Here is a 110,695-nt window from a genome sequence, read left to right as displayed (position 1 = left end):
CGATCCTTGCCAACATGGGCGTGACCATACGGGAAATCGCCGAACTGATCGCCGGTTATGTCGCTCACCCAATCGCCCTGCTCAAGCCACACATGGGTATCATCGCCACGCTTGCCCGACATCCGTTGGAACGTCCCGTGGTCCCTCTCCCGGAGAAATCTGGCGAGCAGCAATGACGCGTCGTCGCAGGCACCTCGAGGGAAGTGTTGAAAGCTTACCATGAGCCTAGAACGGTCGGACCGAGCGATCATATCTCGAAAGAGCGCGCAATCAGCATAAAGATCATTCATTCGCAACCTCCATCCCCGGCTGTCGCAATGTATCCCTCAAGAACGGCCACATGCACGTCAGCTGTAGACGGCCGTCCGACAAAGCCTTCTTCGTTCAAGTTAGCACGACGCGATGTCCGCCTTCGGCTGCTCTCTCGATCGCGTCAATAACCCGATGCACTGCGACCGCATCCTCAAAGCTTGGCGCAGTATGAGTGCCTTCGCGCAAATCCTGGGCCATCTTGGCATAGAGGCGTGCGACATTCCCAGGCTCGGCATCCTCCGGCCAACCAGTCCGGTATGATGAGGGAATATCAATCGCATGGAATGCTGTGTCCCCGCCGCGCGCACCCATCAGTGAAAGATGCACCATTTGCACGTGGCCGGACGAGCCAGAGACCCGTATGTCGCCCTCGGTCCCGTGGATTTCCCAAAACAATCCATCGCCGTCCCGCGCCGCGCCGCCGCGGTAATGGATGGAAATGGGTGCGCCGCTGGACAAAACCCCGCTCACCAGCACCTGGTCAGGTGCCAATACAGGGAGCTTTTCACCGGTATCGTTTGCTGTCGCCGTGGGTCTACGTGTCGCTGTTATAGCAGAGACTTCCACGACCTCGCCTAATACATCCCTTAGCGCGGCCAGCGTATGCCCCACTGGGATTGTCAGCATAGTTGCACCATTGGCGCGGTCCAGCAAATATCCGTAGGTCTTCGCGTCAGGAATGGTGCCGCCGCCCAGTGCAGTCCCGCCTCGCGCGACCAAGGTCGTCGACAGCACCTCGCCGACAAAGCCGTCGAGGATCAGATGTCTCAGATACTCGATCTCTGGCGCGAAACGCGCTTGGGTTCCCACCACGCCCAGGACCCCTCTTGCCTTGACAAGCGCAGCCATTTCGCGGGCTTCCGCCAATCCATTGCCGAGCGGCCATTCGCAATAGACATGTTTGCCAGCTTCGATCGCGGCCTTCACGATTTCGAAGTGCGGGGGTACCTTCACCGCGACAGTGACAATGTCGACCTCGGGCGATGTGATCAACTCGGCAACTCCAGCGAAGGCTTTCGACACGCCCATCTCGGCTGCAGCTGCTTGGGCACTGGCCTTGCTGGTATTGGCGATCCCTACGATCTCGAATGAGTCGGCGAGAGTGCGCAATGCGGGAATATGGGCGCGCGCAGCCCAGCTCCTTCCAGGTTGCACGCCAACGATGCCGATCTTGAAGGGTTGTCCGGTCATGATGTTCACTTTCCATGCGATGAAACTTGACGTCCCGGAAAGTACATGGGCGCGTTCCATGCGAAAATTCGGTATGTGTGCCAGCCATCTTGGAGATTTTGCACCGATGATTGACTGGGAAGACGTTCGCCATTTCCTCGCCGTTGCTCAAAGCGGCACGCTGTCTGGCGCTGCCCGCAGCCTCAAGGTGGATCACGCGACTGTAAGCAGACGACTTGCTGCGTTAGAGGCTGAACTTGACGCGAAACTGGTAGATCGCCTGCCGCGCTCCTGTCGTCTCACCAGCTTGGGCAGGCAGGTGTTCGAGCGGGCCATCGAGATGGAGGCTTCAGCCTATGGCATCGTTCGCCTTGCGAAGGCAGATCACGCTCCGCTTGTCGGCCGGATCACGCTGAGCGCGCCGCCAGTGCTCGTAACCCATCTTCTAACCGAACGGTTGACACGGTTCAGGGAGAGCTATCCCGAGATCCGGCTGTCGCTCTCCGCGCAAGCGCAACGGGTTTCACTGAGCCGTCGGGAGGCTGATGTCGCTGTACGGTTCGTGAGGCCGGATGAAACCAGTAGCGTGACACGGAAGATCGGCACAATGGCCTTTGGCCTCTATGCGCACCGTTCCTATGCCCATCTGGCCGCACCCCAACGCTGGGAGTTCATAGGGTGGGACCAAACTTTTGCCGATACGCCGGCCCAATCGTGGCTGCTCGGAATTGCTGGCCGACGCCCAGTCGTTTGCGAACTGACTTACTCAAGCGAACACCTGATCGCGGTGCGGGCCGGAGTGGGCGTAGCAGGTTTGCCTTGTTTTATGGGTGAACGCGATCGTGATCTCGTTCGGATTGACGAGCGTGCACCATACTTCGCACGCGACATATGGCTCGTGGTTCACAGCGACTTGCATAAAACTCCTGCGGTCCGGGCAGTTATGGACTTCGTGGTGGACGTCGTCTCCGAATGTCCGAGCCTGGCTATCCAATAGGATTCCATTACGAGCGAACAAAGAGGCCGGTAAATGAACTGCAAGCGACAACGATCGGTCGTATGATGGCCGTGTCGGTACTAACCCTGTCCCATGATCGATGGGAGCCAGGGATGTCTCAAAAGCCCACTTCTCCTGGAAGGCCCAACCGCGGCGCAGTCCTTGACTATGGCGATGTCGGAGCGCTGACGGACTTCCATTGGATCAATCCCTAAGCGCAGAGCATCAGGAACGACATGAAGAGCTGCGACGCAACACAAACGCAGCTCCTCATTGTTACGTGTCTCTGGGCCCCAAGGTCCAAGAAACCCCTATCTCAAGCCGGAGCGCGCACCGAAGGAAGACGCAGTCGAACTTGGGGACTGGGTGGCGCGCACGATGCTTGGAAATTCGGTTGGGAGGCCGAAAACGCTAGTCGAGAGGGCAGCTTATCGAAGTTCATTCGGGAGCTAATGCAATCTCCCACTAGGTCGCTTGGAGCCTAAGTCTCGCCTTAGTGAATGACGGTCGCGACTTGGTCGTCCGGAGGGATCGGCGCTTTATGGGTTTCCGTCACCGACCAGGCCGTGACGGCAACAGCCATGTACATGAAAGCTCCCTTGAACGGACGGGCCGTCAAGACGCAGTCCCTTGTCGCTTCCAACGAGTTCAGCTTCTTTGTCATGTTGTTCCTTCGTGTCTGAAGGGGGTGATATAGGCGATTAGCGTCCGCTAAAGAACGACGGGAATCGAGTACCTGCTCTGCGGCACACGAATACCCGCCGATCATCACTCTAGCGCTCCGGACTTGGAACCCAACCTCGTGTCAGGCCTTTGCTCATGCATTTCTGTGCGGTGTCGAGCTGATCTCTAAGGTGCTTGCAGTCGTCGATCAGCGTGGCAATGGCTGCCCTCATGTCACCCGAGTGCCAAGCAATCGCTTGTTCAACGGCATCGTACTGAAGGTCTAGCCTTTTCTCGGCGGCTGTCATCGCTTTTTCCCTCGCGGTTTCTGGCTTAGACAGGATCATTCGCAGTCGTCATGGTTCACGCCCAACATTGACGACCCGTTCCGGAATCAAGGGAACCGGCGAATGGTGGCAGAGCCCAGTGATTCCTTCAACCCGAACACTTGAGACTCTGGTTGGGAGTCGAAATCGTCCGATGACCGGTCTGTCGATAGGCGCGCGCAGAAGTTCTGCTGCGGACGACTGCAGCCTGGCTCTGAAAAGCCAACGACTATACACCGTTGAATGGACTCCTTTTCTCAGGATCGCACTCCAGATCATCGGCGGATGCGAACGGGCCGCATCCTATAGGAATAAGGCACATGCGCACTAGACGTGCCGCCTTTGCAATAGCTGTTAAGTACGTAATGCGTCTGCCAAGAACCGTTTGCCGGGTTTCTTTTGTGCTGCTCACTATCGGGGCCTAACGCGGTCGGACGCAGGCTCAGGAATGGTCGAAATTTACTCCCAGTACATCCACGATGACGGTCTTCGCTACGTCGTGTTACCGAAGGGAGACGAAGTCGAAGGCTGGGGGATTCCGGCGCGGAAAAAATAAAATCCCCAAGACGTTGGATCACGCCGAGGTCATCTAAGCAGGCCACGGCGAGGCGATAGGCATTTACAGATCCGTCACCCAGCGACTAATACCAACATGCATTGATCAAAACCGATGCGCCCACTCGCGCAGTCCAATGGACATTATCTTCCAGGGTTGCGCGACGAGTTTGTTCCAGGCGGCACAGCAGTGAGCGACGATGTCCTCGTAGTCTGTGAAGATGCGGTTCGACAGCCAGTTGTCCCTCATAAACTGCCAGACGTTTTCGACAGGGTTCAATTCAGGCGAACGCGGCGGCAAGAACAGCAATGTGATGTTGTCAGGGACGCTGAGCTTCGGCGTGACGTGCCATCCGGCTTGATCGAGGATGAGGACCGCGTGAGCGCCGTCATCGACTGCCTGGCTGATTTCCAGCAGATGTTGATTCATGGCGTCGGTATCGCAATAGGGCAATACGAGGCCCGCGCCCTTACCTTTCTTGGGGCAGATGGCACCGAAGATGTACGCCCACATCGTCCGTTGATCCAGCGGCGCTGAAGGTCGGGTGCCACGGCGAGCCCATCGGCGGGTGATCTTGTTTTTCTGACCTATGCGCGCCTCGTCGGCCCACCAGAGTTCGATCTCGGTATTCTTCGGGAGGCTGCTTCTGATGGCTGCCAATGCGGCAGGGAACTCTTTTTAAAAGCGTCCACTTCGGGTTCATTCTGGGCGTAGTGGCGCGGCCGGGCAGACAGCTTGGCAAAGCCGAGAGCCTTCAATTCGCGACCAACCGTGGTCTCGTCCATCGAGATCCGGAATTCCTGGAAGATCCATTGGACCAGATCCTTGCGCCGCCACCGAACGACACCGTGGATAGCCGGGATCGGACCACGCTCTACAATCTTGGCCAAGGCCTGGCGCTGATCATCATTCAGCTTGGGCCGATTGCCGGGAGCCTTGCCGTTGAGGAGCCCGGCCGACCCGTGCTCATTGAAACGAACGACCCAGTCGCGAACAATCTGCAAGGTCACGCCCCCGATCCGGGCCGCATCTGTACGCGAGCCGCCGTCATAAATTTCCGCCAACGCCAGAAGCCGCCGCGCTTGAGCGGCATCCTTGGTCCCTTTCGCGAACTGCCGCAGAGCAGGACCATCAAAATCATCGCGCAATGCAATCGCCGAACCCATTGCAAACCTCCCGTTTGCCCCATGGATTCAGATTTTCACCGATTCGGGAATCCCAAGTGAGTCGCACTCTGCGCTCGCTGGTATAACTGACTACCGGATGTGGCTCCGTGTGCGGCCCGAGGGGATTTCGAATATCAAGATCGAAACAAGCGACGGCACAATCGAGCATAAGAACATTTTCACGCTCTATGAGTCTGGTGATCTAGTGTCGCGGGCACATGCTCAAGAGTAATCACCAAGCGCAAGGACAAATCGCCTCCGGAGGAACTCCGAGCGATCGTCCTCGTTGAGCTGGCCCTCGCATGAGTTTTCCTTGTCTCGTCATATCCGAATGTTGACTCGGCCACAAAAGAGAACATAATAGGAACATCCAAAACTTTTGAGGAGGACGACGGCCATGCCACACATGCCGATCGAACAACTGCGTGGGGAAGACATCACGGGCACTTACTGGACACCACCCACAGAAGCTACGATGGCCGAAATCCATCCGCTCCTGATGGCAACCATGATCATGATGCCCAACTACCAGGGCTGGAGCCTCTATTCGGCCAACGTCTACGACATGGCTTCCGGGGGGCCGCTCGGCTATTTCGACATTGCGGTCGACCCCGCCACAAAAAGAGCCTGTGGCTACTTCAATGCCGTCGGTTCCAGCATCGTGATGCGCAAACCGGTCTGGTTCCAATGCGCCGGAGACGCGAGCGACGTCGTGCAGGCCTTCTATGACGTCGTTCGAGAAGCGGGCCATGTCGATTAAGCCCGCAAAGCAAATGGATGTCGCCTTTGAGGTTGAAGCCGCCCTCGCCTTCCACGACGAAGATGCCAAGGCGACCATCGCGACACTGCTCGGTGACATCAAGCATTTGCGCATGCAACTGGCATTGGCCGAGGCAGCAATGAGCCACGGAATGACGCGGGGATGGACGCCCACGTTTGATCGGGAGGTTGAACGTGCTGGACAGGACTAGCCCATCTTTCACGATTCGCGGCCGATTTGGCCGATTTTCGGGTGTTGCAAGGGCAAAAAGCCGAATCGAATCAATGGCCGGTTTGCGCGATCGGCGTGTAGTGTAGACCTACTATCTTTCCGCGTTACGGCGACGCAGATAGAATCACGCGCATCATGTTTTTGCGCGAGAATCGACGCTTCAAAGACGGCAAGCAACACCGCTACTGGAACATCGTCGAGAACCGGCGATGTGCCGGCGGCAAGGTGGTGCAGCGACAGGTGCTTTATCTTGGCGAGATCAATGACGGTCAACTCGCTGACTGGAGCCGCGCGATCGAAGCTTTTGATGAGGATACCCAGCGTTACAGACAGCTTTCGTTATTTCCCGCCGACAAGACGCTTCCACAAGGCGCGGCAGGCTATGGCGTGCAAGTGCGGCTCGATGCGATGCAGTTGCATCGGCCGCGGCAATGGGGCGCTTGTTGGCTGGCAAGTCATCTCTATGAGGAGTTGCAGCTCGATGCGTTCTGGTCGCCTCGTCTGCCCGCCTCCCGGAAGGGAAGAGACTGGCAGAAGATCCTGCAAACGCTGGTGTGTTATCGCCTGATCGATCCGGGCAGTGAGTGGCGGCTGCATCGGCAATGGTTCGAAGAGAGCGCCATGGCCGATCTGTTGGGGGCGGATTTTGCGCTGGCAGCGAAGAACGGTCTCTATGGTTGCCTGGACAAGATCCTGCCTCACAAGCAAGACCTGTTTTCTCACTTGCGGCAACGCTGGCAGGATCTGTTTGGCGCGCGATTTGACGTGTTGCTCTATGATCTGACCAGCACCTACTTTGAATCACCTCCGCCGGAGGAGGAGACCGATAAGCGCCGCTATGGCTATAGCCGCGACAAGCGCAGCGATTGTGTTCAGGTCGTCATCGCACTTGTGGTTACGCCGGACGGCTTTCCGCTTGCTTATGAAGTGCTCCCCGGCAACACAGCCGATAGCACGACATTGCGCAGCTTCTTGCAGAAGATCGAAGCGCAATATGGCAAGGCCGAACGCATCTGGGTGATGGATCGCGGCATTCCCACCGAGGAAGTCCTGGCCGAGATGCGCCAGGCCGATCCGCCGGTCTATTATCTGGTCGGCACGCCCAAGGGACGGCTCTCCAAGCTGGAGAAAGCGTTGCTCGATAAGCCCTGGAAGAGCGTGCGCCAGGGCGTCGACGTCAAGCTCCTGCCGCAAGAGCAAGAGACCTATGTCTTTGCCCAGAGCCATGCACGCATCCACAAAGAACGCGCCATGCGACAGCGTAAACTGCGATGGCTGTGGACGCGCCTGACGCAAATTGCCGGCATGACGCTGACGCGCAAGGAGCTGTTGATGAAGCTCGGAGCCGCGCGTTCAAAGGCGCCTGCGGCATGGCGGCTGCTTGATATTGATATTCCCGACAGCGGCACGGTGTTCACATTCAAGCTCAACCGCAACAAGCTGCGCGCTGTGCGCCGGCGCGAAGGACGCTATTTGCTGCGCACCAATCTCAATGGCCGCGATCCCGCCGATCTGTGGCAGTTTTATATCCAACTCACCGAGATTGAAGCCGCCTTCAAAAACCTCAAGGACGATCTGCAATTGCGGCCGATCTATCATCAGCACGAGCCTCGTATCGAGGCGCACATCTTCGTGGCTTTCATGGCATATTGCCTGCAGGTCACGCTACGAGCCCGCCTGAAGCCACTCGCGCCCGGTCTCACGCCGCGTGCCGTGCTCGATAAGATGGCCGCCATTCAGATGCTCGACGTGCATTTTCCGACAACAGACCGCCGAACACTGGTGCTCACCCGCTACACCGAACCCAATGCCGACCAGAAGCTCTTGCTGAGGCAGCTCAAACTCGAATTGCCGCCTCAGCCGCCGCCACGCATTACGACTGCAACGCTCCCAGCCCGCCACCCAGCCCCGCCTCTGTAGTGGAGACTTTCAGGGGGCGACAATTGATTTCATTCACTTTTTTTCGCGAACCGTGAAAGATGGGCTAGCCGGACAGCAAAGCCGAATTTCGAGACCGCCTTTCGTAAATGGTGGCAGGCTCAGGGACCGAACTTCGAGAACAGGGTCAACATCAGCCTCGCAAAGAAGCTCTTCCGAGCGGGCTATGCTTCGGGGCGCAGAGCGGACACCGACCGATACATCTTCGCCGTCGGTCGTTTCCGCATAACGGTTTGGGCAGATGGTCTGCTGGAAGCGAAACGGAAAGCGACAGCCGAGGCTGATCTTAGAGCCGCCAAACGCGGGTGGAAAAGACCCAAGACGGGTTGGGTCCTCAAGGAGGTATTATGAACGACATCGATCGGCCGACACTGCAGCGTGCTCCCACACTCGTCGGCCGGAAATGCCATTGCGGGGACTGGGCTGGCTTCGGTTTTGTCAAGGGAGAACGCGACGACTGGTGGTGTTGGAAGCACTATCCATACAAGACGTCGGCTCGCTTGGGGGCTGCCCTGGAAGCCGCCGCGCTCGCACAATCCTTCGCTGCAAAAGTCGCATAACCGCTAAGAATACGAAACGTTTCGCACGCCCATCAGCGCACAAGCGTCCGTAAACAGCTTCGCGTTTTCGCCAGGAGCAGCTTCGACTTCGAAACCGCCATCCCACGTCAGTCCCGCGCGTGCGAGAACCCGTTGAATATCCAGGTCAGGCGCTGGCGGTTCGTCCTCCGGCAGAAGAAATCGCTGGACACGAAGTCCATCGATATAGGCTTCGTGGCAATAACGGCCGAGTTCCTCTCGCGCCTCCAGAAGCCGAAGCATCGCCTTAGGGCTGCCTTGGACTTCGCTAACCTGGAGGATACTCTGAAGGTTCTCGTCGATCTGGTCGACCAACTGGAAATACCAGGCCTTGAGATCGGATAGGCGCGAAAGCTCGATTTGGTCACCGCAGTTCTCGAGCACATATCTCCAGTCCGTGCACTCGATGGCCTGTTGGATCTCCGCTACTGGCAAGCCTTCACTGAGATGGCGATTTGCGGCTTCCGCAAAAGCTTCGTCGTCATCACGACGCGCTTGAACGCGGAAAGCGGCGACCCGAGACAGATCAAAGGACTGGTGCATCGACGCCTCCCTCGGAGATTACAGCCATCTGCTTTCTTGCTTTGTGTTCCGCTTGGGCGGCGCGAAGACGAGCTTCGTGCTCCTCGGACCAGATTTCATGGACTGTATCACCACCGTTCCATTGGAAACCCTGCTCCCTGAGGCAGTCGTCGATAGCTGTTTCGAGTGGCGGAGACAGTTCGCCAGCGCGCAAATGCCGATTGATCCTAATGCCGGCCAACTGGGTATTTTCCGCGATGCGGGCGACGGCAGTGCGCACCCTTACCTGCTCAAACTCCGCAGCGCGGCTAGGATCGTCCATGTCCTGCACACGTAGGCGTGCGGCTGCAGTTTTGAGGCCGCTGAGCGCCTGCGTCCACTCGGTCAAAAGCTCGTCTACGTTGGCGATCGACACGCCGCGCCCGGAATTAGTCAGCACAAACCTCCACACGAAATCGGCAGTTGCCGCCCTCAGCTCGGCCACCGGGCATCCGTCGGCGATAAGCAACTGAATTCCCTTGATGTCCTGTCGATCCAGCAGCTCTTTCAGCAGCTTGACCCGATCTTCGTTTGCCATTTTATCTCCACTTCTGACTAAAAGTGTTCCGGCAATCCGAGAGACCGTCAATACGAAAAACGGGGACTCGCGCTTCATCCCGATGAGGTGTGTCGATTAAGCCCCGGTCTCAAGAGAGCTTAGGGTGACAGGCCCGCGAGGCATCAGACTTCTACAACGAGGCCGGGTTCAAATTGGGTTTGCTCTCTTGGATACCCTCTTGGGTTCGAGACAATTCTTGTGCTCCCGACATAGTAATCATTGCGATGATGGACGTGGCCATGCACCCAAAGAGCGGGTCGGGTCTCCAGGATAAGTTCTTCCAAATCCGAAGCGTAGCACGCCGACAACGGATCATGTCGAAACTCGGCGGCTACCGATCGGGGCGACGGCGCGTGATGGGTGACGAAGACGGCACTTCGGGCCGGCCGCTCGCGAAGTTCCGAGGCTATGAACTCTCTCGTCTCGACATGCTTTTTGTAAGAGTCGATGGGTCTGAATTTGGCGTACGGATTCTTTGAAAGCCTGATCTTGTTGTAGTCGTTCATGTCGTGCGCGGTGTATGACATCGCGACCTGGGGATTGTAGCCGAATAGTCGAAAATCCGACCACAGCGTGCCTCCTATAAACGACACGCCATCGATCTCAGCGACGGCGTTTTCGAGGAAGTGAACGCCCGAGTGGCCTTCAGCCATTTCAGCCTCCTTCAAGCTCTCTCGGAGTGCATCGCCATAGAATTCGTGATTACCCGCCGCGAAAACTACCGGGAGTTTTCCGGCGAGCTGCTTTGTTAGCCACCGTAAGCTGGGCACAATGCCCTTCGTCAGAACGTCACCGGCACAGACCACAACGTCTGCATCAGCTGGAGGTTCGAAATCGAACGGTTCGCCGAATTCTAAATGAAGGTCGGATATTACCCAGATTTTCATGGACGAGACCACCGGATGGGATGGAGGAATGGAGGTGAAAATGACCTGCCGCTATCAACACGGCGTCGGTAGACTTTTTGAATTGCGGGGGTGAGCAGGGTACGACCGATGAGGCACGTGACCTACCCTCCGTCCGCCCAAGCACCAATCATCGATCGCTGCGCCAGGAACGGCAGCTTGGATTTTGTCGACATTCTCGAGGTCGTCTGCGAGGCGTCGAAGCATGGTCACAAGGGTCGCACGGGGCGTGCCAAAGTACTTACTAGCCTCTGATTCGTCGCGTATCACAATCGGTGTCCACTTTTGATGCCCTAATCGACACTGCTGACGGAGCCAAGGCCAGTGCTGTGATTTACAGTCTGATGCTGACACGCCGCGCCTGTGGCGTCGACCCTCTGATCTGGCTGCGCCACGTACTCACCGAGTTGCCACAGCGCGAAGAGAATGCCGACATCGGCGACCTGCTCCCGTTCAACTTCTCCAAGACCTCCACGACCGAATAGAGCCGGATACCGCGACCGATGCTATCCGCCGTTCGGTGTGGAACAGGCGTCAATACGCATCGAAAATCGCGCTTACTCGCGTCCAGCCAAATAATCTCCGGGCGACCGATTGATTGGATTCGTCCAACCAAACCGTCGCCCTTTGAGATCCGAGGTCCTTCCGAGGACGGCAGCTCTTTCGACGTGCATCGCCGCCGTCCCTGCCATCCAGGCTAGCGCAGGCCGAGCATCTGCTTGTCGGCGCCGTATCGCGTTAGTTTCGCCGGAGAAGCCCGCAATCATCTATATGTTCGAGGATGCGATGGGCATTCAGCGCAAGGTCGAGATCACGCTCGCTGCCCATGGCCAGTATCTCGATGTTCGTGGGCAAAGAGGTGCCAATCGCCGTAACGCAGTGATCGCTATTTCGGCGGCCCTATTCGGTGCATCGCAGACCCCGAACTGATCGTCAGAGGCCGGCAAGATAGTGAGCCATGGCAGCGATGTCGTCGGCCGAAAAATTGCGCACCAAGGCCGTCATGCGGGGCATGTTCGGGCGCTTGTTATCGTGAAAGTCGGAGAGGGTTTTGATCAGGTAATCCAGCTTCTGATTTGCGACGCGCGGGGTTTTGGCGAATCCGACGAAACCCTCCCGGTGGCACGAGGTGCACTTCTTCTCGACGTCGAGCGCTTGGAAGCGGGTAATGCTCGCTGCGTCGGCCGGCTCGCGGTAGGCGGGCCAGGGCAGTGCGGAGAAGTAAGCCGCAAGCGCCTTCATGTCGTCGCCGGAAAGATTCTTCGCGATCGGGCCCATGAGGTCGCTGGTGCGCTCTCCATTGCGATATTCCTGCAAAACTATCAGCAAATTGGACTCGTGCTGGCCGGCGATGATCGGCACCTTCTTAACAATCGGCAGACCATTCGCACCGTGACACATCTGGCAAAGCTTGACCTTGTGGGAGATCGCCGGCGGCGGTGGCGCAGCATTGTTCTGCGCTCCAGCCGGCAGCGGACCGAGGGCCACGAGAGCGGCGATGACGAACGGAGCGAGCGCGTTGCTGCAGGGCATTCGAGGCCTCCAGATCGGGGCTTAAGCTGAAGTGTGAAGCTGATCTTATGATCCTATCAGGAGATGCAACCATTGGCGAGCAAACGCCCGTCGCCTCCATCCGACTATGGCTGGGGCGTTGGGGTTCTCGTTTCGAAGGACGGCGACTTCCTGCATCTGGACTGGTGCCTGATCGACGAAGTCTGGGAACACGACCCTGAGCTTGAGGCTCCCCTGGCGACCAGCAACTTGTTCGGCACCGTCCGGGAGAAGAAGATAGATGGGTACTATTTCGTCAATGGCTAGGCAAAAGCCGTCGGTATCCATCTGAATTTCAGTTCGAACATTGCGATCGGCCGACCGGATTTTCAGAGCAAGTGATGCGATCACAAGCGCCATCCGCCCGCTGGTCTGCGTCACCTGTCAATCGACCTTGACAAGCCCGTCCATGTCGAGACGCTATCGGGCTCGCAACGTCGTAGAAAAACGAGGATAGGATGAGGTTCAGCAGACCGGCAGTCGCAGGCGTGGTTGGCGTGGCAGCGTGTGTGTTTGGCGCGTGCCTTGCGGCATCGCCTGCGCTCACGCAGGAAGTCGAGCCGCCCGCTCCATGGGTTAAGCTAACCGGTTCGCATGCCGGAGCGGTCGGAACATGCTCAATGGTTGATGCGACCGACATCGAGGCTTGTTACATGGTCCGGTGCGATGCCAAGAACGGTCTCATCTTCGAGATTGGCGATGCCACTGTTGGTGAGATGGGCCTGCGATCGGCGCGCTTCGAGATTGGGAGGTACAAAGAGACGATCCGTCTCGACGGGAACAGTCCCGATCGGCGAACGATTGTTCTTTCAAAGCATCCGAAGCTGCTAGCCGCCCTTACATCTGGCGCTGATTTCGCCACTATGTACGCCGTCGAGGCCGATGTGGTGGAATACAGCACCGGCTTTGAACTTACGGGGGCGCGAGACCAGATATCTCACCTGGCAAGTGGCTGCCCAACCAAGCCGTGACGACGGGCAAGGGTCCTGACCGACCATGACGCCCGATGTTAGCGCTGTTTGCCTCGCACCTTAACCATGCGCGTATTGCCGTTTCGAATAATACCGCTGTGACAGAGATGGCAAAAATGCGCCAATTGCAGTCATTGCGCCCCGATGGACCGCCCCTATAATCGTTCCACTGCGAGAGGCTGCTGATTTGAAGCTGGTACGGGTATCGAGCCAATCTGAATGGGAGGCGTATCATCAGATTCGACGGCATGTGCTGTTCGATCTGCGCGGATTGTCTGGATACGACGATCACCATCCTGACGACAGAGAGCCGGAGCATCTTCCGCTGATTTTTGTCGATGGCAATGAGTGCGTCGGTGCCGTCCGTCTTGATCTCACTGGGAACGGGAATGGGGTGGTTCGCGCGGTTGCAATCGTTGCGGAGCGCCAGCGGCAAGGTATCGGCCGAGCCATGATGAACGGCGTCGAGAGACTAGCCATGGCTCACGAGGCAGTGAGACTAGAAGCCCACGCAGCGCCCGACGCAGTGGGTTTCTATTACAAAATTGGCTGGGAAATTGTCGATGCACACCGGCCTAATCCTCTTATGGCAAAGCTTTTGAAATGACCGCTTATGGGCCGGCAGCGGACTTCAGCCGTGTGTTCGCTCCGGGTACTTCCACGGCATTAGCTCGTCGATCCAGCTCTGCTTATGGCCATTGACGAGGCGGGTGAGCGTGGCGGACAGGTACGCAAACGGATCGACGGCATTGAGCTTGCAGGTTTCTATCAGCGAGGCAATGGTCGCCCAGTTCTCGGCCCCGGCGTCGTGACCGGCGAAGAGAGCGCTCCGCCTGGCGTCGCCTTTACCTATGCCCCCAGTCGAAGCGGCCAGCATGCCGAGCGGATATTACAAGGGTTCACGGGTGTCCTTCAGGTGGACGGCCATACCGGATATAATCGGCTGATCACACCGGATCGTGTCTGTCCCGACGTCCGACTAGCCTATTGTTGGGCGCATGCTCGGCGCAAGCTAACGGTTCGGCACCGATTGCCTAGAAGGCATGAAGCGGATCGGCGAACTGACGCAGCCAACATGAGCGGAATGAAGTCGCAGATGGGGCCATACGCCACGTCAGCCCGCTACGACGCTGATCATGATGCCATCGTTGTGGTGCTTAACAACGGTTCTTTCCTCGGTTTTCCCGTCGAGAAACTGCAAGGGTTGCAAGGTGCTAACGCTTCGCAATTGAACAACGTCGTTGTCGAGGCCAAGGGCCTTGGGCTTCACTGGCCGGATATCGATGCCGATCTCTGTGTTCCAGCTCTGATGGACGGAATATTGGGCTCCAGAAAGTGGATGGCGGCGCAATTGGGGTCTGCTGGTGGGAAGGCAAAGTCCGGCGCGAAGGCCACTTCATCGAGACTCAATGGCTTAAAGGGCGGTCGTCCCAAGAAGAATGCAGCCGCGTAGTCGCTCCTCAAGGCCACCTTTTCAGGCGGCCCAGCAGGTAGGCAATTTTTCGCTGGTGGCAGTTTACCATGGCGTCAGGACACCGTGCCCAGTGGAAGGGCGTTCTGAAAGTTGGAGAGGCCAGCCGCGGGAGTGGCCCTCTGCACGGCTGCCTCTACCTCTGAACGCATCACCTTCAACACTGTCAACAAAGCGACGGGCAACCGGGGAATCGCATTTTCGTCGACAGAGAGACCGAAGACCCGGTTCCGAAAGAAGAGCAGACAGAGAGGGGTTCGAGATCGACGTCGGTCGTTACATCATGATTGATCCGGAAGAGATCGCGGCTGCGATTCCCCAAAACAACAAGACGCTCGAGATTGAGGCCCGCCCTGAGATAGACGACGTCTATTTTGACACGCCTTACTACTTGACCCCGAGCGGATCGGACGCGTTCACACTTCTCCGGGACGGAATGAAGAAAGCGAAGGTCGGCGCCATTCGGCGGCCATCCTGCCCCTGGCAAATGAGAAAGAACGTCTTCCCATCCGTGACATCGCCGTGAACGCCGCTGACGGGATACTCAATGTCGCTAGATCGATACCGAACACATTAGGCGAGTCTAAGGTTCAACCTCTGCAAACACACTACGAATCGATTGGACTGAGCATGAGAGCCTCGGAGTACAAGGCTGCGGTTGCCGTCACAGGTTTGAGTACCGCAGATATTGAAAAGCTATTCGAAATCGATCAGGCAACGCATCAGGCGTTGGCCTCCGGCGATCTGGAGGTTCCCCCAGCCGTTGCGCTCGGCCTGTTGCTCATGTTGGTGACGAATACCAACGTCAAAAGCGCTCGCATTCTCGTGGCAGCCAATCCTCCATACAGGCCGAAAGCTGCCTAGCCGCGCCCTGAACGGAGAAGAAGTCTTCGGCTCCCCTAGCATCATGTCGCGATCGTCCTGTAGGAAATCAGCTCGCGGCCGCTAGGCTACGCCGTATTCATTGGCCCGGAGAGGACCTATACTGTGACCGCCCTCACCGCCCTTAGCGGTTCGACCATCGCATTCGACCTTGACGGAACCCTAGTTGAGTCAGCCCCTGACCTGATCCGGGCAGTGAATGTAATCCTCGTCGCAGAGGGCTTCCAACCCTTGGCCTACAATCAGGGTCGGCCCTTCATCAGCCGTGGTGCCCGTTGGTTGCTACAATGGGGCCTTGAGATTGCCGGCGAGCAAGACCCAGCCGCCCGCGCCGCTCACAGCGGCCAAGCCGAACGCCGCTCACCTAATCGAAGCTGTGAAGGCAATAGGCGGCGATCTGGCCCACACTATTATGGTTGGTGATGCGGACACCGACGCCGAGGCGCGTGCCGCTGGTACACCGCTAATCCTGGTTTTCTTCGGCTACACCGAAATTCCGGCTGTCGAACTCGCGCCCGACATCTTGCTGCGTCATTTCGATGACTTGGTGGACGCATGCGCCACCCTTCTCAATGGAAGCATAGCCGCCATTGGGGTGGGTGAGCGAGTTGCAATTAGCCATCCTCACCTCACAAGATAGCGCCTCTCAGTCGTTTCTTGATGAATTTGGAAGCCATGTCGCAGGTAGAAATCCAGCGCGGGATTAGTGGTCAGGACGCTCAAGCGAAGCGGAACTGCAAGAGTCGCAGCATCCGCTATGACACCCCACAGGACTGTCGAACCAATTCCTCGCCGCTGAGATTTCGGCTCGATAAACAGTTCGTCGAGCCATAGGTGATCACTATGCTTCTCAACGGTGACGCATCCGACATCATGACCGCCATCGATGATGATCTGGCAGCAGTCAATGGAATCCCGCACGCTCAAACCCGATGGCCACGAGCCCCAGAGCGCAACAGCGTATTCACGCATACAAGCCTCTTCGAGCCATACGAGAAAAGGCTTGTCAGCTTCGGTGGCCGGGCGCTTTGAAATCATCGACGTGACCTGCGGGTTCGCAAAAAATTCGATTTTAGCGAGGGGCACAATGGTCCCCTGATGGAAAAACATCGTCCATCGTCGGCACCCATTGCAACCTTCAAGAAGCTCGTCGCCCGTCGACCCAAGCGGTCATTGGACGTCCACCAGCGCTATGATGGCGGTCATTGGTCATTGCCTCAACTCCGCTCGTTAAGAGTTGCGACGTCAAGTCTAGATGGCGATCCAACCTAAGCTGTCGCACAAATCGGCTTCTCGAACTGAGAGAAGAGCGACCCATCAGTGATATGGCGGCAAACTGTTTCCGGATCGGCAACGTCAAAGGCGGTATCGACCTGCTCAGCCCGAATGACGGGGAATTCATAGGTCGCAAACCGATAATTTCGGCGGTTGTCTGCTGCATGGCCGAGACGGCGTCCGCGACGTGTAGGCCCTCCGTGTCACCGAACGATGACTTATGCACCCCGACCGAACCCGGCTCGGCGAGACGACTTGCGCCTCCCAGGAATGCGAGCGAGCATGCCGAAGCGCACTCAGCTTGCCTGACCTGGACCGTGGACAAGTCGAGGGATCGTACGCTTGTTGCCCTCATTGTTGGAAAGGGGCGGCTGGAGCCGCCCGTCCGTCACTGGACGACCTGGATGACCTTCCGGGAGGAAGGTTCGACGATCACACGCTGTTCGTTGACAATTGCGTACGCATACTTCGGTTCATAGGGAACTGGCGTCACGACCACGGTCGTCGGTAGCGGCTGTCCGACGACAATCTTTTCCTTCACCACGACGCGTTCGCTCGGAGTTGGAACCTGCTGAACATAGGTCACCACCTTTGGCGGCGGCGGCTCAAGGAGGCTGCCTGCAACGCCGCCGACGATGCCTCCGACAGCAGCACCAGCAGGGCCACCGACGATAGCACCGGTTGCCGCACCACCTGCTGCACCTGTTACGGTCGACGACTGCGCAAAGGCAGAGGTTGATGCCAGCAGGATACTTGCCGCGATTCCTATTGATTTGATATTCATTGGTTTTCCTCCATTTTGGCGCGGTTTGTCCGCTGCAGACAAACCGTCTGATGGAGCGACTGTTCCCAAGGCAGGACTTTAGTCCGGGGGCCGCAGGACCTTAGTCCTATCCCCCGCAACCAAGGTAGACTATTGGGTCGGAAAACGGCTCAACATCCGGTCCTGGACGTTCTCGAAGCCGACGATCATCGCGGCAATAGAGATCGCCTTGTCACGGTCAGCGGCGTTCGTGATATAGCCCTCGAGTAGGACGACCGGGCCAAGCATATGGATCGTAATGGCATTGCTATCGATGTCTGGGTCAGCTGAGAGCGCGGATTGGATCGTCGCGATGGTCGATGCAGAACTGTGGCCTTGCGAACAGCACTGTTCGTGGCTGAAGTTGTCAGAACCGAACTTCATAGTTTCACTCCTCCCGTTCCGCCCTCCTCGGAACATCGTGGTTTCCATACTTCTAATATGAATAGCGCCCCAGAAGCTGCCAGTCAGACTTAGGTCCGACTTCCCCCCGTTGTCATCTGGCTTAAATCGACCTCCTCCTTATTCGAAAAGGACACAGGGAAGGCTTAGTCGTTGCGAGACCGCCGCCTAGACCTCCGTGATGAAGCCACCAATTTCCGACCCGCGTCGGGCGGCCGAGCGACGTTGCTGTCAGGAACGGTTCTTGCACGGTTAATGAATTACTTAGCCATGCAAAGGGTCGGTGTAATGAAACGGCACAGAAGCGAAGAGTTCGCTCCTCTGATGCTTGTTATGAGCGGACAGAAAGAGAACAGGCTCGTCAAATCGCTCCGCGATATGGCAGAGGCGCTGATCCTCGCCTGGCCCTCTGATGACGGTGAGGAATACATGATCGCCGTAAAGACTTGCCTGGATGCTCTTTACGGTGACGTTTCGGTCAAGGATGCGCGTGCTGCCCTCGTTCGAGCCGCGGAAGAGGCAGGCATACTCGTGATCGGTGTCATTCACTGAGAACTAAGCTCGCAGCAGTCGGTTCGTCCTTGATCCTGGCATGGACCCCCAGCTGCCAGTTGGGTCCGGCCTCGCGATCTTAGGCGCTGGATATAGCAACACCACACGACCCAGCATCGAGATATCGAGATCAGGCTCGGCGGACATCGCTGCGTCTAGTCTTCGTCCGCGGAAGAGTCTGTGCCGAAATGCATAGCGATCATCCTTTTACTTACCTTCGTGAAGAAATCTGCGAACGTTAAGAAAATTCTGGTTTGGGACTTAGGTCTGGGCAGCCCGCGACGAGGCGGTTCTTGCGGAACAATCGATTTTCGAAGGGGTTTCCTCGGAGAAACCCAGACCGCGGTGGGATTGATGGTTGAGGACAGGAGCATCTTCCGAAAGCGCAATTGGCTCGCTACCGTGCGAGGCATCGTTGCGCATAGCGTCAGCGGGCCCGAAGTTGAGACTGCTCCATGCAAGTTGCTGCTTGGCAACGCGATCCTGCACGTCGCGAGGCTCGATGCCTCCGTTTGTAGCACCGCAAGTGCGACAATAGAGTTGGAAGGTATAACGCTTGACTGCGACGAGTGTCGGCGGCTTGCCTTGAAATACGGCGACCGGCTTGAGGTTCGCGAGTAAGTCAGTAGAATCCTGGGCCTTTTGCGATCTTAGACACAATATACGGACCGAGGCCGAGCCCGTCGGATTTTTGGTCCCGCTGCTTGAACGAGATAGACATGGGCGAGTACCATGATCGATCAGGAAGAGGGTTCCGCCGTCATCCCGGATTCGGACAAACTGCTGCGGTGAGCTGAAGGCCCCATTCCTTGGCAGCCCCGTAACCTGACAGTTCCTCAAGACGATGTTCGCCGGTCTTTCTGGGAGGGGGCGGCTCGATGACCGGCTCTGGTCTGGCTTTAAGCTGTCGCGATGCAATCATCGCCGGCGACTTTCCGGCAAGATAGCAAAGACCATAAAATGCTGCATACCTCCGAAAAGCGCCTCCGCGGCCGACAGCGGACCTTGCTTATCCTTAATCAAAGTCTCTGAACTGCAGTCAGTGTTCGGGCAATCCTGCTTGCCGCAAGCCCTTGGCCGTCTGATCTGCCCATTGCGGTACCCCTTGAAACACGGGCCGCGACAGATAGCGCTCGATCGTAAAGCCTGGCTCGGCTGCCAATAGCTTCTTCGCGGCCCATTGAGCCGTCTTCAGGTCGCCACTCATTGCCGACCAGGCAGTCATCATTCGATAGGGCCAGGTCACCTCTGGATGTTTGTTGATTACCTCACGGGCGATGGCAACGGCGCTGTATTTCAACCGAGCACCGGACGGCCTGAACAGCACTTGGGAACTCCGCGACAAGGCCGTCACCTGCGCTGCCGAAGATACGACCGCCATGCTCGCGCACCAATTCGGCGATCCGACTGTGGCACAAGTTAAGTGCACGAACCGTGCTCTCCTCGTCCAGCGCCGTAAGGCGGCTGAAGCCGGCAACATCGGCGGAAAGGATGGCTGCAAGCTTTCGATCCACAGCGGTGACCTCTCCTGCGGCTTACAACATCGTTGGGTTAAATATGCGCGCATTTTCCCACTTTCACAGTGGTTTGTCCCAAGCAAGAAATTACATAGGTGGTTTTTGCTACCGTTTCGGCGCAGAAAAGGCCCACGAGAGGTGTGGGCCAAGTACGGGGAAAATAGGGAGAGAAGAGGAACCAACGGCCCTCGGATAGCAATATGGTTCGTCGGCATGAAGGAATTGTGACGCTGATGACAGGCCTGCTACGCAACGGGTTCTAGTGGCTCGCGATAGGAAGCTCTTCCGATTTAACCCAATCTCCCGCCTGAGCCCGGAGTGACGCGAGGAGCCGTTCAGCCTCAAACTGCGTTAATTGGATTGATGTCGCGCCGACTTCAGCGGGAACGCCTGTCGCGACGTCGACAACCGAATAGAACCCGTGATCGGCTTTCGGCACTTGATATCGAAACAGGTGCTTGCTCATGCTCAAAGCCCTGAAAGACGCCCCCGCATGGTTTCCTCCCCAACCTGCTTGGAGTCGAGTGAGTGGGCATCCCGTGGGACTTCAGTCTGACGACGCGGCGTGCGCTCGTGACCGCTTCTAGCGAGTTCCAGCCGAGACTTTCCGGCGCTAGGCTCAGGACCCATTGATTAAAGCCAGAAGATGACGGTTGCGGCGACGCAGATCGCCGAGAAGAAGGTATGCGCGCATCGGTCGTACCGGGTTGCAATGCGCCGCCAGTCTTTGAGCTTGGCGAAGCGATTCTCGACCTTGTGGCGCTGGCGATAGAGTGCCATGTCGTAGGGATATCGGACTTTCCGACTTGGCTCTACGGGATGCAAGGCTCGATGCCTTTGTTCCGCAAACCTCGCGGAATGGCGCGCTGTCATAACCGCGATTCGCAATCAGGGATTTGGCAGACCCGAAGCGGCCATTGCCCGGATAGCTACCAGAGGAAGCCTCGCCAAATATACATGAGGACTTTGAACGGGAACACGAAGCGGAGGAAAGGCCTTCGCGGCTGAAAATGCCTCCTTTGGAACCGAGGCGATTGCCATCGAAAAAAACACAAGCGCAGCTGCGGGCACAAATAAGTATAGGACAAGCATAAGCAGCACTCAGCAGTGTGTGATTTGCAACCAAAAGCAGAGCGTCGATAGCAAGTCAACTTTCTTGATGACCGACCGCTAGTGGTCTTTGCAGTCAACCCGTTGTCTCGATGGCGATACTCCCATGGATGGCTATCTCTCTCTCAGATACCTTCCGAAGACTCTCGAAGTGCTGACACTGGCGGACCCTTGCCAAAACAACGCGCCCCAAGGGCCGGAATCGCGGCGCGGCGATACGCGGCGTTGACCGATTTGGGCCGACTTCAGCCCAGCGGCTTTCGGACATTGAAAGGGGAAAAGCTGTCCTTCGTCGACGAGGAAAGCAAAGGGAACTCTGGCCACTTTGTCGTTCATCCTATCAACTCGACGTCCCGGAACCTGTCATTCGGGTCGGGCCCCAACGTCCACGTTCCATCGCCGATGTGAGCGCTTTTTGTAGGCCGTGTCGATGGGTCAATACTTGACACGGGCGTCCAACTCGGATGCCCGTGCCAGCGCCTGTGTATCGACGTACTCCCGAATGTGCGTCAGTTTGCCGTTCCGGACAGTAATTGCAAAGACCCAGTTGTCCTCCCACGGTTTGTTCGTGGCTTTGACCTTCCCGGTGGCGACGCCGATGACCATAACCCTGTCTCCCTGCGCCACGAATTCTGGAGGCTTCGTAAACGAAGTTTCCATCGCCTCCGAAGCCTTCTGAAGCAAATCTTCCAGTCCGGGGTGCCCGCGGTGCGTTCCAGCCAGCGGCCAGTTTTCGCCCGGAATGATCCACTCGATATCTTCCGCAGATAAAGCCAGCAGACGCTCCTTGTCACCGCGGCCCATCGCCGCGAAAAAGTCCCTCACGGTCTGGATATTCTTTTCGATGCTCATCGAAATCTCTCCATCGTTCTTTGATCACCGCGTGTCCGAGTTACCGAACACGCTGTGAATACGTCAGTGGGAACGTGGTCTCGGCGGCTCAACCGATGTCCACGTTCAGGGCAAAGTCCCAGGTGTCAGCCCCGTTTTTGGCCAGACCAATCATCATCAGGCCGAGCGACTCGAGCGTTTGGGCCATATGCAGACCGCCGATGTCGAGCGGACGAAGGTCGAGGCTTTCGAGAAAGGTCGAGACGCGTGTCTTGGCGTCCGCATCGTCGGCCGCGATGAATGCATCGAGACGTCCGCCTTTCGCAAGGACATGTCCGAAGATGGTGTTGAAGGCCTTCACGATATGGGCGTTGGCGGGGAGGCTCTTCGCTGTCTCCTGCGCGCCGGAACTGCCGTTGGGGGTGACGAGCCCCGAGAGATCGGGAGCGACGGGGTTGGTGATGTCGATGATCACCTTGCTGTCGAGCGCGTTCCCGTAGTCGGCCACGGCGGCTGCCGCATGCTCATAAGGCACGGCGAGGATGACGATCTCCCCGGTAGGGACGGAGCCGTATGTCCCTGTCGTGGCTCCGTGTGCGAGTTGGTCGGCCAGCGCGCGCGCCTTGGCAGGGTCGCGGCTCGCCACCTCGACGGTGTGTCCAGCTTTGGCGATACGGCCGCCTATCGCCGCGGCCATCTTTCCAGAGCCGATGATGCTGATAGCGCTCATGTGCAGTCTCCTATTGAGTCGTGGGTTGCTGTTGGCCTCGAAGCGGGACAGCCCGGACGATTGCCTCACGTGCGCCGAGCCATCGGCTCGGCGCACGTGAAAGTCTTAGCTGGCCGGAAAGTATTGGCCGTTGTCGATGTCCTCGAGGAGGCCCGCCTGCGTAGGCTGCCAACCGAGGGTCTGCCGGGTGATGTGGCTGGTCGCCGGAAGGTCAAGCGTGACCAGGTTCGCGAGGAACCCGAAGTATCCCGGCAACATCAGGACATCCGCGGGTATGCTCACGGCTGGCAGGCCGAGACGGCTGCCGATGGCCTCAGCAATCTTACGGAACGCAATACCTTCGTCGGCGATCCCGTGCCAGGATTTGCCCGCAGGTCCCTTCTCCAGTGCCAGGCGAAACAGGGAGGCAAGATCGCGGCTGTGAATGGCTGGCCACACGTTCGTCCCGTCTCCGGGATAACCGATGACGCCCTTCTCCTTCGCGAGCCCGCTCAGCAGCGGGAAAAAGCCGGCACCATCGGTCGTGCTGTGCACGATGGTAGGAATCCGCACGACCGAAGAGCGTACGCCTCGCTTTGCAAGGTCGATGACCGTGGTTTCCACGATGTTGCGAACCCGGAGAGTGCCCTTGTACGCATCGCCACCAGGGAGGGCGGGGTCTTCCTCGGTTGCCGGACGGCCCAGTTTCTCCCAACCGGGCGAGCCGATGCTCCCGGATACGACCAGCGGCTTTCCGGTGCCCGCCAGCCCATCACCGTAGGCGAGCATGATCTGGACTTCTGCGGCGGCCACGGCGTCGATTCCGCCGGAGGGCAGCAGGTCCTGTCTGTGCGCGACGTGGATGACACCGTCGGCCTCAGCCGCCGCCGCCCGAAGACCGTCGAGGTCCTCGAGGTCACCGCGACGCACCTTCGCGCCGAGTTCTAAGACTTCCGCCGCGGACTTGTCCGACCGGGCCAGCGCCGTGACCTCGTGTCCTGCAGCGATGAGATCACCTATGATGTACGGACCGATATGGCCGGTTCCACCAGTTACGAAAACGTGCATGTCATTGTTCCTTGTGATTGATGTGATGTGGCAGGGGGTTTACGTGCTGTTCAGCCGGGAAGGCTGACGCCGATTGCAAAGTTGGCGTGTTTGATGGAGTGAGCGATAAGGCCGAGCGACAGCAGGCAGGCGTGCTCTAGCGTTCGCGCCATCGCCAATGGCCCGGTATCCATCGGACGCAGTCCGAGGCCCTCGACGAACGCCGAGACCCGAGCTTTCGCCTGCTCGTCGTCTCCGGCGATGAATAGGTCCAAGGGTCGGCCCTCGAGCGAACCGGCGGCCAGGACGTGGGAGAAGTGGGTGTTGAACGCCTTGACGACATGGGCATCGGCGGAGGCAGCCTTGGCGATCTCCTGCGCGCCGAAGCTGTCTTGCGGGGTCACGAAGCTCTTGAGGTCGGAGGCGACAGGGTTGGTGATGTCGATGATGAGCTTGCCTGCCAACCCCGCGCCGTAAAGCTTCACGACTTCGAGAACGACCGCGTAGGGGGCCGCCAGGATAACGATGTCCCCGGCGGGCGCGGCACCGAACGAGCCGGTCGTCGCGCTACCTCCGATCCGGCCCGCCAACGCCTGCCCCTTGACGGGATCGCGGCGAATCACCTCAACGGTGTGTCCGGCCTTGGCGGCTAGCCCGCCGATCGCTGCGGCCATGTCTCCCGATCCGATGATGCTTATTGTGCTCATGTTCATGTTCCTTGCAGGTTTGCCCGGCGGTTCTGTTGCCTTGCTCCCAGACACACTTTATATATGGATCACCGATCCGAATTATAATGTGGATCAGTGGTCCACATATATGGGTCACTGATCCCTTTAACAAGGTGTCACATGCGAGCCGACGCAAAAAAGAATTATGACCACATCCTCGAGGTCGCGCGTGGCGTCGTTACGGAGCATGGTTCCGATGCGTCCATGCGCGATATCGCCCGCCGGGCCGAGGTCGGGCTGGCCACACTGCTTCGCCATTTCCCGACGCGAGAGGCGTTGTTCGAGGCGCTGCTGTGCACGAACCTGGACGCACTGACGCAGAAGGCAGCCGAACTCGAAACGTCGAATTCGCCCGGTGAAGCGCTTGAGTCTTGGGTTCGCGGATGGGTCGGATTCGCTCAGACTTATCAGGGCGTTGTCGCTATGATGGCTGCAGCTCACACGAACCCGGCTTCCGCCCTTTATGCTTCTTGTGCGGCAATACACTCAGCGAGTGCTCGACTACTCCTTCGTGCTCAGGCCGAAGGTAAGGCGCGCGCAGACATGAACGGGGACGACCTGTTCGCCCTAATGACGGCTCTCGGCTGGGCGGTCGACCAACCCTCTTTCGTGTCACGAGCGGATCATCTCGTTCACCTTATTACGAGCTCCATTTTGACAACTACGTCGAACAGCGATGCCAAGACCGTGACAGGTTGAAATATATTGGCAGGCGAAATTGGGACGGACCGCTACTGCTCGCTGGAACCGAAAACCTTTCCGTAACCTTTGTCCCAGGCGAGCTCGTTGCCAACCTACTGCCGACCCCCATGGGGTAACGGCCGCGTTCAGGCTCATGACCAATGTCTTTGAGCGACGGCAATGAGGGCGCGAAGGCACCGTTCAGACAATGTGTCTACGTCTCCCGCCTGCACGAACTGCTCCCGTGGACGTGGAAAAGGCTCCGTGAGGCCGAAAAGAACCAGGATCAGTACATCGCCTGAGCGACAGCCTCACCATACATCAGCAAGTGCGCCTGCGCGCGAGCCAATTCCGCGGCCTTCCGCGTATGGATACAGCTTTGCTCATTTATAAGAATATGCAGACTCTCGACCGCATCTTACGGGATTGATGCGCGAACCAATCAATAGGGGCCATCGCATTGGCGGCGGGGTCCATAATAAGGCTGGTAGGTATTGTCGAACGCTCTGTATGTCCGATAGCGCGCATAGCACCAGCTCACATGGCTGCCCCCTTCATAGGCGACCGAAGGTGCATACTGGCGATAGGGCCGGTAGTAGCCGTAAGGCCGGCCGTAGCCGTAGGGAGAGTCATAATACCCGTCATCGTACGGACCGTAGTACGGCTGTGCCAACGCGCCACCAATGATCGTACCGAGAGCTAAACCACCCAGGGCCAACCCCCAATCCGATCCGTGATGACGGTGGTAACCACCGTAGTGGCGGTCATTCCAGCGTCCGCCCCCTCCGTGACGCCATTGCACCGGTTCTACCCGCTTCTGCACTTCGATCCCGGGTGGGTTCACTGCCGGAAACGCCTGAGCTGGCGTGATGGCCGGAGCACTTATGAACAAGCCCAACGCGACAACGACTAGCCATTTCATGACTGTTCTCCTCGTCTCCAATGGAGGAAGTATTATCCTCTCCGGCTGAACTAAAGGTGAACGTAGTGTGACGAAAGTCGGACCGCGGAGCCACGTTAAATGGGCTCATTCGGCTGGAACCGGAATCCGGAATCCGGCTCAGTGGATCGACCGTCACGGTAGACGGCGGCGGCACCATAGCCAGCTGAAGTTGCGCCGTGCGCACCCAAACCGTTAGCTTATGTGGCACCCTCCCGACGGAAGTTGCTGCACAATGGCTTGGGCGAGCCGCAGGTCGATGCGGCTGGCAGACCGAATCTCGCGCTTACAGCTTCAGCCATGCAGGCCGGGTTTCGGCCCACCTCCGATGATGTTCGGCCTGGTCTGCGTGGTCCCGCGTTTCTGGGCCACGATCTGAAGCGGCGGGACATGAGGCTCATGACGGTACTTTTTTGTATTAAGCCATTGAATGTAGTGGAGGATATCTGTCGTGGGGCCCCGGATTTGTGCTGACGGTACTTTTCAGGCGGCAGCAGGATGCTGACGGACGCCGCCCGCATCAGCCATATCGACGATAATGTCGAAATCGCCCTTTTTTTTAAGGTCGGCTCGTTTGACGAATCCTGGTCGGTCGATGTTTGTATTACAAACGGAGCTAAAAACGATGCCAGATCGAGAACTTTCAGACCCGATCACGATGCGTGTGCCCTTGGACATCTTGACCGAGAAATCGCAGGGATTTGCAACCGCAACGGCAGCTGGGTTTTGTGCGAGCCTTGAAAACCTATCTGGCGCCCGAGGGCAGAGAGATCATCGATAGCGAGAAAGCCCGACGGGATGTGACCTCGGGCTTCGACATGATGTTGATGAGGTGATCGATGACGTCGACACCATCGTCAACGGAGCCGCTACGTGAAGGTCACACTGTCGCGGGGGTCGAGCTTTGTATTCCGCGTCGCCCTTATGGCAGTCGGCTGCGCTCGGCCTGACGTTGCGCCTCCTGAGCAGACTTCAATTGAGCGCGCGTATACATGAGAGCGTGGGATGCCAGGTCATAACCATCCTCCCACAGATTACGCCAAATTCCGAGGATACCTTCCAACGGCTGACCGACGACGCGTGACGAGAAGCTCTCGAAGGTGATCGGTCCGGTATAGCCGGATGCGACGATGGCGCGGAAAACGCCTGCCAGATCGATCGTGCCGGAGCCCATGTAACCGCGGTGTGAATCACCCGTGTGGAAGTAACCGAGGTAGCTACCGGTATCTTTGATAGCGGAAGGAACGTCAGATTCCTCGATGTTCATATGATAAACATCGAGATGGACCTTCACATTGTCAGCACCGATCCGCTTGCAGAGTTCGACGCCCTGCGACGCTGTATTCAACAGGTTGGATTCGTAGCGGTTGACGACCTCGAGGCCGAGAACGATGTTGCTCTTGGCGGCCGTCTCCGCCACCTGAGCGAGAATGTCCACGGACATCGTGACGCCAGCAGCAGTCGTCGGAATGCTGTTCTTCTGGAAAGCCGAATGGAGAATGCCGCAGACATGCGTCGCGCCAAGGTCGCGGGCGACAGACAGTGCCTGTTCAAGCTTGGCCTTGCCACGCTTTGCCTTCTCGATATCACCGCTCGAAATGTCCGTGTCAGCGTCTAGACCCAGAGAAAAATTGATCCCGATCCCGTGCTTCTCAAGTACGCGACGGGTGTAGTCGACATCGATGGAGCTTGGATCGAGAGCGGGAGCCTCGATGAAGTCATAGCCCACCTCGGCGGTCTTTGCGATTGCATGTTCACATTCGTCGTGGCTCCAGCCCTTCTCCCAGACCAAAGCGTGTACACCTAGCTTGTTCATGTCGTGCTCCTAACGTTGTCAATGCATTTGAATCCCACCGCGGATGGCTTCTTTGGTCGGAATGACGGTGGCGGACCGCAATCGGCCCGCCGGGCGGATGATTAATTGTTGTCGACGCGGAGGTCGGGCTCGGCGCTGCCCGATATGATGGCAAGGCCGTTCCTCAGATCGTTCTCCTCAACCTTTCGGTTGATTTCCTTGGGATCGAGCCCGTAGCCCCGCCAGCGATCCTGCAGCCTCTGTCGCAACTGGTCTTCGCCGACGTCAACAAACACCGTGAAGTCGAAAATCTCTTTCAGCTTGTCCCATGGTGACTGTCGGGCAAGCAGATAGTTTCCTTCGCAGACGATGATCTCCGTTGACTGCGGAACCAGACTTCCACCAGCTCGAGCAATTTCGATCGAACGATCAAAGACCGGGACGGCAATGACGTCGTCGTCATTGGTTTTCAGGCGCTTGAGCATGTGGCGTAGGCCGTGGGCGTCGAACGTATCGATGGCGCCCTTGAATGCCAGACGTCCCATCTGCTCCAGCACAACGTCGTCGTAGTGGTGGCCATCCATAGGAAAAAGGGCTGCCCTGAGATGATGCTCTCCGTTGATCAACTGGACAGCTCTTTCGGCGAGGGTCGATTTCCCAGACCCCGGGGCGCCCGCAATGGCAATCAGAACTCTGCGACCACACATGGCTGCAAAGCGCTGAACTGCGATCTTGGCGATCTCGCTCGAGTTTTCTTCAATGTTGCTCAAGGAGCTCCTCCCAATGATATGCGGCGGCCATAGCCGTTGACCCCGCCGCGCCGTTCGACGTCAGGCCAACGCGTATTGCGCGGCCTTGCCACGCAAGAATGAGAGACCATTGCCCATGACTTCCTCTTCATCGCGGGCAACCGGACGCCACGTCGATATGTCGCCGGCCATCTCTGGCGGCATGCTGACAAAGCTCTCCAGGGTCAAAGCTCCCTTGAAGCCGATTGCGGACAAGGCGGCAAAGATTGAGTCCCAAGGGACATTTCCCGCGCCGGGTGTTCCTCGGTCGCTTTCGGACAAGTGCATGTATTTCAGATGATCTCGGGCGGCGAGGATGCCGTTGGCCGACCCCTTCTCCTCGATGTTCATATGGAACGTATCCAAATGAACGAACACGTTTTCCATTCCGATACGCTCGACCAGCGCCACCGCTTGCTCGGCGGAATTGATCAGATGGCTCTCGTAGCGGTTGACGGCTTCGACGCCGAGTTGAATGCCTCGGGATTTTGCCTGCCTGGCAGCCACTTCAAGAGCCCGAGCGACGTTGTCGTATTCGGCTTGCGTTGGAGGAGCGCCGGTTCGCTCGTTGGTTCCGCCATAGATGACGCCCGTGAGAACCTCGCCACCCATGTCCGCGGCTTTGTCGATCGCCACCTTGAGGTGTTCGATTGCCGCGTTGGGACGCACCGACGCCCAAGCGGCCTCAGGCAGCACCAGGGAGCAGGCCGCCCGAAGCCCATGCTTCTCCAAGAGATCGCGGGTATGCTTCGCATCGACCGCTGGCGCGTCGAGCAAGGGAATCTCAATAAAGTCCACCTTGTATTTGCTTGCGCAGGCAATGGCCCGCTCCGCGCTAGCGCGGTCCCAGCTCATCGTCCACATGCTTGCGTGAATCCCGAAACCTTGCACCTTCATCCCTTCTTTCTGCGTGAAGCGAAGTAAGCTGAAACGATGGTTCTCGCCGCCATGACGACGATCATCAGCACGCCCCAAAGCGCCGTTGCGAGGTGTTGATTTGCGCCCATCAAGTTGAGACCGGAGGACAGAAGCTGAAGCACGATGAGTGCGACGAAGACAGGCAGAACTCGCCCGAAGCCACCAAAGGGATCGATGCCGCCTAGGAATGCTGCGAGTACGGTAATTAGGAGGTAAGATTCTCCGTGTCCGACGCGCACCGAATTGAAGCGTGCGAGCATGATCACGCCGGCGACTGCGCACATCAGGCCAGACAACGTATAGACGAGGACCAGAATGCGGCGGGTATTCATGCCGGAGTACTGGGCTGCTTCGATATTGGAGCCGATCATCAGGAGGCCAAAGCCAAGCTTGAAGCGTGTCAGCAGGAGCTGCCACAGACCGACGCAGATGACGAAGATCAGCAGCGGGATCGGGAAACCGAATAGCTGTCCGTGTCCGATCGGCGCGATGAAGCTCGGAAAGCCGGATACGTCGCCGCCACGTGTGAGAAATTCACCAAGGCCACGCAGGAAGATCATCATGGACAACGTCACGAGGATCGGATGGGCGCGCGTGTAGGCGATCGCAGCACCCGTCATCAGCCCCGCGGCGCCTCCGGTGGCAAGAGCCGCCAGGACACCGAGCAGAAAGGCTGACGGGGACGCGTCGACACCACCGTAGATTTGCATCACCCAGGCTGCCGCCAGACCGGACAGGTTTGCTGTGAAGGTAACAGAGAGATTGATGCCACCGGTCAGAAGCGGAAGCAGCATCGCGAGAGTGAGCAATCCCAGCTCCGGAAGCTGGAAGGCAACCGAGCCGAACGTCGCTGAAGAGATGAAGTTGTTTGCTGCGAGACCGAAGATGACCATCACGGCCAGGAAGGCGATGGCCGGACCCGTCATGTCGGCGCCAAAGGTGGCGTTGAACTTTTGAGCAATGGCTTTCATGAGTGTGTGCTCCCTCTTCTGGCGTTGCCCTTCGCGAGGAACGGCAGAAGCTTGTCGATGCGCGCGGAAGAGAGCGTGATGGCGACGAGAATGATCGCGCCGACGATCATCTTGAATGCGAAGGGCGAGACGCCCATGAGGTTCAACCCGTTCTGGGTGATCGAAACCATCAGGACGCCGAGGACGCATCCGATAACGGAACCCTTGCCCCCACCGAGGCGCGCGCCACCGAGAACCGTTGCTGCCAGAACGTCCAATTCGCGTCCGTAAAGAGCATTCGGGACGACTTCTTCGGCATAGTGTGCCTGCATCAATCCGGCGATACCGGCCATAAGCCCCATCCAGCCGAACGAGATGTAATGCATGGCTCCAATGTTGATGCCGAAGCGGCGTGCTCCCTCCGGGTTGTCGCCAAACGCGTAGAGCTGGCGGCCGATTGTCGTGCGGGAAATCATGAACCAGGTCGCGAGGCAGCAAAGGATCATGACGACGACCGGCAGAGTAAGCTCGATCCAGGAGCCGTCGGCCATCTCACGTTCAAAGAACACCACGCGTGTCGTGAGCCATTCGGGCAGGTCGTAGATGGAGACGCCCTTGGTGAAGAACATCAGGAGCCCGAAGAAGATGTTGAAAGTCGAGATCGTCGCGACAATCGAAATAATGTGCAGGCGGTAGACCAGAGCCGCGTTGATCAGGCCCAAACCGATCCCGACGGCTCCCGCAATGATGAAGCCTTCTGCCCAGTCGCCGCCACCCAACGCGCCAAGCGCGAGAGCGGTGACGTATTGCGCGACCGAGGCTGCGACGGCAAAGGAGATATCGATCCCGCCTGAAATCAGGACGACGAGAAGCCCTACGGCAAAGATGATGTTGACGGCCGAGACGTTCAGCACATCAAACGCGTTCGAGATCGTAAGAAACCGATCAGTCCCAAAAGACAGTCCGATGCAAAGCACGATCATGACCGCCAGAAGCGTGAATTCCGTTGTATGTCCAAGGATCAGCCTACGCATAGACGGCAGACTCCAGTTCGGTGAGCGACAAGCGTCGCGGGTCGTAGGTCGCGTGGATTTTGCCTTCCACCATGTGAATGATGCGGTCGGCGTTGAAGTAGACCTCCGGCGGTTCGTCGGAGATCAGGATGATCGCCATACCCTGGGCCGCAAGCTTGCGTACGATCTCGAAGATGCCGGCTCGGGCACCGACATCGACGCCAACGGTCGGAGCATCGAGGATGAGGATCTTGGGGCCAATGGCCAGCCATTTGGCGATCGCAACGCGCTGCTGGTTGCCGCCAGAAAGGGTCCGAATGGCGTCTTCCGATCTGCCAATCTTGACGCCGAGCGCGGAAATCCAGTGATGAACGACATTTGCCTTCTTCCTGGGCGAGATCATCCCGCCGGACAGCAGCCTGTCGAGCGAAGCCATGACCAGGTTGTCAGCGATGGACTGAGGTAGGTTGAGACCGAGAGAGAGGCGATCTTCCGACAGATAAGCGACACCTGCACGAATGGCATCTCGGTTGGAACCGAACCTAACGCGCTCCCCTTCGATCGTGATCTCGCCCGCTTGCGGACGGTGCATACCGAAGAGTGTCAGCGCTAGCTCTGTGCGCCCGGCTCCAAGTAGTCCGGTGATCCCCAATGTCTCGCCGCGACGCAGATCGAATGAGATGTCCTGGAACTCTTTGGCCCGGGTGAGGCCCCGCACCGATAGCACGACACGTTCGTGATCATGGTCGGTGGCGACGATAGCGTTGTCAAAGTTGCGGCCAGTCATCAGTTCAGTCACGCGTGACTGTGTCATGCCTTCCACCGGAAACACGCCGACCAGCGCGCCATCTCGAAGCACAGTTATCCGGTCGGAGATCTGCAGCACTTCCGCAAGGCGATGTGAGACGAACACGACAGCGACACCGGATGCTGACAGGTTGCGGACGATATCGATGAGGTAGTCGGTCTCGGATTGCGTCAGCGACGCAGTCGGTTCATCCATGAAGACAAGACGGGCTTCACCGACCAGCGCACGTGCAATGGCGACGATCTGACGTTGCGCGATCGGCAACTCCTTCAACGGCCGGTGAAGATCGATACTGACGCCGAGGCGGGCCAGCGCCTTTTCGGCCGCGTCGTCAATCGCGCGCTTGTCGACGAGGCCGTACTTGCCATTGACCGCGTATTGAAAGCCGATGTTTTCGGCGACTGTCATCTCTGAGAAGAGCGCGAGGTCCTGCCAGATGACCTGAATGCCCAGTGATTGCGCGAGGGTGGGCGTCATCGCCGCGATGGGCTGACCGTCGAAGAAGAACTCCGCGCCATCCTGCGGCTTATAGACGCCAGTGATGACCTTGATCAGCGTGCTCTTGCCGCAGCCGTTTTCTCCTGCAAGGCAATGCACCTCGCCAGGATTGACTTCGAACGACACCCCTTTCAGGGCCCGCACGCCGCCAAACGTAACTTTGATATTCTTGAGTGAAAGGAGCGGTCCGGCGCTCATAGCGTATCTCCCTGATCAGCCGCCTGAGTTGGCGGACGGCGCAGGCTGCTAAGTCTCTACGGGGCCGCGTAGAGCGAACTCCGCGCGACCCCGGGCTTGGGGGTCAGAGGCCCATGCCGACAAGCTTGTCGATGCTTTCCTTGTTGATCGCTAGGAGCTGGTCGACGATGATCGTGTTGCCCTCAGGATTGATCTTACCGAGGCCCTCGATTTCATCGCCAGCCTTGACGCTCTCGCCCTTGGAGATTCGATCTGCGAGGGTTACAAAGACCTCACCCGCCTGCTTGGGATTCCACATGAACCCACCGGTGATCGCGCCCGACTTGATGAGTTTCGCGCCCTGCCCTGGCGAGAATGGCCCGATCACGAAGACCTTTCCGTCCTTGCGACGCTCTTCCACCGCACGGCCCGCACCAATCGGACCCTGCGAGCCGAATGCCAGGAAGCCCGTTAGGTCTGCATTGGCTGCCATGAGGTCGAGTGCAGTTGAGCGACTCTTGTCGACGTCTTCGGCAACGCCATAGCGATCGCCGACCAGCTTCATATCAGGATAGTTCGCCTTGATGTAGGCGATAGCTGCGTCTGCCCAGGCATTATGCAGCGGGACAGTGAGAGAGCCGACAAACACTGCATACGCGCCTTTGCCGCCCATCTTCTCGGCGAGAAGCTTAGCATGTGCTTCACCGAAACCCTTGGCAGAGGCAAGCTCGAAGTCCCAATCAGCACCGACCTGCTTAGGCGATTCATGAGTGATGACCTTGATGCCGGCTTCCTGGGCCTTCTTGAGGACTGGCTCCAGGACCTTGGCGTCGTTCGGAACGACACCGATGTAATCGACCTTCTGTGCGATCAGGTCTTCGATAGCACGAACCTGGAGAGCCGGATCGGCGCTGGTCGGACCGACCATGAAGCCTTCCACGCCGAGCTTAGTGCTCTGCTCCTTAATGCCAGCTTCCATGGCGTTGAACCACGGGATACCGCCAATCTTCACGACCACGCCGATCTTAGGCCCTGCGAAGGCAACGGATGCAAGAAGCGTCAGCGAGAGGCCGAGCGTGACTGCGAGCATTCTCTTCATGGATTTCTCTCCTCCAAACACAGCCGGCAAGAGAGAATCGCCACGCGAGCCCCATGCTCGTGTGCTGAGCGTTTTTTGGCTCCGATTTTCGGAACCCCTCCCTTACCGCTTCCTCTAAGCGACCACCTTTGCACAATCCTTCTTGCTTTCGTGCACAATCGATGGTGCAATAACGATAACACCAAAAGGACTTTCGTCAAGAGCCCCAGTATCCTAGACAGGGCGACCGTTGAGGAGATTTGCGGATGTCGGAAATAGAGCAGAAGAAAGCAACGATTTATGATCTGTCGGTGGTGTCCGGCGCGTCCGCCTCAACGGTTAGCGCGGTCTTGAACGGCACCTGGCGCAAGCGGCGGATTTCAGAGGAAACAGCCGAGAAAATCATGTCGTTGGCAAAAACGCATCGCTACACGGCAAATCTGCAGGCACGTGCGTTGAGAAGCTCGCGCTCTGGACTAACGGGTCTGCTCTTGCCGGTCTACGACAACCGATTCTTTTCTTCGATGGCTCAGACTTTCGAGGCGCAAGCACGAAAGCGCGGGCTCGTCCCAATGGTCGTGTCAGGACGACGCGATCCGGAGGAGGAACGGCGAACGGTCGAGTCGTTGATCGCCTACTCCATTGACTCACTCTTCGTCGCAGGCGCGACCGATCCCGACGGCGTGCACCAGGTCTGCGTGCGAGCAGGTTTGCCACACGTGAACATCGACCTGCCCGGCAAGTACGCGCCTTCCGTCATCGCGGATAACCGACAAGGCGCAGAAGCGCTGACGTCTGCGATCATACGCCACGCAGAACGTATAGGGCCGCTTGGCCCCGAGGATGTCTACCTGTTTGGCGGCCGCGACGATCACGCAAGCCGCGAGCGCATTGCGGGCTTTCATGCGGTCAAGCAATCAATCTTTGGTGTGGCGGCCACCACTGGCGATGTTGAAATCACCGGCTATTCGCCTGGAATGACCGAGCTTGCTTTCGAGCGTTTCTTCGACCGCCACGGCAGGCTGCCGCGCTGCTTCTTCATCAATTCGTCCATCAATTTTGAGGGTCTGTTGCGCTTCATGGCGCGTCACGATGGTGAGACGTTTGGAGATATTGTCGTGGGGTGTTTCGACTACGATCCTTTCGGATCGTTTCTGCCGTTTCCCGTGTACATGATCAGGCCGAACATTTCGGAGATGCTCGAGCGGGGCTTCGAACTGCTGGAAGACGAGAACGCCAAGCCCCAGATCGTGATGATCGAGCCGCAGTTGGTGCCACCACGCACCGCGCTGGAAGGGCCATTGGACGCTTTGAAAGATGGCCCTGCAGGTTAGATGCTGCGGGGACACCGGGACCACGAACCCGTTGGCGTACTGGCAGTGCCCGCAATGGTTCCGCTAGCCTATAGCCCAGGATATGCGATCTCAACATGGCGACACGCCCGAAAATCTTGCGGGAGACGTCCGATATCGAAGCCGTAGGCTGGCCTCTGCCTTACCGGGAATGCGCCATGAATCGGGCGATCAACGCCAGTGTTTCGCCCGGACAACTAAAGCAAACCTGCGTAATCAACCCGAGCCCCGCCCAGCGTTTCATGTTGACCGCCATATCATGTATGAAAGTTCTTCATACGGGTCGCCCGCAGATTCCCTCGTTCAGGGAACTGCACCTCTCCAACGGGCTACCCATCACTGGCTGCCCCCACTGCGCCGGGCGGCGGCGCCCGAATCAACACGACCATCCACAATCGCAGTAAATCCGTGATCAGGCTGCACTATCAAGTCCACGGCAAGGAATGGCAGAAATCTCGCACGATCGCGAACGCTTCCCCAATATCCGGCAGCGTGCCGCCGACTTCCAGCTTCATCGTATCCCATTCCTTTTCCGAGCGCTCTTTACCCTTCGGATTATCGAACGAGTCACGTTTCGGCTCAATGTCGCGAGTTTCGGCGCGTTCGCTCGACACCCAGTTCGCCGGAGAATCTGGTCGCTGAAACAGGTACGCGCCAACGTGTTACCTGTTGTCAGGCGGCGCAGACTCGCGTATATCGTGTACAGCTGGTGCAACCCGCGGATGGCCTCCCAGCTCCGCGCAGCAGCTGTTCCCTCTGGAGGTGAAAACCTTCATACCTATGGGCCTCGGCTTCCGACGGCCCATTTTTCTAGCCTGCTCGAAGGCACCCTGCGGTGTAACCGCCCAGCGGCGAAGCTCGAACGACCGGTGCCAACATCTTCGAGCTTTGTCTCCAGCGCATTGCCGACCCTCGGGTTATTGTTCTAGAGACCTGCCATCTAACTAAACCGACGCGTCCCCGGAGTCCGAAATGCACATCGAACCGCAACAGCGAATATACGTCTGCTTTTTTCTCTTCGCGGTTTCCATGGGAGCCATGCTTTCGCGCCTTCCCGATTTGCAGGACGCTCTTCTGGTTAACAAATCCGAACTTGGCCTGACTCTGATCGGAGCAGCAATCGGCGCATTGATCTCTCTTACTTTGTCATCGCCGCTCGTGGCACGTCTCGGAGCACGCACCACTGCTTTCATCACTGTACTCGGAACATCCGCACTGCTGGCGCTCGTCCCCTGGATGAACGCAGCACCCTTGGTGTTTGGCCTTCTGATATGCGAAGGGCTGCTGGCGGGGGCGCTGGAGATAAATCTCAATGTTGAAATCGACCGCATCGAGGCCCAACTTGGCAGGGGTGTGATGAACCGGGCCCATGGGTTCTGGAGCCTAGGTTTCTTCGTGACCGCGCTCGTCTCTTCGGCCGTTCGCCAAGCCGGTGTATCTATGCAGGTACACCTCGCGCTCACGTTCACCCTTGTCCTGATCATCGGAACCATTGCAATCGCGGGCATGAAGAACGCGCCAGCCCGGGTCACTCGTGAACCCGTAGAGGCAGGGCATATTGCGTTGCCCACACTCGGTTTACTACCGCTCTGCGTGATCGGTATCGCAGCGTTCCTCGTCGAAGGCGCGGGCATTGATTGGTCTGCCATCTACATGCGTGACGTCTTCCACGCAGAGCCGTTCGTCGGCGGGTTGGGGCTAACAATGTTCACATTCTTTATGGCGTTGACCCGACTATTCGCCGATCCTTTCGTTGACCGCTTTGGATCGCGCACGGTGGCTCTTGTCCTTCTCGTTCTTTCAGCGGCGGGGCTATTTTCGGTTTGGATGGCGCCACATCCTTTTGTCGCACTCTTCGGATTTGCGCTCATGGGGGGCGGATGCAGTGCGGTCTACCCCCTAGCGGTCTCTGCAGCAGCCCAGCGCACCGACAGGGCGGCGCACGTGAACGTGGCGGCGCTTGGACAGATGTCGTTCGTTGTGTTTTTCCTCGCTCCACCCATGCTTGGTGTCGTCGCAGAGCACGTCGGTATTCGCGTATCGTATTTGATATGCATCCCTGTCATCGTCACGGCGCTCTTTTGTTGCAACGCTCTTGCTCCACGCCTCAGGTTTTTTGCGGCTTGAAGGGTGTTCTTGGCCACACATACGGAAGCCGATAAAAAGATGTTCACTGTTGACCAACTTCCCATCTATCGGCGTGCGGCGGACCTAACGAGCATCCGCCTGGCTTTCATCACCCCAATGTATGACAACCCAGCTAGGCACCCCGCGGCCAGCTAGATTCACCGTTGTAAGAGCCCCGACCGCCTCGCTAAACGACTGACCGGGTGACAAGTCGAGCGCTGTGAGGCGTCACGCCGCCATCTTCCGTTGTGGCGACACTCTAGAACGGCCCCAGGAGTTGAGCATGGCGGCGGACTTCGCGCTGCTTCCCGAGAGAGGAAAGATCTACCTGGCCTAAGGATGATTTTTCCCAGCGGTCTATCGTCGCGCGTTCAACGCCATCCCATTGCGGTGCGTTTCTCACCCCCTGGGGGCTTCCGCCCGAAATCTTTGCGAAGTTCGTCCTTGGCTCTATCCAGCTTCGCTCGTTGCACCTTGGAGAGTTGCTGTCCTGCGCGGTTGATATAGAAGCTCAGCATGGACATGGCCGATTGGAAGGGACTTGCTTTTCGACGCCGGCTTCGTTCGGCCGACTGTTTCAACGAGTTGGCGATCTTCTTGGCACTCCGCTGCTTGAACACACCCCCCTCAAGATCCATCGCGTCGCTTTTATCAGTCACCTCTTGCGACCATTTCCTCTTCTTTTCCTTTGGCATTTCGACTGCTCCAATGCGGGCGGCTCACCGATGCTAACCGTGGAAACGTGCGAAGGTTCCATCTCAAGATCCGCGGGCTGGATGTCACACGGGATGTTCGTTAAGCGCAAAATGCTCCACCTTGAAATGCCGCTGAAGTTCACGATGAACGACTTCTGTGTTGGCGGCGGATGTCGTGGTTTTCCATCTGATGTCGAACACCAGCAACTGCTGGGCGTCGTGACGAGTGCGGCTTGAGACGAACCGAACCTCGCAATTATAGGCGCCGAGCACCTGTCTCAGTTCCGCAGCGCCAAGAGTTCCATCGCCAAGGATTTCAACCGTGGCCCGCTGCCGCCTTGCAAGCCACTGATCCAGGACCTGCATCGGGGAAAGAAAGAAAAAGGCGACTGCGGTACCGACAACACCGATGCCCAGTTGTCCGCCGCCAAAGCAAAGGCCGATTGTGGTCATGGCCCAGATGGTCGCAGCGGTTGTGACGCCAGTGACGAAGTTTCCTCGATGCAGAACCGCGCCACCGCCGATGAAACCCACGCCGGTTAGCACGCCAAGCGCAAAGCGCAGAACGTCCATACGTGCAAAGCCGGAATGTTCGTCATTTCCCTCCACCACCAGCAACGCGTTCGCCTGCAGCATGGCAAGGCAAGCCGCCAGGCCGACGAGGACAGTCGTTCTGAAGCCAGCGGCATGCCCGCCCTTTTCCCTGTTGATGCCGATGAGGGAAGCCGCGACAATGGTCAACAGCACGCGCAGGAGAATGTCCGGCCAGGTGAGTTCCTCGGACATTCTGTTCAGCACAAAAACCCATGGATCCATTGTCATGCCTCCGGAAATGCTGCCTCAATGCAGACGATGATCACCGGCCGGGCACCAGCGTCGATGGTAAATCACTCATGGCCAAGAGCGCTGTCATGCAAGCGGCCATTTGATTGGGTCCGTTTCCAGCCAGATAAGCCCGCCATCGTCGGAATGTTCCGTCCACCGCGCTTTGAGGCCGAGGAGACTGCGTGGCTCCGAGGGCTCAATCCTGTAGCGGGAACTAAAATGAACTGAGTTGCATTGTTTCGGTGGAAGGAGACACCATGTCCTTCGATCCGAATAGCGACTGGCATCACGATGAGGAACTGAGGAAGCGGAAGAATGAGCAACATCCACCATTGTTTTGGTGGTCGTGGCTTGCGATTGCCGCTGTCGGGATCTTCATCTTGATCCTGGCCGTCTCGTTTCGCTGAAATCGTGCCACACGTCAGTTTGCCTGCAGCCGGTCCCACGGTCTCCGCCTTGTTGGCCCGTCCCGTCTCAGCGCTGCTCCCGCAGACCGGACGCGGACCGTTTCCAGAGCTTAACGGCCAACCAATAAAGCTGACCTTGTTCCTTCGGCTTGACCGCGTGCTGGAGCGGACTATGCATGCTCAAGAAGCGTGGCGACAGCTTTCAGGTCATCGACGAAGCGCGCTCTGCTTTGCCGACCGGCCGGCTGGTCGAGCATTCGCAGCAGCGCCGAGGGATGTATCGTGACAAACACATACAATCCGGCCGGCGAACGAAGGACGGAGCCTCGGTCGCGAGTGACCTTTGCTTGTGGCCCGAGCAAGGAATAGACCGCCGTCGCACCGAGCGCCACGACGAGTTTCGGCCGTATGAGGCGCAATTCTGCTGCCAGCCACCACGCGCAGATCTGAACCTCTCCCCTGGTCGGTTTGGCGTGGATGCGTCGTTTGCCGCGAGGTTCGAACTTGAAGTGCTTTACGGCATTGGTGACGTAACAGGCATCGCGTTCGATACCCGCTTCCTCGAGACAGCGATCCAGCAGCTTTCCCGCGGGGCCAACGAACGGTTGCCCGGCAAGATCCTCCTTGTCTCCCGGCTGCTCGCCAACGAAGACAACTTTGGCACTGGTCGGACCTTCCCCAAACACCAACTGCGTTGCGTGTTTGTAGAGGTTGCATCGCCTGCAGGTCGTTGCTTCCCGATGAATCTCGCCCAGATTCGTACCCAATGCACCTGGTTGCGCCAATGTCGGGCCGAGCAGTTCTGCCATGCCTGTTTCTCCTCCGTTGCCACTCAAGGTCCGCGGATAGTGCCGAAATCGCGACCACCCCCGACCAGTGTGATCGCTGTGTGGCGCAGGCAAGGTTAAAACAATAGGCCAGCCGCTTCGTTCCAGGATTTCTGGGGCGTCGCCTCAATGTGCGCTGGTCACCGTGACGTATCGCGTGGGCCGCAGGAGGTTTGATGAACGGCAGATGAACGAAACGGACGCGGACGCGTTCCCTCACCAGGAGATGGAATGATGTTCATGCCCCAGTTTAATGGATCCGCCCTTATTGGAGAACGTGCCCCTTTCGCTTCTCTTGCTGACGAGATTTGGTCAGCAATTGCCTATTGCGGGGTTGCAGAAGATGTGGAGCTATCGGTTGTCGAGTCCGCCGGTGCCTTCTTTTTGGAGGGACAGGCTCCGAGCCAGGCAGTGGCGGATCAGATCCTTCAGGTTGCCCGCCGCTGCGTGGGCTCGAATGTCTTTTCCCGGATGTCCGTGCGCTGATCGCGTTGCGCTCGATGGTGGTCTGAGAGCAGAGTAGCGCATAGGTGGAGTGTGCCGTGAGCGCAAAGATTCGTCTCGTAACCGGTGGGGGCTCGGGGATCGGAAGGGCGACCGCGATCGTTCTCGCCAGATGACGGATCGACGTCGCCACGATTGACCTCGATCGAACGCATGCGCGGAAACCGTCGCCGCGATCACCGACCGTGGTCGCAAAGCCGAACGCTCCCATACTAAGAAACGGAGTCATGGACGGCCTCATTCGGGCCGCCGAGCGTCCTTCCAACCCGGTGGGTCATCATAGACCGAGTCCTATTTTGAGGGCGGCGGCGGCCTGCATCGTCTCGATCGGTGCGTGCGCCGCCAAAGACGAAAGCTCTGCCCGCAACCGGAACCATGTTCGCAATTATCCGTCAGGCTCTGTTCAAGGAAACAAGGGGGCGGTTAATTCTCGGAATTGGGGGGCGGCATCATTTCGGAATGCGGGGGCGAATTGCCTCGGAATCTGCATAAGAGCTATCCTTGTATTTGGCGATGATGCCTTCCAAGCCGTGCTCGCAGGCAGCGGCGAAGATTTCGCGGCCGTCGCCTTCAATCTCTTCGGAGAGGCGGATAGCATCCTGTTCATCCTTCAGAAGCGATTTGAGGAATAGAAGGTCGAAAGCGAACATGATCAAGGCGCCGGAGTTGAGTTTTCCGCCCCCTCCCACCGAGCGATTGCTGAAGTCGGCCGAAGTCCGGACGGCGCCCTGCTCGTCGAGTACGACGGCCTCGCCCTCAAGGATAACGGAAGCCACTCCAAGGCGTTTGGCGTCAGCCTCGATCGCGGCCGCCAGGGACCTCTGCTCGATAAGGAGCGGGAACAAATCGCAGTGTCGAGCGTTGACCCCCGCTTTGAGAAATGAAACCCCTCAAGGCCAACTCTCGACTGGGGCCCTCGCAACCGCGACAGCGGGGGTACTTTTTTACAGACGGCTCGAACTGACGGTGGCAGGATGGATGGATCAACCGCTCGAGAAACGGTTGCAATAACGCGGTACCAAGAAACTCGAACCGCCGTGATGGCGCTCCTCCCCAGGGTGAACGCCGTCCTTAATCTATACGACATCGGACAGCCATTGATCGCCCAGGGATTCACCGAAACCGAGATCCTAGATATACTGATCAATCTGACACACCAGAGGTTCATCGAACTTCTTCCCGGCAATCAGTTGAGAGTTCTCAGAAGCCCAACTTGCGCGCGCTCAGAAGCGCGGAAGGATGATCAACTCGCGGGCCGACGTTTGGGGCCTCGGAACTAATCCTGGATAGCCGCGTTTTGCCCAGGATGTCGATGCCCTCCGACATCAGCTCAACTGCACGAGGCTCTGTGTTCTCTCCTGTTCGCAGAGCCTCATCCGTGACGGCTTTGAAACATGGAAGACCCACGCTTCAACAGCTTTCGCTATGGATTGGCGGTGCTTCTGATGCGCCACCCACATCTCCGACCCTATGCCCACAGCGCCCATTGGTGGATCGAAGATATCGAGAACTATGCTGACGCCGTCAGGTTCCGTGACAAGTTGCGTGCAGAGGGTGACAACAAGATGCTCCTGGAGGAATACGAGCAAATCTGCATTGAGCTTGAGGAGGAGGTGCTATCCTATTTTGGCGCGTCCGCCCTCGACCCGCCGTGACGAATTCTCTCCCCATCCCATTGCCATGAGCGTATGATGGTGTTGTGCCAATGATTACCCTTCCTTGGCATTCTTGGGACGACTTCAGGTAAACCTCCTCAAAGCTAGCCTGAAGTCTCACAGGTGTCCTGCCGTAAGGCAGGATGGGCTGAGGGGCCAGGTTCTCGACAGCGATCCCCAGCGCGTACGTCCGTAAGCGCTAATTTCTGTGCGCCTTCTGTAGCGGAGTGCTGTGAGGCATGAAGCGTCCACCAAAAAATAGGTGGACACCAAATCATGGATGAAGATGCTCCTAAACTGCAGGTACGGCTTGTTGGTCGCGACGGCCGCCGTCGATATGACCCTGCGTCGAGAGATCAGCTTGTCGCGGCGTGCTTAGAACCCGGCGTTTCGGTCTCGCGGCTGGCGCTGGAGCACGGCGTCAATGCGAATCTCGTCCGGAAGTGGATGAAGAAGTCCAGAGCGGAGCGTCAATTGCCTTTGGCCTCGGCGTTCGTTCCGGTTCAGATTGCTCCGGATATGCACTCGGGTTCTGCTGGCGATCTGAAGAAGACCAAGCCATTGAGCCAGTGCCTTCCCGCATCCAAGGTGAGCGCACTCCTGCCGAACGGGGTCAGCCTGACCGTCGAGTGCGCCGGTGTGGAAGTGCTGGAAGCAATCATAGGAGCGCTGGGTCATGTTCAGACTGGGCGGTGATCTCAAGGTTTACCTGCATCGCGAACCGATCGACTTCCGCGCGGGCATCAACAGCCTGGCGGTCCTGGTCCAGGAGACGATGGCGCTGGATCCGTTTGCGCCTGCGGTTTTTGCCTTCTGCAATCGCCGGCGTGACCGAATGAAGCTGCTGTTTTTTGATCGTTCCGGTTTTGTGATGGTCCTGAAGCGGTTGACCGAGGACAGGTTCAGATGGCCCCGTTGCGAGGTGCCGGTGGTCATGCTGACGACAGAACAGCTTCACTGGATCCTCGATGGCATCGATATCGACGCAATGGTGCGCCATCCGGTGCGGCAATATCAGATTGCCGGCTGACGGATGTCGAATTGAGCAGTTGACGCGGCTGGGCGGTTCAGATTCAAGAATCTGATGACTCGCACCGGCGAACCGAGCATTGCAGAACTGATGGCGCAATTGGCAGCCAATGCTGCCGAAATCGCTGCGCTCAAAGCCGAGAAGGAAGCGCTCTCGCAGCGGGTCGTCAAGCTGGAAGAAGAGCTTGCACTGGCAAAACTCCATCGCTTTGCCCCCCGCAGTGAAAAGCACATTGATCGTCTCTTCAACGAGGCCGAAGAGGCTGCGGTCGAGGATGGCAGCGAAGCAGGCGATGTTGTCGAGCTTCCGGACACCGGCCTGCCAGCGGTAGAAGGTCAAACGGGAAAGAAGCGTGGACGCAGACCTCTGCCAGAAGACCTGCCACGCGAGCGCGTCGAATATGACCTCCCCGACGATCAGAAGTCTTGTCCCTGCTGCCAGGGTCAGATGCATCGCATGGGCGAGGCTGTTACCGAGCAGCTCTATATCGAGGTCAAGGCAAAGGTCCTACAGAATGTGCGGTTCAAGTACGCTTGCCGCCATTGCGACCGCACCGGGATCAACACACCCGTCGTGATCGCACCGATGCCGACGCAGCCCCTGCCGGGCAGCATCGCTACCGCCTCGACGTTAGCCTTCGCGCTCGTCCACAAATACGTCGACGGCACACCGCTTTACCGCGTGGCTCAGACATTCGAGCGTGCTGGTGTTCCGATCAGCCGCGGCGCTCTCGCTCACTGGGTCATCGGCTCAAGCGAGAAGCATCTGCACCGCATCTATGATGCGCTGAAACTGCGGTTGCGATCGCAGCCTCTCATTCATGGCGATGAGACGACGGTTCAAGTCCTCAAGGAAAAGGACAAGGAGGCCACCAGCACATCGTACATGTGGGCCTATCGCAGCGGCGAGGACAGTGACCAGCCAATCGTACTGCTCGATTATCAGCCCGGGCGCGGCCAGATCCACCCGCAGACCTTCCTTGGTGACTACCGCGGCATATTGGTGAGCGATGGCTACACAGCCTGGCGCACATTGCATGGCGCAACCCATGTCGGATGCATGGCTCACTCCAGGCGGCGCTTCGTCGAAGCCCTCAAGGCAAGAAAGAATGGCGGCGGCCCGCCGGAGCAAGCGCTCAGGTTCTTCGAGCAGCTCTACCGGATCGAGAGGCAGGCGCGAGAGATAAAGCCCGACGCCGGTGAAACGCAGGCCGCCTGCATTCGCCGCTTCCGGCAACAGCACAGTTTGCCTGTCCTGAACGCCCTCAAGACGTGGCTCGATAACATCGCGCCGAAGGTCGTGCCGGATACCAAGCTCGGCGATGCTGTGTCCTACACCCTGAACCAATGGGATTATCTGACGCGCTACACCAGCGACGGCAGGATGCCGATCGATAACAACATCCTGGAACGCGACATCAGGGTTTTTGCGACCGGAAGAAAATCGTGGCTGTTCAGCGACACTGCTGACGGAGCCAAGGCCAGTGCTGTGATTTACAGTCTGATGCTGACATGCCGCGCCTGTGGCGTCGACCCTCTGATCTGGCTGCGCCACGTACTCACCGAGTTGCCACAGCGCGAAGAGAATGCCGACATCGGCGACCTGCTCCCGTTCAACTTCTCCAAGACCTCCACGACCGAATAGAGCCGGATACCGCGACCGATGCTATCCGCCGTTCGGTGTGGAACAGGCGTCAATACGCATCGAAAATCGCGCTTACGTACGTCCAGCTGCTGAACCTCCCCTCGCTTTTGCGCTAGGACCTTGGTCCGTCTAGCGATCCCGGCAGACTGGCGTACTCTGTGGCTGTTCTGTCAGTGGCATGCAGGACAGGACAAGAAGGGAAGCCCTTGCCCCCACCCAAACCCGCAAGGGCTTCCCTCCAGTTGACGCTCGCCCACGCCTTAGCGGCCTGCCGAGATCGTTCCCAAGTTTGCTCGTTCCTACCGGGCGATGACAGCAACCACGATGCGACGGATGACGTCGGCGAATGTGACCCCCAGCGCCATGCTCCCGATGCCAATAACCCCGATCGCACCTAGACCCATCAGCTTCCAACGCTTGACGTCATCGGTGACCGGACGCATTTCAGAGATGTCTTCCTGAACGGCCGCTACATTTCCTTCCACCTTTCCGACGCGATCAACCAGTTGATCCATGCGCTGATGCATAGTTGCGCGGCTTGCGTCCGACTTTACTTCTGATGCGCGGAAGGCGTCACGCAGGTTGCGCACTTCTGCCAGCACTTCGCCCATCTGCTGGTGCAGCCGGGGATCAAAATCACTTGGCGTCAATGCTAAGTCCTCACTTTCGGCACGCAGGCTGCTGATCGCAGGTTTCATTGTGCGCCGCGACCTGTTCCGCGAACGGCCGATCGTTGGCGATGATGAACCCGCGCGTGGCCGCCGAGGGCGTCAGGCGCTCGAAGCCGGCGCCATCATTCGCAGGTGCCCGTGTCACGCAGCCACTGACCACCAAGCTTATGGCACAAATCTCCGTCGCTAAGCCTGCCCACCGTTTCATTCGTCACACCCCGCTTCTTGATGAGTTCCATGGATCTCTGCAGGGCCGCAGTGCGTTCCGCGACCCTTCCCTCGTTCTTGGCGGCGGGAAGCCACCACATGGCATTGACGACGATCAGCACAGCGCCCACCAATAGCCCGCCGCAAGCAGCCGCCGCCGGCAGCTTCAACCCGTCAGGAATGAACGAGAGCAAACTCTAGCCCTCCACTGCCTGACGGATGTCTTTCACCGCCGCGATGATCCAATGACGCAGGAGCAGCGCCAGCATGAAGGCGACAAGGGCAAAGCCACCGATCGCGAGGATTGCACGCCAGTCCATGCCGCCAAGGAAGCCGAGGCCGGTGCCCAAACCGGTCCCAAGTCCGGCGAACCAGCCAAGCAGATTGAACTTCTTCTTGACCTGAGTCTCCACGGCCGCCGGCACCACCGGCTTATCTGCAACCACCGGCGCCGATACGAAGCCCTGCGCCGCCGTCGCACCCGACAGGGCCAGCAATTCGGCATGCAGCGCCGCGCGCGTCTTCGGTCCGACATCGCCATCCGCGACAAGGCCCTTCGATGCCTGAAACTGGCGAATGGAATTTGCCTTCAGGCCGAGCACGACCAGCGCCAGGCGTGGAAGTGATCGACGCGATCGTCAAAGCCGTTCATGCCGCCGTTGACCTTCTTGGTGATGGTCTCGATATCGCCCTGGTCGGCATAGCGATTGAGGTTGCGGCTATCCCAATACCAGAGCGGCACAAGGCCCTCCCATGGATCGGTGTTGACGAGGTCCGGATTGGCGACGAAGTCCGGAGAGTTGAAACCTCTCTCGACGCACCAATCATAGAACGCCTGGTAGTTCGCCTTGCCGGTGAGCTGCATGCCGGTGCGGCCCATGTACTTCTTGCCGTCGCCATCGAGCGCTGGCGTGTTGCCGAGATCCGCGCGCGTGTCGTAGCGGGCCTGCGCCGGTGTCGGTCCCCAGATCTCGCGATCGAAGCGGAAGTCGCCACTTTCATGCATCAGCTGCGCCAGGTACTGCACGACGCGATGCACGCGATCCATGCCGAAGTCGTCGCGATAGCGATCGAGCGACACCAGGACGGAATTCATGTTTGCTTCGTTGACAGGCTTAAGAGCGACCGCGCGAATGTGCTGAGCCGTAACGAATACGTTCATTGGTTTCTCCACAGATTGTGATGATTGCCGTTTTTGTTAAGCATCAAAAGACGAGCGGCGCCGGTTAGGGCGGTTCCAGCAGATAAACAAATAGTCCTAAAGTATAGTACCTAAGTACATCTGGCATCGCCCCGAAGACAGTCTAGAATTAACCGCACCATGTCTCGGTGAATACAGCTGTAGTCTTGTGTTCGGGATCTCATCCCGCGCGGTTATTCGGGATCCCGATTCCTTTTAAAAGGAGTGCCAGGATGTCTCACTTCAACGATCCCAATCTGCCTCGCAATACCGCGCGCCGGCGTTTTCTGGGCGTGGCCGCCGCTGCCGGTGCTCGCTTCGCGAGCGTGGCGGCCATTGTCATGGCGGCTTCGTCAGCGAGCGCGGCGGGCTTGCATTTGGGTTGGCGTAACGGCGGCGGCCCCGGCAACTCCGGCGGCAATGGCAACTCCGGCGGAGGCGGGAGCAGCGGCACGCAGTGCTTCCTGCGTGGTACGTCGATCCTCACGGATTGCGGTGAAAAGTATGTCGAGGATCTTCGGATTGGCGATCGCGTTGCTCTTCCGGACGGAGACACCCGCGCGATCAAATGGGTTGGTCGCCAAGTGTTCAAGAAGAGCGGCGCGCACTGGCATGACAGCGTCGTGCCGATCCGAGTGGCGCGCCATGCGCTGGATGAGCATACGCCACATTCGGATCTCTACCTGTCGCCTGGCCATGCGCTATTCCTGAATGGCGTTTTGATCCGCGTGAAGGATCTCGTGAATGGTACGACGATCGCACCGATCGCACCCCACGACGATATGACGATCGAGTATTACGCCGTCCTGCTCGCGACCCACGAAGTGATCCTTGCGCAGGGCGCTGCGGCAGAGACCTTCCATCCCTCGGACAGCAATCGCGAAAATTTCTCGAATTTTGCGGAATACGAACGGCTATATGCCGGTGAGGCGCGCGAGGAAATGACATCCTATGCGACAGTCCTTGGCGAGGAAGGCGGCTGGCAGCACCTAAAAGCTCTTCTTTTCCTCGGCGCTTCTCCTTTGGTGCCGATGTTCGATCCATTCGAGGACGCTTGCGACAAGATCGATGCCCGAGCCAAGGAGTTGTTTTTGCGTTAACTCGGAAACACCCTGCGGCCAGGATTACGCACGGCGCCGCCTCGAACCCCTGGGTTCTGTGTGTCGTTCTGTCTACGGCCAGGCCGCCGCTGCAGCGGCGGCCGCGGCCTCTTCGACCGTCCCCGTCGCCTCAATCGCAGCCTTGGTGCCGAGACGAACGGCCTCGATCGCTCCGCCGATGATCTGCCATCGAAGGAAGGCCTCGTTGACGATGGTGGCGACCTCCGCGAGCGTTGGCGCCGTGATACCCACCTCAGCAGACAAGAGCCGAAAGTCCGACGGCTCAGGTGTGCTTCCGGCATCAACGCGGCGATATAGCGCTTCGCCTCGTCAGACTTTGCTGGTAGGTCATCGCCTGCCCAGCGCCGCCAGTGATGTACTTCAGGCGCTCTGTTTCGGCTGCCTTGTCAATTTCGGCCTTCAGATTGGCTTACGTGGTCGCGAGATCCAGTGCCGGTGATCTGAAAGCAATGACTTCCGGGATCGGCTTCTGGCAACTCCTCTTCAGCGTCTCGGGCTGCCAGACGGCATACAGCCCTTAATGGAGCCAGTTTCATCCCTCTCAATATAAGGCAATAGAGAATCCTCCCGCGCGGGTACACAAAAGCCGCCTCTCAGAGGCGGCTTGCGAAGAGCACGATCGGGGTTATCGGCAAGGTCGAGACGACGATTAGGCCGATCAAAGCCGGAATGATCGGTTGTGATTTTATGAACCGGACAGATGCGGCATCACACTATTGCGTCAGAGCCCGCCAGCATCTGGGCGGGCTCATTTTTTCCTCAAATTCTGAGGCCAAGTTACCGGGCTGGCATCGGCTTCGGCCTCTGAAAGCGTTGCTGCTGCTGCGATGGTCTGCTCCGGGGTAACGCCACCAGACAATGCTGCCTGAGATGTGGCAGATGATGGCGTCGCCGCGACAAGAGGCTTTGTCACTACGCAACGATTACAGAATTCGCTGAACGCGCCCTTCCCTGCTCCCCTTCGATAGCGACGAATCGACCTCGGCGCGATTGCGCCCGGATCGTTTGGCGTCGTACAACGCGCGATCAGCTTTCTCGAGGAGATTGCCGGGATCCTCCGAAGCCGAGGTGGTGAAGGAGACCCCGATGCTGCCAGTAAAGCGCAAATAGGTCCCATCCACGCTTTGGGTTTCAAGCTGCTCTATTTTCCTGCAGACGAACCGAGCATATTCAAGCGCGTGATCGGACGAAGGAGCATCGTACACGACCACGAATTCCTCACCTCCGAACCTGGCAGCCAAGGCATTCGAAAGATCCGGTATGTTTTCAAGGAGGCTAGCGAGCGATTTGAGACAGCGATCGCCGGTCGGATGTCCGAAGCGATCGTTGACCGATTTAAAGTGATCGATGTCAATGAGCAGAACGGCTGTGCCCGACTCCGGCGACGACCTCTGAATCGCCGCGGCCAGAAACTTCTCGAAAGTTCTGCGATTGGCCAGACCCGTCAGAGGGTCTTTCTCGGCGAGCGCCTGCAGAACGACATTCGTGCGGCGCAGTTCACTAGCCGCATTCCCATAAGAGATGATTGCGTCTCCAATCAACGCCAGCTCTTTTAACAGCGGCCTGTTCGTTTCGACAAGGAGAGGTTCGTCTTTCTCGATCCGTTTAAGGTTGCTGATTGCAGCAACGATTGGAACTGCAAAGTGCCGGCGGGCTAGTAAAAGCAAAAGAGGTACGGAGAGGGCGGGGATAATGAGAACAATGATCACGAGATTCCGCACTGCGACCGCGCTCTTTTGAATGCCTCCGGCGATTTCGTCCGCCACGAGAGCGGAGTTGCCACTGACCTCCTTGCCCATCATTTCAATGATGCGCATCGCCTCCTCATAGGCGACTAGATCCACTGTCGATTTGCCGGATCCTGGAGTACTCTGATCACGATCTACTTCGTCCCGGTTTTTCTGGTGCGCAGCTGCGATCGTCTTGGCGAGGCTGGCCACCTTGCGAGAGCCACCAGTCAGGGTGGCTGACCCATCAAAACCGAAGCCCTGAGCGAGAGCCTGGATTTGCAGCTGAAGCTGTCGTTCCAAACGGCGGTCGTTGGCGAGGAAAATCGCTCGAACGAGGGATGACATCCTTTCGATCTTAACCGCGTTGCGGGTCTGCGACAAAATCAGCGGGATCTGTCGCTCGCGCGTTACAATCGCCTCATTTTCGATACGAGTCAGTAAGAGCCCCGCGCCTGCCGCAGCAATCGCCGAGTAAATGACTACCACAAACAAGAGAATGCGCCCCACAGATCGGAGAGGCATGTCGCGAGACCTCGATAATCGGGTATCCAATTGGCCGCCCTAATAGATGCTGAAGGGAAAATAGTGATCGTTGATCTTGTCGTAGGTCCCATCAAGTTTGATTTGCTTGAGCGCATCGTTTACGCGAGCGATAAGCGGACTGTTTCCCTTTCTCGCGGTGATATGCGCTGAGCTTTGAAGAAATTCGCTGGAAATGGGATCTCCGACGTAGCCATACGCAGAACCTGTGGGCGTCTCCATGAAGCTCAAAAGTTCAATAGCATCGCCGATCAACAAATCGGCCTTCTTTTCTTCGAGCAGTTTTTGAGCTGACGGCTGATCCTTGGCCAAGACAGGAACGCTTTGTTTGTATGCTTGCTTTGCGTAGTCAGCCTGGATTGTTCCCTCGGCAGCGGCGATGCGCGCGCCAACCAAAGCTCCTGGAGAACTGTCGGTGAACTTTTCTGCGTCCCCGATCAAAACCGAATGCGAGCGATAGTATGGCGCTGAGAATTCGACGCGGGCGGCACGCTCCTTCGTGTATGCCATGCTCGCCACGATCAAATCATAGTCGTCGGATTCCAGTCCCTCGATTATCTTGGACCATTCGACGGTCTGGAGCGTGCAGTCAGCGTTAAGCTGCTTGCAGAGCGCCTTTGCGATATCGACATCGAAACCCTTAAGGGTACCGTTCTCATCGACAAAATTGAAAGGGGGATAGGCCCCTTCGGTAGCGATCCGGAGGTGCTCGGTAGAATGGGCGACAGAGGCGCCGAGTAGAAGACCTAAGGCGAGGACCACATTTCGCATCATCACGTTTCTCCTTCAGCGCAACTATGATGCGAAATGACTAAGGAAATCCTGAAATGACCGCTCGGAGTCGAGGAAATTTGCGACCTCCCATCGCGGTTTCAGCAAATTCAATGATCTACAGCACCTCCAGCGGCGCTTGCGCCAGGTGGCTGTCGCGGGCGGACCACAAGGAACTGGGCGGGACGATTTAAAAGTGTTCCGGATGACGGGCTGCTCCTGCGCGAAGACCATGGGATAGTAGCGGCCATTTCTTCGCCCTGGATGAGCGTCGCCTGTAATGGGCTCCTCCCCACTTCGAGACTTTCGACAAGCGGCCGCTATGTCTATCGTCTTGCTTACACGATCGTTTCGCCGTCACTTGCGTGTCGCGCCGAGCCTTGCGAGAACCTCACCTGGAATCTGATACCGCTTGATGACATCCTTATCATTGTGGAGCCCGCAGATCTCGCGCTGGATAAACAATGCCCAGACGGCGTCGGAGGCCTCATCGAGGAGGGTTTGCCGGTCAGTCTTGTGATTGTTTTCCGGCGACCACGATGCAAGCCTGGCCAACGCGGCTTCCATCTTGCGACCCTGGCGACCCAGGGCGTCCGCCCGCGCGGAGGCAAGCTCGTATTCCAAGGGATTTAACCCGGCGCTCGACTGCCCTGAGAGTGATCGTGGCGGCCTGAGACTCACGATTGCCTCCTTTCCTGGATTTTCGTTCAAATGACGTTGCTTGGTAAATTTGCGTTGTGAACGGACTTCCCAGCCCTACCCAACACGCTCAATTGGTATGACATGTTTCGCTCTTCCCGCCGACGGTCAGGGTGGCTTCATTGCCCTGGATCCAGAACTCCATATCGTTGTCGGCATAGCGGCCACCATCGGCTGAGGCGAGCTGCGGCAGTCTGATCTCGCCCGATGCGCCCCAAAAAGGCGAGCACGACACTGCCGGGCGAAGCGTCATGCGATGAAAGGCTGCATGAAGACGCGTGCCGGTTGCGCACTCGTATTGCGCCTCCATAGAGAGTGCCTTGGCCGCCGAGATCGCGAGAGCAGCAAGCGCGAACATCATGGTCGTCTTCGCAGTCATCATGCCTCCCTCGCCCGACTCTCAATCAGCACCCTGCGTCCAGGTTACGGGTCGCTGCCACGGTCGGCACGCCAGTCTAACGCCGCAACGCTCGTCAAGAAAGGTATTCGCGTCGTCGGCGTTCGGCCCCGAGCGGGCCGTCGTGGCGCGGGGACGCATCAGGACTTGATAGCCAAGCGCAGTTGCGCCGCGCCAGCGAGTTCATGCAGGAGCACTCCGGGCGCAATATCCGTCTCCAGGAACTGGCCGAACTGACGGGGCTGTCCCAGTCGCATTTCAGCCACTCGGTCAAGGCCTCCACCGGCGTAACGCCACATGTTGGCAAATGAACGCCAGGCTTGAGCTTGCCAAACAGCTGCTGCGCGATAGCGATCAAGGCCTCACTGCCATCGCAGTGGAAACAGGCTTTCCGACCAGGCACTTCACGCGCGTCTTCCGCAAATATGTCGGAACGACACCGGCGCGCTGGAAACGGTCGAAGTGCGAGTGATGCATTTCACAAAGATTTGCCCACAAATTTTGGAATTGCCCAAAATCGTTCAATCGCCGCAGATCAGACCAAGCCCGACCATTAAATTTGACTTAATCGCTCACCTTATTCGAGTTGGCGCCTGGCAGGCGACCGGCGGGCCTATGAGCAGGGGTGGTGCCTGACGCAACTGTTGTCCCCGGCTTTTCCGACCTTGCGCCGACAGGAGCAGCCACCGCGCTCATTGGCGGCCCGCTCCTTTTGTTCCTGCTGCCACGCGTCCATGGCCCCTCGGCTATCACCGCAAAATCGCCTGGAGCTCTGCGACGCGTATCGCGACCATCGCTGGCACTCCTGCTTTTCTGCGCTCTCTTCTTGGCTATGCTCGCGGCCGTTCTTCCTGTCGGCCCGACCGATGGCGGCTGGTAAATTGCCGTTGGATCGCTGCGTTCAGATCTTCTGCCGTTCAGGCTGCCGCGAACTGTCATTGCAGCCGGAGCTGCTGCGATGCTGGCTTCATCATCCAACGGGTGACCGGCAATCCGCTGGCAAGCCCTGAAGTGCTCGGTGTCTCCTCTGGCGCCGGGACGACTGACAGTGACGGTATTCATTTTCGCCTTCCCTTCGCCGCCGATCATGATCGCCGGTATGGCCCTCGGAGCACTCGCCTCATTTCTGGCCATGATCGTCATTGCCCGGCGAGCCGGGATGTCGCCTGAGGCGCTCTTGCTTGCAGGCGTCGCCATCAGCTTCCTTGCAATCATAGGCATGGTGCTCGCGCAGGCCGACATTGCGCAGTTACATCCTGCTGACCTGGCTATCCGGTTCGACAAACCGCGCCGGCGCTTTGGAGGCCTGGACCGCGATCACTTCGCATTCTATTCTGACAGCGCCGCTCTTCCTGATGACGCACTGGTTGACCATCTTGCCACTTGGCGCCGGGGCGGCACGCAGTGTCGGAATGAGCGTTACCCCAACGCGTCCGCTGCTTGCCGTACTCGCGTCGCTCATGACGGCGATCTCTTCTTTCCTCATTGGGCCACTTAGCCTTACGGGATTGATCGCGCCCCAATTGTCCAGGCTGATCGGTTTTCACCGTAGCCGCGATCATTTGCTCGCAACCATGCTGATCGGCGCCTGCCTGCTTGTCCTAGCCGACGGGCTATCACGGATCATCATTTATCCGTATCAGGTTCCGGTCGGACTGTTCGCCGCCCTGATTGGAGGGCCATATCTTCTGTGGATTCTAAGCCGAAAGGAAACACGCGCCTCTGCATAGTGCCGGTGGCCAGAGGCGCGCATGCGATTTGCCCGTGCACACGGTCACATCGACCTCCTCAGGTTCCGTAGCGTCAGGTCGATGTGTCCAAATGCAAGCACAACCTCAGCTGTCAAAGCAAACCGATTGATTAATTGATCACTTCGATTACGCGGTGCGTATGCGGATCGACGATTACGCGCTTCTTGTTCACCACCGTGTAACCGTATGCATCATTGCTGGGGATCGTGTGGATTTCGACTGAGGACGGCAGCTCACTTCCCACGACGATATCGCCATCGTAAACAACGGATGGGACCTGCTGTTCAGTTATATAGGTTCTCACCTCGCCAGGCACGGTCACAACCGTGGTCTGGGCCATAGCCGTACCGGTTAGCATAAGCGCTGCCGTTGCAGCTGTTACGAGAGCTTTCATAGCTACCTCCATATGTCTGAAAGGGTGAACTCCCTTTCCACGTGAAGGTTCCCCGGCAAACAGGACGGGCAGCTGCCCTCCAACCTCACTGCAGTGTTCGGCTTCCCCCCTCGTCAGGAGACACGTCAGCCGTCAAAAGAAGCTTGTCGATTCTGCGCCCATCAAGATCGACGACCTCGAATCGCCAACCGTTCATCGCAAAACTCTCGCCAACCTCCGGCAGGTGCTTCATTTCCTCCAGCACGAGACCCGCCACCGTCTGGTAGTCCCTGTCGTCATCAACCTGGAACCCCATGAAATCCGCAAACTCGTCGATCGGCGTCCAGCCGGACACAAGATAGCTGCCGTCGTGGCGGCGTACGATCGCCTTCTCTCCAATCGAGTCTTCCTGGACCGCGCCCATGATCGCCTCCAGGATGTCGCCGGAGGTGATCACGCCTTCGAAGTGGCCGTATTCGTCATAGACCAGCACCATGTGGCAGGGTGAACGACGAATGGCCTGAATGACGTCTAGGGCACCCGACAAGTCTGATACGATCGGTACCTCGCGGGCAAGGGTGGCAATGTCGACATGACCGGACGACGCAAGCGCATCGTAGAAGTCCTTGGTCAAGAGCACGCCGATGATCTCGTCGGAGCTGTTCTTGCGCACCGGCAACCGTGCCTGCGCGCTCCGACGGAGCTGGTCCCGGATCTCTGCAAAGCCATCCTCCACATCGATCACCTCTACATCGCGGCGCGGCGTCATCAAGGCTCTGGCACTTCGATCTGCCAGGCGCATGACACCAGAGATCATCGCCGACTCTTCCGTCTCGATCACGCCTGCGCTGTGCGCTTCGGCGAGCACAGTCTTGATTTCTTCATCGGTGACGACGTCACCGGACTTGCCCGACTGCCCGAGAAGTCGAAGGATGGTGCGACCGGACGTGTCAAGCAGCCAGACGAGCGGCGCGGCCAGGCGGGACAAAAACACCATCGCCGGGGCGACCCTGCTGGCAACGGCTTCCGGTGCGCGAAGAGCGATCTGCTTCGGCACCAGCTCGCCGACAATCAACGACAAGTATGTGATCGCAACGACGACCGAGCCGACCCCGAGCGCATCGGCGGCTGTCTGTGACAAGCCGTGTGTGCCTAGCCAGCCGGCCAGTCGCGCACCAAGCGTCGCGCCCGAGAATGCGCCGGACAAGACGCCAACGAGGGTAATGCCGATCTGAACGGTGGATAGAAGACGTCCGGGGTCCTCACCTAGCCGGATGGCCATAGCGGCCCCGCGGCTTCCCTGATCGGCGAGTACTTTGAGACGAGCCGGCCGCGAGGATACGACCGCGAGCTCGGACATGGCGAGAACGCCGTTCAAGATCGTGAGAATGGCAACGATTGAAATTTCGAGAAGCAAAAATGAGGACCTTATTATTTCAAAACTATCCGAAACATAGGCATTCTCCCACAGAACGCCAGCTACCAGCTAGTCGCAATAGATGTTTCTTTGGGTTCTCAAGATTGCCATTACCGGTGTTTGGTTCGCCCGCCTGCGAACACATTCGAGGTTTGAGCTCGCTCCGCCCTTCACCTCGATCTCGGCTGCGGCCCAGTGCTGATAAGGGCGGCGGAAGGTCGGAACGTGTTCCTTGACCGCCGGTAGCGCCTTATACGGTTTGTGAGGTTGAGATCGGTACCGGAAAGCGGCCAAGGAAATAGAAAATCGATTTGCAAATCGATTCAATCGAATCCGAGCAAGCCGATCCGATCGATTCACGACCCTCGGCCACTCACCTGAAAAGTGACGCAGGTTCGCCTGTGTCCGCGATAGTTGCGTTGGCGTTGCCCATGCCATCATGCTGCTCGCCTGCCCAGGCGAGCGGTCCGTCTCGCCATTTCTCGCCTGAAAGCATAGGCACTGACCGGAACAAGGATGGCGACAAAGGCCAGCGCGGTCAGCAAATGCAGGTGAAGCTGCAGCCGCCCTAGCAATGCTTCAACCGCACATCCGGCAACGAAACCAATCGCGGTTATCAAGAAGCCCCAAATCAGCGCGGCAAACGCATTGAGTATGACAAACCTGCGCGCCGAGACACTCGAGATGCCGATCGCAACGGGGCTGATCGTTCGGATGCCGTAGATGAAGCGAAAGGCCAGAATGAAGCCGGTCGGATGCGCTTCGAGCAGTCGCGTCACCCGCGCAATCGGTTCCGATCCAAGCTGTTTCTGAACATAGGACCACTTCGTGGCATAGCGACCCAACAGGAAGAAGAACTCGTCTGCGGCAAACGATCCGAGACATGCAGCCAGCGCGACCTGCCAGTATGGAATGAGCTGCCGATGGGCGAAGATCCCACCCAGAAATGCTGCCGTTTCGCCTTCAACAGCAGCGCCAAGAAAAACGGCCAGGAGGCCGTATTCACCGATCAGCTTTTCGAGCAATGGCTAGCCTCCGCGCGGGCGACGAGCACGCAACCTGCCTTGAATTGGGGTCTCGCAGCAACGCCTGCAAGAGAGGAGATCTGCCCTAGCGTGCGACACCGTAGCTCCCCTACCAAAGGCATGGGGCGTCAATACAACGATACCCTCGCAACGCGTTAAGAATGTGTTAGCCTTACGGGCATGGCAGCTTTGGGCTAGCGGCCTGGGGGAAGCGCGATGCAGGACGACGATCCGAATGGCGCCACGAAACCACCGGTTAAGAGCGGCCGGAGGAAAGCCCAAGTTGCAACCAGTGCGGTCGAGCGCCGGATCGTTACCGCACTTTGCTACGATCTGGTCGATTCAACCGAACTCTTCCACCGCATGGACCTGGAAGATTACCGCGAGCTGATATCGGCGTTTCAGGCAGCCGCGAACAAATCGATCGTAGAGCATTCAGGCGTGCTTCGGGTGGAGGCCGGTGACGGAGGCCTCGCCTTATTTCCGATCGATCTTGGAGCGCGGGATGCCGCTTCCCTCGCTATTCGTGCCGGCTTGCAAATCATCGAAACCTGCAGGCACGTTGGCCAGGCCGCCGGTCGTGCCGATCTGCAGGTGCGCGTCGGCATTGCCACGTCTGTTGCGCTTATTCAGGGACTTAAAGAACAAAGCTGGAGCCATGAGCCCGTTGTCGGCGTGGCGCTTGCTCTGGCCACGCGGCTTGAGACGGTCGCTGCTCCCAACACCGTCTTCGTGTCAGACGAAACCTGCAGGCTGGCGGGGCGCTCGCACGCGTTTTCGTTCGAGGGCATCTGGAATCTGAAGGGATTCGAGGGGCCTGAAAGAGCATGGCGCGCGCTTGGCCACAAAAATGAAGTGGACAGATTCTATGCGTTCGGAAGGCTCGGCAGCCCCTTTGTGGGTCGCGCAACCGAGCTGGACGCACTTTCGAAAGCGTGGAAAAGCGTCGTGGCCGGGAATGGGCAGACGGTCGTCGTCGAGGGAGAGGCTGGGATCGGAAAATCGCGTCTCCTGCATGAGTTCCGCAGACAAACGCGCGCGGAGCGATCGAAATCCTTCTTCTTCCAATGCGTGCCTGGTGGCTTCCATTCGACGCTCCACCCCTTGGTCAACAGCCTCACCGGCATGCCCGAAACGGGTGGACAGTCGAAATTGAGGGCAGCCACGGTCGCCGCCCGCTTCCGGCGCCACGGCATACGGGAAGACGACATCATCGAGATCTTTGCCCATCTCCTCGGTGCCGAAGGGCGTAGTGAAAATCTCGCAGGCAGCAATCCCAAACTCATACGGGACAGAGCACGACAAGCAATTCCACGGGCCCTGCAGGCTTTATGCGAGAGTGGGCCGGTCCTTATGGTCGTCGAGGACATTCACTGGATTGACCCGACCTCGCGGGAGTTTCTGATGGAGGCGGCCCGCGTCATCTCGCGGCTTCGGCTTCTTCTCATCGCGACCACACGTCCGGAGCCGACGACGGAATGGCCTGAAGACGCCAATCCATCTCGATTGTCTCTGCAACCGCTCGATCCGGACGAAACGAGGCGGGCGATCGAGCGCAACTGGCCGCAGCACCGACAAGCCGAGTTTTCAGAGCTGGTTGAGGTAACGGAGCGAATATGTGGGGGCGTGCCGCTCTTTATCGAGCAGATATGCCAGTGGGTATCCGACACCAAGATCGCCGACAATGTCACGATGCCGGAGACGGCATCGACAACCCATATTTCGGCATTTGAAGAGATTCTCGAAGCGCGGCTCGGTCAACTTGGCCCGATCAGGGATGTGGCACGCGCCGGCGCCGTTGCCGGCTCCCGCTTCACCTTGCCGCTTCTTCAGAGGCTGCTCCCGGACTATGGCAAGAAGGCGCTGGCGAACGCGGCGGATACGCTGTGCGATACGGGTTTCGTAACACATGTGCGAGCTGGCGGAACCACTACCTATGGTTTTCGCCACGCATTGATCCAGGAGACAATCTACAAGCTGTTGCTGCGACGGCAGAGCCAAGCCCTTCATCGGCGCCTCTTCGACGCTGTCAGCGAAGACCCCGCAATTGCACCGTGGATCGATGTCGGTTCCCGTGCCGAGCATGCGGAGCGTGCCGGTCTCAAGGAAACGGCCGCGCAACTGTTCATCAGGGCCGGCCAGGAGGCTGCGCGTCGCTCCGCTTTGGTCGAAGCCCGCCACCATCTCGAACATGCCCTCTCAATCTGCGACGGTCTGGAGGTCGTCGACCGGGTTGATCGACTTCGTCTGACAGCTGTAACCGCGCTGGGACCAGTGCTCACCGGGGCGGTCGGCCTGAATTTCCCGCCGGCGCGAAAGCTCTACGAAGACGGAGTGGAGATCGCCAATCGCCTGCCGCTGGAAGAGAAGTCGCGATGGTTTCCGATCTACTGGGGTTGGTGGCTGACGGGAGCCGATTTTCTGACGATGCATGAGCGCGCGATGGAAGTGCAGGTCATGTTGGCAGGGATACAGGACCCCGAAATACGCTTGCAGATGAAGCATTGCATCTGGGCTATCGACTTCAACCTTGGACGTCACCGAGAAACGCAGAATGCAATCCGGGAAGGGCTGGCTCTCTACGACACACCAAGGGCGACAGAAGCACGGACGATTTACGGTGGTCACGATGCACGTGTCTGTGGACTGGGCCAACTGGCTCTCTCGCTGTGGCTGACAGGCCAAACGCATGAATCGGACCATGCACTTCAGGATATGATCCGGTTCGTAAACGAGATTTCCCACCTGCCGAGCAAGGCACACTCTCTCGACACGGAAGCTGTCTCTGCCTTCTATCGCAATGATTACAAACGCTTGAGAAGCGTTGCGGAAGAGATGTCTGAATTTGCGAGACAACACGAAATGCAGTCTTTGGCTGGACTTTCGCTTCTTTTCGGCGGCTGGGCCGAGGCCCATCTTGGAAACCTTAAAGGGGGCTATGAAAGGTTCTGCAAGGGGTTTGATCTTCTAGCGGAACTCGGCGCGGTGATCGACCTGCCGATCTATCTATCGATGCAGGCCGCAATGCTGGGCCTTCTCGGCAAGGTCGATCGCGCCATCGAGGTCGCCAGCCAGGCGATCCTCAAAGCACGAGAAACGGGTCACGCCTATTGGCTGGCCGAGCTGTACCGGGTTCGCGCCATGCTGCGTGCCCGCACCGGCGCGATGCGAAATCTTGTCGTCGAGGATCTGCGGGTTGCCGCGGAGACTGCCCAGACGCAGGGAGCGGTCGCACTCCAGCAGAAAATCAACCAGTCGATCGAGGACCTTGGCCTTGTCGTCGAGCGGTGAGCCCACTTACGGCACGTCAGACAACGAACTCCTCGGCGCGTTTGCGGAAGAGGTCACCGTCCACCTCTGTTCACCGCTTGCCCAGGAGGCGCAGGACGATCCCGGCATATACCTGCGCGAGCTCCTGCCAATTTGTAGGCACGCGGGCATAACACGCATCGCCGACCTCACCGGCCTCGATCGATTGGCGCTTCCCGCGGTTCAAACGATCCGCCCAAGCGCCCTTTCAGAAGTGACCTCCCTTGGCCGAGGTCGTTCCATCCCACATGCCGCGATCGGAGCGATCATGGAGGCGCTTGAGCGCTACTACGCCGAGCTGCTTCCGGCCAAGAGCGCTGTTCTTGCAAGTGCGGATGAGCTCGCCATCCCAGAGGGACTGTTCGACACTCAGCTTGTCAACAGCACAAACGCTGCTTGGCGGCGAACACCAACGCTTTGGATTGCAGCCTATGACCTTCACTCCGGATCGAGGCAGATGGTTCCTCTCGAACTCGTGCATACACGCTACACCGATCCGCCACCGGACTTCGATGGGCTGTTCCTTCGTACCACCACCGGCCTCGCGTGCCATTCAACATCGCATCAAGCGGCAGCGCACGCGCTCTTCGAGTGCATAGAGCGCGATGCGATTGCCAGAGCGTTCGACACACACGGCTTCTTCGACAGACACCGACTTGCTCCCGGGAGCCTTGGCCCGGCTGTCAATCGCCGGATCGAACGTCTCGCAGAACGCGCTATATCGGCCGGGTTCTGGCTTGCCCCCTCCCCGACCGGAATTGCCGTCGTCTGGTGCCAGACGATCGAAATCGGCGCCAGGCATCCCGTTCTTGCACTGCCGACAGAAGGTTATTGCGCCGGGCAAAACCTTCACCAGGCGGCGGAAAATGCCTTGCTTGAGGCGTTGGCGACCCGAGCAGGAGCCATATCAGGCGCCCGTGACGACCAGACGGCGGGGCACTATCACAAGCGTGTTGACCGCGTTATTGCAAAGGCGCGCCAACTCATTCTCAATCCGGCGTCTTTCTCGCCAGTTGCGGAAATCCGGCCGGTTTCCACGCTCCAGGAGATGCTTGATTGCGTCATCGATGCCGCGCTTGGTCCTGTTCTTGCAGTTCCGCTGGGTTCGAATTGCGACGGTCCCGTTCGCTGCGCCAGGATCTTGATGCCTCGCGGCCGCCCATTTTCGATCGTGCGCTAGGAGACCAGGATGAGTGCCAGCGATCAAGCAGGTCCGATATTGGTTTTTCTAGGCCCGACGCTGCGACTGCCGGAAGCCCAAGCTGCGCTCGACGCAATCTACCTTCAGCCGGTCGCACAGGGCGACATACTGCTTGCCGCTCATGCATTTCGCCCCAAAGCGATGGTCATCATCGATGGACATTTCGAAGATCGTCCGTCTGTCCGGCATAAGGAAATCCTGTGGGCGCTGGCGCAGGGGATCGTGGTGATCGGAGCCGCAAGCATGGGAGCGCTTCGGGCAGCGGAACTGGGTCCATACGGTATGATCGGCGTGGGGCTGGTCTTTAGGTATTACAGGCGCTGGATACTGGCCCCGGACGATGCCGTCGCCGTCCAATCGGGACCGGCCGAACTTGGCTTCCCACCCGTGACAGACGCCTTGATCGATCTTCAAAGGACGTTTTCCAATCTGAAGCGGCTCGGCCACATAAGCGCGGCTCAACGCGATAGTCTATCCACAACCGCGCGGCGAATGAATTTTCGAGACCGATCCTTTGATAGGATACTTCGCGCGGAAGGTTGGCGGCGCGAAGAAATCAGTAGATTGCGTCAGCAACTTATTCGACAGAAGGGCCTTGACGCATCGCTGGCACTGAAACTTGCGCCCCAATTGGCGGCGGAATTTGGCGGTCGCCGCCCGATCAACACCTGGGTTGCAACGAATACTTTCATTCGCGATCTCGAAGCAGCCAATATTGACATACAATTAATTAATACATACTAATAAAACGTAAAGTTGTTTCGACCGATAGGGCGAGGCCAACATGGATTTGCACCCGGATGTTGCGCTGGCCCCTGCGGAGGCCGGCACAGGGACACGGTTCTGGATTTTTCCTCAGCCGCCCTTCATCCCGGGTTATGAGCAACCAGATCGCGTCTGGCTTTCAATTCTTCCCGATCAGATCAATGAAGGACCGAGCGATGCCCTGATGTATGTGGCTGATCCGCTCTACAGCAAGCAGCCCTACGGCATGTCGCGCCTGCCGCCCTTTGAGGGGATCCGCCGTCCGCCGGTCCAGGCAGGGCCCGACCGTCATTTCGACGGCCTCGACCCGCGATCGCGACCTTATCTCGGCGTGCACGCCTATGCCTGCATCCATCGTGTGCTCGACATCTGGCAGAGCTATATTGGCCACCCGATCCGCTGGTTCTTCGATGGCACGATTCCCAAACTGGAGATCGTTCCCTTCGTCGAATGGGACAATGCCCAGGCAGGCTATGGCTTTCTGGAGCTTGGTTGCTCGCATGCCGGCGGCTCACCAAGACCTTACGCTCTGAATTTCGACGCGATCGCCCACGAACTCGGCCATCTCATCATCTTCTCGGAGATGGGCGTTCCCCTTGGCGCGTCGCGCGAAAGCGACTTCTTTCCCTTCTCGGAAGGCTTTTCCGACTGCGTGTCCCTGATCTCCTTCCTCCATTTCGATTCCGCCATCGACCGCCTGTTGCGGCGGACAAGGGGAAATCTGCTGCTCTACAACGAACTCAACCGCTTCGCCGAAACCAGCCCCGAGACGCAGATACGCCTGGCGACCAACTTCAGGCGCATGTCAGAAGTCACGCGCGAGCCGCACGATCGGGCGCTACCCTTTGTAGGGGCAGTCTTCGATAGTATCATTGACCTTTATCATCGCAACCTTGTTGAACACGGTTGCGCTGACCGCCGCCTTCTCGACGTCGACCTGCGGGAACTAACGCTGGATGAATTCGACCGGTTTCGAGAACTCACCACACAATCATTCCTCGCCCGGCCGCTGTTCTTCAAACTGGCGCTGATGACTGCGCGCGACGAGATCGGGCGGGCACTCGCTGGATCGTTGAAGAAACTCGATTCAACCAACCTGACCTTCCATCGGGCCACACGAGCAATTCTCGATTCGGCCGAGGAGGAGACCGCCGCTCGGCTGGAAGAAAATTTTACGTGGCGTGGATTTATCGATCCAAGAGGATCTTAAAAGGAGAGGACAATGAGCGACTGCTGCGGAAATCCAGGCGTGGGCATCGGACTAGTGTTGGGGGCCCCAGACTACGAGACCTACAATCCGGGCGAGGTGCGGCTGTATGGCCGCCCAGCACTAGGGAAGATTGTCGTGTCTATACCCGACGAAGCTCTAGTCCCAATGATCCAGAAGGAGCTTGAAGAGTCCAACCTGAGGGATCTTGATAACGGTGTCGAAGCGGTTAAGAAACTTCTGGGCAAATATGAAGAGTTGAAAAGTGGATACAAGAACGAGTTGATAGCGCTTTCAGCACCTGGCGGATCTGAACTCTACGTTGATGTCAACATCCTATCCCCCGGGGATAAGGCTTACATCAAAACTATCGGCGTGATTTATGGATATGCTTACGAGGGGCATTGTTATAAATTGCCGAAACCGCAGATCATGTATTTGCCAGCAGAGCCGAAAACAATCGTAGGTGGCGTTTGCGGCTGTGACTGCGGCTACACTCCGGAACTTGGTTACGCCGTTTGGCAGATCGATATGCGGAGGCGGATCATTGCCTTGGACATCCGTTCGGACGACGTCAAGACGCTCATACTGGATGAAAACATGCCCGGGAACCGTTCGCCACAGGCCTATTCGCAATCCATGTCGCTGGCACCTATGCGCTCTCGGGAGTAGCCGCTGCCTATACTGCAGCGACGGTAAGATCGCCTTGCAACCCGCATCACGGAGCGCTATCCACTATGCGAAGAACGAGCGCGGCCTAGGTCGCGCTTGACTGCTTAGCGAGGAGAAACGGGGTGCCCGTAGATAAGATCGGCTTCATCGGAACCGGCGCCATTGCCGATGCAATGGTCAGAGGCTTGCTAGCCAAACCTGCGTTCGTCCCGCAAGTGACGATTTCGCCTCGCAACGCCGAGATCGCGCAGTGCCTGGCCGCTGACTTTGCCGAGGTCTCGATCGCCACCGACAATCAGGCTGTCATCGACGCCAGCGACATGGTTGTCCTTGCGGTGCGCCCACAGATTGCGCAGGACGCCCTGAATGGACTGACGTTCCGAAAGGGGCAACCCGTTATCAGCGTCATTGCGGCAACGAGCAGCAAGACGCTTTCGGAGTGGATCGGCGCAGATGTTCACCTCGTGCAGGCCATTCCGCTGCCTTTCGTCGCGGATCGCGAAGGGGTGACAGCGGTCTTCCCGCCGGACCCTGACGTCGCGGCGCTCTTTTCCGTTCTCGGCATGGCAGTCGAATGCGAGACCAAAGAGGAATACGACCTTTTGGCCGCAGCCAGCGCGCTGATGTCCACCGTCCTCGGGATCATGGACGTCTCGGCGGCGTGGCTGGAACAGCGCGGCCTCGCCAAAGGCAAGGGGCGCGCCTATATCGCGCCGCTATTTGCCAGCCTTTCACAGACGGCGCTGCGCTCCAGTACCATTCCGCTCGAAGAGCTCAGCGGCGAGTTCGCAACAAACGGCGGCCTGAACGAACAGGTGCAGTCCGACTTTGAGAAAAACGGAGGGCATGATGCCCTAATCCTGGCGCTTGATCGCGTTCTGGCGAGGATACAGGGCGACCCCAGCGCCTAGAACGTCGGGGGCGTACAGGCACTGATGACCTCGCATGCGACCGGTCCGACGCATCGGAACCGATGCGGTCTCCGGCTTTCGAAATAATAAGCGTCGCCCGGCCCAAGGATCCGGCGCTCGTCGTCGACCGTCACTTCAAGTCGCCCGGAGAGGACAATCCCGCCCTCTTCTCCCTCATGAACGAGGGGAACCTTGCCGGTGTCGGAGCCCGGCTGATAACACTCCTTCAGGATCTGCAGGCTGCGCCCGAACAGACTTTCGCCAATCTGCCGATAGGAGATTGCCCCCTTCCCGATCTCGACGAGCTCCTCGGCCGCATAGAACGCCTTTCGCGGTCGTTCCGGTTCGAAGGCGAAGAATTCCGCCAGGCCGATCGGAATGCCATCAAGGATGCGCTTCAACGCGCCGACGGAAGGATTGGAGGAATTCGATTCAATCAACGAGATCGTCGAATTCGTGACGCCGGCGCGCTTGGCGAGCTCGCGCTGCGAGAGATTATGCGTCATCCTTAAATGACGGAGACGATTGCCGATATCGACGGACATAGGACGTGTTTCACCTGTTGCGAATATCGAACATATTCAGCTCACGCACAGAAATTTCAAGTGCTTATGCAGACGCAGAAAAGGACTTGTCCCTCGCTGTAAATCACTGAACATTCTTCAAAACTCAACGGAGAATAAGTGATGGACCAGATGAGCACGTCGAACCGGCCTTGCCTCGATAATTTCTGGATGCCGTTTACGGCCAACCGACAATTCAAGGCCGCTCCCCGGCTGCTCGCCTCAGCCGAAGGCATGTATTACACCGATATCGACGGCAACAAGGTGCTGGACGGCACGGCTGGCCTGTGGTGCGTTAATGCCGGCCACGGCCGCAAACGCGTCGCAGACGCTGTCGCACGCCAGTTGCAAACGATGGACTTTGCTCCAACGTTTCAGATGGGCCATCCTGTCGCATTCGACTTTGCCGAAAAGCTGTCAAAGATTTCGCCCGGCGGGCCGTCCGCGAAACTCGATCGTGTATTCTTCACCGGCTCGGGCTCGGAATCGGTCGATACGGCGTTGAAGATCGCGATCGCCTATCAGCGCGCGATCGGCCAGGGCACGCGCACCCGCATCATCGGTCGCGAGAAGGGCTATCATGGCGTCGGCTTCGGCGGCATCTCAGTCGGCGGGCTCGTCAACAACCGTCGTGTGTTCCCGCAGATTCCGGCCGACCACATGCGCCACACCCTCGATATCGAGAGAAACGCCTTCTCCAAGGGGCTTCCGCACCATGGTGTCGAGCTTGCGGACGATCTGGAACGTCTGGTTGCGCTGCACGGTGTGGAGACAATTGCTGCCGTCATTGTCGAGCCGATGTCGGGATCGGCAGGCGTCATTCTGCCGCCGAAGGGATATCTCGAGAGCCTACGCGCCATTGCGGATAAATATGGCATTCTGCTGATCTTCGACGAAGTCATTACCGGTTTTGGCCGTCTGGGAACGCCCTTCGCCACCGACTATTTCGGCGTCGTACCAGACTTGGTCACCACCGCGAAGGGTCTGACGAACGGTGCCATTCCGATGGGCGCGGTCTTTGCTAGCCAAAAGGTGTATGACGCATTGATGGTCGGCCCTGAAAACCAGATCGAGTTCTTCCACGGTTACACCTATTCCGGCCACCCCGTTGCCAGTGCGGCAGGTATTGCTACTCTGGAAATCTACGAGGAGGAAGGTCTGCTCACGCGCGCCGCCTCCATCGCCGACACCTGGCAGGACGCCCTTCACTCCCTGAAGGGACTGCCCCATGTCACCGACATCCGCAACCTCGGTCTCGTCGGCGCTGTTGAGCTTGCGCCCCGGGATGGTGCGCCTGGGACCCGTGCCTATGACGTCTTCGTAGACTGCTTCCAGAAGGGCCTTTTGATCCGTGTCACGGGCGACATCGTCGCGCTCTCGCCGCCACTGATTATTGAGACAGACGAAATCGAGAAGATTGTTTCCATCTTGCGGGACGCCTTGAAACGCGTCTTGTAAGCTCAGTGTGGGCTTGTCGTCCGTTTGGCGGCCAACCGCCAAACCGAGGCAACGTCCAACCAACGGCCTCAAGGTTGGCGACGACAACCGGATCACGAATGCTCGCGCAGGGTGCCAGCTATTCTCGGAAAAACGCGCTTCGAACAGTTTGCTTTTTGATCGCACCGGGATAAGGATCGCCCAGTGTGACCAAGGAGCTTTTCCGTATCGATGTCGAAACCGCGGTTGAGAAGGGAAGCAGATCTCCTGCTGCATCGTGGGACCAGGACTGCTAGCGGCGAATATTCCGTCAGCCGCGCTCGCAGACCTGTCGCCGTGCAACGCCTGATCGGTGCGTTGGGAAACATCATGCTGTCCGATGCGGCTCCCTTCATGGAGAAATTCGTCGCGGGCAAGGTGTTCCACCTGCTGCAGGAGCCGGGCGCCGTCGCGACGAAGCCGGCCACTCCTGTGCCCTTGGCTCCGCAGTTGCAGTTTGCGCTCCGCAATCTGACCTCCAAGGGCGAGCCCTTCGCCGAAGCTGCCGCGGCCATCAACGATGTCGCCAAGAGCCTGGAATGGGTTGCCAGCAAGACCGGCCCTTTTGCGAGCATCAACATTGAGCACACCCACGCACATGCGGTCGTGGCCGGCATATCGGGCGTCGAAGAACGAGCCGATGTGGCTCTTGGTTTGACCGTCATGGCGCCGTACAGCCGCTTCCCAGACCATATTCAGTATCGCTCTCGTGTTTTTCTGGCGCTTTCAGACTGCGAATTCTCCTGTAACGACAAGGGATGGCAGCGTGGTTCCATTGGCTCGATTTTCTTCAACGAAGCGGGACACACCGTCGCGATGCGGTGCACGGCGCGACCCCTTCTGGCCGCCTGGTGCCACGTCGAGCGGTAACGGATCGCCCCTCGCTAATTTCCCTCTTGACGTTTGCGCGCCAAACCTTTGAGTTACAAAGGGCATCCAGAGAGGACAAAACCCCCTGCGCAGCAGCGATACATATCCTGGATCAGGCGAGATGGCCGGTCGCATTTATGGCCACGACTGGGAGGCGAGCGGCCTCGGCCCGCCGTCCTCGTGGCCGCTCTGCTTGAAATCGGCCGTCGACATCATGCTGCCATCCAAAGCCCAGATCGTCATGTTCTGGGGCCAGGATTTCATCGCTCTTTATAACGACGCCTATGCGCCGACAATCGGCAGCAAACATCCACAGGCCCTCGGCCGCCCGGCCCGCGAGCATTGGAGCGAATTGTGGAGCGATCTGGAACCGCTCCTGCGGCGCGTCCTTGACCACGGCGAGACAGTGGTCGCCAAGGACCGCCCGTTCTATATCGAGCGCCACGGCTATCCCGAGACTGTCCACTTCGACCTTTCCTATTCACCGGTCCGGGACGAGGAGGGCAAGGTCGGCGGCGTCTTTTGCATCGTCAGCGAGACCACCGAACGCGTTAAATTCGAAACTGCACTACGAGAGAGCGAGGAACGGTTTCGGGCAATTTTCTCGCAGACGGCGGCCGGCATCGGTCAGTCGGATCTCGCCGGGCGTTTCCTCCTGGTCAACAGCCGCTTCTGCGAAATCGTCGGCTACACGGAAGCCGAGCTTTTGAAGATGCGGGTGCAGGACATCACGTTTCCCAAGGATCTGGACGATTATGTCCGATCCTACAGGACAATGCTGGAAACCGGCCAGAGCTTTGACATCGAGAAGCGCTACGTGCGCAAGGACGGTAGCCTCGTTTGGGTGGCGAATTCCCTCTCACCTCTTCGCGACAAGAACGGAGCGATACGGCAATCAGTCGCCGTTGTCGTTGATATCACGGAACGCAAGCGCGCTCAGGAAGTGGAGCGTCGCCTTGCCGCGATCATTGCCTCGTCCGACGACGCCATTCTCGGCACCGACCTGAACATGAGGATCACGAGCTGGAACGTCGGAGCCGAGAAGCTCTATGGCTATTCGGCCGACGAAGCGATCGGCCACTCGGTCGTGCTTCTGGTTCCCGATGACAGGATTGAAGAAGAACCTGCAATCATCAGGCAGGTCAGCGCCGGTCTGAAGGTCGATCCTTATGAGACCAAGCGCCGCCGCAAGGATGGCGGGCTTGTCGACGTTCTACTCAGCGTTTCACCTATTTTTGACGCTTATGGCAGGATTGTCGGGGCTTCAAAAATAGCGCACGACATCAGCGCGCGAAAGGAAGCCGAGCGGCTCCAGACGGTTCTCGTTGGCGAACTGAACCATCGTGTGAAGAACGTGCTCGCGACCGTGATGGCCATCGCACGGCAGACGCTTGGGCGAGAGGAAGCAAACCGAGCCGGAGTGGACGCTTTCGAGGCAAGGCTCGCCTCGATGTCGAAGGCCCATGATCTCCTGACGCACGGCAACTGGGAGCAGGCAGAGCTCGAAGCAGTCGTCAAGCAGTCACTGTCTCCCTATCAAAAGGACAGCTTCTCGATTTCGGGCCCGAGCATCCATCTGGCGCCGCGGGCCGTCTTGTCGATTTCGCTGGCGCTGCACGAACTGGCAACGAATGCCGCCAAGTATGGAGCCCTGTCCGTACCAGAAGGCCGCGTTTCCATTGAATGGGCGCTTGAAGGCGACAAGCCTGCCAAGCTGAGACTGCGTTGGCAGGAAACGGGCGGGCCGAGCGTTACTCAGCCTGCGCGCAAGGGCTTCGGTTCACGCCTGATCGAAAGCCTGCTGGCGGCCGAGTTGAAGGGTAACGTAAAGATCACCTACGACCAAGCCGGCGTGATCTGCGAGGTCGACGCAGCTGTCGGCGGTGGATGGGATCATGATCATTCAGTCGAGTCACCGCAGTAACACCGAGTGCCGCGTTCTACTTCACGAGCATGCCGTGGCCTTGTCCAACTGATACCTTTGTTGAAAACTGGTCGAGCGTATAGGCGGCGGGCGCGCAATTTCCGACGGCGCTCGAAGTGCTGTCGTGCTTCCATTTTTGTGTTCCCTGCTTGCGCCGGCATTGAATGCGTTAGTGGTCGAAATGTTTCATGCAAATACGCGCTTCGACCCGTTGCGGTCGGCTTGGCGGATCAAGCGCAAAACGAACACGTCGTCCACCGCGCAACGATCACCAAGCGTAGCTGTGGGTCGAAATGCGCCGTCAACATCGGACATTGGTCGACGTCGGACGAACCCTTTTCGTTGCCGCTGTAGGGGAGTATTTTAGTCCCGGACTGTCTGAACCTAGCGGTTGGAGGGGGCCGTGTTTGTGGACCGCAGTCGCAAGTTTCTGCTCTTTTTGGCGGCCGCAACCTGGATGACTTTTGCATCACGATTACCTGCGGCAGACGACACCGTTCGAATCGACAGCGGAATGCTGAGGGGCGAGAGGTCAGGCACGGTCATCAGCTTCAAAGGCATCCCTTACGCGGCACCACCTCTTGGCGATCTGAGATGGCGCAACCCCAGACCCGTGAACGAATGGAGCGGTGTCAAGGATGCGCGAAACTTCGGTCCATCGTACATGCAGACCGACGACTTGCCGAAGTCCGAGGACTGTTTAACTCTCAATGTCTGGACACCGGCGAAGCATTTCAAGACACCCCTGCCGGTGATGGTTTGGATTTACGGCGGCGCTCTTGTCCATGGGAACACCCCCCAATATCCCGGTGGCCAGCTAGCCGCCCAGAGAGTTGTGTTCGTCAGTATGAACTACCGAATGGGACGGCTTGGTTACTTTGCCCATCCTGCGCTCATAGAGGAGTCCCCTGACGAACCCGTCGGCAACTATGGTTACATGGACCAGCTTGCAGCCCTGAAATGGGTTCAGCAAAACATCAAAGCCTTCGGCGGCGATCCGAACAAGGTGACCATCTTCGGAGAGTCAGCAGGCGGCGGCTCGGTGATGGCACACATGATATCGCCTTTGTCACGGGGGCTCTTCCGGGGAGTTATTCTACAATCACCGGGCATCCCTACCGCGCGAGCGCGCAGCACGCCTTTGTCATCGTTGGAAGAAGCAGAGAAAACCGCGTTAGATTATGCGGCTTCTCTTGGAATTGAAGGTAGCGGTGCCGACGCTCTCGCGGCGCTTCGGGCGGTGCCTGCCGAAACGCTAACCGAGGGTGCATCGGCACCAGAGGTGCTGGCGGGAATGTCGACAGGCAGGCCCGTCATCGGCATCTCAGGCTCGATCATAGACGGACGTTTTTTGCTCGAAACGCCGGAAGCGGCTTTCGCGGCAGGCCGCCAAGCTCCAGTTCCAGTCATTATCGGAACGAACAATCGTGATCGAGGTATCGGTCAGGCAGCGACGAAAGACGATCTCTTCCAGCTATTCGGGAAGTATGCAGCCCAAGCCCGCACCCTCTACGATCCCACCGGCCAAGAGCCACTTGATGAGCTCAAGCAGCAGGTCTTCGCCGACAAAACGCTTGTCGAACCATCTCGCCACCTAGCTGACGAGATGCTCCGCGCAGGTCAGCCGACGTGGTGGTATCGTTTCTCGTATGTTGCCGAGGCACTTCGCAACGATCCGAAATGGAAAGGCACTCCATCTGTCTTCGAAATTCTGTATACGCTCGACATTCCAGCGGCACTGGTGAAAGACAAGGTTTCCCCCGCCGACTGGGCCATGGCCGCTTTGGCGAGCGCTTACTGGGTCGAATTTGCAACGAAGGGTGACCCAAATGGGGGCTCGCGGCCAAAATGGCCTCAACACGACCCAGCCACCGACAAGGTCATCGACTTCAGCAATGACGGCGCGACGGTAGGAGCCGATCCGCTGAAACCCAGGCTCGACCTCTGGCAAAGGTATTGGGAGGAACAGAAATGACGGAGCGATGCGCCTGTCGCTTGGTTGTGTTGTCCCGCCCGGAACGACAAGCCTTGAATTCGCCCCTCATAAACCGATCGTCAGACGGAAGCAAAATCCACCCCAACTCCACCTGAACATCGCGTTTGGGGTTGATCCTAAGGATGCTGCGAGGACTGCCCGCCGTCCGGATCCACGACTGCCTATCCTGTCGGCCAGATAACCGATCGTCTATCCACAACTCCTTTCGCCGATCACGTCGTTACGCGACAGAAAGCGTCAATAGCGTGCATCCTCGAGACCACAGAACGGATCTACCGGGTTCGTGCCGAGGAAAGGCTTGCGACCGAGCATGCAATCAACAACGGCTTCCTGTACGCTGTCCATGGTTGAGTACGCGTTGATATAGGCCGGTACGCGTGGTGCATCGTAAAGGTGATAGGGATGCCCAAACGAGATCATCACTGAGGCAACATTCGTCCAGGGCCGGTACATGGCCTTGAAGAGCCCCCCACCGCCCATCCGGTGCCAGTCAACGAATATCCGGCCCCGCACAAGCAGCGACTCGTCGCCTAGCGCGTAAATCACGAGGTCGAAATTCTCCGGGGTCGGCACGATGTCCGGCCGGTCAATCGTGACTTCGAAACCCTCCTCCGCCAATAGGTCCGGCAGCACGAATTTCAGAGGCTGCGGGATGAGCGGATGAATGATGCCTCCATCGACGAGCAGGATGCGCTTCGTCTTCGCGGGGTCGAGCGGAAAGATGCTGTTGACATCCTTCACAAGAGTAGGAGAGCGGCCGATGTATTCCTTGGACGCGGCGACGCTATTTGGATGCGCAAGCAGATTGCGCGCTTCCGCCGCATCGGGGAGCACATCTGACGGCTGAAAAAGCCTGAGGTGCGCCTTGAGCGCCAGCACACGAAGAACCGCTTCCTCAAGTCGCTCCGGGGCAATTCGCCCGTCTTCGACGGCAGCCTTGACCGCAGCCATATCCTCCTCAGGCGCATTGCTGAAGAGGATCATGTCGCAGCCGTTCGCAATGATATCAGGCATGGTATCGAGGTGGTGGCCCCATGCCGATAGCCCGCCCATCGGTGTCGCGTCAGAGACGATGATGCCATTGAAACCGAGTTCGTCTCGGAGAAGGTCAACGTTCAACAACCGGGAGACCGAGGCCGGTCGGAAGGCTTCGAGCCCGGCATCTGGCATCTTCGACCGGATATAGGCAGGAAGCGAAATATGCGCACTCATGACTGCCAGCACACCTTCGCTGATCAGCTTTTTGTAGAGCCGACCGAAGGTTTCCTTCCACTCCTCCAGGGAAAGCGGATTGGTCGTCGTCACGAGGTGTTGATCGCGGTCGTCGTATCCCTCGCCCGGCCAGTGCTTGGCGGTGGCGGCAACTCCATTCCGCTGGAGACCGCGAACATGGGCGACCGCGTGCCGTTCGATCCTATCGACATCGGAGCCATATGAGCGCGTACCGACGATTGGCGATCGGAAGGCGGCATTTATGTCGATCACCGGCGTGAACGACCAACGAACACCCATCGCACGGCCCTCGCGTGCCAGGATCTCCGAACTTTTTTCGGTTGCCTCGATGTCGTCAACGGCTGCAAGGCCAAGTTGGCCCAGCACCGGAGTGCCGAAAGCGAAGGAATGACGGCTGCCTTCGAGGTCGGCGCTGATAATGGGTGGCACTTTGCTCTTAGCGACAAGGTTCGAAATGACGCGCCGCTCGAAGTCGAGGTCAGGCGTGAAAAATCGCGTGATACCCCCCGGTCTCAATGCGCCAACGCGCTTGAACTCCTCCTCATCCGCCCCGATCATGATCAAGGTGAAGAGTTGGCCAACCTTGTCGTCGAGATTGAGCGAGGCATAGACGTCGCGGACCCAGGCGATCGCAGCGTCATCGAGGTTGAACGGCGCTTTGCGAAGTCGCTCGTAGATCGTCATAAGTTCCTCCCTGATCAACGCTCTGCTTGCATATTTAGATGTGCATATACGCGCTACCCATCACAGGCTAGCGACGTTCAACTCCGTACCCAGGAAGAAGACCACCGCCGCTATCCGCCATCCCCTCGCCCAGACGTTATCGCAGATCCGACTAGGAACCAAATACCGCAGCGCATGTTTCGAGACCGTATCTCTTTCCAATTGCGAGCACCGCGACGTCTTCCGATATCGCCTCCGCCACGTCGGCAAAACGCCCGATCCGGCAATTACGCCCGGGTTTCTATAGCTTTAGTCCCCACGAACGCATGAGCTCCAGCGGACCGGAAAGTTCGGACTGCAACACGTAAGCATCAGCCGCCCTCTCCTTTTGACTCGAGAACCGCTGTGGCAGCCCATGGCCAAGGCCACGGACCGAATAGAACGACAGTTGCAGTCGATCTCTGCTCTTCCATTCCTTGAGCGTGCCCCAGGACATCTGCCTTATTCGCCCGGCGGGTTCCTCCAGACCCGTTACCTCTAGCCATTGCGAGATCGAGGCCATCGCGTTGACCGGGTTGACGACGCCGTCGGCAGTTCCGTGCCATATCGAAATCGACGGCCAACCTGTTGCAGCAGGCGAGACACCGCGCACCAGATCGCCCCATTCACGAGGCTCTCGCCGTGAGACGCCGGACCTCATGCTGCGGATAGCCGCCATTGTGTCCCTTGCCGCGCCGAACGGCATCCCGGCAAAGATGGCAGCGCCAGCAAAAAGATCCGGATAGGTGGCGACAAGCGCCGAAGTCATCGCGCCGCCGGCAGAAAGGCCCGCAATATAGATCCGGGATCGACCAATTCGATGCCGAGCACATGCGTGTTCGATCATCTGGCGAATGGACATGAGTTCGCCCCGATCTCGCGCGATCGCGCTGGGCCGAAACCAGTTGAAGCACCGCTGCGAATTGTTGGCTTCTCTTTGTTCCGGATACAGGAGAACAAATCCACGCTGCGTCGCAAGTTTGGAAAAGCCGCTTCCGGTGTCGAAGCTTTCCGGCGTCTGTCTGCATCCATGCAGCACGACGACCAACGGCGGCTGCGCGGGCAATTTGCTGGGCACGAAGACCTTCATAGTCAGCCGTCCAGGGTTGCTACCGAAGCCAGTCACTTCACTGAGTGCAGGCTTCGTATCGGCCGGCCTTTTTGTTTGCCTGGATGCTGTGCGGGCTGGTGTGCGGAGCGCCTTTGCAACCAGCTTGCGATACGTCTTCTGCGATTTCAGCAGTCTTGAGAATGATCTCTGCAATTTGAATGTCATCGGTAACGTCCTTGATCGACGTCATCGATGCTCTCCCGCGGCAAGGACGCCGCCACCGATAGACAGGTTACGTTATTGGATCGGCGGCAAACGCGGAAGGCTAAAACGAACAACCCTCCCATGCGCGCAGCCAAGTCGTCCGCCGCGCTCAGGTGGGCCCTTGGGTCATGCCTATGCTCCTAAATCGATCATCAGGGCCATGGCGGAGGAACAGTTTTCGTTCGATGAGGTTTTCAACGCAGATGACGTGTCGCCGATCCCTAGTTCGCGGAGGAAAAAACATGACCAGCATTCACAATGAAGCATCAGGCAGTTTCGCCAGCAAAACTCTCGGCACCTTAAGCGCGTTCTTCGATGACCGCAGCAAGGCCGAGAGTGCGATCAGAAGATTGGAGGACATCGGCTTGTCGAACGAGCGCATTCGTTTCATGCCCGGATACGAAGCTGAAGGCGATATCGCCCGATCCGATCATAGCGGCTTTTGGGCCGGCCTCGCCGACTGGTATTTCCCGGACGAAGATCGCGCCGCTTATGCCGAAGGACTGCGCCGAGGTGGCTTCCTCGTCGCGGTTCAGGTCGACGATCAGTGCTATGAAAGCGCCCACGACATCCTTGATGACGAAGGCAGCATCGACATGGACGAGCGTGCAGACCTGTGGCGTCGTGAAGGCTGGGATGGCGGCAGAGGAGACCCTACCCTCTCGGAAGACGCCCTCGCCCCTGCTCCCGACACCGATCGCGAAACAACCGAGCTTGCCGAGAGTGCCGCTCGCAACCGCCGCGACCTGGAGAGGTCAACCCCTCGCGTTCGCTCCTACCGTAATCCATCGCTGATTGACGACGTCGTCGAAAGACCTGCCCCGTCCGGGGACGAGGTTGCACCTTCGCCATCGCACTGACGAAGAATCGTTCACCCGCTTCCGTCGTCTTCCCGTGAGCGTCCGGCGAATGCATTTTTTGCGTCTACGAGACGCGATTTAGGACTTGCGGCTTAGCTCATCTGCCATAACGCGCTCGATCATCTCGGGATCGCATTGTTCATCGACGAGGAACTGGCGGATTCCACCATCCCACGTCCGTATGTCGGCCAGGAGATCTCGAAGGTCGTCAATTCCATTTTCGGTCAGGCCTGTTGTGCCATCTTCACTGCCATCGCGGACATATACCAGTTCGCCCTCGGCGATATTGTCTGAGTTGGCGGTCACCTCCTCGATTAATTCGAGGTTCTCGCCGATCATGCCGGCGACTTCTTTCAGCGTATAGATGAACCTCGAGCGTGCCATCACGCAGCCTCGTATCGGTCTTTTGCAGGCGCCCACTGCCACGGTAGCAATTCCTGGAGCCGATCCTTTGGGTGGCTCTGTATCCGGGTCAGGACGTCTGTGAGATAGACCTCCGGATTGTGGCCATGCAGTTTGGCCGTTTCGATAATGGTCAGGATGTTGGCGATGCGCTCACCGCCCTTATCCGAGCCGGCAAAGAGCCAATTTTTTCTTCCGATTCCAAGCGGACGTATGGCTCGTTCAGCTATGTTGTTATCGATTTCAACACGGCCATCGTCGATGTAAACGCTCAACGCTGCCCATCGCGAGAGGGCATATCGCATCGCTTCCGCCAGCTTCTGCTTCTGTGGCAGCGTCGAAAGCGTCTCTTCTATCCAGCTCTTGAGATCCGCCAGAAGGGGCCTGGCGTGTTGCTGGCGCAGTGTACGCCGCTCGTCAGCCGACATGCCGCGGATACGATCCTCGATATCGTAGAGCGCACCGATGCGCGACAGCGCTTCGTCAGCGATCGGAGATGGCTTCAGTTTGATCACATCGTGGAACTTGCGGCGTACATGCGCCATGCAGGCGGCCTCGGTGATCTGGTTGCCGTAAAGCTTCTTATAACCACCATAGCCATCCGCGTGCATCACGCCGCTGAAGGCAGCGAGATGGTCGGCTGGATGCGCGCCCTTGCGGTCGGGGCTATAGTAGTAGGCAATGGCTCTTGGAGTGGGATCTTGATAGCCGCTGCCATCGAAGACATAAACCCAGACCCTCCCGGTTTTCGTCTTTCCTCGCCCAGGGTCAAGGACATCGACCGGGGTATCGTCCGTATGTATTCGATCGACCGCCGCGATATGGGCCCTGATCAGCAAGATAAGCGGGGCAAGCAGGACCGACACGCGGCCTACCCAGTCCGCCATGACAGAGCGAGAGATGTCTACTCCCAGCCGATCGTACATCTCGGATAGACGGTAGAGCGGGATATGATCGTCGAACTTGGCGACCATGATGTGGGCAAGCAATCCCGGTCCGGGCTTGCCTTTCTCGATCGGCAAGGTCGGCATGTCCCCAGACACTGTCGTATCGCAGTCCCTGCAGATCATGCGCTTTTCGACATGACGGACAATCTTTACGGATGCCGGTACATGCTCCATCACTTGGACGACCTTGTCAGCCGCCTTGAGGAAAGATGTGCCGCCACAGGTCGGACAATTGCAGGGTGCCGCATAGACCAACTCTTCTGTTGGAAGGCCATCCGGCAGCGGCCTGCGTTTGGGCTTAGCCGGAGCGTCGTCCAACTCAGGTAAGGGGTTTTTCCCAGAACGCACCTCAGCCTCGGCGCGGGAAGCTTCGATCTCCTCCAGCATCAGCTCAAATTGCTCGATCTTCCGGTCAATCTTTTCCGAAGAAGCGCCATGCTGCCGATGGCGGAGCAGTTCCAACTGCGCGCGCAGAAGCCCGATTATAGAGTCGCGCTTGATGACTTCGGCTTCTTGGCTCTCAAGTTTCACCGCCTGTTCAGCGACGAGCGCGCGCAAAATAGATAGCTCGTCCTGACTGTTCAGCGGCGTTGTTTCCATGCCCGCATCCATAGCCGATTTGCGCCGGAAGCGCTAGCGTTATGCCCCGGATGTCCTTGCAAAATATAGCTTTTAACCCGTTCGACCGGGCGCGGAAGTCCACGCCGGTCGGCGCCAGTCGATCCCCTCAACAAGCATCGACAACTGAGCTTGCGTCAGATGCGCAACCCCATCCTTCGCCGTCGGCCAGGGAAAGTATCCGCGCTCCAAAATTTTGTAAAATAGGCAGAACCCTTGGCCATCCCACCATAAAAGTTTGATCCGATCAGCGCGTTTTCCGCGGAAGCCGAAGATTGCGCCGGAGCCCGGCGCCTCCTTAATGGCCGTCTCAACGAGCGCCGACAGTCCATCAATGCCACGCCGCATGTCGGTCACTCCGCAGGCCAGATAAACCCGCACATTTCCAGAAGGCCCGATCATGCGGCCTCCACACAAGCAACAAGCGACGATAGCATTTCGAGATCCATGTCCGCTGCAATTCTCAGTAAGCGGCCATTCCTCAAGACGATTTCAACGTCTTTGCATCTCGACCGGGCACCAATCCTCTTGGAACCGTCACTCACGCTCTCCGATGCTCCGATAAGCGACACCGGGATGAACGATGGGGTCTGTGGAGGGTTCAATTCGGGTGGCGCGAACTTCTTGCGCCAGGCGTATATCTGCTGCGGAAGGACGTCGTGCCGGCGCGCTACATCCGAAACGCTGCCATCCGCGCTGAACGCTTCCTGCAATATCGAAAGCTTCAGTTCAGTGGACCATCGACGTTGTCGCTCGGCACCCGTCAGGATCTCAACCTTGCCCATTCACACCCTGTTACGTCACAAATGAATCATCTGTGCCGTAACTTGCGCCAATCCCGCACCGAACCAAAATCCGCTCACCGGACGCTCACGTCTTCCCTCTGGCGCCCCGCGGTTTTGCGGGGCACAGAACAATGCGAACGTGTTCCAGCGCGCGGTGCCTCAGTGCAGATGTCTAGCCCTGGAACGCTGCGTAGCGACTAAGAAGAAGCTACCTGATCTGGCGCTGTCGAGCATGAGCGCCTGCCACGGCGTTTTCTATGTCGCGCTTATTCAAGTTGTAGGACGCCACGACGCTGCCCTCACATGGCGATGAGATCAAGACCCTCGCCCAATTCCCGCCGCGCAATTTCGACTACGCTGCGCTGGTGCGTGAACAATATCGTCTGAAATGTTTTGGAGGTAGACGCCAACGCCTTCAGTCCAGCCGCGGTGCGGTCATCGTCGAAGGTCTGGAAAATATCGTCAGCGATCAGCGGGATTGGCTCGTTCTTCAGGCAATAATCCTCAAGAAAAGCCAGGCGAAGCGCGAGATAGAGCTGATCACCGGTACCCTCGCTCAATCCACCTTTCACCGGCACCCTCTCTCCCGTCGGACGCTCCGCCATGAGATGAAGCACATCGTTTTCGCCATACTCCTGAACCAGCCGGCTGAATGCTCCACCGGTGAGCATCGAAAATGCGAGGCTTGCTCTGTTCATGACAGGATCGGTTTGCGTTTCACGAAAGGCCTCTATCGAACTTCCCAACACGCGTGCCGCGAGCTTCAGCACGACCCATTGGCGAGCAAGTTCCTTCGCCTCTTCTTCGGCCGAAAGGCGCTCGAACACGGCGTGCTCAGCGGTCTTTCCCGTTTCCAGCTCACGGCGCTGCCGCAGGTTTTCGGCCAGCCGCGCGGAGAGCTCACCGTACTCCTCGAAGTGGTTGGCATCGGCCTTCTGCAGACGTTCGATTTCCAATCCTGCTTTTGCGCGGTCGAAATCTGTCAACGACGCTCGAACAGCGTCTTCAGATTGCCCCTCCGCGTTTTCGGCGAAGCGCCTGCGGCTTGAAGAAAGCCTCTCTAGAGCTTCATTGCGTCGCTTTAGACGCCGGCGCGACTCGATGGGATTTTCAGCGTCAGGCAACCCTGAGGAAATGTCTTGAAGGTTTTCCTTCGCGTCTTGCAGGGCGGCGAAACACCGTTCGTAACGTGCGTTCGCCTGCGTGAGCTGTTCTTCTGTCGCACGTCGATGTCTATAGGAAGCCTCCGCGTCCTGCGCGCGCTCCTGCAATATGTCGACGGCCGCATCGGCAGAAAGGCCTGAGAGGTCCGCAGCGGCACTCCTTACGAGCTTAGCCGCGGTTGCCTCGAATGCAGCGATGTCTCGCTTCATCCCGTCGACCCGCCGTTGGCGGTTGTTCCGCTGCGCAACGATTTCGGGAACCTCGCGCCAGACTTCCAAAGCGGCTTCAATCATTTCAATCGTCGCGTTAAACGGCACCTTTAACAAGGCGGCTGCGTCAGAGAGTGTGCTTTGCCATTGCTCGATCGAAAGCCTAGCTCTCCGCTTTTGCTCATCCAGGTCATTGATCTTGTCCATCGCCGCGGAGCGTCTGATCTCTGAAGTGCGCCCTTGCTGCCAAAGCTCCGCCAGCCTGCTGAGGTGCCGATCCAGCGCACGGCCCAAGGCAACGGCGGGGAGATTTCCTGCCCCTTCGAAACCAGCCTCATCGCTAATAGATACCAGCGCGGGCAAAATCCGCTGCTCCGTCAGTCGAAGCTTCGTGACGTCGTCTTGCAACTCCAGCACCGCATGGCGTTGCCTTTCCAGCTCCGCGAGGGAGCGACGCCACTCAATCATCTGCCCAGTCGTTGAGGGTGAGACGGGCACACCGAGAAATAGCTGCGCGAGTTCGGATTGGGTTTGACGATGTGCCTCTTGTGCGACGGCTTCCGCCTGAACCGCATCATCCATGAGATGATCCTTCTCGGCCAGCTGTGCCTTAAGCTGACTGTGGCGAGCAACGCGCTCTGCTCCTGCAAACGCTAGATCGGCGAGCCTGTCGCTCTCGTTCATTGCAGCTTGCAATGCAAGGCCTGCGGCCGCAGTTGGAGCGTCCCGGTATTTGTCCCAGAGATTTTGCCTTGAACTTCGCGAATTGAGGATGTCGCTCCTCGTAACCAAGTACTCCGCTCGCTCCAGCCCGTCTATTTCGCGAATGATGTTTTGCCGCTCGTCCTGGACCGAATTCAAACGTGACATGGCATCGCGGATGCCTGTCGCAGCTTGATCCTCCAGCTTCCGCAATTCCGACAATGCATTCAGGTCAGGCAATGGGGCGGCTAATACCGCGTCGAGGTCGTCGACGCTGGGAACGAGCCGCGCCGTCGCCTCCGAAAGGTCCGCCGTCGTGCGGGCGAGCTTCACGGTCAGCAAATCGATCTTGTCGATCTCCGCAAAGGTGGGCTGAATTGCCACCAGGCGTTCAGTGAAGAATTTCGGGTCGATCGAGGAGCCGGGGCGTTGGTTTCTCTCCAACTCATTCAGATATTGGGTTTCTTCACTGAGCTGTTTGTCCAAGGCGGTGAGCGATCGGCTCAGTTCTCGACCTTCCATCGTGAGCGCTCTCAGTAGCGCGAGATTTGCGTCTGTGGGCTGCTGGTCAGCCAACGACTTATCGTTTGTGTCGATACCCAACCGCTTGCCCAACTGGCCAAGTCTAGCTTCGAATTCTTGAGCCTCAGCGATGACACGCGGCAAATCTTCCCTCGCCTTGAGGTAGATACCCTTATCCGCGTAAAGTTGCCGGATATGCGCGGCAGCTTCACGGATCTCGTCATTCACCGTGCTTGCCGCGAGCGTATCCACCAACCGTGACACTTGCTCCTGTAGAGACGAAACGGTTTGCTCAGCCTCCTGATGAGATGCGAGAGCAGCGTCCAGCTTCGGTTCCACGCTGGCTGGCACATGCTCCAGATCAGAAAAACCTTCCAAGGCATTGACGTCGAGATCAATTTCTCGCAGCAGCGGCTCGAGCGAACGTCGCAGTGTCAGTGCGTGCAGATTCAGTTTGACTTGTGTCCGTCGAGCATGAATTTCGGCGAGCTCCCGTTCCAGGTGGGTCGCCTCTTCTATCAGCTTTTTCCAGTCGCCCGCGCGAAGCTCATGCAACTTCTCAAGTCTGCGAGCATCATCATGCCTGTCCAACGCCTGGTAGAACAGTCGTTCCTTGGACCGTCGCTGAGCGAAGATATTTTCGGCTTCAGCATCGAGAGACACTCTCAGACTGCTCAATCCGGTCAGCCCGGAAGCAGCCGAGAACAGTAAACTTCCGATCTCTCCGTCATGCTCGAGCATTTCCACACCACCGGCTCGGAGGCGATCCGAGTCCAAGCCGAATGCTCTTTCGAACACGGTTCTGTCCACGGCGCCCAGAAATGGCTGCAGTGCATCCTCGGAGAGCGAGCGCTCGTCATCGGAGTTGTCGAGAAGCGTGTTCTTTCGACCGCGTCGGCGACGGAAGGCGAGCTCGCTCCCGTTGCGAGACGAGAGCGAAGCCCCAACACGAAGGGTCGTCGCGTCATGAAGATGGTCGTCCCTCGCAACATGCGGGAAGCCGAAGAGCAAATCCGACATCGAGCGGAGCGCAGAGGACTTTCCCGCCTCGTTCGGTCCATAAATCAGATGCAGCCTCGCGTTTTGCCGAAAAGGAAGGACCTTGTTGGTCAGGGATCCATATCGGATGATGTCGAGCGTATCGAATCGCATTCACAGACCCATCTCAGTGCGGGCGAAAAGCAATTGCTTCGCCTCCTCGAGCAGTGCCTCGGCACTCACTTCCAACGGCGATTCATCTGCAGCGGCTCCCCCCGGCAGCTTTATTGCGATCGAGGATATCAGGGCTTGCGCCTCGAGCAGGAGTTCCTTCCGGTCGTCTGCAAGACTGACGAGCTGCCTGAGATCCAGTCCAGCATGTGCATCGCCGCTCGGTTTTTCTTGCAACCCTGTCGAAAGCCGGACTTCTAGTTTCTCAAGCCAGATATTTTCGTGCGCACGATGAAGCGAGGCCTGGATCTCGTCCCGCCACTGATGCCGATTGACGACGAAATTGCTCTGTAGCTCAGAATGACCACTCAATCGGACGCGAACTGCAAGCGGCCTTCCCTCGCCTTCGTCCGCGCAGGTTCTACCGGCTCGCTCCACCATCTGCAGGATATCAATCATGCTGTGGTGCGGTTCGAGCATTGCCTTCACTTCACAGAAGCGCGCACCATCCACGATGATCCGCTCGTACTCCACGTGACTATCTCCGACAGTCACGAGCACGGCGCCTTTCGCACCGACCTCTCGAACGCTGCGCCCCTGAAGATTTCCGGGAAAGATGACCGGCGGATCGGCAGAAACTTCCTCGAACTGATGAACGTGCCCGAGCGCCCAGTAATCGTAACCACGTGACCGGAGATCGTCGACAGAACAGGGAGCATAAGGGGCATGCGGCTCTCGTCCCGAAAGAGAGGTGTGGAGAACGCCTATATTGAACCACCCTTGTTCCCGCCGCGGGTATCCGATCGCGAGGTTCTCGGTCGCTGATCGCTCGACGAAGCCTTGTCCATGCAACGCGACCTTGAGGCTATCGATCCGGAATGTCCCTGGACGATTTGTCGGAAACTCAAAAACGTTGTCGGGAAGTGTGATCGTTTTCGTGACGACGCTTACCGCATCATGGTTTCCGCGCAGAAGATAAACGGGAATTCCCGCTCGTTGGAGCCGTGCCATTTCTCGGTTGAAGAACAAGCCTATTTTGTTGTCCTTCCAGTCGCCGTCGTAAATGTCGCCGGCGATGACGATGAAGTCGACGGCCAGGTCAATCGCCCTGCTGACGAGCGTAGAGAGAGCGTTCCTAGTCGCTTCAATGAACTGGGCAGCGACATCGGTATCCTTCGACGCCAACCCCAGCATGGGGCTCCCGAGGTGTAGATCGGCAGCATGGATAAAACGAAATGAGGACATGGCCACACTCTTCAGTTTTTAGAGACCTTCCTGAGTCTCCAGCAACAGAGTGTAGCAACGAATGTGCGGCCCGCGTCACGCGTCCACCCGTTCTCCACTGCCAATTGTTCGTGGACCGGTCGGCAAGGTAGGGCGCGCCGTTCGGTGGCAGATGGAAGGAAACGGCAAAGACCGCGGTCACATGGCGGGCATTTATGTTAAACAAGTCGACTTTATTTCTATCGCAGAACGTCCAGTCCCTTACGCTCAACGAGATCAAGAATCTTGATGGCGGTGCTGCTTGGTTTTTTATTACCTTGCTCCCATGCGGCAACAGTAACTTTCTTAACATTGAGAAAGCTGGCAAACACAGCCTGGCTAGCCTTTGTTTGAGGCTCCAATCCTCTTAATTTCCTCGGGAGAATAGTCACGTAAAAGAGGAAGGCAAAGTGCGTCGAACTCCCTCATCGTCACGTCGTCGACGAAGCCTGCCTCATGCAGGCTGGCCGCAGACTTATGTACGTTCTTCAGAATCCGGCTCATGACACGTAATCTCCAATATCGTCGTCTTTTTAATCATCTCAGAGAGCTCTTTGTCGTCGGCGAGCACGTAAACATCACACAGCTATTCGAAGGGCTTCCTTCTCCTTCTTTGTGATGTTGTCGGCCTCATTTTTCGCGAATCCGTGAACAAAAATAAGCCGATGGCCAACGGTAGTTCGAAAACTTCCCTGTTTACCAAAGATTTGCAATCTCAACGGCTCTTGGACGTGCAATTATGAAGCGTATGGGTCGACATTTCATCCACAATTCTCAATCCGTGCGTCCGTCGACCCGACGGGTTTTTCCGCCTGTCCTGCGCGCTGACCGCTTTCTTCGTTCATCACGGTGCACGTGGTGCCATCTGCAGGCACACCCTCTTCGCCTTCAGTTGGCGTAGCTACGCTGTGATCTGGAACCCGGAGGGTATCGCCTCAGGAGATGCCACTTCCACTTCGACAGCAACGACCGACGCGCCGGGCGGTCCGTTCCAGAATTCCTTCAACATCGCCGATACGGCCGTCTCCGGGCCGGCAATGAGCGCTTTCACGGATCCATCACCTTCGTTGCGGACCCAGCCCACCAGACCGAGCTGTTCAGCCCGGGCGCGTGTCCAGACGCGAAAACTGACGCCCTGGACCCGACCGGATATCCGCACCAACGCTGCCTTCCGATCCTTCCCCATGCTCGCCTCCATTCGCGTGCCTTGTAGGCAATCTGGAACAGTGGGAGAGAATTCAAGCACGGTCTGTCCCGCAGCATACGACAATCGTTGGGCGTCACCCAGATATCGCGCGATTTCAACGCCATATCCCCCTCGAGCCGCTGGCGCAAATCAAACGGCGCACTATACTCACAATTGCATCAACGTGAAGGGATCTCGATCATGCGCAGGCTTATCGCAGTGACTTCAGTCCTCGTCCTCAGTTTCGCTGGTTCGGCCTTTGCGCAAGCGAATATGGGCATGGACAGCAGCGGCCGCTTCGACGGATCGCCGCCGCTCGGGACTTCCCGCGAAGACGAGGCACCGAGCGGTGGATTCGCGATACCGTTCGACACGTTCCAGACCGGCAGTACGACGGGGTCCGGTAATATACAATGGACGCAATGCCCGCCACAGCGCCGTGGGGTCCAAGGCAACAGCCAAGCTTGCCTTGAAAGGAACTGAAGCAAACCTTGCAGCCGCCGCGAGCCTGCTTCCAGGTTCGCGGGTCTGCCATTTCTGTGCTAGGGGAACCGCGCAACGCGAGGCACGACAGACATGCTCCCCTGGATTCAACTTGATTCCGCCCCCATTCCCGGAGAAAGCGGCGAATTGCGCCTCAAGCGGCGAGGCAGCGAATTCTCGATCATGCTGGGCTCGAACGAGCTGATGAACAACCGCCTGAGCGGCTCCGAGGAGGCGCTCGCGACGCTTTCCCATGAAAAGATCAAGGGGCGCGCGCGTCCGAATGTCCTGATCGGCGGTCTCGGAATGGGTTTCACGTTGCGTGCTGCCCTTTCCGTTTTGCCACAAGAATCATCGATCATCGTTGCCGAACTCGTACCGGCGGTGGTGCAATGGGCGCGTGGCCCGATGTCAGAAGTATTTCAGGGTTGCCTCGACGATCCACGCGTTGCCATTCACCAGGGCGACGTTGGCGAACTGGTGCGGCAAAGCAAGACGCAATTCGACGCCATCTTGCTTGACGTCGACAATGGGCCTGATGGCCTGACGCGACGCTCCAACGATCGTCTCTACGATTTTGCAGGCCTGCGGGCTGCACGCGATGCCCTGCGCCCCGGCGGCGTTCTCGCCGTCTGGTCATCAGGGCCGGATGCCGGTTTCACCCGGCGGCTTGGTGACTGCGGCTTGGACGTCGAGACGGTCAACACGCGCGCCAACGGCAAGCGCGGTGGCGCGCGTCACGTCATATGGCTCGCCGTCAAATAGTTCAGCTTGCCTGAACTCGACGCGCGGCTGCAATCGCGGTTGCGGCTCCAGAACGGAGCTGCTGCGTGTCGGCTCCGGCGATGACGAAATCGAAACCCATTTTCAACAGCTCGCCGGCCCGCTCGCCATTGCTGCCAAAGACGCAGGCGAATTTTCCGTGAGCCCGGCAACGGGCAATCAGATGCTTGAGAACGCCGTCGACCTGCGCCGTATCGGGTGCTACGTTCGCTCCATCTGACAGCGCTATCGACAAGTCGGACGGGCCGACGAAAATGCCGTCGATGCCGTCTACGCGCATGATTTCATCTGCGGCATCAAGGGCCGCGCGAGTCTCGATCATGGCAATCGCCACGGTCTGCTCGTTCGCGGTCGCAAGATATTTGGTGGCCGAAAGCCCCGTATGGTTCATCGCCAGGGTCGGCCCCCAGCTGCGCTCGCCGAGCGGTAGATACTTGGTGGCCTTCGCGAAGGCCTTCGCCTCCGACACCGAGTTGATCATCGGCGCAATGATGCCTGAGGCGCCCGCATCGAGAAGACGCGAGGCGGATGCGAAATCGCCGAGCGGAATGCGGGCGAGCACAGGCTTGCCGGCAAGCCTCCCCTGGCCAATTCCAACGGCAGCCGATCCGATATCCCAAACGCCATGCTGCATATCCAACACGACGGCATCAAACGCCTCCTGCGCCAGATGATTGACGAAGAGCGGATCGGGAATGCCGATCCAGGCGGATATCAATCCGCCTTCACCGCTTCTGATCCGCTTTGCGAAGCCGTCGATCGTCGTTGCGCCAGTCATCCCATGCTCCTTTCGCGGTTTAGCCAACCGCGCGCTGCTTTTGCTGATGAAATTCCTCGATGAAAGCCTTTTGAAGCAGGATGCCATCCCACTCGTCGGTAAAAAATGGTGAATCGTAAATCAGCGTATAGGGTCCGCGGTAACCTGCCGCCCGACACGCTTCCAGAGATTTGCCATAATCTGCCCTGTCGAGCCCTGATCCATTGAAGTCAGCCTTGGCGTGGCAAAGTTCCGCGCGTCGCATGATATCGCAAAGCCCGTCATATTTTTCCGGCGCAGCCCAGTTGCCAAGATCGCCATTCAGACCGACGTCTCCCTGCAATGTATCGAGAAGCCAGTTCGTCTCCCTTGGAGAAGGCAAAAGAGCAAACCAGTTTTCGGTGACGACGCGAACGCCGCTATCTTTAACCTGCTTTGCAAGCCAGCCCAGATGCTGTGCCGCACGTTCGAGGTTTTCTGCCGTCGGCGCCTGCTTGCCTGCGATTACCCGCATGTGCTTGGCGCCAAGCGCCGCCGCAATCTCGATCCAGCCGGCGATCCATTGAATATCGCGCTCAGCCGTTTCTGGATGGCTTGGATCACCATCTTCGACGAGCAGCGTCTGGAGCAGGACGCCGGCGTCCTGAAGCGCGGCGCGCATTTCCGCCAGATGGGTGCGCTCCAGGCTCGAGAGGTGGAACGAGCAAAGTTCGAGCCGCCCAACTCCGCGCTCGGCGAGCTGCCCCGGGATGTCGAGGAGCGAGCAGCGCCCCGGCCCATAAGGTTCCTTACGCGTGGCACTTTTCTCCGGATCGGGGCTATGGGGGTAAACGGCACCAAGCAGCCGGTGCAGCGACCATGTCGAAACTGCAAATCGTCCGTTCTCCAAATTGCCTTCACTCATGTTCTCCTCCCGGGGAGCAATGCCCATTGGCTCAAATGAATTCGCCGCGGATAATCTCCTCTGCCGACAGCGCCGCGCTGAGGAGCGCTTCATCACGCTTGCCCACCGCAGAGAGCAGGAAGCCGACCGGCATATCGGCATCTCCCGTTCCACAGGGGATCGATACGCCGCACCAATCGAGGAAATTGCCGAGCATCGTATTGCGCAGCGTCATGCCGTTGGTTGAAAAAAACAGATCGTCGTTCGTTTCCAGCGGCGCGATGGCCGGCGCCACGTGCGCAACTGTCGGAAAGGCAACGAAGCTCTCGCACACGAGCCGCTCGACATCTGCTATCAACCTTTGTCGCGCGTCGAGAAGCGCAAGATAGTTCGCAAGCGTTGTCTTCTCACCAAGCCTTACGCGCATGGCGACGCGATGATCCATGTCGGCGGCTTGCGGCCCAGCCAACCGTTCGCGGTGAAGCGCGAAAGCCTCTGCGGTCACCAGGGCACCATATTTTGCCATCAGCCCCAGGATTTCATCGAAAGCAGGAATTGCGATCCGGCTGATCGATGCACCCTCTGCCGCAAGCCAATCGATGGCCGTCTCGAAGGCTGCAACGACACCGGCTTCGGCGCCATCGAACACCACGTTGTCGGGGATTATGATATCCAGCCCTTTGACAGGGCGGCTCACAATTGATGGAGACGCCGGGCCGCGCATTCCCGCGTCAATCCAGACGGCGTCCTGGACTGTCCTGCACAGCGGTCCGAGCGAATCCAGACTTTTTGCCAATGGGAAAACGCCCGCCATCGGGTAGCGGCCCCGTGTCGCCTTGTATCCGACGATGCCGTTGAAGGCAGCAGGGATGCGCACCGATCCCCCCGTGTCTGTTCCCATCGCCACCGGCACCAGGCCGGCTGCCACCGCGACGCCGGCGCCAGATGACGAACCGCCTGGGACGCGTGCCAGATCGCCACTGCGGGGATTTTGCGGCGTGCCGTAGTGCGGGTTGATGCCAAGGCCCGAGAAGGCGAACTCGCTCATGTTGGTGCAGCCGATCGAGACCATGCCGATCTGCTGCAGCGATGCCACGATCGGAGCGTCTGCGTGCGCAGCTGGACCGGTTGCGAGAACGGTCGATCCGGCCGTCGTTGTCCGACCCTTGAGGTCAAAGAGGTCCTTCCAGGCGATCGGAATGCCATCCAGCATTCCACGCGAGCGGCCCTCCTTCAGTCGTTTCGATGAGGCCCTTGCCTCTTCGAGTGCCCGATCCTTGAGGATTGCCGTGAAAACCGTGCGATCCGGATATGCATCGATGCCATCGAGCACGGCTTCCGTCACTTCGATCGGATCAACAGCTGCCGTTTGAATGAGCCCGGAAAGCTGCGCGACGGACATCGCGCCAAATGATTTCGTCATGGGGGTATCCGCAATCTGACTGACTGACCGAACTAATCCGAATTTCGTCGACGCGCCAAGTCCTTAAAGTCAAATCAAACCGATTGGTTCGATTTTATGAACACTGCGTTTGTGGATCCGCTCTTCAACCGGCGCCCTCGAAACCACACATCCCGCTTGCGTGCAAGTTTTTGCCGGCGAGAGGACGAGCGTATGCCGGTACGCGCACCAGTGTAGGAGTTAACAAAATGACAAACGGCGAGAGTTGGAACACGGCGCGCGGCGACGTGGTGCACCACCACGCAACAGATGACGAGTTGAACGGCATGGGTGAACACGAATACGCCGAACATGTAAATGCACACAGACCTTCAATATCAGAACGGGTCATTGTTCTTGCAGCGTTTGTGCTTCTGGGCATCGCCGGGCTGACGGTCCACTTTGGTGCCCCTATGGCCTCGGGCCTCGACACGGCAACAGTCGGATCAATCTCCGAATCGTTACCATCGGTCGATTATTGCCGCGAGCACAGCCCTTACCCGGACAGATCCTGCTGAGGGTCTCTCCACTCCGGACATGGACAACCTTCCCCCCGCGATATAGTTATGCGCACGGGGAGGATCGGCGATGCCCGGTGAGATCGACTACAATCTGAACCGCTTCATGGACGCACAAAATGGCGTCTATGAGCGGGCGCTTTCGGAGTTGAAGGCTGGCCGCAAACGGTCCCATTGGATGTGGTTCATCTTCCCCCAGATCGCGGGCCTCGGATCATCATTCATGGCAGAGAAATACGCCATCCGCTCGGCCGAGGAAGCCTCTGCCTATCTTGCCGACCCTATTCTCGGGAGCCGGCTGTTTCGCTGCGTCGATGCCGTACTTGGCATCGAAGGCAGGTCCGTGCACAAGATTTTCGGCTCTCCCGATGATCTAAAGCTACGGTCGTCCATGACCCTTTTTGCCGCGGTCAGCGAGCATGGATCGCCTTTTCACAAGGTAATCGATCTGTTCTATCGGGGGGAGTTCGATGAACGCACCATCCAACTCTTGGATGCGAGCAACTAGCCTGCACTCGCATGTTCCAGCGACTCGATCTCAGCTGATATTTCGTTAATCCGCTCTCGCAACTCTTGATCGGTGCCGTCATCGATCTCGTCATCGCCGAAGCAACTGCGCGCCTCATAGAGCTCAAGCTTCGCCTCGAGTTCGGCGCGCCTTGTATAGAGACGGTGAAGGTAACTGTAGTTCATGCCTTTGCTTCCCACCTCGTCCGAAACGAGTGCAAAGGCATATGGTTCCCGCTGATCGCCCGAGGCCGCTACGCAAAAGCGGTCATGGCAGCGTTGCAGGCCTTGGAGAAGTGACTGCAACATGTATCGTTGCCCATGGCTTGCCGCGTGACACGAGCGCCCTCGAGAAGGAGCGTCAGCGTGTCGGCCAGCAGGTTCGGTTCGCGCGCACCGGCTGCAAGACAGAGCGCCTCCAACCTGTCGCGTTGCTCGGCTTTGTGCCGTTCGATCACGTCATAGGCCGGATGCCCGTCGCCTTTAAGCTCGATGGCGGCGTTGGCGAGGTCACAGCCGACATGCTCGCCGCAAAGGCTCTGCGTTCGCGCTTCGACCCATGCCCGCAGCTGTGCCTTCGGATCGCTGGGATGAGCACTCTCGAGATCGCGCCAGATCGCCTCGGCCTTTTCTGAAGCGCGGCGCAACGTCTCGCAGACCAGCTCGTCCTTGGAGCCGAAATGGCGATAGAGCGTCATCTTGTTGGTCAGCGCCGCATCTGCGATCGCATCCACGCCGATGCCGCGAATGCCGTGCTCGCGAAAGAGCTCGGCGGCGGTCGAGACGATGCGCTCCCGTGGCGGGATCTTCTCGTCAGTGTTTGCGGGAGACAGCACGTTCAATGATTCTGATTTTTTTGCGGACAACGTCCTTGACATCCATGTGACCGATCGGTAACAAATGCATTGTTACTTACCGGTAACACCACTCTTCGCGGAAGTCAACGTCGATCGGCGACGCGGCCGGAGTGGAACACGGGCTACCGCCCACGAAAGGAGGCAAACCATGAGCAAGACCAGAGAAGACCTGACCATTACCGAAGCCCTTCGCGACCCCCTGATCGCCATGGTGCTCCGCGCTGACGGCGTGAAAATTGACGATTTCAAGCGTCTCCTTGAGACGGCCGCCAAGAAGCGTGAGCAGCGCCCCTCTCCGGTGAGCAAGTTTATGAACGTGATCTCCGGCAACCCGGCTGCCATGTGCAGCTTTTGCTGAAACCTTGGGCCCTTCCCTGCCCCCGTAAGAGCCGTCGCTGAGCCAAGCGACGGCTTTTCATTTCAGAGGCCGGGCTCCGTTGGTTCCAGCAGCTCATATTGCAGGTGGTCAAGATAGTCGCGATCGGCAACGGCATCGATCGCTGAGATTCTGTCTCCGTCGAAGGTTAGAAGCAGAACAACACGCAGGTCTCCTGCGACGGACACCACGAGCCCGAACTCCCCATCGATGAGCGCAGGCTTGGCAGCTTGGGCGCGACCCTTGAAGGTCTCTGCGACCGCTGATGCGCCGTGAAGCTCGCGAACGGAAGGATTATACCGCATTGCCATGGCGTCGGGGGTGAAGACCACCTGCGGATCGAGAACCGCAAGCAGCGCGTTGAGATCGCCGAGCCGCGAAGCCGCGAGGAACGCGTTGACGATCGTCCTCTTGTGTGCGGCATCCGCTTCCGGCACATCGGTCGCTCCGTGCACGCGGCGGCGAGCGCGGCTTGCAAGCTGGCGCGTTGCGGCCGATGAGCGATTGATGATGGGTGCGATATCGTCGAAGGGCAGATCGAACATGTCGTGCAGCACAAAGGCGACGCGCTCAGCCGGAGCCAATGTCTCGAGGACAATTAGCAGTGCCACGCCGACGGCGTCGGCAAAGGCCACCTCCCCCTCCGGATCAACAGCCTTTGACGGGTCTGCAAGCCGTTCATGCACGGGAAGGTCAAACGGTTCTTCCCGCCTCGTCTTTCTCGAGCGCAGCATGTCCAGGCAGATCCGCGCCACGACGGTCGTCAGCCAACCACCCATATTGTCGATTGAGTCCGCGTCGGAGCGGCCGAGCCGCAGCCAGGCCTCCTGAACGGCATCGTCTGCCTCCGTGCGGGAGCCAAGCATGCGATAAGCGACCGTGGCGAGATGCGCCCTGTTCGCTTCGAATTCTCCCGCCAGCCAATTTTTCTCATCCATTGTCACATTCCTCCAGTCTGTTCCGTCAAAGGCATGACGAACGAAACCTGGCCGGTGTGACACGACACCGCCGGCGGCGTCATTTCGACAACACATCAAGGAGACATATGATGCAAGCGAGAATGGGAAACCCAGCTGTCGTCATTCCCGAAGCGATGCAGGCACTGCACGCCCTCGGCACATTGCCGGCCAAATCAGGTCTTTCGCCAATCCTTTTAGAACTCGTCAATCTGCGCGCCAGCCAAATCAATGGCTGCAGCGTCTGCATCGACGGGCATCCACGCATCGCCAAGAAAGCAGGCGAGAGCGATGAGCGTCTGTTTGCCGTCAGCGCCTGGCGCGACACACCGTATTTCACGCCTGCCGAGCGGGCAGCCCTTGCGCTGACCGAGGCGGTCACGCGTGTCAGCGATCGTACCGACCCCGTACCGGACGACATCTGGGACGAGGCCACGCGGCATTTCGACGGCAAGAGCCTGGCAGCCCTCGTCATCGCCATCGCCAACATCAACGTCTGGAACAGGCTGAACATCGCCACCCGCCAGATTGCCGGCGAATGGAAGCCGTAAGACACGATCGGGCCGCTATCCCTTGGACAGCGGCCCGACAGAACAGCCTTGGGAGGCTTAAGGATCAGATAATGCCACCGCCGCCGGCGGCCGATACCGGGCGTTCGGCGGCGACCTTCCTGCGGTAGCCGCTGACACGATAGGTCGCGACGGGATCGATCGCGCCACCGGCACGGCGGCGGGCTTCGGCAAGGATCGGCTCAACGTCGGCACGGTAGGCGCGCTTCAGCGTCTCTGTCGCCATCAGCGCGTCATTCTCGTCCTGGTAGCCGGCAAGCGCCTTGCGGTCGACGAGGAGAGCCTGTGCGTAGGCACGACGGATCTCATTGGCGCTGTTGATCAGGCTCTCGATCGGGTCGGTGACGTTGTGCGACTGGTCGATCATGTGCGCCGGATTAAAATCGTTGACGCCGCGCTGCTCTGCATCGACAAGCTCGTTGAAGACGAGGAACAGGCGGTAGGGTTCGATCGCACCAGCGTCGAGATCGTCGTCACCATATTTGGAATCGTTGAAATGGAAGCCGCCGAGCTTTCCGAACTGAACGAGACGGGCGACGATCATCTCGATATTGGTATTGGGTGCATGATGGCCGAGGTCGACTAGGCACTGCGCCTTTGGTCCAAGCGTCTGGGCGATCAAGTAGTTGGTGCCCCAGTCCTGGACGACCGTGGAGTAGAAGGCGGGCTCGTACATCTTGTGCTCGGAAAACAGTTTCCAGTCATCCGGCAGCGCCTTGTAGATGTCGCCCATCGAGGCGAGATAGCGTTCGAACGCCTTGGTGAAGTTGCTCTGGCCGGGGAAATTCGAGCCATCGCCGACCCAGACTGTCAGCGCCTTGGAGCCGATCGCCTTGCCGATCTCGATGCATTCGAGATTGTGTTCGACGGCCTGCGCGCGCGTTGCCGCATCGGTATGGCTGAGCGAGCCATACTTGTAGGAATGCTTCTGGCCGGGTGCATCCGAGAAGGTATTGGAGTTCATCGCGTCGAAGCCGAGGCCGAGCGCATCGCCCTTCGCCCTGAGCTCCTTGGCGTCGGCCTTGTCCCAAGGAATGTGCAGCGACACGTTCGGTGTCGCACGCGTCAACTCGTTGATGACGGAGCAGTCGTCGAGCTTGTCGAAAATGCCGCGCGGTTCACCGGTGCCGGGAAAGCGGGCAAAGCGGGTGCCGCCCGTTCCAACACCCCACGAGGGTATGGCGACGAAGAATTCCGAGACCTTCCCCGTGATCGTCTCGATGTCGATGCCGCGGCGGGCCAGATGGGCGCCGAGCGCCTCATAGTCTGATTTCAGCGCGTCAGCGCGCTTGTCGTTTTCCTGCGCAATGACATCCTGCGCGATCTTGGACTCGGCCATGAATTCCTCCCGAGAATGTGGATGGGGTACGGCGGGCAAGGCGCCCGCCGCCTTAACTCAACTTAGCGCGGGAAGCTCTGCGCGTTACCGGCATCGACGTTGATGATGTTGCCGGTGGACTTGGCCGAAAGATCGGACGCCAGGAAGTAGATCGCCTCTGCAATATCTTCCGGGAAGACGTTGAGCTTCAGCATCGAGCGCTTGCGGTAGTGCTCCTCCAGCTCGTTGATTTCGATCTTCGACGACGCTGCACGTTGTTCGCGCCACTCACCGCTCCAGATCTTCGAACCGCGCAAAACGGCATCTGGGTTGACGGTGTTGACGCGAATGCCTGCTTCTGCGCCCTCGAGCGCCAGGCAACGGGCCAGATGGATTTCCGCAGCCTTTGCCGTGCAATAGGCTGCCGCGTTCGGCGAAGAGGCGAGACCGTTCTTGGAGGCGACGAACACGACGTTGCCGCCGAGGTCCTGCTTGCGGAACAGACGGAAGGCTTCACGCGATACCAGGAAATATCCGGTGGCCAGAATGTCGATGTTCTTGTTCCACATCGAAAGCTCGGTGCTTTCGATCGGCGCGGACGACGCGATACCCGCGTTGGAAACGAGGATGTCCACACCGCCGAACTCGACACAGGCTCCGGCGAAGGACGCGATCACCGCGTCTTCCTTGGTGACGTCAAGCTTGACGCCGCGAACGGCATCGGTGCCGAACTGCTTGGCAAAATCGGCCTGCGTGCCGTCGAGAGCCGCCTGGTCGATATCAGCCAGAACCACGCAGGCGCCCTCGCCGATCAAACGGGCCGCTGTTGCGCGGCCGATGCCGCCGGCGCCACCGGTGACGAAGGCAACGCGACCAGCAAGGCTCTTCGGCTTCGGCATGCGCTGCAGCTTGGCCTCCTCGAGCAACCAGTACTCGATATCGAAGGCTTCCTGTTCAGGCAGACCCTGATATTCGGAAACGGTCGACGCGCCGCGCATCACATTGATGGCATTGACGTAGAACTCGCTTGCGATGCGCGCCGTGGCCTTATCGCGTGCAAACGAAAGCATGCCAACGCCCGGGACAAGGAAGACGACCGGATTGGCATCGCGCATGGCCGGCGAGTTGTCGTGCTTGCAGTCGTTGTAGTAACGCGCGTAATCAGCGCGGTAGTCCTCAAGTGCCTTGTCGAGCGATGCAATGACAGCATCGACATCCGGCTTTGCCGGATCGAAATCGACGATCAGCGGGCGGATCTTGGTGCGCAGGAAGTGGTCCGGGCAACTCGTACCAAGCGCACCGAGCGGACGCAGGTTCTTGGAGTTGACGAATTCTAGCACGGCATCCTGATCGTCGAAATGACCGAGCTTGCGCTCCGCCTTGCCGATACGCCCGCGGATCTCAGGCATCAGGCGTGCGGCGATGGCGCGACGCTCTTCCAACGGCAGGCTCTGCGTGGCGACGCCGCCGAAGATTGTCTTGCCTTCGGTCTGTTCCGCAAACCAGGTAATTGCCTTGTTGATAACAGCAAGCGTCAGCTCATAGCAGGTCTTGGCATCGTCTGCCCAGGTGAAGAGACCGTGGCTTTCGAGGACGACGCCCTTGGCATTCGGGTTTGCCTTGACGAAGGCTTCGAGGTCGAGGCCGAGCTGGAAGCCTGGGCGGCGCCACGGCAGCCAGCCAATCGTGTCACCGAAGATCTGCCTGGTCAGTTCCTTGGAATTCCTGGAGGCGGCGATCGCGATGATCGCATCCGGATGCATGTGGTCGACATGGGTGAAAGGCACGAACCCATGCAGTGGGGTGTCGATCGAGGCGGCACGGCTATTAAGATTGTAGGTGCAGTGTGGCAGGAAGCCGACCATGCGGTCTTCGTCTTCGACGCCCTTGTAGATACCCTTCAGGGAGTCGAGCTTGTCCTGGTAGAGCGTCGCAAAGCCGTCGAGCTTGATGGTCCCGACGTCGCCGCCCGAACCCTTTACCCACAGGATCTTGACCTTCTCGCCGGTCAGCGGATCGGTTTCCGTGACCTTGGCAGAGGTATTGCCGCCACCGTAGTTGGTAATGCGCTTGTCGGCGCCGAGCAGATTCGAGCGATACAGCAGCTTGCCGGGCTCATCGAGGCCAGCAGCGTAAGCATCGGCCCAACGGTTATCAAGAAGCCGGACGGTTGCCGCCATGTCATCCTCCCATAAAGAAATTTCTTGAAGACGCGAAACAAAAACGCGCCTCTTGCGCTGACGGTATCGCTCATCAAAATACGCGTTGTCAATCAAAAACGATCAAACACGCTTATTGTGCAGTGCAATATGCAAATTCTTGATCGTTTTTGATTGACACATTCTCACAACTGCGAAATAAGCAAGCTAGGAGGAGCCCCATGCACGAACGCGAACGCCATCGCATCATATTGAGCGCCGTTCAGGAAAAGTCGGTCGTCACTGTTCAGGATATATCCGAATTGACCGAGGCTTCCGAGGCGACGATCCGGCGTGACATCGCGGCCCTTCATGTGCAGGGGAAGATCCGGCGTGTGCGTGGCGGTGCAGAGGCGGTTCACCCGCCGCAGCTCGGTAATCTCGCCGGACGGCCCTTCCGGGTTTCGGAATCTGTCAATATCGATAAAAAGCGCTCAATCGCGCGTGCAGCCGTCGATCTGTGCGATCCAGGCGATGCCATCATCATCAATGGTGGGACGACCACCTTCCAAATGGTGCATTTCATGGCCGCCCATCGCATGCAGGTCATGACCAATTCGTTTGCCATCGCCGAGCATCTGGTCAAGCACTCGAAGAATACCGTAACAGTCCCTGGCGGCGTGATTTATCGCGAGCAGAGCCTGATTCTGTCGCCCTTCGACAATGACGCGATCCGCAATTTCTACGCCCGCCGCTTCTTCATCGGCGCCCAGGGCGTCGGTCCGCTCGGCATCATGGAAGCCGACGCGCAAATCATTCAAAGCGAACAGAAGCTGATGCACCAGGCCGACGAGTTGGTCGTCATGGTCGATTCCAGCAAGTTTCACCGCCGGTCGAGCCTCATTCTGTGCCGGCTCGACCGTGTTTCGACGATCATCACCGACGACGGCATTCCAGAGGGTGCGGTGAAAATGATCGAAGATGCGGGCATCAAGCTCGTCATTGCGAGCGTCGCAGTCTCGCAATCGAAGGAGGGTTCCTCGTCCGTCGCGTGAGTGGCGCCGGCAGGATGTTAGTCAAGTCTTATCAACGTGGGAGGATGAAAGCATGAAACTCGCAAAGACACTCGCAATCGGCGTGGCGTTTGCCGTGGCCATGATGGCCGGCGCCGCAAGCGCCAAGGACGTCAAGATTGGTCTCGTGGTAAAGTCGCTCGGAAACGGCTTCTTCGAAGCTGCCAACAAGGGCGCGCAGGAAGCAGCTAAGGAACTCGGCGGCGTGGAAGTAATCTACACCGGTCCGACCTCGACGACGGCCGAAGGCCAGATCGAAGTCATCAACTCGCTGATCGCTCAAGGTGTTGACGCCATCGCCATCTCCGCCAACGATCCGGATGCTGTTATCCCGGCGCTGAAGAAGGCCAAGCAACGCGGCATCAAAGTCATCTCCTGGGATTCCGGCGTCAACAAGGACGGCCGCATCCTGCAGCTGAACCCGTCGTCCAACGAACTGATCGGCAAGATGTGCCTGACGCTCGCCAAGGACCACCTCGAAGGCGGCAAGGGCGACTTTGCAATCCTATCGGCCACGACGACCTCGACCAACCAGAACATCTGGATCGACCAGATGAAAAAGCAGCTTAAGGACTTCCCGGGCCTCAACCTCGTCACCACAGTTTACGGCGACGACCTTTCGGACAAGTCCTATCGTGAGGCGGAAGGCCTTTTGAAGTCGAACCCGAACGTCAAGGTCATCGTTGCTCCGACGACGGTCGGTGTTCTGGCCGCTTCCAAGGTTGTCGAAGATAAGGGCCTCGTCGGTAAGGTCTACGTGACGGGCCTCGGCCTGCCCTCGGAGATGGCCGGTGCGATCAAGTCGGGTGCGACGAAGGAATTCGCCATCTGGAACCCGATCGACCTCGGCTACTCCGCAACGCAGATCGCCTATCACCTCGTCAAGGGTGACGCGACTGGCAAGCCGGGCACCGAAATCGAGGCCGGCCGCATGGGTAAGATCAAGATCGGCGACAACGGCGAAGCTGCTATGGCAGATCCCTTCGTCTACAATGCATCGAACATCGACCAGTTCTCGAAGGTCTTCTGAGCCTGATCTCGCTCCAGAAACAGAACCCGGCGGCTCAGGCCGCCGGGACCTCCCAATTCGACACCGGTAACCGCTGATGAACACTGCCCTTCAACAACCCGTCGCAGGCTCCAAGACCGACGACGCGCCCGCCATTCTGGAAATGCGTGGCATTTCGCAGATCTTCCCCGGCGTGAAGGCGCTCGATAACGTCAGCATCGCGCTCTATCCCGGCAAAGTGACCGCCCTGATCGGCGAAAATGGTGCCGGCAAATCGACGCTCGTCAAGATCCTGACCGGTATTTATCGACCGAACGAAGGCGAGATCATCGTCGACGGCAAGCTGACAACCTTCGCCAATGCGCAGGCTGCCATCGACGTCGGTGTCACCGCCATCCATCAGGAAACCGTGCTCTTCGATGAACTGACGGTTGGCGAAAACATTTTCCTCGGCCATGCGCCGCGCACGAGATTTCGCACGATCGACTGGAAATTGATGAACAGTCGCTCGAAGGAATTGCTGCGTTCGCTTGAAAGCAATATCGATCCGACGATCCGCCTCAAGGATCTCTCCATTGCTCAGCGCCATCTCGTCGCCATCGCCCGCGCGCTCTCCATCGAAGCGCGCATCGTCATCATGGACGAGCCGACCGCAGCACTTTCGCGCAAGGAAATCGACGATCTCTTTCGTATCGTCGAGGGCCTGAAGGCACAGGGCAAGGCGATCCTTTTCATCAGCCACAAGTTCGACGAGCTTTACGAGATCGCTGACAACTTCGTGGTTTTCCGCGACGGTCGTGCGGTTGGCCACGGCCAACTCAAGGAGACGCCACAAGACGACATCGTCCGCCTCATGGTCGGCCGCGATGTGGAAAATGCATTCCCGAAGATCGACGTGGCCATCGGCGGCCCGGTGTTTCAGGTCGAGAAATACTGTCACCGGACCGAGTTTCGCGACATCTCGTTCACCCTCCGCAAGGGTGAGATCCTCGGTGTTTACGGACTGATCGGCGCCGGTCGCTCCGAGCTTTGCCAGTCACTCTTCGGCATCACCAAGCCTGCATCCGGCAAGCTGAGGCTGGAAGGTCAAGAGCTTGCAATCCATTCGCCGCTCGACGCCATCGGCGCCGGCATCGTCTACGTGCCCGAAGAGCGCGGCCGCCACGGCTTGGCTCTGCCGATGCCGATCTACCAGAACATGACCCTGCCCTCGCTCGCACGCACATCGCGCAAGGGCTTCCTGAAGGCGGCCAATGAATTTGCCCTGGCGCGCAAATATGCCGAGCGCCTCGATCTGCGCGCCGCGGCACTCTCCGTTGCCGTCGGGACGTTATCGGGCGGCAACCAGCAGAAAGTCGTTATCGGCAAATGGCTGGCAACGAAGCCCAAGGTGATCATTCTCGATGAACCGACCAAGGGCATCGACATCGGCTCTAAGGCCGCCGTGCACGGCTTCATCAGCGAACTCGCAGCCGAGGGTCTATCGATCATCATGATCTCGTCGGAGCTGCCCGAGGTCATCGGAATGTCCGACCGGGTCCTCGTGATGAAGGAAGGCCTGATGGCCGGCCTTTTCGAACGCAAGGATCTGACGCCGGAAACGCTGGTTCGCGCCGCGACCGGTAATGCTTGAGGTAATCGGAATGTCCAGACTCCTGAAAAAACGCGAAACCCTGCTCTTCGTCATTATCGCGGTCATGGTCGCGATCTTCTCGACACGAGCTCAGGATTTCGCGACACCCGGCAACCTGGCTGCGATCTTCAACGACACGTCGATCCTGATCATCCTCGCACTCGCCCAGATGACCGTTATTCTGACCAAGTCGATCGACCTGTCCGTTGCTGCAAACCTTGCCTTTACCGGCATGGCGATTGCAATGATGAATGCCGCCTATCCGGACTTGCCTCTTGTCGTGCTCATCCTTGCGGCAATCCTGATCGGCGCCTTTCTCGGCGCGATCAACGGATTTCTCGTCTGGGCGCTGGAGATCCCACCGATCGTTGTCACGCTCGGAACACTGACCATCTATCGCGGCATGGCCTTCGTGCTGTCGGGTGGTGAGTGGGTGAACGCCCATCAGATGACGCCGATCTTCCTCAATGTTCCGCGCACTGTCATCCTCGGCATGCCGGTCCTCAGTTGGGCTGCGATCATCATCGTCGCGCTGATCTACATGCTCTTGAAGCATACCCAGTTCGGTCGCTCGGCCTACGCTGCGGGGGGCAATCCGACGGCCGCCGTCTATGCCGGCATCGATGTCGGCTGGACGAAGTTCCTCGCTTTCGTGCTGTCAGGTGCACTTGCCGGTCTTGCAAGCTACCTATGGGTCTCGCGCTACGCGGTTGCCTATGTTGATATCGCCAGCGGCTTTGAGCTGGATAGCGTGGCTGCCTGCGTCATCGGCGGCATCTCGATTGCCGGCGGCGTCGGCTCCGTCATCGGGACGATACTTGGCGCCCTCTTTTTGGGCGTCATCAAGAATGCTTTGCCCGTCATCGGTATTTCGCCTTTCACGCAGATGGCGATCTCGGGCACCGTCATCATTCTCGCCGTCGTCTTCAACGCAAGGCGCGAGCGCAATCGCGGCCGCATCATCCTGCGCGACAAGGCCGCAGCAGACAGCCCGGCAGAGGTGGCAGCATGAGCACACTCGTTTCCACCCCGAGCGAAAAGCGCGTCATCCCCGATCGCCTCGGCACGCCGTTCAAGCGCATCATGTCGAGCTGGGAAGTCCTGCTCTTCGGCGTCGCCGTCCTGATCTTCATCTTCAATTCGCTGGCCTCGCCCTATTTCCTGGATGCCTGGAACCTGTCGGACGCGACCTTCAACTTTACCGAAAAAGCAATGATCGCCTTTGCCATGGCGCTGCTCGTCATTGCTGGCGAGATCGACCTTTCGGTTGCCGCCATTATCGCCCTTGCCTCGACAGCTATGGGAGCGGCAGCGCAAGTCGGTGTGGGGGCGCCCGGCCTCGTCCTGATCGGCATCGGCGTCGGCCTGCTGTGCGGCATGTTCAACGGGTTTCTCGTCTCCGTCATGAAGCTGCCGTCGATCGTCGTCACCATCGGCACGATGAGCCTGTTCCGCGGCATCTCCTACATCGTCCTCGGCGACCAGGCCTACGGCGGCTATCCGGAGGATTTTGCCTTCTTCGGTCAGGGCTATGTCTTCTGGGTCTTTTCTTTCGAATTCATGCTCTTCATCGTGCTGGCGATCGCATTTGCGATCCTGCTGCATGCCACGAATTTCGGCCGGCAGGTCTATACGATCGGCAACAACGACTTCGCCGCCCGCTTCTCGGGGATTCCCGTCGAGCGCGTGAAATTCATTCTCTTCGTCCTGACCGGCGTCATGAGTGGTGTCGCCGCGGTTTGCCTGACCTCGCGCCTCGGCTCCACCCGCCCATCGATCGCGCAGGGATGGGAGCTCGAAGTCGTCACCATGGTCGTCCTCGGCGGCGTCTCGATCCTCGGCGGCTCCGGCAAGATCGGCGGCGTCGTCATCGCCGCCTTCGTCATGGGCCTCGTCACCTTCGGCCTCGGACTTCTCAACGTGCCCGGTATCGTCATGTCGATCTTCATCGGCCTGCTTCTGATTGTCACGATCGCAATCCCGATTATCGCGCGCCGCATCAAAGCCCTGAGCTCGAAATGAATGGGTTCCAAATGACGCTCGAAAAACACGCCTTCAAGATGACGCTCAACCCAGGCATGGAAGCCGAGTACAGGAAGCGGCATGACGAAATCTGGCCGGAACTGGTCGAACTGCTGCACCAATCCGGCGCCAGCGACTACTCGATCCATCTCGACCGGGACACGAACACGCTGTTTGGCGTTCTGACACGGCCCGCCGATCATACGATGGCGAGGCTGCCCGATCATCCTGTCATGAAGAAGTGGTGGGCGCATATGGCAGACATCATGGCAACCAACCCGGACAATTCTCCTGTCCAGAGTGACCTCGTCACTGTCTTCCATATGCCATGACGCCGAACTACAGCCGCATCGCCGTTCTCGATATCGGCAAGACCAATGCCAAAGTGGTGGTCCTGGACAGCGCGACCGGCGTGGAGGTCGCAGTTGCGAGGACCCCGAACACGGTCCTGAAGGACGGTCTCTATCCGCACTACGATATCGACAATCTCTGGTCCTTCACATTGGACGCCCTTCGCTCCTTTGCCAAGGAGCCTGGTTTCGACGCCATCTCGATCACCACCCATGGGGCGTCGGCTGCGCTTCTCGATAGGGCCGGCAATTTGGTCATGCCGGTGCTCGACTACGAGCACGAATATCCCGCCCACATTCGCGACGCCTATGCGCGACTGCGCCCCCCCTTCGAGGAAACCTTTTCGCCGCACCAGAACATGGGCCTGAATATCGGCGCGCAGTTGCATTACCAGAAGACCGCCTTCCTCGATGACTTTGCCAAGGTTGCAACGATCCTCACCTACCCGCAATACTGGACGGCGCGACTGACCGGCATCGTTTCGAACGAGGTAACCTCGCTCGGCTGTCACACCGACCTCTGGAACCCGCGTGACGGCCGATATTCCTCGCTTGTCGACACGCTTGGCGTGCGCGATCTCATGGCGCCGCTCCGCTCCGCCTTCGATCCGCTCGGGCCGCTTCTGCCGGACATCGCCGAAGCGATCGGTTTCACCCGTGAGATCCCTGTCTATTGTGGCATTCACGATTCCAACGCGTCGCTTCTGCCACATCTGATTAATCGCACAGCACCGTTTGCCGTTGTCTCGACAGGCACGTGGGTGATCAATTTCGGGGTCGGTGGAGACCTCGATCATCTCGATCCCAAGCGCGACACACTTGCCAATGTCGATGCCTATGGCCGTGCCGTTCCCTCCTCCCGCTTCATGGGCGGACGCGAATTTGAATCAATCTCAGGCGAGATCGGACAGGTTGACAAGGAAGAGATTGCCACAGCAGTCGAGCAGGTCATCGTGAAAGGCCTGATGCTGCTTCCAAACGTTGTGCCCGGCTCCGGACCGTTCCCCGGAAAAAGCGCCCGTTGGGTTAACGCGCAGGGCGCGACAGGCGAAGAGCGTTACGCGGCGCTGTGCCTCTATCTCGCATTGATGAACCAGGCCTGCCTCGATCTGATCGGTGCGCAAGGCCCGGTAATCGTCGAAGGACCTTTTGCACTCAACGATTCCTACCTAACGCTGTTGGCGGCGCTCACCAGCCGTGAGGTCATCGCCGTCCCCGGATCGACCGGCACGAGCCAGGGCGCCGCGCTGCTGAGCGGCATCAAGCCGCCTGCCGGCAGCGAGCGTCACATCGCTCCGAGCGCCATTCAAGGGCTCGACGCCTATCGCCAGGCTTGGCATGCAGCAATGGCATAGCAGTCTTTTCATCGGGGCCCCTCGCTCCATCTTAGCGTTAGCGATAGGCTCGCGACTCAAAGCAATATGGAGGAGACCTCATGGCAGCTTCAGCCGCCGCACCCTTTGATCCACGTGCGCTAGCAGCAAAACTACATGGCCTGCGCCGTTCACAAAGCCAGGCGCCGACGGCGGAATTTGCCCTGCCTGCCGATCTCAGGCACGCAATGGACGCGCAGAATTTTCTCGCCGCCGATGAGGCTATTGCAAGCAACGCCTGGAAGGTGACCGTCTCGCCCGATGGGCAGGCGGTGACAGCGCCCCTGCATCCCTATGTGCAAGCGGACTCTGGAGCACGGATTCCTTGGCAGCGGGGCACCAAGTTCGAGGCGGAAATCGCCGTGCGCCTCGGTCGGGACCTGCCGATACGCCGCGAAGGCAGCTATGGCCGCGCCGACATCGTCGATGCGATCGAAGCGGTTCACCTCGGTGCGGAACTTCTAGCCAGTGCCATCGAGGAGAGCGGCAAGATCTCGTTCCTCCTGTTCCTGGCTGATCGGCTTGGAAACAGCGGATATGTGCTCGGTCCCCGTATGGAAAAGCCGGCCGTCGATACGGCAAGCGGCACGCCGCTCAAGGTGACGTTCAACGGCCAGCCGATCTACGACGCGCCCGCTCAGCATCCGAAGGGAGACGTGCTGACGTGGCTTTTGGACTACGCCAACGATGGTATGCGACCGAACACGTCGCTCAAGGCCGGCGCACTCGTCACAACGGGCACGCTCTGTGGCGCGATCGAACTCGTCACCCCTGGAGACATTGAAATCGTCCTTGGCGGATCTGCCTGTCTGCGCCTGGCACTCGTCTGATACTGCAGATACAGGGAGCCACCGGAATCCTAACGCCGTGGGAGCGGCCTAGATTAACTACCGTGTCGCTTCCGCAAAGATCACAATTTCCTCGCTCATCCGCCATTGGACAACGTCAGGATCGAGATCGAGAAGACATGCAAAGTCCCCCGCTTTCATGTTTTTACTTTAGATAAACGTCGACGAACCGGACATTAACGATTGATTAATCTTTAGTAACCTTCATGAATTCGGTTCGAGTGCCAATTGACTGGAGGGATTAAGCCCAAACCTAGAATTCCAAGCCCGGAAGCGAGAACAGCCGCCGGTTCCATATTCGGGCAAGCGTAAGGTCATAAAGCGGGTTCTGGCCTGCGGGCCTGCGAGAGCGGCAAGACAATGCCGAGGTCTACCGGGCTGGGCGAAGACGAGGGAACGTGAAGCCGTCACTGAAGGGAAATATCTGTCGGTCTTTCGGCTACATGTCCGCGCCAACAAAGCGGACGCAGAAAGCGAGTAAGGGCGGCTGCTCAGAGCCAACACCGCAAGCCGGAAAATCGCCGTCCGCGTAAGGTGATGAGATCATGTCGGACCTCGCAAATGGGACACCAGGACGTTTTCTGGACAGGAAGTTCAAGCGCTCATGTCCTTCGACCTGTGGCCGCCCACGGCGATACGATGACAGAGAGCTACGATAAGGTCCAAGAGCGCGGCGTTGATAATACCTGGACGACATCAGTCCAAGGCGTCGAGCATCTGATCATGGTTTCGCATCCCGCCATTTACAGCACCATTCGCCTCGAATTCGGGCCACATCGAGCGACGTTTACGGCTGACGGCTCGACATACCAGGTGAAGGGCAAGTCGGCCGCCATGGCGCTGATGGCCGTTCATACGGCGATGAACCGGCTACGGTACGGCTCGCCAGAGGAAAAGGCCGACGTCGGACAATGGGTGACGAAGCTGAGCTAAGGCTGCCTGTAGGCATCCAGCTCGGAATGTAGGGTCGCGGCACTTGCCTCGACGGAGACGATGTCGTCAGCGATCAATCGGTAAAGGGGGGTATGGTCACCAGGCGTGGGGGCTTCCAAGTGCTGAGCAATGTATTTGATGGCGGCAATGGTTTCAGTGAACCGATTGTATAGGACGGGCTCGTGGTGAGCAAGCCTGTTGCGCGACTGGTAGACGATCTCAAGATTATCGGCCACGTCGGCACGTTTTATACGCTTGTTCGGGAACGCCTTCTTGAGGCCCGGCCGCCAAAGCGTGTGCTCGTAGTCCGGCCCGCACAGACGCTTCCAGATGTAGAAGGTCAGCTCTGCGATGATTTTCCCATCGGTGACCTGGATATGCGCCCTCCGCCTTTTGGAACGCTGCGTATGCGACAGGCGGGCTTGCCATTGGGAAACGCCATGGCGTCGAGCGCGTGTTTGTCCGCCTGCGAGAGCTTGGAGTATTCGGCTTTACGGGCGCTATCGAGGGCCGTTGCGATCTTGTTTTTCTCGCTGTCCTTCCACTGGAAGGGGGCGGGAGGGTTCAGGAGCCAGCCAGCCTGGCCGAAGAACTGCCCGAGATTGTCGCAGATGGAATTACGCAGCGCTATCTCGATAACTGCCGTGATGTTCATCAGATCGACACCAAGCCGTAGCGTTTTCTGATGGAATTCGATTGCGGAGCGGGTGTTACCGGTGAGCTGGTGAAGGTTACTCAGACGCTCGGGGGATAGAAGCTTGGTGATCTCTGCGAGATCGGTGTCCTCAATCGGCAATTGACGCTCCCGTCATTTTTACATATACTCCGCCTCGAAAAGTCGAGAAACGATTGGCAGTTTGCCCTCGGGCATTACGAATCCTCGACTTCCCAGAAATGGAAAAAGGCGCTCTTCGGGGCGTCTTTTTTCGTTTCTGGCTACAGTCTACGGGGAAGATTCTGGGGAACACAAGCCCCGGTCGTAAGAAACCGGGATCACAGCATCAAGGCCTAGAGCATCGCACTTGAATTGAGAATCGAGTGGGGTTTTCACGAGGGTATTGGTGTGATTCACTGCGGTTGGAGGTGAATCACATGGGTAAATCTCATTCTGTTGATCTTCGTCAGCGTGTTGTTTCCATGGTCGCTAGCGGCCAATCACGGCGAGCCGCTGCCCGTCATTTCGCAATCAGCGACAGCAGTGCGATCAAGCTGCTGCAACGCCGGGAGCGGACTGGGCTGATAACCCCCGCGCGTCAAGGAAGGCCACCAGGTGCAGGGAAACTGTCGGCGTTTCGCGATTTCCTGGTCGCACAGGTCGAAGGCAAACCGGATATCACCATGCCAGAGCTTGCCCGTCGCCTTGAGGATGAACATGGATTGGTTATTCCACCATCGTCCCTGTCGCGGTTTTTGATAACGCAGGGATACACATATAAAAAAACAGATAATGGCGTCGGAACGCGCTCGCGCTGATATCCGAAAGGATCGTGATGTCTGGATTTCGAAACGCCAACCCCGGATGCGATTTGAACCGCATCGACTTGTTTTCTTGGACGAAACCTCGGTGAACACAAAGATGGTGAGACTGCGTGGGCGCTCCCCGCGCGGCGAGCGTCTCATCACGGATGCGCCCTTTGGCCACTGGGGGACACAGACATTCATTGCAGGCTTGCGCTGTTTCGGTCTTACTGCGCCCTGGATTATTGACAGGCCGATGAACCGGGAAATCTTCGACACCTACATCGAGACCCAGCTTGCGCCGACACTCGAACCAGGCAATGTCGTCATCCTGGATAATCTTCGCGTTCACAAGAGCGATAAAGCCAAAGCCTGCCTCAAGGAAGTTGGTGCGTGGCTCCTGTTTCTGCCGTCTTATTCGCCAGATTTGAACCCGATCGAAATGGCCTTCGCCAAAATTAAGGCCCATCTCCGAGCCGCCGCCGCTCGCACGTTTGACGCACTCTCAAATGCGCTCGGATCCATCTGCAACCTCTTCAACAGCCAAGAATGTCGAAACTATTTTACAGCCGCAGGCTATGGGTTCGATTAAAGGTACGGCGCTCTAGTCGTTGCCTGGATTCAGGCGTCGCCCTTGCTGAATGGATGCGGAAGGGTTTTCACGAACTTTTCAGCTTCATCGAAAGCGTTCGGGTGTTCGCTGATCTGCTCGACCTCTTCGATGCCAATCTTGAAGACCTGATCCCGGAGCCGGACATAAAGCTCACCGCCGCTGCTTGGCCAACGGACGAGTCGTTGTCGAGGTACCCGCCTTCGATCAAGGCGTAAGCAATTGTCTTGCGGAGTTCGTTGTAGCTGGTCATTGAAGGCTCCCTAGCGTCAAACTAGCGTGGCAGCTGGCCCACAATCCAGCGATTTCCTTGCTTGTTACCGCATCCCAGACACCTAAGCCGGGGTTGCAGGGAATTAAGCATGGCATTGCCCCATTTCCGTCGCAGCTCGTATCGGTCGATCCACCCTTCCCTGTCGCAAGAAGGGCAGCTCCCTCCAAGGGTCACGAATTGCTGTAGGTCGTCGATAAGCGTAGACAAGCCGCCGCCGGACTCGACGTTTTAAGCGGCGGGCTTCCGATGTCGGTTTCGCCAGGTTCCTCGGGGACGTCTGGCGGTTTGCGGCCTAGAACGCCAGCTGGATCTTCATCGACCTGCTGCGATCTCCGGCGGCTTCAAATGCGGCGACAGCCTCTTTCAAGGGGTAAATACCGCTCAAGAGAGGAGAGAGATCAACCCGTCGTCGGTTGATCAAGTCGACGGCGACGCCGAATTCCTCATGGAAGCGGAAGGTGCCCTTCATCTCGATCTCCTTGGCAACAACCATGTTCTGCGGGATCGAGACATCGCCGCCGAGCCCGAGCTGAACCAATATCGAGCGAGGCTTGAGGACCTCAAGGCCGGAGCGGACTGCACTGGCGTTGCCGGACGCCTCGAAGTGGATATCGAAATAGCCCTTGTTGGCAGCGTAGCTTGCGAGCTCTTCCGGCGCGGTTGCGACGTTGATGGTGCGATCGGCCCCCACCTCGCCGGCTTTGCGACGCACGGCGTCCATGACGTCGGTGGCGACGATTTCGCGCGCTCCGTTAGCGCGTGCGGCGATGATGGCGAGAGCCCCAATCGGGCCGCAGCCGGTAACCAGTACACGCTTGCCGGCGAGCGAACCGGCGCGAACAACCGCGTGCAGAGTGACCGCCAACGGCTCGGCAAAGGCCGCTTCGTTGATCGAGACGTCATCGCCAACCTTGTGGCACTGCCACGCCTCGGCCACGAGCCGCTGGCGGAAGGCGCCCTGGACGTGCGGCATCGGCATCGCGCTGCCGTAGAAGCGCATGTTGAGGCAATGATTTTGCTGTCCATGCAGGCAGTAGTCACAGGCATTGCACGGGCGGCTGGGGGAGACGGCGACGCGATCGCCGATCGCCAGATCCGACACCCCCTCGCCCACAGTCTTGACAGTCCCGGCGACCTCGTGACCGAGGATCATCGGCTCGCGCACACGCACCGTGCCGAAACCACCATGATGATAGTAGTGCAGGTCGGACCCGCAGATGCCTCCGGCCTCGATGGCAACCTCGACCTGCCCCCGACCGACAGCCTCCGGCTCTCGATCTTCGATGCGCAGATCCTTGGCGGCATGGATTACGACGGCTTTCATTCGGTCACCTCAAACGACGGGGGTCAAAAGCGGCGCATTGGAAAAGTGCGCGGCGAGATTGTCACGGACGAGCTGTCCCATGGCCTTGCGGGTTTCGACCGTGCCGGACGCATGGTGCGGCTGAAGTAGGACATTGTCGAGGGCAAGGAACCGCGGGTTGAGCTTCGGCTCCTCCTCGAAGACGTCAAGGGCGGCCGATCCGAGCACGCCCGTTTCAAGCGCGTCGAGCAGGGCGTCTTCGTCGATGTTGGACGCCCGGGAGATGTTGATCAACATTCCCTCCGCACCGAGGGCTTTGATGACGTCGCGCGAGACGATGTGCCGCGTCGCAGCTGAGGCGGAAAGCGTGACGAACAGGAAGTCAGAGCGCTCGGCAAGCGCTGCCGGGTCGGCGATATAGGTCATGCCGTCGGCATAGGACTTTTCGGTTACGTCACTATAGGCAATATCCATGTCGAAGCCACGAAGGCGCCTTACGACCTCGAAGCCGATACGACCAAGTCCGAGAACGCCGGCCTTGCGGCCCCAGACACGCCGGCGCAGGGGATAGAGGCCTTTGGCTGCCCAGCTTCCATCCTTGACCCAGCGCTCCGCCCCAATCATCCCGCGTGATTGTGTCAGCATCATCGCGATACCGAGATCGGCCACGTCGTTGGTCAAGACGTCGGGTGTGTTCGTGACCCTGATGCCCTTCTCGCGGCAGGCTGCCAGATCGACAGCATCGTAGCCGACGCCGTAGACGGAGACGACCTCGAGCTTCGGAAGCTTGCCGATCAAGGCTGCCGAAGCGCCGAGTTCACCGCGCGTCGCCACGGCGCGAATGTTGTCGCCCTGTTTCCGCAAAAATGCATCTGCATCAGATGCTTCGTAAAGTTTGTGAACGTGATAGCTCTTCTCCAGCTCCACCAGATCCCAGTCCGGATAGGGTCCGACCAGGAGAATTTCGGGTTTCAATATTCTGTCCTCCATTACCTCGATTGCATGCGTTGGCGGGTCGCCATGAACGCGAGTTTTGTCATTGCCAGGGAGACGATCCGCTCCAGCGGTTTGTCGATCTCGATCGTCACGACATCCACTGCCCTGGTCG

Annotated in this window: 118 protein-coding genes and 8 pseudogenes (2 of these 126 only partly in view); 60 read left to right on the top strand and 66 right to left on the bottom strand. The window is 58.5% G+C overall.

Annotated features, from left to right (window positions below; genetic code table 11):
* A protein-coding gene (locus tag LPU83_RS71395) for a hypothetical protein (RefSeq protein ID WP_141652612.1) crosses the window boundary here: on the top strand, positions 1 to 176 show its 3' portion. It extends 55 nt beyond the left edge of the window; only the last 176 of its 231 coding nucleotides appear in the window; its start codon lies beyond the left edge, outside the window; the stop codon is at positions 174 to 176.
* A gap of 208 nt (positions 177 to 384) precedes the next feature.
* On the opposite strand, the gene LPU83_RS71390 is transcribed toward LPU83_RS71395, so the two are convergent.
* Positions 385 to 1,503: a Gfo/Idh/MocA family protein gene (locus LPU83_RS71390; protein ID WP_024318297.1), complete on the bottom strand. Its 1,119-nt coding sequence runs from the start codon at positions 1,501 to 1,503 to the stop codon at positions 385 to 387.
* On the opposite strand from LPU83_RS71390, the gene LPU83_RS71385 reads away from it, so the two are divergent.
* The gene (locus LPU83_RS71385) at positions 1,502 to 2,479 is read left to right on the top strand and encodes a LysR family transcriptional regulator (RefSeq protein WP_225040073.1); all 978 of its coding nucleotides are present in this window, start codon (positions 1,502 to 1,504) and stop codon (positions 2,477 to 2,479) included. The genes LPU83_RS71390 and LPU83_RS71385 overlap by 2 nt on opposite strands.
* 493 nt (positions 2,480 to 2,972) lie before the next feature.
* Here LPU83_RS71385 and LPU83_RS71380 read toward each other — a convergent pair whose 3' ends face one another.
* The gene (locus tag LPU83_RS71380) at positions 2,973 to 3,143 is read right to left on the bottom strand and encodes a hypothetical protein (RefSeq protein WP_157997411.1); all 171 of its coding nucleotides are present in this window, start codon (positions 3,141 to 3,143) and stop codon (positions 2,973 to 2,975) included.
* A gap of 986 nt (positions 3,144 to 4,129) precedes the next feature.
* Positions 4,130 to 5,190 (bottom strand): IS630 family transposase gene (locus LPU83_RS71375; protein ID WP_112334090.1). Its coding sequence is split into 2 segments (ribosomal slippage): positions 4,130 to 4,698 and positions 4,698 to 5,190, totalling 1,062 coding nucleotides; the frame shifts between segments, so codons are not numbered across the junction.
* Positions 5,191 to 5,587: 397 nt separating this feature from the next.
* Between LPU83_RS71375 and LPU83_RS71370 the strand changes: the two genes are divergently transcribed.
* From LPU83_RS71370 to LPU83_RS71355, 4 genes are all read left to right on the top strand, one after another.
* Positions 5,588 to 5,950, top strand: a complete 363-nt coding sequence (locus tag LPU83_RS71370; RefSeq protein WP_225040075.1) for a hypothetical protein — start codon at positions 5,588 to 5,590, stop codon at positions 5,948 to 5,950.
* Positions 5,940 to 6,161 carry a hypothetical protein gene (locus LPU83_RS71365; RefSeq protein WP_197901961.1) on the top strand — a complete coding sequence of 74 codons (222 nt, stop codon included), beginning with the start codon at positions 5,940 to 5,942 and terminating at the stop codon, positions 6,159 to 6,161. The genes LPU83_RS71370 and LPU83_RS71365 overlap by 11 nt, the downstream gene beginning before the upstream one ends.
* Before the next feature lie 155 nt (positions 6,162 to 6,316).
* Positions 6,317 to 8,101 carry an IS1634 family transposase gene (locus LPU83_RS71360; RefSeq protein WP_024317650.1) on the top strand — a complete coding sequence of 595 codons (1,785 nt, stop codon included), beginning with the start codon at positions 6,317 to 6,319 and terminating at the stop codon, positions 8,099 to 8,101.
* A gap of 365 nt (positions 8,102 to 8,466) precedes the next feature.
* A complete protein-coding gene (locus LPU83_RS71355; protein ID WP_024317649.1) occupies positions 8,467 to 8,679 on the top strand; it encodes a hypothetical protein in 213 nt (70 codons plus the stop codon).
* 3 nt (positions 8,680 to 8,682) lie between these two features.
* Here LPU83_RS71355 and LPU83_RS71350 read toward each other — a convergent pair whose 3' ends face one another.
* The 3 genes from LPU83_RS71350 to LPU83_RS71340 all read right to left on the bottom strand — a co-directional run bounded on the left by LPU83_RS71350 (position 8,683) and on the right by LPU83_RS71340 (position 10,704).
* Complete coding sequence (locus LPU83_RS71350) at positions 8,683 to 9,240, bottom strand: hypothetical protein (protein WP_024317648.1); 558 nt, start codon at positions 9,238 to 9,240, stop codon at positions 8,683 to 8,685.
* Entirely contained in the window at positions 9,224 to 9,796 is a 573-nt protein-coding gene (locus tag LPU83_RS71345) for a hypothetical protein (protein WP_024317647.1), read from the bottom strand. Before LPU83_RS71345 ends, LPU83_RS71350 begins: the two co-directional genes overlap by 17 nt.
* 143 nt (positions 9,797 to 9,939) lie before the next feature.
* Positions 9,940 to 10,704: a metallophosphoesterase gene (locus tag LPU83_RS71340; RefSeq protein ID WP_024317646.1), complete on the bottom strand. Its 765-nt coding sequence runs from the start codon at positions 10,702 to 10,704 to the stop codon at positions 9,940 to 9,942.
* A gap of 317 nt (positions 10,705 to 11,021) precedes the next feature.
* Here LPU83_RS71340 and LPU83_RS71335 point away from each other — a divergent pair.
* Positions 11,022 to 11,207: pseudogene (locus tag LPU83_RS71335) on the top strand (transposase domain-containing protein); the annotation flags it as partial.
* 301 nt (positions 11,208 to 11,508) lie between these two features.
* Entirely contained in the window at positions 11,509 to 11,652 is a 144-nt protein-coding gene (locus LPU83_RS71330) for a hypothetical protein (protein ID WP_157997410.1), read from the top strand.
* Between the two features lie 3 nt (positions 11,653 to 11,655).
* On the opposite strand, the gene LPU83_RS71325 is transcribed toward LPU83_RS71330, so the two are convergent.
* On the bottom strand, positions 11,656 to 12,255 hold the full coding sequence (locus LPU83_RS71325; RefSeq protein WP_024317644.1) for a c-type cytochrome: 600 nt from the start codon (positions 12,253 to 12,255) through the stop codon (positions 11,656 to 11,658).
* 72 nt (positions 12,256 to 12,327) lie between these two features.
* Between LPU83_RS71325 and LPU83_RS71320 the strand changes: the two genes are divergently transcribed.
* From LPU83_RS71320 to LPU83_RS71310, 3 genes are all read left to right on the top strand, one after another.
* Complete coding sequence (locus tag LPU83_RS71320; protein ID WP_024317643.1) at positions 12,328 to 12,540, top strand: hypothetical protein; 213 nt, start codon at positions 12,328 to 12,330, stop codon at positions 12,538 to 12,540.
* Between the two features lie 353 nt (positions 12,541 to 12,893).
* Positions 12,894 to 13,244: a hypothetical protein gene (locus tag LPU83_RS71315; protein WP_231052104.1), complete on the top strand. Its 351-nt coding sequence runs from the start codon at positions 12,894 to 12,896 to the stop codon at positions 13,242 to 13,244.
* A gap of 187 nt (positions 13,245 to 13,431) precedes the next feature.
* On the top strand, positions 13,432 to 13,851 hold the full coding sequence (locus LPU83_RS71310; protein ID WP_024317641.1) for a GNAT family N-acetyltransferase: 420 nt from the start codon (positions 13,432 to 13,434) through the stop codon (positions 13,849 to 13,851).
* A 24-nt stretch (positions 13,852 to 13,875) separates the two neighbouring features.
* Here the strand turns inward: LPU83_RS71310 and LPU83_RS71305 are convergent.
* Positions 13,876 to 14,079: pseudogene (locus LPU83_RS71305) on the bottom strand (transposase domain-containing protein); the annotation flags it as partial.
* Here LPU83_RS71305 and LPU83_RS71300 point away from each other — a divergent pair.
* The 5 genes and pseudogenes from LPU83_RS71300 to LPU83_RS71285 form a co-directional block, all read left to right on the top strand.
* Positions 14,071 to 14,308 (top strand): annotated as a pseudogene (locus LPU83_RS71300) (IS66 family transposase); the annotation flags it as partial. The pseudogenes LPU83_RS71305 and LPU83_RS71300 overlap by 9 nt on opposite strands.
* 11 nt (positions 14,309 to 14,319) lie before the next feature.
* Positions 14,320 to 14,697: a DUF2442 domain-containing protein gene (locus LPU83_RS71295; RefSeq protein ID WP_051166733.1), complete on the top strand. Its 378-nt coding sequence runs from the start codon at positions 14,320 to 14,322 to the stop codon at positions 14,695 to 14,697.
* Positions 14,698 to 14,765: 68 nt separating this feature from the next.
* Positions 14,766 to 15,184: pseudogene (locus LPU83_RS74995) on the top strand (Ku protein); the annotation flags it as partial.
* 161 nt (positions 15,185 to 15,345) lie between these two features.
* Positions 15,346 to 15,579 carry a hypothetical protein gene (locus LPU83_RS71290; RefSeq protein WP_024317637.1) on the top strand — a complete coding sequence of 78 codons (234 nt, stop codon included), beginning with the start codon at positions 15,346 to 15,348 and terminating at the stop codon, positions 15,577 to 15,579.
* Positions 15,580 to 15,702: 123 nt separating this feature from the next.
* Positions 15,703 to 16,237 (top strand): annotated as a pseudogene (locus tag LPU83_RS71285) (HAD hydrolase-like protein).
* Here the strand turns inward: LPU83_RS71285 and LPU83_RS71280 are convergent.
* The 3 genes from LPU83_RS71280 to LPU83_RS71270 all read right to left on the bottom strand — a co-directional run bounded on the left by LPU83_RS71280 (position 16,222) and on the right by LPU83_RS71270 (position 18,058).
* The gene (locus LPU83_RS71280; protein ID WP_024317635.1) at positions 16,222 to 16,707 is read right to left on the bottom strand and encodes a GNAT family N-acetyltransferase; all 486 of its coding nucleotides are present in this window, start codon (positions 16,705 to 16,707) and stop codon (positions 16,222 to 16,224) included. The pseudogene LPU83_RS71285 and the gene LPU83_RS71280 sit on opposite strands and share 16 nt — an antisense overlap.
* 553 nt (positions 16,708 to 17,260) lie before the next feature.
* The gene (locus LPU83_RS71275; RefSeq protein WP_024317634.1) at positions 17,261 to 17,656 is read right to left on the bottom strand and encodes a DUF1236 domain-containing protein; all 396 of its coding nucleotides are present in this window, start codon (positions 17,654 to 17,656) and stop codon (positions 17,261 to 17,263) included.
* Positions 17,657 to 17,785: 129 nt separating this feature from the next.
* Positions 17,786 to 18,058, bottom strand: coding sequence for a BON domain-containing protein (locus tag LPU83_RS71270; RefSeq protein ID WP_024317633.1), 273 nt, complete (start codon positions 18,056 to 18,058; stop codon positions 17,786 to 17,788).
* A 288-nt stretch (positions 18,059 to 18,346) separates the two neighbouring features.
* Between LPU83_RS71270 and LPU83_RS71265 the strand changes: the two genes are divergently transcribed.
* A complete protein-coding gene (locus LPU83_RS71265; RefSeq protein WP_024317632.1) occupies positions 18,347 to 18,628 on the top strand; it encodes a DUF982 domain-containing protein in 282 nt (93 codons plus the stop codon).
* Between the two features lie 354 nt (positions 18,629 to 18,982).
* Positions 18,983 to 19,249, top strand: coding sequence for a hypothetical protein (locus tag LPU83_RS74990; protein ID WP_024317631.1), 267 nt, complete (start codon positions 18,983 to 18,985; stop codon positions 19,247 to 19,249).
* Between the two features lie 418 nt (positions 19,250 to 19,667).
* On the opposite strand, the gene LPU83_RS71260 is transcribed toward LPU83_RS74990, so the two are convergent.
* The 6 genes from LPU83_RS71260 to LPU83_RS71235 all read right to left on the bottom strand — a co-directional run bounded on the left by LPU83_RS71260 (position 19,668) and on the right by LPU83_RS71235 (position 24,549).
* Complete coding sequence (locus LPU83_RS71260) at positions 19,668 to 20,009, bottom strand: hypothetical protein (protein WP_037071178.1); 342 nt, start codon at positions 20,007 to 20,009, stop codon at positions 19,668 to 19,670.
* A gap of 769 nt (positions 20,010 to 20,778) precedes the next feature.
* Positions 20,779 to 20,925 carry a transposase gene (locus LPU83_RS76040; RefSeq protein ID WP_374046214.1) on the bottom strand — a complete coding sequence of 49 codons (147 nt, stop codon included), beginning with the start codon at positions 20,923 to 20,925 and terminating at the stop codon, positions 20,779 to 20,781.
* Between the two features lie 765 nt (positions 20,926 to 21,690).
* Complete coding sequence (locus LPU83_RS71250; protein WP_024317627.1) at positions 21,691 to 22,107, bottom strand: nuclear transport factor 2 family protein; 417 nt, start codon at positions 22,105 to 22,107, stop codon at positions 21,691 to 21,693.
* A gap of 88 nt (positions 22,108 to 22,195) precedes the next feature.
* Positions 22,196 to 22,816, bottom strand: coding sequence for an NADPH-dependent F420 reductase (locus tag LPU83_RS71245; RefSeq protein ID WP_024317626.1), 621 nt, complete (start codon positions 22,814 to 22,816; stop codon positions 22,196 to 22,198).
* A 105-nt stretch (positions 22,817 to 22,921) separates the two neighbouring features.
* Positions 22,922 to 23,863 (bottom strand): SDR family oxidoreductase, encoded by a 942-nt coding sequence (locus tag LPU83_RS71240; RefSeq protein WP_024317625.1) that lies wholly within the window; start codon positions 23,861 to 23,863, stop codon positions 22,922 to 22,924.
* 50 nt (positions 23,864 to 23,913) lie between these two features.
* On the bottom strand, positions 23,914 to 24,549 hold the full coding sequence (locus LPU83_RS71235; RefSeq protein WP_024317624.1) for an NADPH-dependent F420 reductase: 636 nt from the start codon (positions 24,547 to 24,549) through the stop codon (positions 23,914 to 23,916).
* A 141-nt stretch (positions 24,550 to 24,690) separates the two neighbouring features.
* Between LPU83_RS71235 and LPU83_RS71230 the strand changes: the two genes are divergently transcribed.
* The gene (locus LPU83_RS71230; RefSeq protein ID WP_024317623.1) at positions 24,691 to 25,269 is read left to right on the top strand and encodes a TetR/AcrR family transcriptional regulator; all 579 of its coding nucleotides are present in this window, start codon (positions 24,691 to 24,693) and stop codon (positions 25,267 to 25,269) included.
* A gap of 424 nt (positions 25,270 to 25,693) precedes the next feature.
* On the opposite strand, the gene LPU83_RS71225 is transcribed toward LPU83_RS71230, so the two are convergent.
* Positions 25,694 to 26,173 carry a BA14K family protein gene (locus LPU83_RS71225; RefSeq protein WP_040681002.1) on the bottom strand — a complete coding sequence of 160 codons (480 nt, stop codon included), beginning with the start codon at positions 26,171 to 26,173 and terminating at the stop codon, positions 25,694 to 25,696.
* A 516-nt stretch (positions 26,174 to 26,689) separates the two neighbouring features.
* Between LPU83_RS71225 and LPU83_RS74985 the strand changes: the two genes are divergently transcribed.
* Positions 26,690 to 26,932, top strand: coding sequence for a hypothetical protein (locus tag LPU83_RS74985; protein ID WP_024317622.1), 243 nt, complete (start codon positions 26,690 to 26,692; stop codon positions 26,930 to 26,932).
* A gap of 181 nt (positions 26,933 to 27,113) precedes the next feature.
* Here the strand turns inward: LPU83_RS74985 and LPU83_RS71215 are convergent, their stop codons facing one another.
* The 7 genes from LPU83_RS71215 to LPU83_RS71185 form a co-directional block, all read right to left on the bottom strand.
* Complete coding sequence (locus LPU83_RS71215) at positions 27,114 to 28,007, bottom strand: sugar phosphate isomerase/epimerase family protein (protein ID WP_024317621.1); 894 nt, start codon at positions 28,005 to 28,007, stop codon at positions 27,114 to 27,116.
* 101 nt (positions 28,008 to 28,108) lie between these two features.
* Positions 28,109 to 28,756: a nucleoside/nucleotide kinase family protein gene (locus LPU83_RS71210; protein WP_024317620.1), complete on the bottom strand. Its 648-nt coding sequence runs from the start codon at positions 28,754 to 28,756 to the stop codon at positions 28,109 to 28,111.
* A gap of 60 nt (positions 28,757 to 28,816) precedes the next feature.
* Complete coding sequence (locus tag LPU83_RS71205) at positions 28,817 to 29,665, bottom strand: sugar phosphate isomerase/epimerase family protein (RefSeq protein ID WP_024317619.1); 849 nt, start codon at positions 29,663 to 29,665, stop codon at positions 28,817 to 28,819.
* Between the two features lie 2 nt (positions 29,666 to 29,667).
* A complete protein-coding gene (locus LPU83_RS71200) occupies positions 29,668 to 30,663 on the bottom strand; it encodes an ABC transporter permease (protein ID WP_024317618.1) in 996 nt (331 codons plus the stop codon).
* On the bottom strand, positions 30,660 to 31,676 hold the full coding sequence (locus tag LPU83_RS71195) for an ABC transporter permease (RefSeq protein ID WP_024317617.1): 1,017 nt from the start codon (positions 31,674 to 31,676) through the stop codon (positions 30,660 to 30,662). The genes LPU83_RS71200 and LPU83_RS71195 overlap by 4 nt, the downstream gene beginning before the upstream one ends.
* Entirely contained in the window at positions 31,669 to 33,159 is a 1,491-nt protein-coding gene (locus LPU83_RS71190; protein WP_024317616.1) for a sugar ABC transporter ATP-binding protein, read from the bottom strand. The genes LPU83_RS71195 and LPU83_RS71190 overlap by 8 nt, the downstream gene beginning before the upstream one ends.
* Positions 33,160 to 33,262: 103 nt before the next feature.
* Positions 33,263 to 34,237 carry an autoinducer 2 ABC transporter substrate-binding protein gene (locus LPU83_RS71185; protein WP_024317615.1) on the bottom strand — a complete coding sequence of 325 codons (975 nt, stop codon included), beginning with the start codon at positions 34,235 to 34,237 and terminating at the stop codon, positions 33,263 to 33,265.
* 245 nt (positions 34,238 to 34,482) lie between these two features.
* Between LPU83_RS71185 and LPU83_RS71180 the strand changes: the two genes are divergently transcribed.
* A complete protein-coding gene (locus LPU83_RS71180; RefSeq protein WP_024317614.1) occupies positions 34,483 to 35,550 on the top strand; it encodes a LacI family DNA-binding transcriptional regulator in 1,068 nt (355 codons plus the stop codon).
* A 443-nt stretch (positions 35,551 to 35,993) separates the two neighbouring features.
* Here the strand turns inward: LPU83_RS71180 and LPU83_RS71175 are convergent, their stop codons facing one another.
* Positions 35,994 to 36,182: a hypothetical protein gene (locus tag LPU83_RS71175; protein ID WP_024317613.1), complete on the bottom strand. Its 189-nt coding sequence runs from the start codon at positions 36,180 to 36,182 to the stop codon at positions 35,994 to 35,996.
* Between the two features lie 358 nt (positions 36,183 to 36,540).
* Between LPU83_RS71175 and LPU83_RS71170 the strand changes: the two genes are divergently transcribed.
* Entirely contained in the window at positions 36,541 to 37,695 is a 1,155-nt protein-coding gene (locus tag LPU83_RS71170; protein WP_024317612.1) for an MFS transporter, read from the top strand.
* A 371-nt stretch (positions 37,696 to 38,066) separates the two neighbouring features.
* Here LPU83_RS71170 and LPU83_RS71165 read toward each other — a convergent pair whose 3' ends face one another.
* Positions 38,067 to 38,390: a DUF3175 domain-containing protein gene (locus tag LPU83_RS71165; protein ID WP_024317611.1), complete on the bottom strand. Its 324-nt coding sequence runs from the start codon at positions 38,388 to 38,390 to the stop codon at positions 38,067 to 38,069.
* 84 nt (positions 38,391 to 38,474) lie between these two features.
* Entirely contained in the window at positions 38,475 to 39,206 is a 732-nt protein-coding gene (locus LPU83_RS71160) for an MgtC/SapB family protein (RefSeq protein WP_024317610.1), read from the bottom strand.
* Between the two features lie 266 nt (positions 39,207 to 39,472).
* On the opposite strand from LPU83_RS71160, the gene LPU83_RS71155 reads away from it, so the two are divergent.
* Positions 39,473 to 39,622, top strand: coding sequence for a hypothetical protein (locus LPU83_RS71155; RefSeq protein ID WP_157997408.1), 150 nt, complete (start codon positions 39,473 to 39,475; stop codon positions 39,620 to 39,622).
* 170 nt (positions 39,623 to 39,792) lie between these two features.
* Here LPU83_RS71155 and LPU83_RS71150 read toward each other — a convergent pair whose 3' ends face one another.
* Positions 39,793 to 40,431, bottom strand: a complete 639-nt coding sequence (locus LPU83_RS71150) for a UdgX family uracil-DNA binding protein (RefSeq protein ID WP_024317609.1) — start codon at positions 40,429 to 40,431, stop codon at positions 39,793 to 39,795.
* A 249-nt stretch (positions 40,432 to 40,680) separates the two neighbouring features.
* Here LPU83_RS71150 and LPU83_RS71145 point away from each other — a divergent pair, with 249 nt between their 5' ends.
* Positions 40,681 to 40,935, top strand: a complete 255-nt coding sequence (locus LPU83_RS71145; protein ID WP_040680999.1) for a BON domain-containing protein — start codon at positions 40,681 to 40,683, stop codon at positions 40,933 to 40,935.
* A gap of 506 nt (positions 40,936 to 41,441) precedes the next feature.
* Here LPU83_RS71145 and LPU83_RS71140 read toward each other — a convergent pair.
* A pseudogene (locus tag LPU83_RS71140) lies at positions 41,442 to 41,759 on the bottom strand (DNA ligase-like domain-containing protein); the annotation flags it as partial.
* A gap of 588 nt (positions 41,760 to 42,347) precedes the next feature.
* On the opposite strand from LPU83_RS71140, the gene LPU83_RS71135 reads away from it, so the two are divergent.
* The 4 genes from LPU83_RS71135 to tnpC (LPU83_RS71120) all read left to right on the top strand — a co-directional run bounded on the left by LPU83_RS71135 (position 42,348) and on the right by tnpC (LPU83_RS71120) (position 45,282).
* Complete coding sequence (locus LPU83_RS71135) at positions 42,348 to 42,608, top strand: hypothetical protein (protein WP_040680998.1); 261 nt, start codon at positions 42,348 to 42,350, stop codon at positions 42,606 to 42,608.
* Between the two features lie 276 nt (positions 42,609 to 42,884).
* Positions 42,885 to 43,304: an IS66-like element accessory protein TnpA gene (gene tnpA / locus LPU83_RS71130; RefSeq protein WP_037069550.1), complete on the top strand. Its 420-nt coding sequence runs from the start codon at positions 42,885 to 42,887 to the stop codon at positions 43,302 to 43,304.
* Positions 43,285 to 43,638 carry an IS66 family insertion sequence element accessory protein TnpB gene (gene tnpB, locus LPU83_RS71125; RefSeq protein ID WP_037069548.1) on the top strand — a complete coding sequence of 118 codons (354 nt, stop codon included), beginning with the start codon at positions 43,285 to 43,287 and terminating at the stop codon, positions 43,636 to 43,638. The genes tnpA (LPU83_RS71130) and tnpB (LPU83_RS71125) overlap by 20 nt, the downstream gene beginning before the upstream one ends.
* 54 nt (positions 43,639 to 43,692) lie before the next feature.
* Positions 43,693 to 45,282, top strand: a complete 1,590-nt coding sequence (tnpC, locus tag LPU83_RS71120) for an IS66 family transposase (protein ID WP_040680996.1) — start codon at positions 43,693 to 43,695, stop codon at positions 45,280 to 45,282.
* 299 nt (positions 45,283 to 45,581) lie between these two features.
* Here the strand turns inward: tnpC (LPU83_RS71120) and LPU83_RS71115 are convergent, their stop codons facing one another.
* The 3 genes and pseudogenes from LPU83_RS71115 to LPU83_RS76035 form a co-directional block, all read right to left on the bottom strand.
* Positions 45,582 to 45,893 carry a DUF1515 family protein gene (locus tag LPU83_RS71115; RefSeq protein WP_029710670.1) on the bottom strand — a complete coding sequence of 104 codons (312 nt, stop codon included), beginning with the start codon at positions 45,891 to 45,893 and terminating at the stop codon, positions 45,582 to 45,584.
* 182 nt (positions 45,894 to 46,075) lie between these two features.
* On the bottom strand, positions 46,076 to 46,354 hold the full coding sequence (locus LPU83_RS71110) for a hypothetical protein (RefSeq protein ID WP_024319256.1): 279 nt from the start codon (positions 46,352 to 46,354) through the stop codon (positions 46,076 to 46,078).
* Between the two features lie 3 nt (positions 46,355 to 46,357).
* Positions 46,358 to 47,322 (bottom strand): annotated as a pseudogene (locus LPU83_RS76035) (glycoside hydrolase family 19 protein).
* 251 nt (positions 47,323 to 47,573) lie between these two features.
* Here LPU83_RS76035 and LPU83_RS71100 point away from each other — a divergent pair.
* Complete coding sequence (locus tag LPU83_RS71100) at positions 47,574 to 48,440, top strand: Hint domain-containing protein (protein WP_040680994.1); 867 nt, start codon at positions 47,574 to 47,576, stop codon at positions 48,438 to 48,440.
* 72 nt (positions 48,441 to 48,512) lie between these two features.
* On the opposite strand, the gene LPU83_RS73580 is transcribed toward LPU83_RS71100, so the two are convergent.
* The 5 genes from LPU83_RS73580 to LPU83_RS71075 all read right to left on the bottom strand — a co-directional run bounded on the left by LPU83_RS73580 (position 48,513) and on the right by LPU83_RS71075 (position 52,580).
* Positions 48,513 to 48,704: a hypothetical protein gene (locus LPU83_RS73580; RefSeq protein WP_024318515.1), complete on the bottom strand. Its 192-nt coding sequence runs from the start codon at positions 48,702 to 48,704 to the stop codon at positions 48,513 to 48,515.
* Positions 48,705 to 49,384: 680 nt separating this feature from the next.
* Positions 49,385 to 50,677, bottom strand: a complete 1,293-nt coding sequence (locus LPU83_RS71090; protein ID WP_225040190.1) for a GGDEF domain-containing protein — start codon at positions 50,675 to 50,677, stop codon at positions 49,385 to 49,387.
* 75 nt (positions 50,678 to 50,752) lie between these two features.
* Positions 50,753 to 51,502 carry a transporter substrate-binding domain-containing protein gene (locus tag LPU83_RS71085; protein WP_063828734.1) on the bottom strand — a complete coding sequence of 250 codons (750 nt, stop codon included), beginning with the start codon at positions 51,500 to 51,502 and terminating at the stop codon, positions 50,753 to 50,755.
* Between the two features lie 357 nt (positions 51,503 to 51,859).
* A complete protein-coding gene (locus LPU83_RS71080) occupies positions 51,860 to 52,183 on the bottom strand; it encodes a DUF6665 family protein (protein ID WP_024318518.1) in 324 nt (107 codons plus the stop codon).
* Positions 52,184 to 52,271: 88 nt separating this feature from the next.
* Entirely contained in the window at positions 52,272 to 52,580 is a 309-nt protein-coding gene (locus LPU83_RS71075; protein WP_024318519.1) for an MliC family protein, read from the bottom strand.
* Between the two features lie 179 nt (positions 52,581 to 52,759).
* Between LPU83_RS71075 and LPU83_RS71070 the strand changes: the two are divergent.
* The 4 genes and pseudogenes from LPU83_RS71070 to LPU83_RS75545 form a co-directional block, all read left to right on the top strand.
* Positions 52,760 to 53,070, top strand: a pseudogene (locus tag LPU83_RS71070) (helix-turn-helix domain-containing protein); the annotation flags it as partial.
* Positions 53,071 to 53,226: 156 nt separating this feature from the next.
* Positions 53,227 to 53,478, top strand: a complete 252-nt coding sequence (locus tag LPU83_RS75555; RefSeq protein WP_309475139.1) for a hypothetical protein — start codon at positions 53,227 to 53,229, stop codon at positions 53,476 to 53,478.
* Between the two features lie 101 nt (positions 53,479 to 53,579).
* A complete protein-coding gene (locus LPU83_RS75550) occupies positions 53,580 to 53,768 on the top strand; it encodes a hypothetical protein (protein ID WP_309475138.1) in 189 nt (62 codons plus the stop codon).
* Positions 53,769 to 53,839: 71 nt separating this feature from the next.
* Positions 53,840 to 54,328 carry an iron chelate uptake ABC transporter family permease subunit gene (locus LPU83_RS75545; protein ID WP_309475137.1) on the top strand — a complete coding sequence of 163 codons (489 nt, stop codon included), beginning with the start codon at positions 53,840 to 53,842 and terminating at the stop codon, positions 54,326 to 54,328.
* Positions 54,329 to 54,458: 130 nt separating this feature from the next.
* Here the strand turns inward: LPU83_RS75545 and LPU83_RS71060 are convergent, their stop codons facing one another.
* The 3 genes from LPU83_RS71060 to LPU83_RS71050 form a co-directional block, all read right to left on the bottom strand.
* Positions 54,459 to 54,743: a DUF1236 domain-containing protein gene (locus tag LPU83_RS71060; RefSeq protein WP_024318523.1), complete on the bottom strand. Its 285-nt coding sequence runs from the start codon at positions 54,741 to 54,743 to the stop codon at positions 54,459 to 54,461.
* Between the two features lie 85 nt (positions 54,744 to 54,828).
* The gene (locus tag LPU83_RS71055) at positions 54,829 to 56,139 is read right to left on the bottom strand and encodes a hemolysin family protein (protein ID WP_040680993.1); all 1,311 of its coding nucleotides are present in this window, start codon (positions 56,137 to 56,139) and stop codon (positions 54,829 to 54,831) included.
* A gap of 437 nt (positions 56,140 to 56,576) precedes the next feature.
* Entirely contained in the window at positions 56,577 to 57,164 is a 588-nt protein-coding gene (locus LPU83_RS71050; protein ID WP_024318525.1) for a DedA family protein, read from the bottom strand.
* Positions 57,165 to 57,380: 216 nt separating this feature from the next.
* Here LPU83_RS71050 and LPU83_RS71045 point away from each other — a divergent pair, with 216 nt between their 5' ends.
* The 6 genes from LPU83_RS71045 to LPU83_RS71020 all read left to right on the top strand — a co-directional run bounded on the left by LPU83_RS71045 (position 57,381) and on the right by LPU83_RS71020 (position 65,229).
* Entirely contained in the window at positions 57,381 to 60,455 is a 3,075-nt protein-coding gene (locus tag LPU83_RS71045; RefSeq protein WP_024318526.1) for an AAA family ATPase, read from the top strand.
* A complete protein-coding gene (locus LPU83_RS71040) occupies positions 60,439 to 61,653 on the top strand; it encodes a YcaO-like family protein (RefSeq protein WP_029710473.1) in 1,215 nt (404 codons plus the stop codon). Before LPU83_RS71045 ends, LPU83_RS71040 begins: the two co-directional genes overlap by 17 nt.
* Positions 61,654 to 61,662: 9 nt before the next feature.
* Positions 61,663 to 62,418 carry a TfuA-like protein gene (locus tag LPU83_RS71035; protein WP_024318528.1) on the top strand — a complete coding sequence of 252 codons (756 nt, stop codon included), beginning with the start codon at positions 61,663 to 61,665 and terminating at the stop codon, positions 62,416 to 62,418.
* A gap of 40 nt (positions 62,419 to 62,458) precedes the next feature.
* Positions 62,459 to 63,649 (top strand): gluzincin family metallopeptidase, encoded by a 1,191-nt coding sequence (locus LPU83_RS71030; RefSeq protein ID WP_024318529.1) that lies wholly within the window; start codon positions 62,459 to 62,461, stop codon positions 63,647 to 63,649.
* A 12-nt stretch (positions 63,650 to 63,661) separates the two neighbouring features.
* Positions 63,662 to 64,318 carry a hypothetical protein gene (locus tag LPU83_RS71025; protein ID WP_024318530.1) on the top strand — a complete coding sequence of 219 codons (657 nt, stop codon included), beginning with the start codon at positions 63,662 to 63,664 and terminating at the stop codon, positions 64,316 to 64,318.
* A 122-nt stretch (positions 64,319 to 64,440) separates the two neighbouring features.
* Positions 64,441 to 65,229 carry a pyrroline-5-carboxylate reductase gene (locus LPU83_RS71020; RefSeq protein ID WP_024318531.1) on the top strand — a complete coding sequence of 263 codons (789 nt, stop codon included), beginning with the start codon at positions 64,441 to 64,443 and terminating at the stop codon, positions 65,227 to 65,229.
* On the opposite strand, the gene LPU83_RS71015 is transcribed toward LPU83_RS71020, so the two are convergent.
* Positions 65,226 to 65,774 (bottom strand): cupin domain-containing protein, encoded by a 549-nt coding sequence (locus LPU83_RS71015; RefSeq protein WP_040680992.1) that lies wholly within the window; start codon positions 65,772 to 65,774, stop codon positions 65,226 to 65,228. The two genes, LPU83_RS71020 and LPU83_RS71015, sit on opposite strands and share 4 nt — an antisense overlap.
* Positions 65,775 to 65,915: 141 nt before the next feature.
* On the opposite strand from LPU83_RS71015, the gene aptA reads away from it, so the two are divergent.
* From aptA to LPU83_RS70995, 4 genes are all read left to right on the top strand, one after another.
* Complete coding sequence (gene aptA, locus LPU83_RS71010) at positions 65,916 to 67,250, top strand: omega-aminotransferase AptA (protein WP_024317603.1); 1,335 nt, start codon at positions 65,916 to 65,918, stop codon at positions 67,248 to 67,250.
* Between the two features lie 348 nt (positions 67,251 to 67,598).
* Positions 67,599 to 68,138: a dimethylsulfonioproprionate lyase family protein gene (locus LPU83_RS71005; RefSeq protein ID WP_244656164.1), complete on the top strand. Its 540-nt coding sequence runs from the start codon at positions 67,599 to 67,601 to the stop codon at positions 68,136 to 68,138.
* A 121-nt stretch (positions 68,139 to 68,259) separates the two neighbouring features.
* On the top strand, positions 68,260 to 70,062 hold the full coding sequence (locus tag LPU83_RS71000; RefSeq protein WP_024317601.1) for a PAS domain S-box protein: 1,803 nt from the start codon (positions 68,260 to 68,262) through the stop codon (positions 70,060 to 70,062).
* Between the two features lie 403 nt (positions 70,063 to 70,465).
* Entirely contained in the window at positions 70,466 to 72,037 is a 1,572-nt protein-coding gene (locus LPU83_RS70995) for a carboxylesterase/lipase family protein (protein ID WP_024317600.1), read from the top strand.
* 258 nt (positions 72,038 to 72,295) lie between these two features.
* Here the strand turns inward: LPU83_RS70995 and LPU83_RS70990 are convergent, their stop codons facing one another.
* From LPU83_RS70990 to LPU83_RS74980, 3 genes are all read right to left on the bottom strand, one after another.
* The gene (locus LPU83_RS70990; protein ID WP_024317599.1) at positions 72,296 to 73,975 is read right to left on the bottom strand and encodes a glycoside hydrolase family 3 protein; all 1,680 of its coding nucleotides are present in this window, start codon (positions 73,973 to 73,975) and stop codon (positions 72,296 to 72,298) included.
* A gap of 280 nt (positions 73,976 to 74,255) precedes the next feature.
* On the bottom strand, positions 74,256 to 75,071 hold the full coding sequence (locus LPU83_RS70985) for an extracellular catalytic domain type 1 short-chain-length polyhydroxyalkanoate depolymerase (RefSeq protein WP_244656163.1): 816 nt from the start codon (positions 75,069 to 75,071) through the stop codon (positions 74,256 to 74,258).
* Between the two features lie 49 nt (positions 75,072 to 75,120).
* The gene (locus LPU83_RS74980; protein WP_231052102.1) at positions 75,121 to 75,294 is read right to left on the bottom strand and encodes a hypothetical protein; all 174 of its coding nucleotides are present in this window, start codon (positions 75,292 to 75,294) and stop codon (positions 75,121 to 75,123) included.
* A 256-nt stretch (positions 75,295 to 75,550) separates the two neighbouring features.
* Between LPU83_RS74980 and LPU83_RS70980 the strand changes: the two genes are divergently transcribed.
* On the top strand, positions 75,551 to 76,168 hold the full coding sequence (locus tag LPU83_RS70980) for a hypothetical protein (protein ID WP_051509129.1): 618 nt from the start codon (positions 75,551 to 75,553) through the stop codon (positions 76,166 to 76,168).
* Positions 76,169 to 76,246: 78 nt separating this feature from the next.
* Here the strand turns inward: LPU83_RS70980 and LPU83_RS70975 are convergent, their stop codons facing one another.
* From LPU83_RS70975 to LPU83_RS70935, 8 genes are all read right to left on the bottom strand, one after another.
* Positions 76,247 to 76,552, bottom strand: coding sequence for a hypothetical protein (locus LPU83_RS70975; RefSeq protein WP_037069005.1), 306 nt, complete (start codon positions 76,550 to 76,552; stop codon positions 76,247 to 76,249).
* On the bottom strand, positions 76,552 to 78,117 hold the full coding sequence (tnpC, locus tag LPU83_RS70970; RefSeq protein ID WP_040681044.1) for an IS66 family transposase: 1,566 nt from the start codon (positions 78,115 to 78,117) through the stop codon (positions 76,552 to 76,554). The genes LPU83_RS70975 and tnpC (LPU83_RS70970) overlap by 1 nt, the downstream gene beginning before the upstream one ends.
* Before the next feature lie 72 nt (positions 78,118 to 78,189).
* Positions 78,190 to 78,537: an IS66 family insertion sequence element accessory protein TnpB gene (gene tnpB, locus LPU83_RS70965; RefSeq protein ID WP_003577159.1), complete on the bottom strand. Its 348-nt coding sequence runs from the start codon at positions 78,535 to 78,537 to the stop codon at positions 78,190 to 78,192.
* A complete protein-coding gene (gene tnpA, locus LPU83_RS70960; RefSeq protein ID WP_040680981.1) occupies positions 78,534 to 78,920 on the bottom strand; it encodes an IS66-like element accessory protein TnpA in 387 nt (128 codons plus the stop codon). Before tnpA (LPU83_RS70960) ends, tnpB (LPU83_RS70965) begins: the two co-directional genes overlap by 4 nt.
* Before the next feature lie 299 nt (positions 78,921 to 79,219).
* Entirely contained in the window at positions 79,220 to 82,669 is a 3,450-nt protein-coding gene (locus LPU83_RS70955) for an ATP-binding protein (protein WP_024317596.1), read from the bottom strand.
* Positions 82,670 to 83,911, bottom strand: coding sequence for a metallophosphoesterase family protein (locus tag LPU83_RS70950; RefSeq protein ID WP_040680980.1), 1,242 nt, complete (start codon positions 83,909 to 83,911; stop codon positions 82,670 to 82,672).
* A gap of 596 nt (positions 83,912 to 84,507) precedes the next feature.
* A complete protein-coding gene (locus LPU83_RS74975; protein WP_225040090.1) occupies positions 84,508 to 84,642 on the bottom strand; it encodes a type II toxin-antitoxin system RelE/ParE family toxin in 135 nt (44 codons plus the stop codon).
* A 188-nt stretch (positions 84,643 to 84,830) separates the two neighbouring features.
* Positions 84,831 to 85,115: an acylphosphatase gene (locus tag LPU83_RS70935; protein WP_024317595.1), complete on the bottom strand. Its 285-nt coding sequence runs from the start codon at positions 85,113 to 85,115 to the stop codon at positions 84,831 to 84,833.
* A 576-nt stretch (positions 85,116 to 85,691) separates the two neighbouring features.
* Here LPU83_RS70935 and LPU83_RS70930 point away from each other — a divergent pair.
* Positions 85,692 to 86,363 (top strand): spermidine synthase, encoded by a 672-nt coding sequence (locus LPU83_RS70930; RefSeq protein ID WP_024317593.1) that lies wholly within the window; start codon positions 85,692 to 85,694, stop codon positions 86,361 to 86,363.
* 1 nt (position 86,364) lies between these two features.
* Here LPU83_RS70930 and LPU83_RS70925 read toward each other — a convergent pair whose 3' ends face one another.
* Genes LPU83_RS70925 through LPU83_RS70915 form a run of 3 tightly spaced genes read right to left on the bottom strand, consistent with a single transcriptional unit; the run spans position 86,365 to position 89,444 of the window.
* Positions 86,365 to 87,159, bottom strand: a complete 795-nt coding sequence (locus tag LPU83_RS70925) for an HpcH/HpaI aldolase family protein (RefSeq protein WP_024317592.1) — start codon at positions 87,157 to 87,159, stop codon at positions 86,365 to 86,367.
* A gap of 19 nt (positions 87,160 to 87,178) precedes the next feature.
* Positions 87,179 to 88,042, bottom strand: coding sequence for a sugar phosphate isomerase/epimerase family protein (locus LPU83_RS70920; RefSeq protein WP_024317591.1), 864 nt, complete (start codon positions 88,040 to 88,042; stop codon positions 87,179 to 87,181).
* Positions 88,043 to 88,073: 31 nt separating this feature from the next.
* Positions 88,074 to 89,444, bottom strand: a complete 1,371-nt coding sequence (locus LPU83_RS70915; protein WP_024317590.1) for an amidase — start codon at positions 89,442 to 89,444, stop codon at positions 88,074 to 88,076.
* A 227-nt stretch (positions 89,445 to 89,671) separates the two neighbouring features.
* On the opposite strand from LPU83_RS70915, the gene LPU83_RS70910 reads away from it, so the two are divergent.
* Both LPU83_RS70910 and LPU83_RS70905 read left to right on the top strand, forming a co-directional pair.
* Entirely contained in the window at positions 89,672 to 89,980 is a 309-nt protein-coding gene (locus LPU83_RS70910) for a hypothetical protein (protein WP_029710325.1), read from the top strand.
* A 70-nt stretch (positions 89,981 to 90,050) separates the two neighbouring features.
* Positions 90,051 to 90,488, top strand: a complete 438-nt coding sequence (locus LPU83_RS70905) for a DUF1810 domain-containing protein (RefSeq protein WP_024317588.1) — start codon at positions 90,051 to 90,053, stop codon at positions 90,486 to 90,488.
* Here LPU83_RS70905 and LPU83_RS70900 read toward each other — a convergent pair.
* Both LPU83_RS70900 and LPU83_RS70895 read right to left on the bottom strand, forming a co-directional pair.
* Positions 90,485 to 90,673 (bottom strand): hypothetical protein, encoded by a 189-nt coding sequence (locus tag LPU83_RS70900; protein WP_024317587.1) that lies wholly within the window; start codon positions 90,671 to 90,673, stop codon positions 90,485 to 90,487. The genes LPU83_RS70905 and LPU83_RS70900 overlap by 4 nt on opposite strands.
* Positions 90,674 to 90,741: 68 nt before the next feature.
* The gene (locus tag LPU83_RS70895; RefSeq protein ID WP_024317586.1) at positions 90,742 to 91,365 is read right to left on the bottom strand and encodes a TetR/AcrR family transcriptional regulator; all 624 of its coding nucleotides are present in this window, start codon (positions 91,363 to 91,365) and stop codon (positions 90,742 to 90,744) included.
* 127 nt (positions 91,366 to 91,492) lie between these two features.
* Here LPU83_RS70895 and LPU83_RS70890 point away from each other — a divergent pair, with 127 nt between their 5' ends.
* Positions 91,493 to 91,702: a hypothetical protein gene (locus tag LPU83_RS70890; RefSeq protein ID WP_024317585.1), complete on the top strand. Its 210-nt coding sequence runs from the start codon at positions 91,493 to 91,495 to the stop codon at positions 91,700 to 91,702.
* Positions 91,703 to 91,764: 62 nt separating this feature from the next.
* On the opposite strand, the gene LPU83_RS70885 is transcribed toward LPU83_RS70890, so the two are convergent.
* Positions 91,765 to 92,658 (bottom strand): sigma-70 family RNA polymerase sigma factor, encoded by an 894-nt coding sequence (locus LPU83_RS70885; RefSeq protein ID WP_024317584.1) that lies wholly within the window; start codon positions 92,656 to 92,658, stop codon positions 91,765 to 91,767.
* 110 nt (positions 92,659 to 92,768) lie between these two features.
* Between LPU83_RS70885 and LPU83_RS70880 the strand changes: the two genes are divergently transcribed.
* Positions 92,769 to 93,227 (top strand): carboxymuconolactone decarboxylase family protein, encoded by a 459-nt coding sequence (locus LPU83_RS70880; RefSeq protein ID WP_024317583.1) that lies wholly within the window; start codon positions 92,769 to 92,771, stop codon positions 93,225 to 93,227.
* A 64-nt stretch (positions 93,228 to 93,291) separates the two neighbouring features.
* Here the strand turns inward: LPU83_RS70880 and rhaI are convergent, their stop codons facing one another.
* Together rhaI and LPU83_RS70870 are read right to left on the bottom strand one after the other, a co-directional pair.
* Positions 93,292 to 94,584: an L-rhamnose catabolism isomerase gene (gene rhaI, locus LPU83_RS70875; protein WP_024317582.1), complete on the bottom strand. Its 1,293-nt coding sequence runs from the start codon at positions 94,582 to 94,584 to the stop codon at positions 93,292 to 93,294.
* Between the two features lie 62 nt (positions 94,585 to 94,646).
* Positions 94,647 to 96,743 carry a bifunctional rhamnulose-1-phosphate aldolase/short-chain dehydrogenase gene (locus LPU83_RS70870; RefSeq protein WP_024317581.1) on the bottom strand — a complete coding sequence of 699 codons (2,097 nt, stop codon included), beginning with the start codon at positions 96,741 to 96,743 and terminating at the stop codon, positions 94,647 to 94,649.
* A 200-nt stretch (positions 96,744 to 96,943) separates the two neighbouring features.
* On the opposite strand from LPU83_RS70870, the gene LPU83_RS70865 reads away from it, so the two are divergent.
* The 9 genes from LPU83_RS70865 (at position 96,944) to LPU83_RS70825 (ending at position 105,942) form a co-directional block, all read left to right on the top strand.
* Positions 96,944 to 97,756, top strand: a complete 813-nt coding sequence (locus tag LPU83_RS70865; RefSeq protein ID WP_024317580.1) for a DeoR/GlpR family DNA-binding transcription regulator — start codon at positions 96,944 to 96,946, stop codon at positions 97,754 to 97,756.
* A 52-nt stretch (positions 97,757 to 97,808) separates the two neighbouring features.
* Positions 97,809 to 98,804 carry a rhamnose ABC transporter substrate-binding protein gene (gene rhaS, locus LPU83_RS70860; RefSeq protein ID WP_024317579.1) on the top strand — a complete coding sequence of 332 codons (996 nt, stop codon included), beginning with the start codon at positions 97,809 to 97,811 and terminating at the stop codon, positions 98,802 to 98,804.
* Between the two features lie 76 nt (positions 98,805 to 98,880).
* Positions 98,881 to 100,416 (top strand): sugar ABC transporter ATP-binding protein, encoded by a 1,536-nt coding sequence (locus LPU83_RS70855; protein ID WP_024317578.1) that lies wholly within the window; start codon positions 98,881 to 98,883, stop codon positions 100,414 to 100,416.
* Between the two features lie 10 nt (positions 100,417 to 100,426).
* Positions 100,427 to 101,428, top strand: coding sequence for an ABC transporter permease (locus LPU83_RS70850; protein WP_024317577.1), 1,002 nt, complete (start codon positions 100,427 to 100,429; stop codon positions 101,426 to 101,428).
* Complete coding sequence (locus LPU83_RS70845) at positions 101,425 to 102,438, top strand: ABC transporter permease (protein ID WP_024317576.1); 1,014 nt, start codon at positions 101,425 to 101,427, stop codon at positions 102,436 to 102,438. Before LPU83_RS70850 ends, LPU83_RS70845 begins: the two co-directional genes overlap by 4 nt.
* A gap of 11 nt (positions 102,439 to 102,449) precedes the next feature.
* Positions 102,450 to 102,770, top strand: a complete 321-nt coding sequence (gene rhaM, locus LPU83_RS70840) for an L-rhamnose mutarotase (protein ID WP_024317575.1) — start codon at positions 102,450 to 102,452, stop codon at positions 102,768 to 102,770.
* The gene (locus LPU83_RS70835) at positions 102,767 to 104,143 is read left to right on the top strand and encodes an FGGY-family carbohydrate kinase (protein ID WP_024317574.1); all 1,377 of its coding nucleotides are present in this window, start codon (positions 102,767 to 102,769) and stop codon (positions 104,141 to 104,143) included. Before rhaM ends, LPU83_RS70835 begins: the two co-directional genes overlap by 4 nt.
* Positions 104,144 to 104,223: 80 nt before the next feature.
* Complete coding sequence (locus LPU83_RS70830; RefSeq protein WP_024317573.1) at positions 104,224 to 104,991, top strand: fumarylacetoacetate hydrolase family protein; 768 nt, start codon at positions 104,224 to 104,226, stop codon at positions 104,989 to 104,991.
* 657 nt (positions 104,992 to 105,648) lie between these two features.
* The gene (locus LPU83_RS70825) at positions 105,649 to 105,942 is read left to right on the top strand and encodes a hypothetical protein (RefSeq protein ID WP_141652598.1); all 294 of its coding nucleotides are present in this window, start codon (positions 105,649 to 105,651) and stop codon (positions 105,940 to 105,942) included.
* Here the strand turns inward: LPU83_RS70825 and LPU83_RS70820 are convergent.
* On the bottom strand, positions 105,939 to 106,178 hold the full coding sequence (locus LPU83_RS70820) for a hypothetical protein (RefSeq protein WP_040680979.1): 240 nt from the start codon (positions 106,176 to 106,178) through the stop codon (positions 105,939 to 105,941). The genes LPU83_RS70825 and LPU83_RS70820 overlap by 4 nt on opposite strands.
* A gap of 104 nt (positions 106,179 to 106,282) precedes the next feature.
* The gene (locus LPU83_RS70815; protein ID WP_024317570.1) at positions 106,283 to 106,738 is read right to left on the bottom strand and encodes a hypothetical protein; all 456 of its coding nucleotides are present in this window, start codon (positions 106,736 to 106,738) and stop codon (positions 106,283 to 106,285) included.
* Between the two features lie 296 nt (positions 106,739 to 107,034).
* On the opposite strand from LPU83_RS70815, the gene LPU83_RS70810 reads away from it, so the two are divergent.
* Positions 107,035 to 107,992, top strand: a protein-coding gene (locus LPU83_RS70810; protein WP_112334086.1) for an IS630 family transposase whose coding sequence is annotated in 2 segments (ribosomal slippage) — positions 107,035 to 107,385 and positions 107,387 to 107,992 — 957 coding nt in all. Because the reading frame shifts where the segments join, the coding sequence is not laid out codon by codon here.
* 53 nt (positions 107,993 to 108,045) lie between these two features.
* Positions 108,046 to 108,228, top strand: a complete 183-nt coding sequence (locus tag LPU83_RS70805; RefSeq protein ID WP_024318548.1) for a hypothetical protein — start codon at positions 108,046 to 108,048, stop codon at positions 108,226 to 108,228.
* A gap of 348 nt (positions 108,229 to 108,576) precedes the next feature.
* On the opposite strand, the gene LPU83_RS70800 is transcribed toward LPU83_RS70805, so the two are convergent.
* The 3 genes in view from LPU83_RS70800 to LPU83_RS70790 are tightly spaced (at most 11 nt apart) and all read right to left on the bottom strand, a layout consistent with a single transcriptional unit that may run on beyond the window.
* The gene (locus LPU83_RS70800; protein ID WP_024318549.1) at positions 108,577 to 109,608 is read right to left on the bottom strand and encodes an L-idonate 5-dehydrogenase; all 1,032 of its coding nucleotides are present in this window, start codon (positions 109,606 to 109,608) and stop codon (positions 108,577 to 108,579) included.
* A 9-nt stretch (positions 109,609 to 109,617) separates the two neighbouring features.
* The gene (locus LPU83_RS70795) at positions 109,618 to 110,565 is read right to left on the bottom strand and encodes a 2-hydroxyacid dehydrogenase (protein ID WP_024318550.1); all 948 of its coding nucleotides are present in this window, start codon (positions 110,563 to 110,565) and stop codon (positions 109,618 to 109,620) included.
* Between the two features lie 11 nt (positions 110,566 to 110,576).
* Positions 110,577 to 110,695 carry the 3' end of a gluconokinase gene (locus LPU83_RS70790; protein ID WP_024318551.1) on the bottom strand. Its footprint extends 445 nt past the window's final position, so 119 of the gene's 564 nt are visible here — the last part of the coding sequence; its start codon lies beyond the right edge, outside the window; its stop codon occupies positions 110,577 to 110,579.

The organism is Rhizobium favelukesii (assembly GCF_000577275.2).
In the GTDB taxonomy this organism is placed as follows: domain Bacteria; phylum Pseudomonadota; class Alphaproteobacteria; order Rhizobiales; family Rhizobiaceae; genus Rhizobium; species Rhizobium favelukesii.
Note: the sequence above shows the minus strand (reverse complement) of the source record. Positions and strands in the feature narration are given on the sequence as shown.

Coding starts and splice junctions, on each gene's coding strand:
- LPU83_RS71385 (WP_225040073.1), top strand. CDS start 1,502: ATGATGTTCACTTTCCATGCGATGAAACTTGACGTCCCGGAAAGTACA.
- LPU83_RS71390 (WP_024318297.1), bottom strand. CDS start 1,503: ATGACCGGACAACCCTTCAAGATCGGCATCGTTGGCGTGCAACCTGGA.
- LPU83_RS71380 (WP_157997411.1), bottom strand. CDS start 3,143: ATGACAAAGAAGCTGAACTCGTTGGAAGCGACAAGGGACTGCGTCTTG.
- LPU83_RS71370 (WP_225040075.1), top strand. CDS start 5,588: ATGCCACACATGCCGATCGAACAACTGCGTGGGGAAGACATCACGGGC.
- LPU83_RS71365 (WP_197901961.1), top strand. CDS start 5,940: ATGTCGATTAAGCCCGCAAAGCAAATGGATGTCGCCTTTGAGGTTGAA.
- LPU83_RS71360 (WP_024317650.1), top strand. CDS start 6,317: ATGTTTTTGCGCGAGAATCGACGCTTCAAAGACGGCAAGCAACACCGC.
- LPU83_RS71355 (WP_024317649.1), top strand. CDS start 8,467: ATGAACGACATCGATCGGCCGACACTGCAGCGTGCTCCCACACTCGTC.
- LPU83_RS71350 (WP_024317648.1), bottom strand. CDS start 9,240: ATGCACCAGTCCTTTGATCTGTCTCGGGTCGCCGCTTTCCGCGTTCAA.
- LPU83_RS71345 (WP_024317647.1), bottom strand. CDS start 9,796: ATGGCAAACGAAGATCGGGTCAAGCTGCTGAAAGAGCTGCTGGATCGA.
- LPU83_RS71340 (WP_024317646.1), bottom strand. CDS start 10,704: ATGAAAATCTGGGTAATATCCGACCTTCATTTAGAATTCGGCGAACCG.
- LPU83_RS71330 (WP_157997410.1), top strand. CDS start 11,509: ATGGGCATTCAGCGCAAGGTCGAGATCACGCTCGCTGCCCATGGCCAG.
- LPU83_RS71325 (WP_024317644.1), bottom strand. CDS start 12,255: ATGCCCTGCAGCAACGCGCTCGCTCCGTTCGTCATCGCCGCTCTCGTG.
- LPU83_RS71315 (WP_231052104.1), top strand. CDS start 12,894: ATGGTTGATGCGACCGACATCGAGGCTTGTTACATGGTCCGGTGCGAT.
- LPU83_RS71295 (WP_051166733.1), top strand. CDS start 14,320: ATGAGCGGAATGAAGTCGCAGATGGGGCCATACGCCACGTCAGCCCGC.
- LPU83_RS71290 (WP_024317637.1), top strand. CDS start 15,346: ATGAGAGCCTCGGAGTACAAGGCTGCGGTTGCCGTCACAGGTTTGAGT.
- LPU83_RS71280 (WP_024317635.1), bottom strand. CDS start 16,707: ATGTTTTTCCATCAGGGGACCATTGTGCCCCTCGCTAAAATCGAATTT.
- LPU83_RS71275 (WP_024317634.1), bottom strand. CDS start 17,656: ATGAATATCAAATCAATAGGAATCGCGGCAAGTATCCTGCTGGCATCA.
- LPU83_RS71270 (WP_024317633.1), bottom strand. CDS start 18,058: ATGAAGTTCGGTTCTGACAACTTCAGCCACGAACAGTGCTGTTCGCAA.
- LPU83_RS71265 (WP_024317632.1), top strand. CDS start 18,347: ATGCAAAGGGTCGGTGTAATGAAACGGCACAGAAGCGAAGAGTTCGCT.
- LPU83_RS74990 (WP_024317631.1), top strand. CDS start 18,983: ATGGTTGAGGACAGGAGCATCTTCCGAAAGCGCAATTGGCTCGCTACC.
- LPU83_RS71260 (WP_037071178.1), bottom strand. CDS start 20,009: ATGGCGGTCGTATCTTCGGCAGCGCAGGTGACGGCCTTGTCGCGGAGT.
- LPU83_RS76040 (WP_374046214.1), bottom strand. CDS start 20,925: ATGGCACTCTATCGCCAGCGCCACAAGGTCGAGAATCGCTTCGCCAAG.
- LPU83_RS71250 (WP_024317627.1), bottom strand. CDS start 22,107: ATGAGCATCGAAAAGAATATCCAGACCGTGAGGGACTTTTTCGCGGCG.
- LPU83_RS71245 (WP_024317626.1), bottom strand. CDS start 22,816: ATGAGCGCTATCAGCATCATCGGCTCTGGAAAGATGGCCGCGGCGATA.
- LPU83_RS71240 (WP_024317625.1), bottom strand. CDS start 23,863: ATGCACGTTTTCGTAACTGGTGGAACCGGCCATATCGGTCCGTACATC.
- LPU83_RS71235 (WP_024317624.1), bottom strand. CDS start 24,549: ATGAGCACAATAAGCATCATCGGATCGGGAGACATGGCCGCAGCGATC.
- LPU83_RS71230 (WP_024317623.1), top strand. CDS start 24,691: ATGCGAGCCGACGCAAAAAAGAATTATGACCACATCCTCGAGGTCGCG.
- LPU83_RS71225 (WP_040681002.1), bottom strand. CDS start 26,173: ATGAAATGGCTAGTCGTTGTCGCGTTGGGCTTGTTCATAAGTGCTCCG.
- LPU83_RS74985 (WP_024317622.1), top strand. CDS start 26,690: ATGCTGACGGACGCCGCCCGCATCAGCCATATCGACGATAATGTCGAA.
- LPU83_RS71215 (WP_024317621.1), bottom strand. CDS start 28,007: ATGAACAAGCTAGGTGTACACGCTTTGGTCTGGGAGAAGGGCTGGAGC.
- LPU83_RS71200 (WP_024317618.1), bottom strand. CDS start 30,663: ATGAAAGCCATTGCTCAAAAGTTCAACGCCACCTTTGGCGCCGACATG.
- LPU83_RS71195 (WP_024317617.1), bottom strand. CDS start 31,676: ATGCGTAGGCTGATCCTTGGACATACAACGGAATTCACGCTTCTGGCG.
- LPU83_RS71190 (WP_024317616.1), bottom strand. CDS start 33,159: ATGAGCGCCGGACCGCTCCTTTCACTCAAGAATATCAAAGTTACGTTT.
- LPU83_RS71185 (WP_024317615.1), bottom strand. CDS start 34,237: ATGAAGAGAATGCTCGCAGTCACGCTCGGCCTCTCGCTGACGCTTCTT.
- LPU83_RS71180 (WP_024317614.1), top strand. CDS start 34,483: ATGTCGGAAATAGAGCAGAAGAAAGCAACGATTTATGATCTGTCGGTG.
- LPU83_RS71170 (WP_024317612.1), top strand. CDS start 36,541: ATGCACATCGAACCGCAACAGCGAATATACGTCTGCTTTTTTCTCTTC.
- LPU83_RS71165 (WP_024317611.1), bottom strand. CDS start 38,390: ATGCCAAAGGAAAAGAAGAGGAAATGGTCGCAAGAGGTGACTGATAAA.
- LPU83_RS71160 (WP_024317610.1), bottom strand. CDS start 39,206: ATGGATCCATGGGTTTTTGTGCTGAACAGAATGTCCGAGGAACTCACC.
- LPU83_RS71155 (WP_157997408.1), top strand. CDS start 39,473: ATGTCCTTCGATCCGAATAGCGACTGGCATCACGATGAGGAACTGAGG.
- LPU83_RS71150 (WP_024317609.1), bottom strand. CDS start 40,431: ATGGCAGAACTGCTCGGCCCGACATTGGCGCAACCAGGTGCATTGGGT.
- LPU83_RS71145 (WP_040680999.1), top strand. CDS start 40,681: ATGATGTTCATGCCCCAGTTTAATGGATCCGCCCTTATTGGAGAACGT.
- LPU83_RS71135 (WP_040680998.1), top strand. CDS start 42,348: ATGGAAGACCCACGCTTCAACAGCTTTCGCTATGGATTGGCGGTGCTT.
- tnpA (WP_037069550.1), top strand. CDS start 42,885: ATGGATGAAGATGCTCCTAAACTGCAGGTACGGCTTGTTGGTCGCGAC.
- tnpB (WP_037069548.1), top strand. CDS start 43,285: ATGTTCAGACTGGGCGGTGATCTCAAGGTTTACCTGCATCGCGAACCG.
- tnpC (WP_040680996.1), top strand. CDS start 43,693: ATGACTCGCACCGGCGAACCGAGCATTGCAGAACTGATGGCGCAATTG.
- LPU83_RS71115 (WP_029710670.1), bottom strand. CDS start 45,893: ATGGGCGAAGTGCTGGCAGAAGTGCGCAACCTGCGTGACGCCTTCCGC.
- LPU83_RS71100 (WP_040680994.1), top strand. CDS start 47,574: ATGTCTCACTTCAACGATCCCAATCTGCCTCGCAATACCGCGCGCCGG.
- LPU83_RS71085 (WP_063828734.1), bottom strand. CDS start 51,502: ATGCGAAATGTGGTCCTCGCCTTAGGTCTTCTACTCGGCGCCTCTGTC.
- LPU83_RS71075 (WP_024318519.1), bottom strand. CDS start 52,580: ATGACTGCGAAGACGACCATGATGTTCGCGCTTGCTGCTCTCGCGATC.
- LPU83_RS71060 (WP_024318523.1), bottom strand. CDS start 54,743: ATGAAAGCTCTCGTAACAGCTGCAACGGCAGCGCTTATGCTAACCGGT.
- LPU83_RS71045 (WP_024318526.1), top strand. CDS start 57,381: ATGCAGGACGACGATCCGAATGGCGCCACGAAACCACCGGTTAAGAGC.
- LPU83_RS71035 (WP_024318528.1), top strand. CDS start 61,663: ATGAGTGCCAGCGATCAAGCAGGTCCGATATTGGTTTTTCTAGGCCCG.
- LPU83_RS71030 (WP_024318529.1), top strand. CDS start 62,459: ATGGATTTGCACCCGGATGTTGCGCTGGCCCCTGCGGAGGCCGGCACA.
- LPU83_RS71025 (WP_024318530.1), top strand. CDS start 63,662: ATGAGCGACTGCTGCGGAAATCCAGGCGTGGGCATCGGACTAGTGTTG.
- LPU83_RS71015 (WP_040680992.1), bottom strand. CDS start 65,774: ATGTCCGTCGATATCGGCAATCGTCTCCGTCATTTAAGGATGACGCAT.
- aptA (WP_024317603.1), top strand. CDS start 65,916: ATGGACCAGATGAGCACGTCGAACCGGCCTTGCCTCGATAATTTCTGG.
- LPU83_RS71005 (WP_244656164.1), top strand. CDS start 67,599: ATGCTGTCCGATGCGGCTCCCTTCATGGAGAAATTCGTCGCGGGCAAG.
- LPU83_RS71000 (WP_024317601.1), top strand. CDS start 68,260: ATGGCCGGTCGCATTTATGGCCACGACTGGGAGGCGAGCGGCCTCGGC.
- LPU83_RS70990 (WP_024317599.1), bottom strand. CDS start 73,975: ATGACGATCTACGAGCGACTTCGCAAAGCGCCGTTCAACCTCGATGAC.
- LPU83_RS74980 (WP_231052102.1), bottom strand. CDS start 75,294: ATGACGTCGATCAAGGACGTTACCGATGACATTCAAATTGCAGAGATC.
- LPU83_RS70980 (WP_051509129.1), top strand. CDS start 75,551: ATGACCAGCATTCACAATGAAGCATCAGGCAGTTTCGCCAGCAAAACT.
- LPU83_RS70975 (WP_037069005.1), bottom strand. CDS start 76,552: ATGGCACGCTCGAGGTTCATCTATACGCTGAAAGAAGTCGCCGGCATG.
- tnpC (WP_040681044.1), bottom strand. CDS start 78,117: ATGGAAACAACGCCGCTGAACAGTCAGGACGAGCTATCTATTTTGCGC.
- tnpB (WP_003577159.1), bottom strand. CDS start 78,537: ATGATCGGGCCTTCTGGAAATGTGCGGGTTTATCTGGCCTGCGGAGTG.
- tnpA (WP_040680981.1), bottom strand. CDS start 78,920: ATGGGCAAGGTTGAGATCCTGACGGGTGCCGAGCGACAACGTCGATGG.
- LPU83_RS70955 (WP_024317596.1), bottom strand. CDS start 82,669: ATGCGATTCGATACGCTCGACATCATCCGATATGGATCCCTGACCAAC.
- LPU83_RS70950 (WP_040680980.1), bottom strand. CDS start 83,911: ATGTCCTCATTTCGTTTTATCCATGCTGCCGATCTACACCTCGGGAGC.
- LPU83_RS70935 (WP_024317595.1), bottom strand. CDS start 85,115: ATGGGGAAGGATCGGAAGGCAGCGTTGGTGCGGATATCCGGTCGGGTC.
- LPU83_RS70930 (WP_024317593.1), top strand. CDS start 85,692: ATGCTCCCCTGGATTCAACTTGATTCCGCCCCCATTCCCGGAGAAAGC.
- LPU83_RS70925 (WP_024317592.1), bottom strand. CDS start 87,159: ATGACTGGCGCAACGACGATCGACGGCTTCGCAAAGCGGATCAGAAGC.
- LPU83_RS70920 (WP_024317591.1), bottom strand. CDS start 88,042: ATGAGTGAAGGCAATTTGGAGAACGGACGATTTGCAGTTTCGACATGG.
- LPU83_RS70915 (WP_024317590.1), bottom strand. CDS start 89,444: ATGACGAAATCATTTGGCGCGATGTCCGTCGCGCAGCTTTCCGGGCTC.
- LPU83_RS70910 (WP_029710325.1), top strand. CDS start 89,672: ATGACAAACGGCGAGAGTTGGAACACGGCGCGCGGCGACGTGGTGCAC.
- LPU83_RS70905 (WP_024317588.1), top strand. CDS start 90,051: ATGCCCGGTGAGATCGACTACAATCTGAACCGCTTCATGGACGCACAA.
- LPU83_RS70900 (WP_024317587.1), bottom strand. CDS start 90,673: ATGAACTACAGTTACCTTCACCGTCTCTATACAAGGCGCGCCGAACTC.
- LPU83_RS70895 (WP_024317586.1), bottom strand. CDS start 91,365: ATGTCAAGGACGTTGTCCGCAAAAAAATCAGAATCATTGAACGTGCTG.
- LPU83_RS70890 (WP_024317585.1), top strand. CDS start 91,493: ATGAGCAAGACCAGAGAAGACCTGACCATTACCGAAGCCCTTCGCGAC.
- LPU83_RS70885 (WP_024317584.1), bottom strand. CDS start 92,658: ATGGATGAGAAAAATTGGCTGGCGGGAGAATTCGAAGCGAACAGGGCG.
- LPU83_RS70880 (WP_024317583.1), top strand. CDS start 92,769: ATGCAAGCGAGAATGGGAAACCCAGCTGTCGTCATTCCCGAAGCGATG.
- rhaI (WP_024317582.1), bottom strand. CDS start 94,584: ATGGCCGAGTCCAAGATCGCGCAGGATGTCATTGCGCAGGAAAACGAC.
- LPU83_RS70870 (WP_024317581.1), bottom strand. CDS start 96,743: ATGGCGGCAACCGTCCGGCTTCTTGATAACCGTTGGGCCGATGCTTAC.
- LPU83_RS70865 (WP_024317580.1), top strand. CDS start 96,944: ATGCACGAACGCGAACGCCATCGCATCATATTGAGCGCCGTTCAGGAA.
- rhaS (WP_024317579.1), top strand. CDS start 97,809: ATGAAACTCGCAAAGACACTCGCAATCGGCGTGGCGTTTGCCGTGGCC.
- LPU83_RS70855 (WP_024317578.1), top strand. CDS start 98,881: ATGAACACTGCCCTTCAACAACCCGTCGCAGGCTCCAAGACCGACGAC.
- LPU83_RS70850 (WP_024317577.1), top strand. CDS start 100,427: ATGTCCAGACTCCTGAAAAAACGCGAAACCCTGCTCTTCGTCATTATC.
- LPU83_RS70845 (WP_024317576.1), top strand. CDS start 101,425: ATGAGCACACTCGTTTCCACCCCGAGCGAAAAGCGCGTCATCCCCGAT.
- rhaM (WP_024317575.1), top strand. CDS start 102,450: ATGACGCTCGAAAAACACGCCTTCAAGATGACGCTCAACCCAGGCATG.
- LPU83_RS70835 (WP_024317574.1), top strand. CDS start 102,767: ATGACGCCGAACTACAGCCGCATCGCCGTTCTCGATATCGGCAAGACC.
- LPU83_RS70830 (WP_024317573.1), top strand. CDS start 104,224: ATGGCAGCTTCAGCCGCCGCACCCTTTGATCCACGTGCGCTAGCAGCA.
- LPU83_RS70825 (WP_141652598.1), top strand. CDS start 105,649: ATGACAGAGAGCTACGATAAGGTCCAAGAGCGCGGCGTTGATAATACC.
- LPU83_RS70805 (WP_024318548.1), top strand. CDS start 108,046: ATGCGGAAGGGTTTTCACGAACTTTTCAGCTTCATCGAAAGCGTTCGG.
- LPU83_RS70800 (WP_024318549.1), bottom strand. CDS start 109,608: ATGAAAGCCGTCGTAATCCATGCCGCCAAGGATCTGCGCATCGAAGAT.